89 protein-coding genes, 1 other RNA gene and 2 pseudogenes (2 of these 92 cut by a window edge) are annotated in these 115,343 nt (G+C 45.1%); 55 read left to right on the top strand and 37 right to left on the bottom strand.

Annotated features, from left to right (window positions below):
* Positions 1-705: the 5' portion of a lipoyl synthase gene (lipA, locus tag KCV26_06115; protein WZX38336.1), read on the bottom strand. Its footprint begins 141 nt before the window's first position; 705 of the gene's 846 nt are visible here — the first part of the coding sequence; it begins with the start codon at positions 703-705; the stop codon falls past the left edge of the window.
* 241 nt (positions 706-946) lie between these two features.
* Between lipA and KCV26_06110 the strand changes: the two genes are divergently transcribed.
* Positions 947-2,413 carry a glycoside hydrolase family 130 protein gene (locus KCV26_06110; GenBank protein WZX37945.1) on the top strand — a complete coding sequence of 489 codons (1,467 nt, stop codon included), beginning with the start codon at positions 947-949 and terminating at the stop codon, positions 2,411-2,413.
* On the opposite strand, the gene KCV26_06105 is transcribed toward KCV26_06110, so the two are convergent.
* On the bottom strand, positions 2,410-3,438 hold the full coding sequence (locus KCV26_06105; GenBank protein WZX37944.1) for a glycosyltransferase family 4 protein: 1,029 nt from the start codon (positions 3,436-3,438) through the stop codon (positions 2,410-2,412). The genes KCV26_06110 and KCV26_06105 overlap by 4 nt on opposite strands.
* Positions 3,435-5,666: a glycosyltransferase family 4 protein gene (locus KCV26_06100; GenBank protein ID WZX37943.1), complete on the bottom strand. Its 2,232-nt coding sequence runs from the start codon at positions 5,664-5,666 to the stop codon at positions 3,435-3,437. The genes KCV26_06105 and KCV26_06100 overlap by 4 nt, the downstream gene beginning before the upstream one ends.
* Before the next feature lie 476 nt (positions 5,667-6,142).
* Here KCV26_06100 and tgt point away from each other — a divergent pair, with 476 nt between their 5' ends.
* The 3 genes from tgt (at position 6,143) to KCV26_06085 (ending at position 9,267) form a co-directional block, all read left to right on the top strand.
* Positions 6,143-7,273 (top strand): tRNA guanosine(34) transglycosylase Tgt, encoded by a 1,131-nt coding sequence (gene tgt / locus KCV26_06095; protein WZX37942.1) that lies wholly within the window; start codon positions 6,143-6,145, stop codon positions 7,271-7,273.
* Between the two features lie 25 nt (positions 7,274-7,298).
* Positions 7,299-8,393 carry an LptF/LptG family permease gene (locus tag KCV26_06090; GenBank protein WZX37941.1) on the top strand — a complete coding sequence of 365 codons (1,095 nt, stop codon included), beginning with the start codon at positions 7,299-7,301 and terminating at the stop codon, positions 8,391-8,393.
* 61 nt (positions 8,394-8,454) lie between these two features.
* The gene (locus KCV26_06085; GenBank protein WZX37940.1) at positions 8,455-9,267 is read left to right on the top strand and encodes a peptidylprolyl isomerase; all 813 of its coding nucleotides are present in this window, start codon (positions 8,455-8,457) and stop codon (positions 9,265-9,267) included.
* 5 nt (positions 9,268-9,272) lie between these two features.
* On the opposite strand, the gene KCV26_06080 is transcribed toward KCV26_06085, so the two are convergent.
* From KCV26_06080 to KCV26_06065, 4 genes are read right to left on the bottom strand one after another with little or no spacing between them, the layout of a single operon-like run.
* Complete coding sequence (locus KCV26_06080; GenBank protein WZX37939.1) at positions 9,273-10,046, bottom strand: prephenate dehydrogenase; 774 nt, start codon at positions 10,044-10,046, stop codon at positions 9,273-9,275.
* Positions 10,043-11,113: a bifunctional 3-deoxy-7-phosphoheptulonate synthase/chorismate mutase type II gene (locus KCV26_06075; GenBank protein WZX38335.1), complete on the bottom strand. Its 1,071-nt coding sequence runs from the start codon at positions 11,111-11,113 to the stop codon at positions 10,043-10,045. Before KCV26_06075 ends, KCV26_06080 begins: the two co-directional genes overlap by 4 nt.
* Positions 11,114-11,124: 11 nt before the next feature.
* Entirely contained in the window at positions 11,125-12,297 is a 1,173-nt protein-coding gene (locus KCV26_06070; protein ID WZX37938.1) for an aminotransferase class I/II-fold pyridoxal phosphate-dependent enzyme, read from the bottom strand.
* Between the two features lie 38 nt (positions 12,298-12,335).
* The gene (locus KCV26_06065) at positions 12,336-13,181 is read right to left on the bottom strand and encodes a prephenate dehydratase (GenBank protein WZX37937.1); all 846 of its coding nucleotides are present in this window, start codon (positions 13,179-13,181) and stop codon (positions 12,336-12,338) included.
* A gap of 42 nt (positions 13,182-13,223) precedes the next feature.
* Between KCV26_06065 and KCV26_06060 the strand changes: the two genes are divergently transcribed.
* The 4 genes from KCV26_06060 to trxA all read left to right on the top strand — a co-directional run bounded on the left by KCV26_06060 (position 13,224) and on the right by trxA (position 19,622).
* Positions 13,224-13,577: a hypothetical protein gene (locus tag KCV26_06060; GenBank protein ID WZX37936.1), complete on the top strand. Its 354-nt coding sequence runs from the start codon at positions 13,224-13,226 to the stop codon at positions 13,575-13,577.
* A gap of 31 nt (positions 13,578-13,608) precedes the next feature.
* Entirely contained in the window at positions 13,609-15,414 is a 1,806-nt protein-coding gene (locus tag KCV26_06055) for an MFS transporter (protein WZX37935.1), read from the top strand.
* 152 nt (positions 15,415-15,566) lie between these two features.
* A complete protein-coding gene (gene dnaE / locus KCV26_06050; protein WZX37934.1) occupies positions 15,567-19,292 on the top strand; it encodes a DNA polymerase III subunit alpha in 3,726 nt (1,241 codons plus the stop codon).
* A 15-nt stretch (positions 19,293-19,307) separates the two neighbouring features.
* The gene (gene trxA, locus KCV26_06045; GenBank protein ID WZX37933.1) at positions 19,308-19,622 is read left to right on the top strand and encodes a thioredoxin; all 315 of its coding nucleotides are present in this window, start codon (positions 19,308-19,310) and stop codon (positions 19,620-19,622) included.
* Positions 19,623-19,767: 145 nt separating this feature from the next.
* Here trxA and KCV26_06040 read toward each other — a convergent pair whose 3' ends face one another.
* The 6 genes from KCV26_06040 to KCV26_06015 all read right to left on the bottom strand — a co-directional run bounded on the left by KCV26_06040 (position 19,768) and on the right by KCV26_06015 (position 26,468).
* Positions 19,768-20,343 carry a superoxide dismutase gene (locus KCV26_06040; protein WZX37932.1) on the bottom strand — a complete coding sequence of 192 codons (576 nt, stop codon included), beginning with the start codon at positions 20,341-20,343 and terminating at the stop codon, positions 19,768-19,770.
* Positions 20,344-20,616: 273 nt separating this feature from the next.
* On the bottom strand, positions 20,617-22,635 hold the full coding sequence (gene ftsH, locus KCV26_06035; GenBank protein WZX37931.1) for an ATP-dependent zinc metalloprotease FtsH: 2,019 nt from the start codon (positions 22,633-22,635) through the stop codon (positions 20,617-20,619).
* A 58-nt stretch (positions 22,636-22,693) separates the two neighbouring features.
* Positions 22,694-23,053 (bottom strand): ribosome silencing factor, encoded by a 360-nt coding sequence (gene rsfS, locus KCV26_06030; GenBank protein WZX37930.1) that lies wholly within the window; start codon positions 23,051-23,053, stop codon positions 22,694-22,696.
* A gap of 102 nt (positions 23,054-23,155) precedes the next feature.
* Positions 23,156-24,511, bottom strand: coding sequence for a gluconate transporter (locus tag KCV26_06025; GenBank protein WZX37929.1), 1,356 nt, complete (start codon positions 24,509-24,511; stop codon positions 23,156-23,158).
* A gap of 36 nt (positions 24,512-24,547) precedes the next feature.
* Positions 24,548-25,543, bottom strand: a complete 996-nt coding sequence (locus KCV26_06020) for a Gfo/Idh/MocA family oxidoreductase (protein WZX37928.1) — start codon at positions 25,541-25,543, stop codon at positions 24,548-24,550.
* 28 nt (positions 25,544-25,571) lie between these two features.
* On the bottom strand, positions 25,572-26,468 hold the full coding sequence (locus KCV26_06015) for an SMP-30/gluconolactonase/LRE family protein (GenBank protein WZX37927.1): 897 nt from the start codon (positions 26,466-26,468) through the stop codon (positions 25,572-25,574).
* 358 nt (positions 26,469-26,826) lie between these two features.
* Here KCV26_06015 and KCV26_06010 point away from each other — a divergent pair, with 358 nt between their 5' ends.
* Positions 26,827-27,843: a dihydroorotate dehydrogenase-like protein gene (locus KCV26_06010; protein ID WZX37926.1), complete on the top strand. Its 1,017-nt coding sequence runs from the start codon at positions 26,827-26,829 to the stop codon at positions 27,841-27,843.
* Between the two features lie 77 nt (positions 27,844-27,920).
* Here KCV26_06010 and KCV26_06005 read toward each other — a convergent pair whose 3' ends face one another.
* From KCV26_06005 to KCV26_05985, 5 genes are all read right to left on the bottom strand, one after another.
* The gene (locus KCV26_06005; GenBank protein WZX37925.1) at positions 27,921-29,195 is read right to left on the bottom strand and encodes a DUF1080 domain-containing protein; all 1,275 of its coding nucleotides are present in this window, start codon (positions 29,193-29,195) and stop codon (positions 27,921-27,923) included.
* A gap of 80 nt (positions 29,196-29,275) precedes the next feature.
* A complete protein-coding gene (locus tag KCV26_06000) occupies positions 29,276-30,889 on the bottom strand; it encodes a S41 family peptidase (GenBank protein ID WZX37924.1) in 1,614 nt (537 codons plus the stop codon).
* 13 nt (positions 30,890-30,902) lie between these two features.
* Positions 30,903-31,409 (bottom strand): pantetheine-phosphate adenylyltransferase, encoded by a 507-nt coding sequence (coaD, locus tag KCV26_05995; protein ID WZX37923.1) that lies wholly within the window; start codon positions 31,407-31,409, stop codon positions 30,903-30,905.
* Between the two features lie 39 nt (positions 31,410-31,448).
* A complete protein-coding gene (locus tag KCV26_05990) occupies positions 31,449-33,209 on the bottom strand; it encodes a type IIA DNA topoisomerase subunit B (GenBank protein WZX38334.1) in 1,761 nt (586 codons plus the stop codon).
* 190 nt (positions 33,210-33,399) lie between these two features.
* Positions 33,400-34,530: a hypothetical protein gene (locus KCV26_05985; protein WZX37922.1), complete on the bottom strand. Its 1,131-nt coding sequence runs from the start codon at positions 34,528-34,530 to the stop codon at positions 33,400-33,402.
* Positions 34,531-34,780: 250 nt separating this feature from the next.
* Between KCV26_05985 and nusB the strand changes: the two genes are divergently transcribed.
* The 10 genes from nusB (at position 34,781) to KCV26_05935 (ending at position 47,454) form a co-directional block, all read left to right on the top strand.
* The gene (gene nusB / locus KCV26_05980; GenBank protein WZX37921.1) at positions 34,781-35,707 is read left to right on the top strand and encodes a transcription antitermination factor NusB; all 927 of its coding nucleotides are present in this window, start codon (positions 34,781-34,783) and stop codon (positions 35,705-35,707) included.
* Between the two features lie 27 nt (positions 35,708-35,734).
* Entirely contained in the window at positions 35,735-36,043 is a 309-nt protein-coding gene (yajC, locus tag KCV26_05975; GenBank protein ID WZX37920.1) for a preprotein translocase subunit YajC, read from the top strand.
* Between the two features lie 18 nt (positions 36,044-36,061).
* Positions 36,062-37,045 carry a YbbR-like domain-containing protein gene (locus KCV26_05970; GenBank protein ID WZX37919.1) on the top strand — a complete coding sequence of 328 codons (984 nt, stop codon included), beginning with the start codon at positions 36,062-36,064 and terminating at the stop codon, positions 37,043-37,045.
* A 1-nt stretch (position 37,046) separates the two neighbouring features.
* Positions 37,047-37,634: a dephospho-CoA kinase gene (gene coaE, locus KCV26_05965; GenBank protein WZX37918.1), complete on the top strand. Its 588-nt coding sequence runs from the start codon at positions 37,047-37,049 to the stop codon at positions 37,632-37,634.
* A gap of 200 nt (positions 37,635-37,834) precedes the next feature.
* Entirely contained in the window at positions 37,835-38,032 is a 198-nt protein-coding gene (locus tag KCV26_05960) for a winged helix-turn-helix domain-containing protein (GenBank protein WZX37917.1), read from the top strand.
* A gap of 122 nt (positions 38,033-38,154) precedes the next feature.
* Complete coding sequence (locus tag KCV26_05955; protein WZX37916.1) at positions 38,155-39,354, top strand: hypothetical protein; 1,200 nt, start codon at positions 38,155-38,157, stop codon at positions 39,352-39,354.
* Positions 39,344-42,175: an FAD-binding oxidoreductase gene (locus KCV26_05950; protein WZX37915.1), complete on the top strand. Its 2,832-nt coding sequence runs from the start codon at positions 39,344-39,346 to the stop codon at positions 42,173-42,175. The genes KCV26_05955 and KCV26_05950 overlap by 11 nt, the downstream gene beginning before the upstream one ends.
* A gap of 41 nt (positions 42,176-42,216) precedes the next feature.
* Positions 42,217-44,010 carry an arginine--tRNA ligase gene (locus KCV26_05945; protein WZX37914.1) on the top strand — a complete coding sequence of 598 codons (1,794 nt, stop codon included), beginning with the start codon at positions 42,217-42,219 and terminating at the stop codon, positions 44,008-44,010.
* A 37-nt stretch (positions 44,011-44,047) separates the two neighbouring features.
* On the top strand, positions 44,048-45,289 hold the full coding sequence (locus KCV26_05940; GenBank protein WZX37913.1) for an acyloxyacyl hydrolase: 1,242 nt from the start codon (positions 44,048-44,050) through the stop codon (positions 45,287-45,289).
* Complete coding sequence (locus KCV26_05935; protein WZX37912.1) at positions 45,289-47,454, top strand: HRDC domain-containing protein; 2,166 nt, start codon at positions 45,289-45,291, stop codon at positions 47,452-47,454. Before KCV26_05940 ends, KCV26_05935 begins: the two co-directional genes overlap by 1 nt.
* 28 nt (positions 47,455-47,482) lie before the next feature.
* Here KCV26_05935 and KCV26_05930 read toward each other — a convergent pair whose 3' ends face one another.
* From KCV26_05930 to KCV26_05910, 5 genes are all read right to left on the bottom strand, one after another.
* Positions 47,483-48,697, bottom strand: a complete 1,215-nt coding sequence (locus KCV26_05930) for a cysteine desulfurase (protein ID WZX37911.1) — start codon at positions 48,695-48,697, stop codon at positions 47,483-47,485.
* Positions 48,694-50,034: a Fe-S cluster assembly protein SufD gene (gene sufD / locus KCV26_05925; GenBank protein WZX37910.1), complete on the bottom strand. Its 1,341-nt coding sequence runs from the start codon at positions 50,032-50,034 to the stop codon at positions 48,694-48,696. Before sufD ends, KCV26_05930 begins: the two co-directional genes overlap by 4 nt.
* Positions 50,035-50,046: 12 nt before the next feature.
* The gene (gene sufC, locus KCV26_05920) at positions 50,047-50,799 is read right to left on the bottom strand and encodes a Fe-S cluster assembly ATPase SufC (protein WZX37909.1); all 753 of its coding nucleotides are present in this window, start codon (positions 50,797-50,799) and stop codon (positions 50,047-50,049) included.
* 88 nt (positions 50,800-50,887) lie between these two features.
* Positions 50,888-51,682 carry an ATP-binding cassette domain-containing protein gene (locus tag KCV26_05915; protein ID WZX37908.1) on the bottom strand — a complete coding sequence of 265 codons (795 nt, stop codon included), beginning with the start codon at positions 51,680-51,682 and terminating at the stop codon, positions 50,888-50,890.
* A 19-nt stretch (positions 51,683-51,701) separates the two neighbouring features.
* Positions 51,702-52,445, bottom strand: coding sequence for an ABC transporter permease (locus tag KCV26_05910; protein ID WZX38333.1), 744 nt, complete (start codon positions 52,443-52,445; stop codon positions 51,702-51,704).
* A gap of 178 nt (positions 52,446-52,623) precedes the next feature.
* Between KCV26_05910 and KCV26_05905 the strand changes: the two genes are divergently transcribed.
* Positions 52,624-53,337, top strand: coding sequence for a DUF45 domain-containing protein (locus tag KCV26_05905; GenBank protein WZX37907.1), 714 nt, complete (start codon positions 52,624-52,626; stop codon positions 53,335-53,337).
* Between the two features lies 1 nt (position 53,338).
* Here the strand turns inward: KCV26_05905 and KCV26_05900 are convergent, their stop codons facing one another.
* The 3 genes from KCV26_05900 to KCV26_05890 form a co-directional block, all read right to left on the bottom strand.
* A complete protein-coding gene (locus KCV26_05900) occupies positions 53,339-54,802 on the bottom strand; it encodes a YihY/virulence factor BrkB family protein (protein WZX37906.1) in 1,464 nt (487 codons plus the stop codon).
* Positions 54,803-54,814: 12 nt separating this feature from the next.
* Positions 54,815-55,171: RNase P RNA component class A (gene rnpB / locus KCV26_05895), an RNA gene on the bottom strand.
* A gap of 215 nt (positions 55,172-55,386) precedes the next feature.
* Positions 55,387-56,244: a LytTR family transcriptional regulator gene (locus KCV26_05890; GenBank protein WZX37905.1), complete on the bottom strand. Its 858-nt coding sequence runs from the start codon at positions 56,242-56,244 to the stop codon at positions 55,387-55,389.
* 199 nt (positions 56,245-56,443) lie between these two features.
* Between KCV26_05890 and KCV26_05885 the strand changes: the two genes are divergently transcribed.
* The 11 genes from KCV26_05885 to KCV26_05835 all read left to right on the top strand — a co-directional run bounded on the left by KCV26_05885 (position 56,444) and on the right by KCV26_05835 (position 72,572).
* Complete coding sequence (locus KCV26_05885; GenBank protein ID WZX37904.1) at positions 56,444-57,547, top strand: hypothetical protein; 1,104 nt, start codon at positions 56,444-56,446, stop codon at positions 57,545-57,547.
* Between the two features lie 170 nt (positions 57,548-57,717).
* Complete coding sequence (locus KCV26_05880; GenBank protein WZX37903.1) at positions 57,718-59,109, top strand: alpha-L-fucosidase; 1,392 nt, start codon at positions 57,718-57,720, stop codon at positions 59,107-59,109.
* A 91-nt stretch (positions 59,110-59,200) separates the two neighbouring features.
* On the top strand, positions 59,201-59,764 hold the full coding sequence (locus tag KCV26_05875; GenBank protein WZX37902.1) for an RNA polymerase sigma-70 factor: 564 nt from the start codon (positions 59,201-59,203) through the stop codon (positions 59,762-59,764).
* A gap of 64 nt (positions 59,765-59,828) precedes the next feature.
* The gene (locus tag KCV26_05870) at positions 59,829-60,803 is read left to right on the top strand and encodes a FecR domain-containing protein (protein ID WZX37901.1); all 975 of its coding nucleotides are present in this window, start codon (positions 59,829-59,831) and stop codon (positions 60,801-60,803) included.
* Between the two features lie 146 nt (positions 60,804-60,949).
* Positions 60,950-64,366, top strand: a complete 3,417-nt coding sequence (locus KCV26_05865; GenBank protein ID WZX37900.1) for a TonB-dependent receptor — start codon at positions 60,950-60,952, stop codon at positions 64,364-64,366.
* Between the two features lie 10 nt (positions 64,367-64,376).
* Positions 64,377-66,080, top strand: a complete 1,704-nt coding sequence (locus tag KCV26_05860) for a RagB/SusD family nutrient uptake outer membrane protein (GenBank protein WZX37899.1) — start codon at positions 64,377-64,379, stop codon at positions 66,078-66,080.
* A gap of 656 nt (positions 66,081-66,736) precedes the next feature.
* Positions 66,737-68,080 carry an FAD-dependent oxidoreductase gene (locus KCV26_05855; protein ID WZX37898.1) on the top strand — a complete coding sequence of 448 codons (1,344 nt, stop codon included), beginning with the start codon at positions 66,737-66,739 and terminating at the stop codon, positions 68,078-68,080.
* 49 nt (positions 68,081-68,129) lie between these two features.
* Positions 68,130-69,296: a hypothetical protein gene (locus KCV26_05850; GenBank protein WZX37897.1), complete on the top strand. Its 1,167-nt coding sequence runs from the start codon at positions 68,130-68,132 to the stop codon at positions 69,294-69,296.
* Positions 69,293-70,732, top strand: coding sequence for a carbon starvation protein A (locus KCV26_05845; protein ID WZX37896.1), 1,440 nt, complete (start codon positions 69,293-69,295; stop codon positions 70,730-70,732). The genes KCV26_05850 and KCV26_05845 overlap by 4 nt, the downstream gene beginning before the upstream one ends.
* Positions 70,733-70,868: 136 nt before the next feature.
* Positions 70,869-72,212 (top strand): alpha-L-fucosidase, encoded by a 1,344-nt coding sequence (locus KCV26_05840; protein ID WZX37895.1) that lies wholly within the window; start codon positions 70,869-70,871, stop codon positions 72,210-72,212.
* Between the two features lie 108 nt (positions 72,213-72,320).
* Complete coding sequence (locus tag KCV26_05835) at positions 72,321-72,572, top strand: hypothetical protein (protein WZX37894.1); 252 nt, start codon at positions 72,321-72,323, stop codon at positions 72,570-72,572.
* 50 nt (positions 72,573-72,622) lie between these two features.
* On the opposite strand, the pseudogene KCV26_05830 reads toward KCV26_05835, so the two are convergent.
* Positions 72,623-73,036 (bottom strand): annotated as a pseudogene (locus tag KCV26_05830) (transposase).
* A 303-nt stretch (positions 73,037-73,339) separates the two neighbouring features.
* Between KCV26_05830 and KCV26_05825 the strand changes: the two are divergent.
* The 6 genes and pseudogenes from KCV26_05825 (at position 73,340) to KCV26_05800 (ending at position 83,843) form a co-directional block, all read left to right on the top strand.
* Positions 73,340-73,624, top strand: a pseudogene (locus tag KCV26_05825) (hypothetical protein).
* A 356-nt stretch (positions 73,625-73,980) separates the two neighbouring features.
* Entirely contained in the window at positions 73,981-75,684 is a 1,704-nt protein-coding gene (locus KCV26_05820; GenBank protein ID WZX37893.1) for an FAD-dependent oxidoreductase, read from the top strand.
* 366 nt (positions 75,685-76,050) lie between these two features.
* Positions 76,051-78,495 (top strand): bifunctional aspartate kinase/homoserine dehydrogenase I, encoded by a 2,445-nt coding sequence (gene thrA, locus KCV26_05815; GenBank protein WZX37892.1) that lies wholly within the window; start codon positions 76,051-76,053, stop codon positions 78,493-78,495.
* Positions 78,496-78,505: 10 nt separating this feature from the next.
* On the top strand, positions 78,506-79,711 hold the full coding sequence (locus KCV26_05810) for a cofactor-independent phosphoglycerate mutase (protein WZX37891.1): 1,206 nt from the start codon (positions 78,506-78,508) through the stop codon (positions 79,709-79,711).
* Positions 79,712-79,714: 3 nt separating this feature from the next.
* A complete protein-coding gene (gene thrC, locus KCV26_05805) occupies positions 79,715-81,019 on the top strand; it encodes a threonine synthase (protein WZX37890.1) in 1,305 nt (434 codons plus the stop codon).
* A gap of 82 nt (positions 81,020-81,101) precedes the next feature.
* Complete coding sequence (locus KCV26_05800) at positions 81,102-83,843, top strand: LPS-assembly protein LptD (GenBank protein ID WZX38332.1); 2,742 nt, start codon at positions 81,102-81,104, stop codon at positions 83,841-83,843.
* Between the two features lie 4 nt (positions 83,844-83,847).
* Here the strand turns inward: KCV26_05800 and KCV26_05795 are convergent, their stop codons facing one another.
* The 3 genes from KCV26_05795 to KCV26_05785 are packed head-to-tail and all read right to left on the bottom strand — an operon-like array spanning position 83,848 to position 86,891.
* A complete protein-coding gene (locus KCV26_05795) occupies positions 83,848-85,113 on the bottom strand; it encodes a replication-associated recombination protein A (protein WZX38331.1) in 1,266 nt (421 codons plus the stop codon).
* Positions 85,114-85,127: 14 nt separating this feature from the next.
* A complete protein-coding gene (locus tag KCV26_05790) occupies positions 85,128-86,141 on the bottom strand; it encodes a sugar phosphate isomerase/epimerase (protein WZX37889.1) in 1,014 nt (337 codons plus the stop codon).
* A gap of 45 nt (positions 86,142-86,186) precedes the next feature.
* Positions 86,187-86,891, bottom strand: a complete 705-nt coding sequence (locus KCV26_05785) for a hypothetical protein (protein ID WZX37888.1) — start codon at positions 86,889-86,891, stop codon at positions 86,187-86,189.
* A 212-nt stretch (positions 86,892-87,103) separates the two neighbouring features.
* On the opposite strand from KCV26_05785, the gene KCV26_05780 reads away from it, so the two are divergent.
* Both KCV26_05780 and KCV26_05775 read left to right on the top strand, forming a co-directional pair.
* Positions 87,104-88,072, top strand: coding sequence for a bile acid:sodium symporter family protein (locus tag KCV26_05780; GenBank protein ID WZX37887.1), 969 nt, complete (start codon positions 87,104-87,106; stop codon positions 88,070-88,072).
* Positions 88,069-89,376, top strand: a complete 1,308-nt coding sequence (locus KCV26_05775; protein WZX37886.1) for a 1-acyl-sn-glycerol-3-phosphate acyltransferase — start codon at positions 88,069-88,071, stop codon at positions 89,374-89,376. Before KCV26_05780 ends, KCV26_05775 begins: the two co-directional genes overlap by 4 nt.
* A gap of 7 nt (positions 89,377-89,383) precedes the next feature.
* Here KCV26_05775 and KCV26_05770 read toward each other — a convergent pair whose 3' ends face one another.
* Positions 89,384-91,627, bottom strand: a complete 2,244-nt coding sequence (locus KCV26_05770; GenBank protein WZX37885.1) for a GH92 family glycosyl hydrolase — start codon at positions 91,625-91,627, stop codon at positions 89,384-89,386.
* A gap of 146 nt (positions 91,628-91,773) precedes the next feature.
* Between KCV26_05770 and KCV26_05765 the strand changes: the two genes are divergently transcribed.
* From KCV26_05765 to KCV26_05700, 14 genes are all read left to right on the top strand, one after another.
* Positions 91,774-92,793, top strand: coding sequence for an adenosine deaminase (locus tag KCV26_05765; protein ID WZX37884.1), 1,020 nt, complete (start codon positions 91,774-91,776; stop codon positions 92,791-92,793).
* A 294-nt stretch (positions 92,794-93,087) separates the two neighbouring features.
* The gene (locus KCV26_05760) at positions 93,088-93,735 is read left to right on the top strand and encodes a CoA transferase subunit A (protein WZX37883.1); all 648 of its coding nucleotides are present in this window, start codon (positions 93,088-93,090) and stop codon (positions 93,733-93,735) included.
* Between the two features lie 11 nt (positions 93,736-93,746).
* Positions 93,747-94,139: a 3-aminobutyryl-CoA ammonia lyase gene (locus KCV26_05755; GenBank protein ID WZX37882.1), complete on the top strand. Its 393-nt coding sequence runs from the start codon at positions 93,747-93,749 to the stop codon at positions 94,137-94,139.
* A 13-nt stretch (positions 94,140-94,152) separates the two neighbouring features.
* Positions 94,153-94,977: a 3-keto-5-aminohexanoate cleavage protein gene (locus tag KCV26_05750; protein WZX37881.1), complete on the top strand. Its 825-nt coding sequence runs from the start codon at positions 94,153-94,155 to the stop codon at positions 94,975-94,977.
* A gap of 77 nt (positions 94,978-95,054) precedes the next feature.
* The gene (locus KCV26_05745; GenBank protein ID WZX37880.1) at positions 95,055-96,095 is read left to right on the top strand and encodes an L-erythro-3,5-diaminohexanoate dehydrogenase; all 1,041 of its coding nucleotides are present in this window, start codon (positions 95,055-95,057) and stop codon (positions 96,093-96,095) included.
* 87 nt (positions 96,096-96,182) lie between these two features.
* Entirely contained in the window at positions 96,183-97,421 is a 1,239-nt protein-coding gene (ablA, locus tag KCV26_05740; GenBank protein ID WZX37879.1) for a lysine 2,3-aminomutase, read from the top strand.
* A gap of 1 nt (position 97,422) precedes the next feature.
* Entirely contained in the window at positions 97,423-98,454 is a 1,032-nt protein-coding gene (locus KCV26_05735) for a hypothetical protein (protein WZX37878.1), read from the top strand.
* Positions 98,451-99,836 carry a DNA mismatch repair protein MutS gene (locus tag KCV26_05730; GenBank protein WZX37877.1) on the top strand — a complete coding sequence of 462 codons (1,386 nt, stop codon included), beginning with the start codon at positions 98,451-98,453 and terminating at the stop codon, positions 99,834-99,836. The genes KCV26_05735 and KCV26_05730 overlap by 4 nt, the downstream gene beginning before the upstream one ends.
* A 2-nt stretch (positions 99,837-99,838) precedes the next feature.
* Complete coding sequence (locus KCV26_05725; GenBank protein ID WZX37876.1) at positions 99,839-101,404, top strand: lysine 5,6-aminomutase subunit alpha; 1,566 nt, start codon at positions 99,839-99,841, stop codon at positions 101,402-101,404.
* Entirely contained in the window at positions 101,401-102,198 is a 798-nt protein-coding gene (locus KCV26_05720; protein ID WZX37875.1) for a cobalamin-dependent protein, read from the top strand. The genes KCV26_05725 and KCV26_05720 overlap by 4 nt, the downstream gene beginning before the upstream one ends.
* Before the next feature lie 2 nt (positions 102,199-102,200).
* Complete coding sequence (locus tag KCV26_05715; GenBank protein WZX37874.1) at positions 102,201-102,863, top strand: 3-oxoacid CoA-transferase subunit B; 663 nt, start codon at positions 102,201-102,203, stop codon at positions 102,861-102,863.
* Positions 102,864-102,873: 10 nt separating this feature from the next.
* Positions 102,874-104,079: an acetyl-CoA C-acetyltransferase gene (locus tag KCV26_05710; GenBank protein ID WZX37873.1), complete on the top strand. Its 1,206-nt coding sequence runs from the start codon at positions 102,874-102,876 to the stop codon at positions 104,077-104,079.
* Between the two features lie 202 nt (positions 104,080-104,281).
* Positions 104,282-105,061 carry an enoyl-CoA hydratase/isomerase family protein gene (locus KCV26_05705; protein ID WZX37872.1) on the top strand — a complete coding sequence of 260 codons (780 nt, stop codon included), beginning with the start codon at positions 104,282-104,284 and terminating at the stop codon, positions 105,059-105,061.
* 37 nt (positions 105,062-105,098) lie between these two features.
* Positions 105,099-105,944 carry a 3-hydroxybutyryl-CoA dehydrogenase gene (locus KCV26_05700; protein ID WZX37871.1) on the top strand — a complete coding sequence of 282 codons (846 nt, stop codon included), beginning with the start codon at positions 105,099-105,101 and terminating at the stop codon, positions 105,942-105,944.
* Positions 105,945-105,953: 9 nt separating this feature from the next.
* Here KCV26_05700 and KCV26_05695 read toward each other — a convergent pair whose 3' ends face one another.
* Positions 105,954-107,177: an MFS transporter gene (locus KCV26_05695; protein ID WZX37870.1), complete on the bottom strand. Its 1,224-nt coding sequence runs from the start codon at positions 107,175-107,177 to the stop codon at positions 105,954-105,956.
* Positions 107,178-107,343: 166 nt separating this feature from the next.
* Between KCV26_05695 and KCV26_05690 the strand changes: the two genes are divergently transcribed.
* On the top strand, positions 107,344-108,927 hold the full coding sequence (locus KCV26_05690; protein WZX37869.1) for an amidase: 1,584 nt from the start codon (positions 107,344-107,346) through the stop codon (positions 108,925-108,927).
* A 15-nt stretch (positions 108,928-108,942) separates the two neighbouring features.
* Here the strand turns inward: KCV26_05690 and KCV26_05685 are convergent, their stop codons facing one another.
* The 5 genes from KCV26_05685 to KCV26_05665 form a co-directional block, all read right to left on the bottom strand.
* Positions 108,943-110,301 (bottom strand): Gfo/Idh/MocA family oxidoreductase, encoded by a 1,359-nt coding sequence (locus KCV26_05685; GenBank protein ID WZX37868.1) that lies wholly within the window; start codon positions 110,299-110,301, stop codon positions 108,943-108,945.
* Between the two features lie 22 nt (positions 110,302-110,323).
* Entirely contained in the window at positions 110,324-111,388 is a 1,065-nt protein-coding gene (locus KCV26_05680) for a DUF1080 domain-containing protein (protein ID WZX37867.1), read from the bottom strand.
* A gap of 210 nt (positions 111,389-111,598) precedes the next feature.
* A complete protein-coding gene (locus KCV26_05675; GenBank protein ID WZX37866.1) occupies positions 111,599-112,264 on the bottom strand; it encodes an inorganic pyrophosphatase in 666 nt (221 codons plus the stop codon).
* Positions 112,265-112,371: 107 nt separating this feature from the next.
* The gene (locus KCV26_05670; protein WZX37865.1) at positions 112,372-113,538 is read right to left on the bottom strand and encodes a DUF1343 domain-containing protein; all 1,167 of its coding nucleotides are present in this window, start codon (positions 113,536-113,538) and stop codon (positions 112,372-112,374) included.
* Positions 113,535-113,927, bottom strand: a complete 393-nt coding sequence (locus KCV26_05665) for a MerR family transcriptional regulator (GenBank protein ID WZX37864.1) — start codon at positions 113,925-113,927, stop codon at positions 113,535-113,537. Before KCV26_05665 ends, KCV26_05670 begins: the two co-directional genes overlap by 4 nt.
* Before the next feature lie 157 nt (positions 113,928-114,084).
* Here KCV26_05665 and alaS point away from each other — a divergent pair, with 157 nt between their 5' ends.
* A protein-coding gene (alaS, locus tag KCV26_05660) for an alanine--tRNA ligase (GenBank protein ID WZX37863.1) crosses the window boundary here: on the top strand, positions 114,085-115,343 show its 5' portion. 1,363 nt of this gene lie beyond the right edge of the window; 1,259 of the gene's 2,622 nt are visible here — the first part of the coding sequence; the start codon lies at positions 114,085-114,087; the stop codon falls past the right edge of the window.

The following is a 115,343-nucleotide window of genomic DNA, read 5'->3' as shown; positions in this document are numbered from 1 at the left end:
TGTAGGCTGAAGGTATTGCCCGATCGTCAGCACCTTGCATCCAACAGCCCTCAGGTCATCCATAGTTTGCACTACCTCCTCAGATGTCTCTCCCAAACCAACCATCATTCCCGATTTTGGTTTGCTTTTGTTACTTTTTGCCACGGTTTCAATGGTTTTCAGGCTTATGTCATATTTAGCGCGACTACGCACCAGCGGTGTGAGCCTACGTACAGTTTCCATATTGTGCGAGATTATCTCCGGGCCGGCATCGATTACTTTATGAATAAGCTCTGCTTTTCCCAGAAAATCAGGAATCAGTGTTTCCAGGGTAATTCCCGGATTCTTTTTCTTTACGTACCTGATGGTTTCCGCCCAGAACTCCGCGCCATAATCCCTCAGGTCATCTCTGTCAACACTGGTTATTACACAATGTTTCAGGTTCATTTTGGAAATTGTGTCGGCCAGCCTGTCCAGTTCATCCCAGTCTACCGGTAAGGGTTTGCCGGTTTTCGTAGCACAGAAGCCACAGGAACGGGTACATATTTCTCCCAGAATCATAAATGTTGCCGTTCCGTTTCCCCAGCATTCCGCCAGATTAGGACACTTGCCGCTCACACAAATGGTGTGGAGTTTATTTCTTGCGATAACTTCCTTTATATCGAGGTATTGCTTCCCTTGAGGGAGCTCAATTTTAAGCCAGTCGGGTTTTCTTTGCATCATGATGTAACATTTTTCTTTGCTGTGATTAATAATAAAGTGTGCCACAAAAATAGCATATTATTTTCAGATGCACCATACCGTTTCATCTAAAACGGAAATTTGACAATTATCCTCCCTTTTTCTTAACAAGGTTGGAGAATTTTTATGCGTTGATATTTGAATATGTCTTTTTATTGATGTAAGTTTGTTTCAGGGTCCTATTCCGAAGAATAACCCCTGCCAATTCTTTTAAATACTACATCGTATGAAAATTATTATCAACCGCTTACCCAATAAGTTTTATTCCAATTACAAACAAGTAATCATCCGTTTTCTGGATTTGGGTGAGGAGCGGACAAGCGCTTTGATAACAAAGGTATTGGAAATGGATGAAAGCGATGCGGACAAAACATTGATGTACACGTTGAGAGAGTTCTCAAAACGGCACCGTAACCTGACACACAAATTCATAAAGCACTATAGCAAAGCGATGGAAATTGTCACTAACACACTCACTGAACCCGAGCAGATCAGCATGGTGAAGAAATTGCTGATCGGCTCCTATTTTTCCATGGAATATTCTATCAGCTCTGCGGCTTTTTTCAATCCCTCAATTGTTGAATCTCCAGATCAAACCGGCCTGAGTGAAGGATCAAAACGAATTATAGTCAGTTTTCGCGCAACCGGCGAAGGACACATATCAAGTATTGTGTTCCAAACAGGGGTGATAAATCACCGGGGAGAACTGGAGTTTGAAAAAGCGGGATACCATGTTGACAGTGCCGAAGTAACAAAAAGACACATCTACGATAAAAAAAGCTTTCACGCTAAGCTTCATGAGATGGGAGTTGATGAACTCGTCATAAAACCGGTAATGGATTCCTTGACAGACAAGTTTATCTATGGAGAGTTATTGAAATCGGTATATGAATATCTGGCAAACAACAGCAACCTGGAAGAGGAGGTACAGCGTTCCGTCAAGCAAATAATTTGGTTGGCGGATTCGCACTACACCATACATTTCTCGCGCGATACGCACATATCGGAACGCGTAATTTTTCCCACGTCCTATACCGAGCGGAAAGGTATTGAGGATGCCCGCTTTGTGAAGTTTACCGATGATGACGGTGAAACAACCTATTATGCCACGTACAGTGCCTACGATGGCTATGCGGCTTTACAGAAACTAATCGTGACCAAAGATTTTTATACGTTTGAAATAAAACCACTTCACGGCGACGGGACACAGAATAAAAACCTGGCGCTGTTCCCCCGAAAAATCAAGGGCAAATACGCCATGTTGTCCAGAATCGACGGAATAAGCAGCTATATCGCCTTCTCAGACAACATAAACGTGTGGCCGGCACCTGTCAAAATACAGGAACCGAAATACTCCTGGGAGTTTATTCAGATCGGGAACTGCGGCGCCCCGATTGAAACCTCCGAAGGCTGGCTGGTAATTACGCATGGCGTAGGGCCGATGCGTCAGTATTCCCTAGGAGCGACTCTGCTCGATTTGGATGACCCCACAAAAGAAATCGGAAGGCTCAGGGACCCCCTTCTTGTCCCTAACGACGAAGAAAGAGAGGGATATGTACCCAACGTAGTTTATTCCTGCGGGTCCATCATCCATAATGATGAGCTTATTGTTCCCTACGGATTGTCAGATACCGGCTCGGGGTTCATGACGGTTAATGTCCGTAAATTATTAAATAAGATTTTGAATAATTAAGAGGTGCAACCCCGCTGCAACGATAGCACCTTCTTGTACACTTCCAGGTAATCGTCGGTGGATCTTTCTATCGAGAATCTTGACTGGGCATGTTGCCGGCAGCTGCTTCGGTCTAATCCCGCAATCCGGGGTAAGACCGCCAGGGCTTCATCCACATTGCGGACCAGAAAACCACTTTTCCCGTGCTCGATCAGTTCCTCCATCGATCCTTTATTAAAAGCGATAACCGGTGTACCGCAGAACATACTTTCGGCAACGCTTAACCCAAAAGGTTCTTCAAAGTTAATCGGATGAAGCAACGCATAGGCTTGGCCCAATAATTTATCCCGTTGAACGGGATCGGCATTTCCCACATAGGCTATCTGCCGGCCGTCAACAAAAGGATGCACCTCCCTTTTGTAGTAATCGTTATCCTGGATGTACCCTGCAATGATCAGTTTCATTTTTGCTTTTAGAGCAATGTCTATCGCTTCTCGCGTACCCTTGTCGGGATGAATGCGGCCGAAATACAGCAGATAATCTCCCACAGCAGGACAGAACGTAAAATCTCGGGGATTGATTCCATTATACACATTGGCAATATAGCTCAGGTGTTCATTTCTATTGGAGTAGCTGATGGATACATAGTGATTTATGTCGTTGTACCGTTGGTATACGGGAACAATCTTGGGTGATGAAAAACCGTGTACGGTGGTTATCATTGGAGTTTCAATCAACCTTGAATAGGTCAGGGGGAGAAAATCAAAGTGATTGTGAATGATATCAAACTCACCGGCCCGCTCCATCAGGGAGCTGATGTGCAGGCATTCAGCTACTTTCGGATCGACATTTTTGTCTTCCTCGTAGCCTTGAGAGCAGGCATACGACAATTTCCCTCCGGTAATGGAATCACCGGTTGCGAAAAGCGTCACATCGAATCCTCTTCTCACCAGTTCTTCGGTAATGGTTGAAGCGACCAGCTCCCAGGGTCCATATTTGCGAGGAGGTGTCCTCCAGGCAATAGGGGCAAGAACGGCTATTTTCATGATTCGCACTCCCATGCCTTAAGAACGGTCAGGTGAGAAATAAGATAGGCTAACGTGCTCTCTGCACCTTGATTCCTATTCACGCCATCTTTTTTGAGCCCGTCGCAACATCCTCCCGTTTCGTAATCATAAAGCGGCACACGTAAGTCGTTTTCACCCAAAAACCACAGGAAAGATTGAAACATTTTTTGAATATAATCCGGGTTCCTGGTAACGTTAAATGCCTGAAAATACAACTGTACATTTGCCATAACATCGATGGCTTGCTGATCGAACCTCGCCCGTTCCCCACCTTTCGTGTACCAGCCGTAACTCCCTATGGGCGAAAGATATCCTTTACTCAACGTGGCTTCCTCTAAAAACGCAGCTGTTTTCACGGCAATCTCCTTAAAAACATCATCATCAGAAATCTCTGTCGCATGGAAAAGGCTTAACGGTAACACGGCATTGTCATAGGTAAGAGCCGGCTCAAACCATTGCCATTGCCCGTCCCGGTTCTCGAAATAAGAATCGGCAAGCTTGGTGGCCAATTCTTTCATCAATTGCAGCAGGGATTCATCGCCCGGGAAGCTCCTCAGATAATAGCTAATTCCTATGACGGTATCTGCAATACCACGCAAATGTTCGAGTCTAGAAAAGTGCTTTCGCGAATTGTCAAACAATTCTTTGCCAAACTCCCTGTAAGCGATGTTTGGAGAAGCGTACAGAAGATATCCGAGCGCCCAGATCGTTCTTCCGAAAGAATCTTCGCTACCCTCTTTATCCAGAAAATCCCGCCTAAAACTGAGGAAGTTACGGAATGTACCCTGCTCTGTCTGCATGTATTGTATATAGCTGAGATAAATACGCATACAATCCAACGCGAACGGATCTTTGTTTTGTCCGTAAGCCATCAGCGACATCAATAGTGCACGGGCGTTGTCGTCCAGGCAATAGCCCTCTTTTAGATTAGGAATACCATAACGGGCATGTTGTACGATGCCTGTATCGTCGGTCAGCCTTTTCACGTGGTCTAAGGTAAATTCTGGTAAAAGCTCAACTTCGATGAAGGATTTTCGGGGTTTCTTTGCCACCAAGGGAGTATCTTTCACTGCGTTAAGCAGTTTGAGATAACGTTTCCCGATCGTTGGCCAGCGTAATTGTATTCCGTAATTATACGCTTTCTCCCTCAACGCGTTCATCTTTTCGGGATGATCAAGCAACTCGTTCAAAATATCCGACAACTGTTCCGGCTTTTTGAAATCAAACAAGCGTCCGCGCCCATCCGCCAACAATTCCTCGGCATGCCAGTATGGAGTAGACAATACAGCAGCCCCAGCTCCTACGGCGTAAGCCAGTGTCCCGCTGGTAATCTGTTCTTTGTTGTTGTACGGAGTTATGTATATATCACATGCCCTCAGGTATTCAAAAAGAACATCTTCCGTAACGAAGGATTTAAGAAAAATCACGTTATCCTGCAATTTACGATCCCTCACCAATTTGTTTAAGTAATTCCGGTACTCTTCGCCCGAATACTTCAAGATGTTGGGATGGGTGGCTCCCAGAACAATGTAAAGCAATGACGGATGTTTTTGCACTACTGCGGGCAACGCGTCAATCACGGTCTCTATCCCTTTGTTCCGTCCTAAAAAACCAAACGTAAGCAACACGTTCCTGTCGCTCAAATTGTACTCTTTTTTAATCGCATCGTGCGAAACATCCTGATAGTCAGGGACACCATGTTCAATAACTTCAATTTTGTGTGGAGGTATATCGTAAATACCGATCAGCAACTCTACCGCCTTATTGCTCATCACCACTATTTTGGCAGCTGTTTCATTGATTTTCCGGATGATGTTTTTTTGCAGAAAAGAGGGTTCTTTCAGGACAGTATGAAAAACTACGGTAAGTGGAATTTTCAACCGGTCAGTAAGGGAAAGGATATACAACCCCGACTCCCCTCCAAAGATTCCAAATTCGTGATTAAGGATACAAGCCCGGGAATTGCTTAAGTTGATCTGTTCCGCTGCATTGATATAGTCTTCACGGTAGTTCTGACGGACAACAAACTTAACTTCAGGCGGATAATCATATTCCTGCAACGAGCTAGAATCGTTAATAGCTATTACGCTGGCGTGAGTTTTTGTATTCTGCCGCACATTCAAAGCTATGGATTTACACAGGTTCTCTGTGAATGTACCTATTCCGCATTGTCTGGGCGGGTATGTTCCAATGTATGCAATTTTCATCTTTTTGTTGTTTTATTAATTGTTACGATTGATTGAATTTGCTCATTTACGGAGAATCGAAGAAGCAATTACCAGGATGTCTATCTTTTGACAACCCGGTACTAATTTCTAAATGGAGAATAGATTTCCATCAGGTTTTGTTGTTGTAAATAAAAACGCGCTGCAGAAGAAAGATTCGGTCCAGGTGGTTACAAAGATAACATTTTTGCCCGAATTTGCAAGAATAAGGCAGAAAAATTTAGATCTTGCCATCGGATGAAGACTCATCCAAAATGCTCTCTAACTATTTTTAATCCACAACTGCTAAGATTGTGAGAGCAGAATTCTTATCTTTGCGTTCAATTAATAAAAAGAGACCAGTAATAAAAAGAGACCAGGGGTATTCTGTGATTAAGGACTTATTCGCTGTCAGCGTCCGGCAGTAGTAAGCACGGTTTTCACACAAAACCCGGTTGGACCAAAAGAATTGTATCGTTTTGAAATTTGAACTGCAACATACCGATTCCTCCTCGCAAGCACGGACAGGATTGATTACAACAGACCACGGGCAGATTGAAACACCCGTATTTATGCCCGTAGGCACTGTGGGAAGTGTGAAGGCGGTGCAGGTAACTGAATTGAAAGACGACATCAAAGCGCAAATTATTCTGGGGAACACGTACCATCTGTACCTGCGGCCAGGATTGGATATTATGCAACTGGCCGGAGGACTGCATAAGTTCAACAGTTGGGAGAGACCCATCCTGACAGACAGCGGTGGGTTTCAGGTATTTTCGCTTGCCGAAAACCGGAAGTTGACAGAAGAGGGGGCTGAATTTCGCTCGCATATCGACGGTTCAAAACACTTTTTCTCTCCGGAAAAGGTGGTAGACATCCAGCGTATAATCGGAGCAGACATCATGATGGCTTTTGACGAATGCACACCCGGCGATGCCGATTACGACTATGCGAAAAAGTCGCTGGAGCTCACAGAGCGCTGGTTGAAAAGATGCATGAACAGGTTCAACGAAACCGAATGTCCATACGGCTATAGGCAAACGCTGTTTCCTATCGTGCAAGGATGTGTGTATCCCGACCTTCGTCGCCGCGCAGCAGAAAATGTTGCTTCGTTTGAAGCGGATGGAAATGCCATTGGCGGACTGGCCGTGGGCGAACCCACGGAAAAAATGTACGAAATGGTGGAACTGGTCAACGAGATCCTGCCCAAGGACAAACCACGCTATCTGATGGGAGTAGGTACTCCGGCCAATCTTCTGGAGGGTATAGAGCGAGGTGTAGACATGTTTGATTGTATCATGCCTACGCGAAACGGCCGAAACGGACAGATTTTCACCAAAAACGGCATTCTGAACATGCGGAACGAACGGTGGAAAAAGGATTTTTCTCCCATCGAAGAGGCAGGTGCTTCATACGTAGACACACTCTACAGCAAAGCTTACCTGCGGCACCTTATTAACACGAATGAAATTTTAGGGTTACAGATTGCATCGGTGCATAACCTTGCGTTTTACACCTGGCTCATGCAGGAAGCCCGTAAACATATTATTGAAGGCGATTTCCCTTCCTGGAAACGAACTATGGTGGAAAGGACCATGCAGCGTCTGTAGGATTGTGGCTGAATACCTATTGAGTATGAAAAACAAACTCAACCTGTTACGTATAGACAAGTATATCATCAGGAAATTCCTGGGGACATACATCTTCATGATTACGCTTATCTTGTCGATCTCGGTAGTGTTCGATATCAATGAAAAGATTGATAAGTTTATGAGCAACAGCGCTCCACTGAAAGAAATAATTTTTAATTATTACATTAATTTCGTTCCGTACTACGCCAATCTTTTCAGTCCGCTTTTTATCTTTCTGGCAGTAATCTTTTTCACCTCCAAAATGGCTTCAAGTTCAGAGATAATTGCTCTTTTATCCAATGGAGTCAGTTTTAAACGGTTGCTCAAACCCTACATGGTTTCGGCAGCCGTTATTGCTGTTTTTTCCTTCGTGATGGGCAGCTTTATTATCCCCCCCGCCAACAAAACGCGTATTGATTTTGAACAAAAATACATCGACCCGCGAAAACGGAAAACAGGTGACAGGGACATACAGTTTAAGGTAGCCGAAGGGACGATTGTCTATTTCGGTAATTTTGATATGGAGTCTAAAACGGGCTATAATTTTTCCATTGATCATTTCGACAGCCTGAAGCTGGTCTCCCGGCTGACCGCCCAATCCATCAAGTACGACTCGTTATATCACTGGACAATTAGCAATTACCAGATAAGGGATTTCGACGGGCTGGAAGAGAAAATCACCCACGGAACCACCACTGATACCATTATACAAATCGTCCCCAACGATTTTATCGTGGCCAAAACAGACCAGCAGATGATGACTACCCCGCAATTGCTCCGCCACGTCAGAAGCCAGAAGAGAAGGGGATTGGGCAACATTCAGGCGTTTCAGATAGAATACCATTCGCGCTACGCTTCTATATTTTCTGCTTTTATCCTGACCATTATCGGAGCTTCCCTCTCAGCACGGAAGGTGAAGGGGGGCATGGGGCTGAACATTGGAATCGGACTGGCTTTGAGTATGGCATATATTCTGTTCATGACCATCAGCTCTTCCTTCGCCGTAAAAGGAAGCATGAGTCCTTTTGTGGCGGCCTGGGTACCCAATATTGTTTTTATCGGCATCGCGTTCTTCCTTTATAAGAAAGCACCAAATTAGGATTTACGATCTGCTGCAGCAGATATGCCTGCGATCTGTAATTCAAGAAATCAGTTGAGACATGAAAAAAAATATCCTTTCCACCGTTCTGCTCGCATTTTCATTGCTCGCCAATGCTCAAACGGAATACCCGGTTATCATTATCGAAACCAATTACGGTACAATGAAAGCCGTTTTGTACGACGACACCCCCAACCACAGCAACCATTTTTTGAAATTGGTGAAGCAGGGATACTTTAACGGAACGTTGTTTCACCGGGTAGTTAGGGAATTTATGATTCAGGGAGGAGCACAGGATTCGAAGAATGCTCCTGCCGGAGCACAGATCGGCGGCGGACGTACCGATATGGATATTATGCCCGAGTTCAGGGACAATCATTTTCATAAAAAAGGAGCTCTGGCTGCTCCGAGAAGGGGAGATAACGAAAACCCGCAGAAAAAATCAGACGCCTCCCAGTTCTATATCGTGCACGGGAAGGTATATTCACCGGGACGGCTGGATTCCATGGAAATGGCGGTAAACGTGCCCATCAAAAACAAGATTATCCGCGACCATTACTTACCGCATAAAGACGACCTGGCTAAATTAAAAGCCACTGATGCCAGTGCCTTTAACGCTATGCTGGATTCGGTCCTCCACGTGGTGGATTCGTTGTATGAAGCCGCTCCCGGCAAGTTTTTTCTTCCTGAAGAACTCAAAGAAACCTATTCCACGATTGGCGGAGCACGTCATCTGGACGGTGAATACACCGTTTTTGGCGAAGTCACCGAAGGGCTGGAGGTTATTGACAAGATTGCCGCCCTGCCTGTCGACAGCAATAACCGCCCTAGATCAGATGCGAAGATTGTGAGGATTTATGTGGAGTCTAAATAGCCACTCTACTCAATATTCTTTCTTACCTGCGTCAAAAACACCTTCATGGCTTCGCTGTCCCTAACTTCGATAATAGCCAATAGTTCTTTCAGCTTCTCCCTGATTTTTACCAATTGATCGGGAGTATAAGGGTTGAACAAGATCTCCGTAAGGAGAAAATCATCTTCCGAAAGCAGCCCCTGTGCTATGTTCATATGCTTTTTGAACGTGGTTCCCGGCGCATCCTGATGCTTCATTACCGATGCAAACACCAATGTGGATGCAAACGGGATGGAAAGCGAGTAAGCGATGGTTTCGTCGTGCTCCCGAAAAGTGTATTCAAACACGTTTAGCTTGAGCCGGCGGTACAGATCGCGAAAAAAAACCTTTCCCAGGTGCGACGACTCCGATATGATAATGGCACTTTGTGTGCTGAGGTCGCTCAGGCTGGCAAACGTAGGTCCAAACATCGGGTGAGTGGAGACATACGGGCGGGTACGTTCCCGGTAAAATTCCTCCAATCCGGTTTTTACCGATGCAATATCACTCAGGATACACGTTTGCGGCAAATACGGCAGCACACTGTGAAACGCCTCGACGGTGTATTTCAGCGTAGCGGCATTGATCACCAGTTCGGGGGCAAAATCCCGCACCTCCTCCGGCTTTGTCATCCGGAGCGTGTTGTATATGAACCGCAGTTTTTGGGGATCGGTATCCAATACGGCTACTTCGTGATCGAAACTGAGCACATCGGCAAAGAACGATCCCATTTTGCCGGCTCCTAAGATGAGTATTTTCATTTTTTTGCTCTTTCCATTACTTCAAACTGCTGACGAACAGATTCCGTGTGAATAGCTTCCAGGATTTTCAAGGCAAATTCACCCGCCATCTCCATTTTCTCGGCTTGCTCCACGCGGTCCTTGCGGATATGATCGTAGCGTCCGGTCTGGAGTACGGGCATATCGTGCTCCAGCTTGTAGAGACCTATTTCGCGGGATATGCGCATACGTTTCGATAAGAGTTGCAGGATTTCATTGTCCAGGTCATCTATTTGCCGGCGCAGGTCGGATAAATCCTCCGTCGATTGCACCTTGTCGCGAATAACCAGTTCATTCAGAATTTCAGCCAGCGTTTCGGGAGAGATTTGCTGGGAACTGTCGCTCCAGGCATCATCGGGGTTACGGTGAGACTCGATGATCAACCCGTAGTAATTCAGGTCCATGGCCTGTTGGGAAATCGTTTTAATCATGGAGCGTTTTCCACCGATATGGCTTGGATCACAAATGACGGGAAGGTTAGGGTAACGTCGTTTCAATTCGATGGGAATGTGCCATTGAGGAATGTTGCGATAAACGGTCTTGTCGTTGGTACTGAACCCGCGGTGAATGACCCCGATCTTCTTAATGCCTGCGTTGTATAAACGTTCAATGGCACCGATCCATAGCTCCAGGTCGGGATTCACCGGATTTTTTATCAGAACCGGGATATCCACACCCCTTAATGTATCTGCTATTTCCTGTACGGCAAAAGGATTTGCTGTAGTGCGGGCACCGATCCACAACATATCCATGTTGTACTTCAGGGATTCATACACGTGCTTTTCCGTGGCCACTTCGGTCGCCACATACATACCGGTCTCTTTGCGTACCTGCTGGAGCCATTTTAATGCCGGGGTACCGACCCCTTCAAATCCACCGGGCTTTGTGCGTGGCTTCCACACACCCGCCCTGAAGATCTTCACCCCTTTTTCAGCAAGTTTTTTTGCCGTCTCCATGACCTGCTCTTCTGTTTCCGCGCTACATGGGCCGGAAATAATGATCGGACGCTTGTCCTCGACCCCGGGTAATAAAATTGATTCAAATTCCATATTTTTCTTTGTCATGTGTTGTATGTTAAAATTCGATTGTAGGCTTCCTCCATTTTTTCAACGGATGCGCCGAGAGAAATCCGGATATACCCTTCGCCATTGCTTCCGAAGATTACACCGGGGGTAATAAAAACGCGGGCGTTGTACAGGATATCATCGATAAAGTCTTTGCTCGACACCACAGATTCCGGCAATTTTCCCCAAACAAAAAGGCCAACCTGGCTTTTATCGTACTTGCAGTTCAGCAGATCCATAATTTTCTCCGCCCACAAACGGCGTTCGGCATAAATACGGTTCATCTCGTCGTGCCACTCCCGGGTGTTCTGCAAAGCGGCGACGGTTGCCAGCTGCATGGGTTTAAACTGGCCGCTGTCGATATTGCTCTTGGCTTTTAATACCCATCTTACGAACTCTGGATTGGATGCCAGCAGCCCCATACGCCAACCCGACATATTGTGTGATTTGCTCAACGAGTTAAGCTCAATGCAAATGTCTTTTGCACCCTGCACCGACAAGATACTCATCGGACGATCATTCAGGATAAAACTGTATGGATTATCATGACAAATGACAATACCGTGTTTTTTACCAAAGGCCACCAGTTTTTCGAACAACGCCAAGGATGCATTTTTACCGGTAGGCATATTGGGATAATTTACCCACATTAGCTTTACCCGGGTCAAGTCCAGCTTTTCCAGGGCATCAAAATCGGGCAGCCACTCATTTTTCTCCAGCAAATCGTACTCGATGACGTTCGCACGAAGAAGTTCCGAAACCGATCTGTAGGTTGGGTATCCCGGATTGGGAACCAATACCGAGTCGCCGAAATTGAGAAATGTCATCGAAACGTGTAAAATTCCTTCTTTTGAGCCGATAAGCGGCAATACTTCGTCCGTCGACAAGTCGACGTTGTAAAACTTCTTATACCATCCGGCATAAGCCTTTCTCAATTCCGGTACCCCGGAGTAGGGCTGATAAGCATGTACATCGGGGCGACATGCCGTATCACACAAAGTTTCAATCGTTTCCTGCGACGGCATTTTATCGGGTGCTCCCACCCCCAGGCTGATGATGTTTTTGCCTTCCGCATTCATTTTGGCAACTTCGGCAAGCTTCACCGAAAAGTAATATTCCGAAATGCGTTTTATGTGCCCGGCAGGTTCTATGTTAAGTACTTTATCCATTTTGTTCGATAGTTGTTAAATAGTTATTCGGTTGTTATTCAGTCGGCAACAATGTGTTTGTCTTCGACATACTCACCCAGCACCTTGAGGTTTCCCACCAAAGGCAGTATGGCCTTGATAGACTGACGGTACCGTTCGAAATTGGAAAAAGTCAGGTCGATGTAAAACTGATATTCCCACTCCCGACCGATAATCGGCAGCGACTGAATCCGCGTAAGGTTGATGTCGTAGAACGAGAGCACCGACAACACCCGGGAAAGGCTCCCTTCACTGTGTGGCAGAACGAAAACAAGCGAAGCCTTGTCTATATCGGATGACTTCCGGATTTCCGGAACCATTTCTTCGTGAGCCAATACCAGAAACCGGGTAAAGTTACGTTTGTTGGTTTCTATTCCTTCCCTTATAACTTCCAGGTGATATACCTCGGCGGCAAGCTTGCTGCAAATGGCCGCTATCCCCGGGGTGTTTCCTTCCATTATTTCCCGGGCAGCCAAAGCAGTATCCTCGTGCTCAACGACCTTCACCTGGGGCAGGCTTTCGATAAAATCGGAACATTGCATCAGTGCCATCGGGTGCGAAACAATTTCCCTTATGTCTTGCAAGCGTTGTCCGGGCAACGCCGATAACGTATGGGAGATACGCAATTTATGCTCCCCCGCAATCTTCATGTCGTTGAGCTTAAGCAGGTCGTGATTGAGCAACAGCCCCCCGGCAATCGTGTTCTCGATCGCCATAATTCCAATTAGATGTTCATCTTTTTGAGCTTTTAAAAAAATCTCTTTAAACGTAAGGCAAGGAACAATCTCTATCTCCTCCCCGAAGTAATTGCGGGCAGCAATGTCGTGGTAGGCGCCTAATCCGCCCTGTATGGCAACTTTTTTCATCTGTTTTGAGAGCTAAGTCTATTAAAATAAAAAAATCCCGTCGTGCTATCGACAGGATTTTCTATTCAAAAAAGTTATTTATTTATTTCTTCATTTTGCACATCAAATCCTGTTCTACTTACTAAAGTAAAAGTAAAAATAGAAAGAATAGGCAAAATGGTTCTGTTTCATTTTATTCGTTATTTGCGAATATCGGTTGCAAAATTACAACAAAAATTAAATAATACAACAAAAGGAAGAAATATTTTGTTCATTTTTTTCAAAGCGGGAATAACTACCCCGTTTGTCGATATTTTTATGCTGCATTCAAGCATTGCATGTTATTCCCATCAGTGGCTGAATCAACAACTTGCTCAAGTTAAATATTTCATTTATTTATGTATATTTGCAAATTAAAAAAATTCCAAACATCTAAAAAAATCAATTTATGTTCAAAAATCATCCTAAAGGTTTACTCGTTGCATTTTTCTCCAACATGGGTGAACGCTTCGGTTTTTACACCATGATGGCCATTTTGGTACTTTTTCTCCAGGCTAAATATGGGTTAAACGAATCAATCGCCGGAGAAATTTACAGTTGGTTTTATTTTGGTATTTATGCACTGGCATTAATCGGTGGTATTATTGCCGATTCTACCCGAAAATACAAAACCGTAATTCTGTTTGGTATCATTATCATGTTTGCCGGATACGTTATGTTGGCGATTCCGGGCAATCCTTTAGCCTTATCAATCATTGCACTGGGAGTTATCGCATTGGGTAACGGTCTTTTCAAAGGCAACCTACAAGCTGTAGTTGGTCAAATGTATGACAATCCGCAATACGCTAGCGTAAGGGATACGGGTTATATGATTTTCTACATGGGAATCAATATAGGAGCCTTGTTTGCGCCTCACGTAGCCAATGGAATCCGTAACTGGTATCTAAGTACTCAAGGGTTTGCCCACGACGGAAGTTTACCCGCACTCGCTCACGCTTTTAAAAACGGAACCCTAGAAAATACTGCAAGTTTTCAGGCTCTTGCTGATAAAGTAAGTGGACATGTTGTAACAGACTTAGGCACGTTTGCAACACAATACCTGGAGGTATTTGCAAAAGGATATAATTATGCTTTTGGAATTGCAGCCGTGGCAATGATTATATCCTTGCTGGTTTATGTAATTTTTAACAAGAAGTTACCGCAGGTTGAAAAAGCTAAAGCTAAAGTAGAAGAAGGGCAAACATTGAAATCAACCACTTCGGCTTATATTATAGCAGCAACAATTTTTGTTATTGTCACGGTTATATTCCATTTCGTTTTTAATAACCTGGGGCTTGGGTTAGCTATCGGATTATTTTTAGGCTTTGTAGCCATTATGTTCCAATTGTCAACGAAAGAAGAAAAGCCAAAGGTAAATGCTCTTTTACTCGTATTTTTAGTCGTTATTTTCTTTTGGATGTCGTTTCATCAGAACGGATTAACATTAACATTTTTCGCCCGTGATTACACCGTTAAAAATGTAGGACCTTTCACAAATATCTTCTTTAATATTTACTCATTATTGTCATTTGCCGCAGGTGTAGCCGGATTGGTGCTCCTTTTCAACAAAAACAAAAAAAACAGACTCTATGGCCTCATTCTAGCTGTTTTAGGAGGCATTATTACATTCTTCCTCTATAAGAAATTTGCCCCCGCCAACCCAATCGGCCCTGAAATTTTCCAATCGTTCAATCCCGTCTATATCGTCGCATTAACATTTCCTGTAATGGGTGTGTTTACTTGGCTGCGTAATCGAAACATGGAACCTTCCACTCCCAGAAAAATTGGTATAGGCATGATTATTGCGGCATTGGGCTTTACGGTGATGCTGATCGCTTCACTGGGGTTAGTATCTCCGCACGAATTATTGTTCGAGGAAGGAGGAGTAACCAAAATAAATTCCATACCCGATTCTTCGAGAGTTTCGGCATACTGGCTGATCGGCACCTACTTGGTTCTGACCATTGCGGAGCTGTTCCTTAGTCCCATGGGACTTTCATTCGTATCCAAAGTTGCTCCTCCCAGATTTCAAGGGATGATGCAAGCTGGATGGTTACTGGCTACAGCTGTAGGGAATAAGCTTCTTTCCATCGGAAGTGATTTATGGGGTAAATTAGACCTGTGGCAGTTGTGGGCTGTTTTCATTTTATGTTGCCTGGCCTCGGCCGTATTCATCTTTTCCATTATGAAAAGGCTTGAAAAAGCAACCAATTAAACCATAGCCCGCTCCAAACACATTCAACGGAACCGGAGGGCAATGCCTTCCGGTTTTTTTGTTGATAACTTCTATCTATTTCTTCTCGGGCCGGCTGTTTTTTTGGCTAAATTTGTTGCTGTTAAAACGGAAAATCCATTTATTTTTCTCTTATGCAGCCATTTGTACATTTACACGTCCACTCCCAATATTCCTTGCTCGACGGACAAGCCAGTATCAACCGGATTGTTGATAAAGCCATGAACGACGGGATGGCCGGAATCGCACTGACCGACCACGGAGCGATGTACGGGATCAAGGAGTTCGTGAATTATATCAACAGTGTCAAATCGAAAACAAAAAACGAAATAAAACAATTGAGCAAGGAACTGGAAAGCAATCCTGCCAGCCAAAAACTAAAAGAGGAGATTGCTGCCAAAACCGCCAAACTCAATTTCAAGCCCATTATTGGCTGCGAATGTTACTGTGCGCGCCGCAACCGTTTTTCACAAACGGAAAAAATTGACGGCAGTGGATGGCATCTTGTTGTGCTTGCCAAAAACCTGACCGGATACAAAAACCTCATCAAGATGGTATCGAAAAGCTGGACCGAAGGGTTTTATTACCGTCCGCGCATCGACAAGGAACTGCTTGAGCAATATCACGAAGGACTCATCATCTCCACGGCTTGCCTGGGGGGTGAGATACCGCGGAAAATAGACGATGGCAACGTGGAGGGAGCAGAAGAAGCGGTTGAATGGTTTAAGAACATTTTCGGCGACGATTTTTACCTCGAAATTCAACGCCACAAAACCGACCGCTCCGATGCCGACCAAACGACTTTTCCGAAACAGCAACGTGTCAACGAAGAGATTATCAAAATCGGCAAGAAATACGGTGTGAAGGTGATTGCTACTAACGACGCTCACTTCGTAAACGAAGAGGATGCCGAAGCGCACGACCGGCTTATCTGCCTGAGCATGGGGAAGGATTTCGATGACCCCGACCGGATGCGCTATACCAAACAGGAGTGGATAAAAACCACGGCTGAGATGAATCGAATTTTTAGTGATGTACCTGAAGCGCTCGCCAACACGATGGAGATTGCCGACAAGGTAGAAATTTATTCCATTGATAATCCGGCATTGATGCCTTTTTACCCCATCGACAGTTCGTTTGGAACCGAAGAAGAGTATAAGACCAGGTACCCGGAAGCAGCATTGATCGAAAAGTTTGGTGAAACCAATTTTAAGCGGTTGGGAGGATACGACAAAGCAATCCGTATCCAGCTCGAGTCGGACTATCTTAGGCACCTTACCAAAATCGGGGCACGCAAAAAATACGGGGAAGAACTCAGCGAAGAGGTTACCTCACGGTTGAAGTTTGAAATCGATACCATTACCAACATGGGATTTCCCGGGTATTTTCTGATCGTCCAGGACTTTATTAACGCGGCACGCCAAATGGACGTTGCGGTTGGTCCGGGCCGTGGATCGGCAGCCGGATCGGCTGTGGCATACTGCCTGGGAATCACGGATATCGATCCGCTGAAATACGATCTGCTGTTTGAGCGGTTCCTCAACCCGGATCGTATCTCCATGCCTGATATAGACATTGATTTCGACGACGAAGGCCGCGACAAAGTACTCCAATGGGTTACTGAAAAGTACGGATTCGAAAAGGTCGCCCGCATCATCACCTACGGGACTATGGCTACAAAATCGTCTATCCGTGATGTGGCCCGCGTGCATAAACTGCCTCTGGCAGAAGCAGACCGGCTGGCGAAACTGGTTCCCGACAGGATTCCCAACGTAAAAAAAATAAATCTTCGGGAAGCCATTGAACACGTTCCAGAACTCAAAGAAGCCGCCAACAACCCCGACCCGCTGGTCCGGGATACGCTCAAATATGCTGAAATGCTCGAGGGGAACGTGCGCAGCACCGGAGTACACGCTTGTGGCGTTATTATCGGACAAACCGATATATCCGACATTGTCCCTATAAGCACTGCTGACGACAAGGAAACAAAGGAAAAGCTGCTTGTGACGCAATACGAAGGCTCCGTCATCGAAGAGACGGGGTTGATAAAGATGGACTTTCTGGGACTTAAAACCCTGACCATCATAAAGGATGCGCTCATAAACATCGAAACAACATACGGCATCAAGATAGACATCAACACCATTCCGCTGGATGACCCAAAAACATACGAACTGTACAGTAACGGCCAAACCACCGGTACATTCCAGTTTGAGTCAACCGGGATGCAGAAGTACCTGAAAGAGCTTCACCCCAGCAAGTTTGAAGACCTGATTGCAATGAATGCCCTGTACCGTCCCGGCCCGATGGATTATATCCCATCTTTTATCGCCCGCAAGCAAGGAAAAGAGAAGATCGTATACGATATTCCGGTAATGGAGAAATTTCTGGACGAGACCTATGGAATCACGGTTTACCAGGAGCAGGTGATGCTTTTGTCGCGACTGCTGGCCAATTTCACCCGGGGACAATCGGATGAGTTGCGCAAGGCCATGGGCAAGAAATTGGCGGACAAAATGGCGGCCTTGAAAGAAAAATTTATTTCCGGAGGGAAATCCAACGGCTACAAAGAAAAAGACCTGCAAAAGATTTGGACGGACTGGGAAAAATTTGCTCAATACGCCTTCAATAAATCGCATTCCACCTGTTATTCGTGGGTTGCCTACCAGACCGCCTGGCTGAAAGCAAACTACCCATCGGAATATATGGCGTCGGTGTTGTCTAACAACCTGAATAACATCACTGAAATCACCAAGTTTATGGACGAGTGCAAAGCCATGGGCATCAATGTTCTTTCGCCGGACATCAACGAATCGGTACTCAAGTTCTCGGTGAACAAATCCGGCCATATCCGCTTCGGGCTGGCTGCCATAAAAAGTGTCGGCCACGGAGCCGTGGAAGGCATACTGGAAGAAAGGACGAACAATGGCCCGTTTAAAGATGTGTTTGATTTTGTGGAGCGGGTGAATCTATCTTCGTGTAACAAGAAAAACATTGAATCACTGGCATTGGCTGGAGCTTTCGATTCGCTTCCCGGAGTAAAACGGGAACATTTTCTATCGGTAAACAGCAAAGGGGAGGACTTTTTGGAAACGCTTATCCGGTACGGGAACAAGTTTCAGCAGGACAAGTATCTATCCATGAATTCACTTTTTGGAGACGATACATCGTTTATGATCAGCCGCCCCGAACTGCCGAAAGTGGAGAAATTATCCGACCTGGTACGATTGAATAAAGAACGGGAACTTATCGGAATTTATTTGTCGGCACATCCGCTGGATGATTATGAATTCATATTGAACTATGTTTGCACTTCCAGTTGCGCATTGCTACAGGACCTGAATCCCCTTAACGGCAAGGATGTCAGCTTTGGCGGCCTGGTTACCAGCGTAAGGGAGGGACAGACAAAACGCGGTAGCCCCTACACGATCATGGCTATAGAAGATTATACTGGCAGCTGTGAGCTGGCGTTTTTCGGAGATGACAGTGTAAATTTCGGAAGGTTTGCACGCCTCGGACTTTCTATTTATGTCACGGCCAAAATCCAACCCAAGCGATTCCGCCCGGAAGAGCTGGAAATAAAGGTAATCTCCATCAACCTGCTTTCTGAGGTGAAAGACAAGCTGGTTACCAAAATAACACTTCAGCTCCCGATTACCGAACTGGACGACACGTTGGTTTCGGAATTATCGGCTCTGATGAAAAACAATTCGGGCCATTCGTTGTTATATTTCAACATTATCGGCGAAGCGTACAACATGAACGTGCAACTTTTTTCGCGTCCGTCTAAAATTCAGGTAAACAAACACCTGATAGACAACTTAAAGAACAATTTGAACATCGACTTCAAAATTAATTAATTCAAAAAAATAACTATGGCATTACAAATTACAGATGCAACACTTAACGAAGTGTTAGCAACAGACAAGTTAGTGGTTATCGATTTTTGGGCTGAATGGTGCGGACCCTGCAAGATGGTTGGTCCCATCATCGATCAGCTGAGTGAAGAATATAAAGACCGTGTAGTGGTGGGAAAAATAGATGTTGACAACAACGATGAAGCCACTTCAAAATACGGTATCCGCAATATTCCCACCGTTCTTTTCATCAAAAACGGCGAGGTAGTGGATAAGGTAGTGGGTGCCGGCGCCAAAACTCTTTTCTCCGAAAAAATAGAGAAGAATCTTTGATGCTACTCTCCCCATTTTAAAACATCCACTCACGGAGCTCCCTTATGGTGCTTCGTGATTTTTTTTATAGGGTGTAGATATCAAAAAAGCGCCATATCCTTTTCGGATATGGCACTCATACTATATTCTGTATACCAACAGCTTCTCAATAGCGGTTGCTCACTACATCCCAATCGATAATCTTCCAGAGCTCTTTCAAGTGATCGGCTCTTCGATTCTGATAATCGAGGTAGTAAGAATGTTCCCAGACGTCGAAACCCAAAATCGGTGTTAGACCTTTTGTCAACGGATTTCCGGCATTAGCTTCCTTTTCGATTGACAGCTTGCCACCGGCATCTTTCGCTAACCAAACCCATCCTGATCCGAAAACCGTAGCTCCGGCAGCGTTGAACTCCTCTTTAAATTTATCGAACGATCCAAACTGTGAGTTGATGGCTTCAGCTAACTTCCCTTTGGGTTCGCCGCCACCATTCGGTTTGAACGATGTAAAGTAAATGTTGTGGTTAAGGGTTTGCCCCGCATTGTTAAAAATTGCTCCGTCGCTCTTCTTTACGATGGTTTCCAAATCTGCATCTTCAAATTTTGTTCCCACAATCAACTTGTTAAGGTTGTCCACATAAGCCTGATGGTGTTTGCCATAATGGAGTTCAACGGTTGTTTTACTGATTACCGGCTCTAAGGCATCGGTTGCATAGGGTAATGCTACTTTTTCAAATTTCATAGTTTCTTTATTTTTAAAATTATTATTTTCGTTGTTGGTTGCTTTTGAATTGTTGCACGTGGCCACTGACGCTGCAAAAATTATTGCTAACACGGAATACTTCATTGCTTTCATAATTGAAAATTTGATTGTTCGTATCCTATTAACGAAACAGCCGTAAAAATGTTCACGCTATTTAGAATGAAACTTAATAATCAGGATGAAAAAACAATAAAAAAACAGTCCGGGCACCGAAACCCGGACTGAGAAATAAGATCACTGCTCCAATAAAACTTACGCTGTAGGAATGGGCGGCAGTGAAAGATCGTCGTTAACGTTCTTAGACTTGTCTTCGCTCTGCAATATTTCCTGCGAACGGGAAATCCAGGGACGTTTTCCGAAAATCTGCTCCAGGTTCTCCGCGTAAATGATTTCCTTTTCAAGCAAGATCTGAGCCAGTTGATGGTGTCCATCGGCATGTTTGAGCAGCATTTCCTTGGCTCTTTCATATTGTTCAGCGATCATGACTTTGACTTCGGCATCGATCAGTTCCGCTGTATTTTCGCTAAAGGGCTTCTGAAAAGTATAGTCCTGTCCTGACGAATCGTAATAGCTCAGGTTCGGCATCTTGTCGCTCATACCCAAATATGTTATCATGCCGTATGCCTGTTTGGTCACACGTTCCAGGTCATTCATAGCGCCCGATGATATCTTGCCGATAAAAATCTCTTCTGCAGCCCTTCCGCCAAGCAGAGCGCAGATCTCATCTAGCATTTGATCCTTGGTGGTAATCTGCCGCTCTTCCGGGAGATACCACGCGGCGCCCAACGCTTTTCCGCGCGGCACAATAGTGACTTTAACCAACGGATTGGCATGCTCCAGGAACCAGCTCAATGTAGCGTGTCCGGCTTCGTGGATAGCAATTGATTTTTTTTCATCCTGCGTGATGATTTTGTTTTTCTTCTCCAGACCGCCAATAATCCGGTCAACAGCACTAATAAAGTCTTCCCTTTCAACAAATTTCTTTTTGTTTCGGGCAGCTATAAGAGCGGCTTCGTTACAAACATTGGCAATATCTGCACCGGAGAACCCGGGTGTTTGGCGCGCCAGAAACTCCACATCCACCGATTCGTCAATTTTAATGGGGCGCAGGTGAACCTTGAAAATCTCTTTCCTATCGTTCAAATCCGGCAACTCCACGTAAATCTGCCGGTCAAAACGGCCGGCCCGAAGTAAGGCTTTATCCAAAATATCCACCCGGTTGGTAGCTGCGAGAATGATCACTCCGCTATTTGAACCAAAGCCATCCATCTCCGTAAGAAGTTGGTTCAGCGTATTTTCACGCTCATCGTTCGATCCAAAGTTGACGTTCTTTCCACGGGCACGCCCAACAGCATCTATCTCATCAATAAACACAATACACGGCGATTTTTCCTTAGCCTGACGAAACAGGTCGCGAACACGGGATGCCCCTACCCCAACAAACATTTCCACAAAATCGGAACCGGATATGGAAAAGAACGGCACGTTGGCTTCGCCGGCAACCGCTTTTGCCAGAAGTGTCTTCCCTGTTCCCGGAGGGCCTACCAGCAAGGCGCCTTTAGGAATTTTCCCCCCCAGGTTGGTGTAATTACCCGGATGCTTGAGGAACTCAACAATTTCCTGAACCTCCTCCTTGGCTTCAGAAAGCCCTGCCACATCTTTAAAAGTAACCTTGGGCCCAGCATCCTTATCGAAAAGCTGTGCTTTGGATTTTCCCACACTGAAGATACCACCGCCACCGCCTCCGGGACCGCCTTGCATGCGTCTCATCATCCATATCCAAAAAACAATGATCAGCAGAAAAGGCGCAAAGGTTAGCAACATGCCCCAAATCTCTGACGTAGTATCGAAACGGACTTTTATGTCGTATGCCTTTTCTTTTTTAACGGTATCAAGAAACTCCGAAGTTCCCTGGGTAGAGGGGATATTTACCTGTATAAACGGGTTGGCGCCAAACCGGCCAGCCTCTTCTCCAAAAACATAATTAACGGACTCGGAACGCACTTTGGCTTCGGCAATGTCTTTATTGCTGTAGACAACGATGCTTTCAATACGGTTATCGTTTACGTATTCCTGAAAATCCGACCAATCTACCTTTTTTATGGTTTTGTTTTGTCCGAAAAATAACATTCCGATAAGCCCCATCGACAAAATGGCGTATATCCAGTAAACATTAAAGGGTTGATTGGGATTTGTGTTTCCCAATCCTCCGGGACGGACCGGCTTTTTTGGGTTATTGTTATCTTGTTGATTTTGGTTGTTATTTTCCATTAACGTCTCCTATGAAATTTTTGATGAATATATGTAACACTTCAGATGAAAATAAGTTTTAATCCAATGCCGGAACTTGCTCCAATGAAGCGTCTTCCCACAGATGATCGAGGTTGTAATAGTGCCGTAATTCGGGCACAAAAATATGTACGATTATTGTACCGTAATCCATACCTATCCATTCGGCACGTTGTTTTCCCTGGACTCTGATAGGGCTTTCCCAGGTATTTCTTTTCACCACCTCTTCTACCGATTCTGCCAATGCAGAAACCTGAGTAGGGGTATTTCCCTCACAAATGACAAAATAGTCGCAAATTGCTCCCGGAATTCCTTTCAATTGAATTTGAGTGATGTTCTTCCCTTTTTTCTCTTGTATCCCTTCAATGATGCTTTGTAATAACTTGTTATTTTCTTTCATTCGCTGTTTTAATGAGTTACGTATACAAAGATAGTCGCTTTTTCACAATCACCTTATCTTTCATACACAAAAATAACAGCAAGAAGAGTGCCAAAAAATAAATCAAAAAAACAAACTCGCCAACAACGTAAATCCCAATCCGCAAAAAGCGATAATGGTCTCCATTACTGTCCAGCTTTGGAGTGTTTGCTTCTCGTTCATTCCCAGGTATTTTCCTACTAACCAGAATCCACTGTCGTTGACATGCGACAGCAACGTAGCTCCCGATGCTATGGAGATCACAACCAACGCACGTTGCGGATCATTCAAGCCAAACTCAGCGATAATTGGGGCAATAATGCTGGCAGCAGTGATCATGGCTACAGTGGCAGACCCTTGCGTCACCCGCACCAACGCCGAAAGAATCCATGCCAGTAGAATAGGCGGCAGTGCAGAATTTGCCATGGACTCCGCCATCATCTGGCCAATACCACTATCGATCAATACCTGTTTCAGAACACCGCCGGCACCGGTTATCAGAATGATGATTCCAGCAGGGCCAAGTGCCTTGGTGCTTAATTGAAGTACCTTTTGCTTGTCCATGCCCCTTCGGATACATAAAAAGTACGTGGCAATCAATGTGGCAATAATCAATGCTGAAAAAGGGTGCCCAATAAACTCAACAATGTCTGTAAAAACGGATTTAGTGACAACGCCTTTAGAAACCGCCACCGCTGTGATCGTGTTCAGTAGAATCAACAGCAACGGAATAGAGATAATCACCGCGATCGACCGGAACGACGGGTAGTTTTCCGGATCGAATTCCGGTGAAACATCTCCGAATGAATACGGTGATTCCAGGTAAATCTTTTTAGAAATATACTTCCCGAAGATTGGCCCCGCAATTATCGCAGTAGGGATACCCAGAATAAATCCCATAAAAATTACCCAGCCCAACGGTACACTGATGATATCTGCCACCGCAATCGGCCCGGGCGTTGGGGGAATAAAACTATGCGTTACCGCTAATCCTGCCAGAAGCGGGATGGCGTAATACAATAACGAGAGTTTGGTATCCCGGGACAGTGCATACACGATGGGAACCAGAATAATAAAGGCCACATCCAGAAAAATAGGAATAGCCACCAGGAAGCCTGTTGTCACCATTGCCCAGGGAGCCCGTTCCTTACCGAACTTCTTCACGAGGTGATGAGCTAACGACTCTGCTCCTCCGGAGCTTTCCAGCATTTGTCCGAAGATGGCTCCCAAGCCTACAACAGTAGCCACAAAGCCCAGTGTTCCCGCCATTCCTTCCTGAATGGACTTGGTGATGCTGCTGAGCGGCATTCCGGTAAGGACTCCCACATAAATGGAAGTGAGCAACAGAGCGATAAATGCGCTCACCTTGAGTTTTAAAACCAGGAATAGCAGTATCGCTACTGCAGAGGCAACGATAAAAGTTAAAAAAAGTGTTGACATATTTACCAGTATGGAAGATTTCTGGTTTATGACCGTTTAAAGAGTATGTCTATGACATATCCGAACGGAATCCAACGCCGATTCTGGAGAACACTTCACGGGATGAACACCTTGTAAAACGCATTCGGCGAAATAATAAAGTTCGTTCGAAAAACCATCGTTTGCATCACCCCCTGAAAACAGCATAGTTTCAGTATCCGTAGTTACTTTTATATTGTGCGGGTCTTGCGATGAAAAGAAAACACTGGCATTCTCGAACCGGGCACTAAAGCCGGCGTGAAACGGATACCCGGCATGAAACGTATTTCCTCCATCTACCTTGACAACGACGTCCGAGTCGTTATACTTCCACAATGCGCTCACGTAGTCGTGATTGCTTAATTTTCCCGGCAAGCACCGGGCCTCTATCTGATCGGGAACACCGCAAACCCATTGAGCAAAATCGATATCATGGATAACTAAATCGAACAGAGCACCACCCGACGACCCAAACTCTTTTTGCCTCTCTTTCCATTGTCCCCAGATGGGTACACCCGAGAAACGCGACAGAGTAAGAAATTCCAGACGCCCGTATTCACTCGAGTCTATCCATTTTTTCAATGTTTTGTAGGCTGGCATAAAGCGTACTACATGACCAACCATCAACACCTTGTTTTTGGAACGGGCAAGGTTAATCAGCCTTTCCCCCTCCCCTGCATCAATGCAAAAAGGTTTTTCAAGGAAAACATTTGCTCCTGCCAGTAACGCCATTTCAGCCATCTCATAATGAAATGCTGTATGAACTGCAATAACACAGGCATCGGGCTTCTCCACTTTCAGGCATTCTGCAAAATCAGAATAAATGTTCACACCCGAAAGATCTTTTGCATCGACATTTCTGGTGGAGAAATTACCGGACTGCCCGGTAAGCTTTGTTAAAATGTCGCCGGGGACTTTATCAACAATGGCTTTCAAATGAAGACGAGGGTTTTTCAAAATATTCAACGTGTGGGTCATTCCCATGAACCCGAAACCAACAACAACTGTATTCATAAATTTATCCTATTTGTAATTTGTTTTTTTATGGCAAAGAGTGAAGATCAACTCCTTTCACACTCATTTTCAAGGTGTATACCGAAGTCCGGGCGGTGATAAACAGGATGTTTCTTTTTTTCCCCCCAAAACAAACATTTGAAGGGCTTTCGGGAACCTCGATTTCCCGGATAAGTTCGCCTTTGGGGGAGTACACCAAAACTTTTCCCATGGTCAGGTAGACATTTCCTTTGTTATCTATGGTCATTCCGTCGGAACCATGGGGTGCAAGAAAAGTCTTGTTGCTCAGGGTACCATCCGACTGGATGTCGTACTTCCATATCTTCCCGCCATTTATATCGGCAACATACAACGTTTTTCCGTCAGGCGTACCGATTAATCCGTTGGGTTGCTTATAATCGTCGATAACCCGGGTTACCTCTCCACCAGGGCTTAGGTAATAGACTCCCCGCACATCCTGAACTTCAGTATGCCCGTCCCGCCAGTAGTTCCGGTGATAATAAGGGTCGGTGAAATAGATGCCCCCTTTGGGGGTAATCCATAAGTCGTTGGGACCGTTCAACTGTTTTCCATCGTACTTTTCATATACAACCTGCATTTTTTTATCTTTCCCGAAACGCACGATCTGGTTGTGTAAATCAGCACAGGAGACCAATTGACCGTCAGCATCAACATACAATCCGTTGGATCTTCCGGTCCCTTCAGCCCACAGAGAAATGCCTTTTCCTTCTTCCCAGACATAAATGCGATCGTTCGGCTGATCGGTAAAATAGACCCTACCCTCTCCCGAAACGGCCGGGCCCTCGGTAAAAGAATAACCGGTCCCCACTTTTTCAATTTTCGCATTTTTCGCAATGATACTGTTTTTCTGTCCGCAAACAGAACTGCAACAGATCAATAAAACCAATCCTGTTACAACCTTCATCCGTTTATGTTTTATTATTCATATTGTTGTCCGGTGGAGCTGAAGAGAAGTGCAAATCATATATAAAACTGATTGAGTTTGACTGAAAACAGACTCTTTGGCAAATATAGTTATATTGCACAGAAATACAACTATCCACCCCGATTTTAATTGTAGCTAGCCGCTCATTTTCCCTCTCAGGTAACGGTAAAAAGCAAATTAAACCGTAATATTGTAAGGGCAAAACTATTCGAGCGAAAAAATGTTATATATTCATATGCGGACAGGAGCCGGACATTAAAGGTTAAGAGGTGACCGGAGTCCCTTGACCAGTAATGGATGCCTGGCCTAAAATCACAACATAAAATTTAAAGAATCTATGAAAAATCTTGAAACTACCTTTATGGGAATAAAACTGGACAATCCGGTTATATTGGGCGCCAGCAATATGTCGTCACACCTCGACCAGCTAAAAAAGGCTGAACAGCAAGGCATTGGAGCTGTAGTTTATAAAACCTTGTTTGAAGAGCAGGTACAGTTGGAAAACCTGCAATTGGATGAAAGGTTAAGCCAGTACGCACACATTCACGCAGAAATGACCAGTATTCATCCCGATGTAGATTTTTCCGATATCGATTATCACTTGTCAAGACTTCGTAAAACGAAGGAAAGTTTGTCCGTACCTGTGTTTGCCAGCCTTAATGCTGTGAATAGAGAATCCTGGATAAGCTATGCCAGGATGTTAGAACAAACCGGGATTGACGGGATTGAAGTAAATCTTTATCAGACCCCCGTCGATTTTAGTAGCAGCAGTGAAAGTGTTGAAAACAATCAAATAGCTATCGTTGAAGAGGTAAAGAAAGCCGTGTCCGTTCCCGTAAGCGTGAAGTTGAGTTCGGATTATACGAACATCCTTCATTTCGCGAAAAAGCTGGACGAAGCAAAGGTAGGTTCCTTAGTCCTTTTCAATGCATTTTTCCAACCCGATATTGATATTCAGAAGGAAAAGCATAAAAAGGTTTTTAACCTTACCCAAAAAGGCGATTACAAAAAAACGCTGAGATATACTGGAATGTTGTACGGCAATATTAAAGCTGATATTTGCAGTAGCCGGGGAGTTTTCACCGGAGAAGATGTGGTGAAGCTGATCCTGTCGGGTGCAACAACAGTGCAGGTTGTCAGCTCGGTATATAAACACGGCGTAGAAAGAATTGCCTCCATAAAGAACGGCATAACAGAGTGGATGCAACAGAAGGGATACAACAACCTTGATGAGTTCAGGGGCAAACTGGCTAATGTCAATTTAGACAAAAACGAACATTCACTGGTTTATAAAAGGGCGCAATATGTTGATTTGATGCTGACTTCGGAAACTATTTTCGGAAATTTTCAATAATTAACAACAAAACCCACTGAGTTCTTTTCGCTCAGTGGGTTTTGTTTATTTCCGGCGTAACAAGACGTAAGGCCGGATTACAGCGTCTGCAACTTCAAATTTCTCCAAAGCACTTTGATACCTCCTCCATCGTGGATTTGCAAGGCAATACGGCCCTGTGCCTTTCCGATTTTCTCGTCGGTCAGATCCACCATTTCCTCGCCGTTGAGGTAGGTTTTCACGTTATCGCCATTAACAACAATGCGTAAAGTGTTCCAATCGCCCACTTTCAGGATCTCCTCTTTTTCGTCAGGGATCTGTACGAGCCAACCCCTTTCGTAAGACTCATAAATGCCTCCTGTATCATTTCCTTTGGGAGCAACTTCAACTTGCCAGCCATTCACAATAGCCCCCGGTTCAATAAATGAACGAATGAAAACTCCCGAGTTTCCATCGGCTTCCTGTTTAAATTCTACCGAAAGGTCGAAATTGTCGTAATACTCACGAGTAGCCAGATAGCCATATTGTTTATCAGGCCCGCTTTCACAAACCAACAATCCGTCCTGAACATACCATTTTTCGGTTCCGTAAGCCTCCCATCCAGTCAGGTCAACACCGTTGAAAAGATTTACTTCCTGGGTTTTACGGGGAAGTTCTTTGATTTTCACGTTGCGGAACCAGGCTGCCGATCCGTGGTCTTGCAAACAGATAACACCTTTACGAGCCAGGCCGTATTCGGGTGCATTTTCCCATTTTCCGCTATTTTTGCGTGCAAACCAATCTTCTGTCCACGCTTCAAATTCGATCACCTTTTCACCGTTCAGCCAATGCTCAACATGTCCGTTATCAAAAACGATTTTCGAGGTGTTCCATTCTCCTGCGGGTTTAATAATGAGTTTCGCCGTATCGGGAACATACATGGCATAATCAGCAGCCGTTTTCTGCCATTCTTCCAGCGGATCGGGAAATCCGAGATTATCAATCAACTGATATTCTGGCCCCGTAACGTACGGTACCGCAAATTTGGGATTTTCCACCACGTGATACAGCACCCCGCTGTTTCCACCGTCGGCGACTTTCCAGTCCCACACCAATTCAAAGTTTTCATACAATTTATCCGTTACAATGTAACCGTGTTCATCCGCGCCCTCGCCTTTTGCCTGAATCATACCGTTTTCGGCAAACCACGGAGCGGTTAATGAATCGCCATTGTAATCGCGCCAACCGTTCAGGGTCTCTCCATCGAAAAGGAGCTGCCAACCTTCGGCTTTCTCAGCTTCCGTCAACACATTGTGTTTCGCAGAAGGTTCACAAGAAGCAAATACCATTGTCATAAGCAGTGTTGTGCACAATAAAAAAAATCTTGATTTCATTTTTTCTGATTTTATAATTAAACGTTAGGAAAACAAAAGTATCTATTTTATGAAAATTATACAACTGTTCCCGTCGCCGGTTACTTTCGGGCTACAGAGAACGATCCGTTTAAGAGTTCGTCATAAACCCCGGGATTGCTGATGATACGCAAGCCTTCCCTGAAAAGATCATTTTCGTCATTGATGATAACAAAATAGGCGGATGAATCAAACAGATCCCTAGCCATCAGTGCCTTGAGCTGTATTTTCAAAAATTGTTCCGACTTCCGGAATTGCTCATCGTCCCATTCCATTTTTTCTCCTTTTGCCATTTCCTTCATCCGGGTTATCATGGATTCGGGAATCCGGTAATCCGACTTGAATTTTTCGACGTGGGAATATGATTTTAACAATCTTGCCCGGTTTTTGTCCACTTCGGCAATAGCGAGTTTGTTGACTATTCCCCGGCCAATAAGGTTACGGTGTAAATCCGTTACCGAGTTCGTGTCCACAGGTACAAAATAGTCGGGCATGATCCCGCCTCCACCGTAAACAGTGCGCTTGTTGACAAGCGTCTTGAACCTTAACGAATCGGGGAAACGGATACTGTCGGCGTGCCACATTTCACCGTGTTGTACCCGGTTGAAGAAATCACGGTTGTATGCGTCGATATTGCCTTCTTCGTAAGGCTTCTGGATGCTTCTGCCCGTAGGTGTGTAATACCGGGCAACGGTCAACCGGATCATCGTTCCGTCGGGAAGCGGAAGTTGACGTTGCACCAACCCCTTTCCGAAAGTCCGGCGGCCAACCACCACACCCCGATCCCAATCCTGAACGGCCCCGGCCACTATTTCACTTGCCGACGCCGAACCTTCATCCACGAGAACAACCAGGCTCCCCTGTTCAAAGCTTCCTGCCGACGTTGTGCGTAAATCATACCGAGGCTGGTTCTTCCCTTCGGTATATACCACCAATTTCCCGGCACCCAGGAATTCATCCACAATATCCGATGCCGTTTGCAAAATACCTCCTCCGTTTCCGGTCAGGTCGAGAATAAGGTTTTTCATTCCTTTTGCTTTCAGTTCTTTCTCTGCTGCCAGAAATTCTTCGGATGAACTGACCCCAAAGCGGCTTAAACGGATGTATCCGGTATGATGATCCACCATGTATTTGGCATCGATACTGTAAATGGGGATCTTGTCGCGAACGATTCTGAAGTCCAGCAACTGCGGAGTTCCACGACGCAAAACCCTCACGTTCACGGTTGTGCCTTTGGGACCTCGGAGCATCTTTATAACATCCTGGTTATCCTTTTTTATACCGGCAATAAGCGAATCATTTACGTAAATAATTTTATCGCCGGGCAGGAGACCCACCTTTTGTGAAGGTCCGCCTGAAATGACTTCCATTACGTAAAGTGTATCGGTAAGCATATTGAACGAGATTCCAATACCGTCAAAATTGCCTTGTAACGGTTCGTTCATCGCTTTCACCTCATCCTTGTTGAGGTAAGTGGAGTGTGGGTCGAGTTCAAGCAACATGGCACGGATGGCCGCTTCTGTCAGATGAGAGGTTTCAACGTCATCGACGTATAAACCGTTTATCATCTGGAGCGTCCTCTCCAGCTTTACTCCATCAGGGGATAAACGAGATTGGCCAAACGACAAGGAGGATACCAGTAAAAGTGTTGCAAGAAAAAAAGTTGTTTTAGACATTGTTATTCAATTGTTATCCAAGTATCATCCCTTTCGGAACAAAAGCGCTCACATCGTGTCCGTAACGCAATAATTCACGTACGTGGGAGGAACTGATGTGCGTAAGTTCAGGCTCGGTAAATAATACAAATGTTTCTATTCCCGAAATCATCCGGTTCATATCGGCTATGGTTTTCTCGTACTCGAAATCATTAACCGAGCGTATTCCCCGTAATATGAACTTTGCATCCATTTTCCGGGCAAACTCGATAGTGAGAGAATCGTAGCTCCCAACTTTCACCCGGGGTTCATCCTTGTATAAGCTTCTAATCATCTCCATCCGCTTTTCTAACTCGAAGTAAGCCTTTTTTGCTTCGTTCACACCAATGGAAATTACAATTTCGTCTACCAACTCCAATCCGCGCCGTACCAGCGACTCGTGCCCGATAGTGAACGGATCAAAAGTGCCCGGGAATAATGCGATCCGGAGACGGGGCGATCCGGAGACGGGGTGTGGGTGTGAAAGACTTATGTTGTTCATTTTCGGGGATGTTAATCATTTTTACAATTACTTCTCAAACTAAGCTTCCTCTTCAACAACCAGGTTCTCTATGATAAAAGTCTGCCGGTCGGGAGTATTCTTACCCATATAGAACTCGAGAAGCTCTTTGATAAGATCTTCTTTTCGCATGGATACCCTGTCAAGCCGCATATCTTTTCCGATAAAATTCTTGAACTCGTCGGGAGAAATTTCACCAAGACCCTTAAATCGGGTAATTTCAGGGTTGGGACCGAGCTCTTCGATGGCGGCAAGCCGTTCCTCCTCCGTATAGCAATACAGGGTTTTCTTTTTGTTACGCACACGGAAAAGAGGTGTTTGAAGAATATAAACATGCCCTTTTTTTACCAGATCGGGAAAAAATTGCAGGAAAAACGTGAGCAGCAACAGGCGAATGTGCATACCGTCGGTATCGGCGTCGGTAGCGATGATTACCTTGTTGTAACGCAATCCATCCATTCCCTCCTCGATATTAAGGGCTGCCTGCAACAAATTAAACTCCTCATTTTCGTAAACGATTTTTTTGGTCAGTCCGAAAGAGTTTAGCGGCTTGCCCCGAAGGCTGAAAACAGCTTGCAAATTGGGATCTCTACTTTTGGTAATGGAACCGCTGGCCGAATCACCTTCCGTGATAAAAATACAGGTATCGTCGAGATTATTCCCTTTTGAATCGTTATAATGGATGCGGCAGTCCCGTAGCTTCCGGTTGTGCAAGTTTGCTTTTTTTGCCCGTTCTCGGGCTAGCTTTGTTACCCCGGCAATGGCTTTTCGTTCTTTTTCGGAATCGAGAATTTTTTTCTGAAGGATATCGGCCGTCTCCAGGTGTTTGTGCAGGTAGTTGTCCAGCTCCTTCTTCAGGAAGTCGCTTACGTATTTATTGATCGAAACTCCATCGGGGGTCATGTCCTTTGATCCGAGTTTTGTTTTTGTCTGCGACTCAAAAACCGGCTCTTCGATCTTCACGCTGATGGCAGCCACCATCCCGTTCCGGATATCGGAATATTCGAAATTTTTGGTGAAATATTCTTTGATAACCCGGGCAGTTGCCTCACGAAAAGCGGAAAGATGCGTCCCGCCTTGTGTGGTATGCTGGCCGTTGACGAAAGAGTAGTATTCTTCGCCATACTGGTTGGAATGAGTAATCGCTACTTCAATGTCATCACCGTGAAGATGGATGATGGGATAAAGAATCTCAGTTGTCAGGTTGTCGTTGAGCAGGTCTTCGAGCCCGTTTTTTGAATAAAACTTCTTTCCGTTAAACGTAATGGTCAGCCCCGTATTCAGGAAAACATAATTTTTAAGCAGAGGCTCGATATGTTCGTCACGATAAGCATAATCCCCAAAAATTTCGGTGTCGGGAGTAAACTCGATAACGGTTCCGTTGCTTTGCGAAGAAGATTGCTGCGGGCTATCGTTTACTACATGTCCGCGCTCATATTCAACACTCTTTGATTCACCTTCCCTATAACTTTCGATCAGGAACCTCGAAGACAAGGCGTTTACCGCTTTGATCCCAACACCGTTTAATCCCACGGATTTTTTAAACGCCTTGGAGTCGTACTTGGCTCCGGTGTTCATCCGCGAGGAGACATCCAACACCTTTCCCAACGGCACACCCCGTCCATAATCACGCACACTTACATTCCCGGAATCAATACAGATGTCTATGTTTTTCCCAAAACCCATCCGGTATTCGTCGATGGAATTATCCATTACTTCTTTCAGCAGGACATATATACCGTCGTCTGACGAAGAACCGTCTCCCAATTTCCCAATATACATCCCGGGACGTCGGCGGATATGTTCACGCCACTCCAGGGTTACAATGTTCTCTTCGCTATAATTCAGTATTGCTTGTTCTCTTTCTAACTCAGTCACTTGTTCTCTTTCTCCTATAATTTTTCAGGTGCAGGGCCTGTTTTAAAACCTTTCTGCACTTCTTAAAGTCAAAATTTGTTCCTTCTTCCGATAATTATAAATCTTTTATAAAAGCACGGCGCGTTTTATGATGTCTCGCCTCCAGATCATCCCACATGGATTGCACTTTATTGTTTACTGCCAACTCGGGATTGCTTTCCGCATATTCAAATCCCAGCCGAATAGCTTCGGGGATAAACTGACTAAAGATAAGGGCATTCACACCTTTGCCCTGATACTCAGGATCAACGCCGATCAGCAGCAGGTCAAGAACTTTATTGTCGTTCCCTTTCAAAGCCCTGTATAAATGATACCACCCGGTAGGGAGGAACTTTCCGCCCGATTTCTGCAGTGCTTTTGCCAGACTGGGTAATCCGATTCCCACTCCCACAAGCCGATTGTCTTCTTCACGCAGCACGAGCGACAAGAAGTTCAAACGCAACATAGGAATATACATGTTTACGTAATAGTCTATCTGCGCTTTGGACAACGGAACGAAACCGTATAAATCTTTATAGGAACGGTTCAACAACTCAAATATCTCATGCGCATAAGGCCAGACATCCTTTTTACTTTCAAGCTTGACAACATTTAGTCGAAAACGTTTTTTTACGATTTCAGCAACACGCACAAACCGTTCGGGAATTTCCTTGGGTATCTTGATCAGAAACTCATACCAGTCCTGATCCTTTTTGTAGCCCAATCTTTCTATATGATCTACATAGTAGGGGTAGTTATAAATGGTTTGCATAGTACCAATCTGATCAAAGCCATCTACCAGCAGACCCTCGTAATCGAAATCGGTAAATCCCATAGGTCCGTGCATCTTTTCCATACCGCGAAAACGAGCCCAGTTTTCAGCTTCATAGAAAAGCACATCTGCCACTTCCGGGTCATCAATGAAATCGACAAAACCAAAACGGGCGTTCTTTTCGCTCCAGACATTATTCGCTTTATGATTGATCATTACGGCAATCCTGCCAACTATTTTTTCTTCCCGGTAAGCCAAGAAATAAGCAGCATCGCAATGCTCAAAGGCCGGATTTTTATCCCGGCTCAACGTGGCAATTTCATCATAAACGAGCGGCGGAACAAAGAATTCGTTTCCTTCGTATATATCGATACTGAACTGAACAAACTGTCTCAGCGCATCTTTGTCTTTTACTTGTCTGATTTCTAATGACATACTCTTTATAATTTTCGCGTATATGAATAATTGATGGTTTAATTTTCACAAAATACTATAAACGGCAAAGATAATGAATTTTAGAGAATGTTTGAAACATGATTTCAGAAAAAACAATATCTCTACCCGGGTGTTTATATCTATTTGTATATAAGTTGTTTTGTCTTCAATCAAATAGTTTTCAAAACCATTTTACTTGTATATCCAAAAAAAAGGCTAATTTTGCATTCTTAAAATGCTCATTTAAAAAATGATTAATCGAATTTTAATTCGTACCCGGATAGTACAGATTGTTTACGCCTGGTATCAGAATACGAATAAAGATTTACGTACAGCCGAAAAAGAACTTCTGTTCGGATTACAAAAATCCTACGATCTTTATTACTACCTCCTTTTGTTAATGGTTGAGCTGACAAAAGCTTACGACGCCCGCGTAGAAGCCAAGCGGAACAAGTATCTTCCTACGGATGAGGATTTAAATCCCAACACCCGGTTGATCGAAAACAAGTTTATAGGGCAACTTTCGCAAAACCATCAGTTCAACAAGTACCTAAATGAGCGCCCCATGTCTTGGAGAGAACATGATGCGTTTGTAAAGAACCTGCTCGACGAAATCATCGCATCCGATATTTATGCTGAATATGCCAACGAAACAAAAACGGATTACAACGACGACAGGGAGTTTTGGCGAAAAATCTTTAAGCAGTTTATCCTCGACAACGAAAAACTGGAAGAAATTCTGGAAGATGAAAGTATTTTCTGGAACGATGATATTGAAATTGTACAAACCTTCGTTATGAAATCCATCCGACAATTTTCGGAGGAAAATGGGGAGAATCAACGCCTTCTGCCAATGTTTAAAGACGACGAAGACCGTCAGTTTGCACTGAAGTTGCTTCACGATACCATCCTTAATGAACAGAAGTACCGTCAACTAATTGAAACCCACAGTGAGAAGTGGGATTTCGACCGTATTGCATTTATGGATATGATTATCATGCAAATTGCATTGGCAGAGATCCATACCTTTGAAACGATCCCCACCAGTGTATCACTCAACGAATATATTGAAATTGCAAAATCTTACAGCACTCCCAAGAGCGGCACCTTTGTCAACGGAATTTTAGACGCAATTGTTGCCGATCTTCGAAAAAATAATATTATTTTTAAACATTAATTTCAAACACTCTAAAACGTTATTCGTATGGATATTTTATTACAAGCAGCTACAGGCGCAGGCGGAGGAATGGGAACATCGCTATTGATGATGGTGGCTATCATTGCCGTATTTTATTTCTTCATGATCCGCCCGCAACAGAAAAAACAAAAAGACGTGCAGAAGGCTCGCGAAGCCATGAAGGTGGGCGACAAAGTGGTTACTGCCGGCGGTATTCACGGACGCATAAAAGAAATTGGCGAAACCTGGTTTCTGGTAGAGGTAGCCGATGGTGTAAAATTAAAATTTGAAAAAACATCGGTTTTTGCCTCTTCATCCGATGTGACTACACCTTAAGAAACCGTTTGTTTAACTATGGATTTGGCATCAACCAAGAATAGATGGATTGCGAAGATACGATCGTTCTTTTCCAGATTAAACTGGAAGAACATTCTTCTTTTTTTCGGATTCTTCATTCTGGCTTTTATTTTTTGGTTGATGTTGTTTTTCCAACGCGACATTGAGGCTACCTATAAAATACCGCTGAAGTACACAAATATCCCTGACGATGTGGTTTTTGATGCTGTATTGCCTGACGATATTGAAATACGAGTTGCCGACAAAGGTTCGGAAATATTCCGATACACCTTTACCTTGAAGGATTCTATTGAAATTAATATCGCCAAGTACAAAGAGGAACGGATCAATAACCTGCAGGGGACTGAACTAATGCAACTCATCCGGAAAAAATTATCCCAGAGCACAAACCTCAAAGCCTACTACCCCATAAACATATCGCTGGTTACCTCTAAGCTTCAAAAGAAAGAACTGAAGGTAGTTTTCGACGGGGTTATCGCTACCAGCCGCAGTAATCTGGTGGCAGACAGCGCTACATTTCTGCCCGGAACCGTAATAGCTTACGGTTCTCAAAGCCAGTTAGCTGAAATTTCGTCAGCTGTAACCGAGTATACCCTGTTCAACAACCTGAAAGCTACCTCGCAACTGAAAGTAAAAATTATGCCTGTGAGCGGAGTCAAGTTCATACCCGACGAGGTAGAACTTTATATCCCCGTTTTGGAGTATACGGAAAGAAAATTTGAAGTTCCCGTCACGGCAAGAAATGTTCCGGATAATATCGACGTGAAGTTTTTCCCATCGCAAACAGAAGTATCGTTCTCGGTAACTCTGGAAGAATACAAGAAAATTGCCCCAGAGGATTTTGAGGTTGAACTGGATTACAAAAAATTCTTCAAAAACGAGGATGGACGCGTAGACCTGGAATTATCGGCAAGCCCTTCGCCCATACGTAACGTCAAGCTATCGCCCTCGTCGGTAGAGTTCCTTTTAGAAAGCAGATAAGATGATAAAGCTAGGAGTTACTGGTGGGATCGGAAGTGGAAAATCGGTTGTCTGCGATGTGTTCCGACTTCACGATATCCCTGTTTTTGATGCCGACCGGGAAGCCAAAAAGCTGAACGACACCTCTCCCGTAATCCGTGAAAAACTGATCAACAACTTCGGCCCGGACCTTTACCAGGGTAACAAGCTCGACCGCAAAAAACTGGCAAACCTTATTTTCAATAATGCAGAAAATCTTCGTATAACAAACGCTATTATACATCCCGAGCTGGCAAAATATTTCGAAAAATGGGTGGATCAACGAAAACACCATGCTGTTATTGCCATTGATGCAGCCGTTTTGTACGAAGCAGGATTCCAATCGTTGCTGGATAAGACCATAGTCGTAATGGCTCCTTTGGAAACACGCATTGAAAGAGCGGCAAAAAGGGACCGTCTCTCCAAAGAACAAATAACGGCACGCGCCAACAGTCAAATGAATGACGAAGAAAAAGCAGGACTGGCCGACTTTATCATCCATAACGATGGACGGCATTCCCTTTTGGAACAGGTTGCCCAAATCCTACAAGATATTTCAACCCTTTATTAATACAGGCTTCAGGGAGGGCTTCCTGTAGAAAAACGTACTAATCAACCACTTAATTAAGTATTTTTATACTATCAATAAAAGACATTAAACATAAATTCACTACTTTTGTATCGGATTTAGGTTATCTAGTGGACTTTCGCACTGAACGTATTCGTTATAAATACATGCGAAATGTAATTTACTTATTTAAAATTAAAAAAATGATAGAAAAAATTGGGACCAATGCCGGTAAAGTCTGGACATTGCTGGACGAGGCCGGAACACAAAACGTAAAAGATCTGAAGAAGTCTTCAAAATTGACGGATAAAGATCTTTATGCTGCTCTTGGCTGGTTAGCCAGAGAAGGAAAGGTAGCGTTGGTGGAAGACGGAAAAGAATTATTCGTTTCGCTGATATAAAAAGCACACAACCAACGATTTAAGAAAAAATAAAGTAAAAGCCGTCTTTAAAGACGGCTTTTTTGTATCCATTTTTTTCGACGATCTGTTTTTATCCGCTATCTTTACTAAAAAATAAGCGAATGAGAAAGTTGGCCATCCTTCTTTTATGGATATTTCTCACCCTCTCCGAAAAATCCATTCCCTGCACAACGGCTGTTATTTCCGGGAAAGCCACGCCTGATGGGCGAAGCATGATATGGAAACTGCGTGATACGGATGACCATGAAAACTGTTTCCGCTATTTCAATGACGGAGAATACAGTTATATCGGTCTGGTAAACTCCGGGGATATGAAAGGTGAAAACGTGTGGGGCGGATCCAATAGTGCTGGATTTGCCATTATGAACAGTGCATCGTATAACGTGAACGAAAACGATACCACCTCCTTGAAAGACAGGGAAGGTATTTTCATGAAACTCGCTTTGCAAACATGTGCATCGCTGCAGGATTTCGAAAAACTGCTCAATGAATACCCAAAGCCGCGAGGATTGGCGGCACACTTCGGCGTTATAGATGCCAGGGGCGGAGCGGTCTTTTACGAGGTGAACAATTACACCTGGACAAAATTTGATGCCAATGCCGCTTCCGAAGGTTACGTGATCCGCACCAATTATTCCGAAACCGGCACTCCTGATTCAGGATACGGTTTTATACGCAGACAAACGGCAGAGAAAATTTTCGCAGAAGCGAAACGGATGAATCGGTTGAATTATCAAACCATTGTTCAAGAATTTACGCGGTGTTTCTATCATCCGGTTTTCGGGTTGGATTATCGGGAAAAATACGAAACCTCCACACCAGAAACCGTCTTTATCGCATCCGACGATCTCCTTACCCGCCATAGTTCCTCATCATCTATAATTGTACAAAGCATAAAGAAAGGCGAATCGCCCGATATGTCAACCATCTGGGCGCAAGTGGGATTTCCCGGAACATGTATAGCAATTCCACTCTGGGTACGCGGCGGAAAAAATCTTCTACAACTGGTACAATACGAAGAATCCATTAAAAACAGCCCTCTCAATTACTTCGCCTCCCTGTGGAAGAAAGAGGCTTACCCCATCGGTCGTTCCGACGGGTATCACTATTTAAAAGTGCCCGTGCTCGTCAACTCCCAAAACAACGGCTATATTCAACGTATCGAACAATTGGAAAAATATATTTTTGCATGGACGGACGAGAAATTGACCTCGTGGAGAAGCATGCTGCCGCAAGCATCTGAACTTGAAACGTTTTATGAACAATTGGATGAAACAGTGAGTGGATTTTATGGAAAATAAACAACTACATTCTCGCTTAACAAAACTTTTTCCCAAAGAACAGGTTTTCACCGACGAACTCTCGCGCCTCGTCAAAGGCACCGATGCCGGACTGTATCGGCTTGTTCCCAAGGCAGTGGTAAAAGTCAACACGGAAGACGAAGTTATCCGATTACTGCAGTTTTGCAGTAAAGAAAACGTCCCCGTAACTTTCAAAGCCGCGGGAACAAGTTTGAGCGGACAAACCGTTTCCGATTCTATCCTGATGGAAATCGGGCAGGGATTTGAGTTTTCAGTCATAACGGACAACGGGAAAACGGCTACTTTCGGCGCGGGTCTTACCGGAACGGCAGCCAACCGTATGTTGCAGCGCTACCGTCGCAAATTAGGCCCCAAACCGGCATCCATCAACTCGGCGAAAATTGGAGGCATTATTGCCAACAACGCCAGCGGTTCGAGTTACGGCATTAAGCACAACAGTTACCATACCGTAAAATCGATGCGGATAATTTTTGCCGACGGCTCATTGCTCGATACCGCCGATACAACCAGTTGTCAGTCGTTTATCGCATCTCATCCCGAATTTATTGCTCAGATTGAACGCTTGCACAACGAGGCTTCTGGTAACGAAGGGGTTAAAAACCGGATACAACAGAAGTTCCAACTCAAAAACACATGCGGATACGGCGTAAATTCGTTAATCGATTTCTCCGACCCTGTAGATATTCTGCAACACCTGATGATCGGCTCAGAAGGTACACTGGGGTTTGTATCGCAAGCCACGTTCGAAACCGTACATGATGCGCCTCTCAAAGCTACAGCCATGCTCTATTTCCATAACTTGCGCGATGTGTGCGAAACCATTCTACCGTTGCGTTCGTGTTCGGTAAGCGCCGCCGAATTGATGGACAGGAACGCTTTACGTGCTGTGGAAAATCAGGAAGGGATGCCTGCCGAACTGAAGTCACTTCCGGAAGGGGCCGCGGCATTGCTTATAGACACCTCTGCCGACGACGAAGAAACGCTGCTTGTCCAGATGCGTGACATTGAAGCAAAACTGGCGCACATTCAAACACTTTATCCCATACGGTTTACAACCGACATCCATCTGTATAACCTTTACTGGAACGTACGTAATGGGTTGTTTACTTCGGCAGCGGCATCACGCCCACCACACACGGCAAGCATTATTGAAGACATTGCCTTTAGCGGTGAAATTTTAGGCGACGCGCTGACCGACGTGCGTGAACTGTTGGTGCGGACCGGTTATGCCGATGCCGTAATGTGGGGACACTTGCTGGATGGGAACGTTCATTTTACCGTTTTTCCAGACATAAATTCACCGGACGGTGTTGACAAGTACGCCCGTTTTATGCATGAACTGGCCAATCTGGTGGCTGTGAAACATAACGGCAGCCTGAAAGCCGAGCACGGAACGGGGCGAAACATGGCTCCCTTCGTGGAAAAGGAATGGGGCACGGAGATTTATGGGTTAATGAAACGCATAAAATCGGCTTTCGACCCAAATCACATATTGAATCCGGGAGTAATTATCAACGACGATAAAGACGTTTTCATCAAGAACCTAAAAAATATCCCCGATGCCAATCCATTGATTGACAAATGCATCGAATGCGGGTTTTGCGAAGTAACTTGTCCGTCAAAAGAGTTAACCTTTACACCACGTCAGCGTATTGTAGCGTATCGTCGGTTAACGGAATTAGTCGATAGTCGTTTTGATAAAAAGTTGCGCGAAAGATGGGCAGGAGAGATGGCATATGAGTTTAACGAAACTTGCGCTACCGACGGACTTTGCGCCATTGCCTGCCCTGTAAACATCGATACGGGGTCGCTGGTGAAAGAACTTCGCTGGAAAGAAAACGGAAAATTCGCGAACAGAGTTGCAAGCAGTATGGCTAATAATATGGCATCGGCCACATCACTGATACGTGGTTTGTTAAAAATCCCCCATTTCATCGCAAAAATTATAGGTTACAACCCAATGGAAGATATAACGAAAGGGGTATACAAAATGGGCGACGGCCTCTTTCCCTTATGGACAAGATATACGCCGTCGGGGAGCCGGAAAATTGTTCGTAACATTTTTCCGGGCCACAGTGCCGATGCGCCCGTAGTGGTTTATTTCCCATCGTGCATCACGCGCTCCATGAGCGGCCCTTCTTTCGGCTACGCAGAAACAGAGGATATCCCTTCGAAAATGCTTTCTCTGTTGCGAAAAGCAGGTTATACCGTTATAATCCCGGAAGGAAAGGATAAGTTGTGCTGTGGAATGGCATTCAGCAGTAAAGGGTTTCGGAAGCAAGCGCGGCAGAAAGAGTCGGAGTTGAACGGTGCATTGCTCAGAGCGAGCCGGAACGGCGAACTGCCTATCGTGTGCGACATGAGTCCCTGTCTGCTGCACATGCGTGAAACGCTCGACTCCCGCCTGAGACTGTACGACCAGGTAGAGTTTATTCATGATTTTCTGTTAGACAAACTGACCTTCGAAAAGCAACCTGTGTCCATCGCCATTCATACCACATGCAGTTCAACGAAAATGCACCTCGAAGAAAAACTATATACTGTCGCGGCTCTTTGTGCCGACAAAGTCATCGTCTCCGAAAACGTTTCGTGTTGCGGATGGGCAGGCGATCGCGGCTTTTTCTATCCCGAGTTGAACCGTTCGGCGCTCGCATCCCTTAAGCACGATATCGGCGATGCTACCGAAGGGTATTCCAACAGTCGCACCTGCGAAATCGGCTTGTCGATAAACAGCGGTGTAACGTATAAATCGCTGGTATATCTGGTGGATAGGGCTTCGGAGAGGAAGTTTCTTTCGTAGATTGTTTGTATCTTTGCACACTCAATCAGCAAATTCACATTATGAACATCGAGAATATACTTCAGACTGCAATTATAAGCGCAATAAAAGAATTGTACAGCGTAGATGTAAATGCATCGCAAATCACACTTCAGAAAACAAAGAAAGAATTTAAAGGACATTTCACCCTCGTAACCTTTCCTTTGTTAAAGATTTCGAAGAAGAATCCCGAACAAACGGCACAGGAAATCGGTATGTACCTGGCCGATAAATCACCCGTTGTTTCGGAGTTTAACGTGATAAAAGGTTTTCTAAACCTGACGATTGCCTCGAAAGTATGGCTTGATCTGCTCGAGAACATCGATAAAAATCCCGAATTCGGCTTCACACCTGTTGCTAATGACGCACCCTTGTTTATGGTGGAATATTCGTCGCCCAACACCAACAAACCGCTTCATCTGGGACACATCCGTAACAATCTCCTGGGACATTCGCTCTGTGAAATACTGAAAGCCAACGGTAAACGGGTGGTAAAAACCAATATCGTGAACGACCGGGGTATCCATATCTGCAAATCGATGCTGGCCTGGCAGAAATGGGGAGATGGGGAAACACCCGCATCATCGGGCAAGAAAGGCGACCACCTCATCGGCAAGTATTATGTGCTTTTCGATAAAAAATACAAAGCCGAACTAGCCGACCTGCAGGCTGCCGGACTATCAAGGGAGCAAGCCGAAGCCCAATCGGTTTTGATGGAGGAAGCGCGCGAGATGCTTCGTCAATGGGAAGCAAACGATGCCCAAACTGTGAATTTATGGAAAATGATGAACGGATGGGTGTATGCCGGTTTCGATGAGACGTACGAAAAGCTGGGGGTCTCGTTCGACAAGATCTATTACGAGTCGCAAACCTACCTGGCTGGAAAAGACGAGGTGCTGCGAGGATTGAAAGAGGGTGTTTTCTACCAGCGTGAAGACGGGTCGGTATGGGCCGATTTAACCCATGAAGGGCTTGATGAAAAAATCCTTCTTCGCTCCGACGGAACTTCAGTGTACATGACGCAAGATATCGGCACAGCGAAGCTCCGGTTCGATGACTATCCCATAGACACCATGATTTACGTGGTTGGAAATGAACAAAACTACCATTTCCAGGTGCTCTCCATACTGCTCGATAAGCTGGGTTTTGAATTCGGAAAAGGATTGGTCCATTTCTCTTACGGGATGGTGGAACTGCCCGAAGGCAAGATGAAATCGCGTGAAGGGACCGTAGTGGATGCCGATGATTTGATGGCCGAGATGATTCAGACCGCCCGCGAAACTTCGGAAGAACTGGGAAAGCTGGACGGTGTAACACCAGAGGAAGCCGATCGTGTTGTAACCATGATTGGAATGGGGGCCCTGAAATATTTCATTCTGAAAGTAGATCCGAAAAAAAACATGACCTTCAATCCGAAAGAATCCATTGATTTTAACGGGAATACCGGTCCGTTTATCCAATACACCCACGCCCGCATCAAATCAGTTTTGCGCAAAGCCGAGGAACAAGGGATTCCTGTTCCTGAATCAATGCAGGCAGACATTGTTCTTTCTGAAAAAGAAGAAGGGTTGGTGCAGTTGCTGGCTGAATTTCCGGATATCGTCAAACAGGCCGGAGACGAATACAACGTCTCGCTAATCGGAAATTACGTGTACGATCTGGCCAAAGAATTCAACCAGTTCTATCACGATTTCCCCATGCTGCGTGAAAAGGACGAAGCCCTGCGTGCGTTCCGCCTGCTGCTTTCGAAGAACGTAGCCATAACCATCAAAAAGGGAATGGTATTGTTTGGGATTGAAGTGCCGGAAAGGATGTAAACGGATTGCGGAGTTGGGAATCGGGGATTAGATTTTTATGAACAAACAAATCACATACAAATTATTAATTTTTGCTACTGTTTTCCTGTTTTTCGCCACGAAACCCTCGTCCGCTCAAACACGTTCAGATTCTGTGCTCCAACCGGATAGGTTCCGGAACAGATTGGAATTCGAAGCCCGGCCGGGATACATTATTCCTACCCATAATTTTCTGAAAGGCGAGAATGCCCGCTCCAAACCCATTCGGAATTCGTTTTCCACCCACCTGAAGTACTCCTTTCAATTTAAGCCCGGCTCCCCTGCAGGGAGCATTTACGGTATACCGCACCAAGGGATTGGAGTTGCATATTTTACGTTTGGCGAGCCTCAGCAATTGGGAGCCCCCCTTGCCGTGTATTTGTTTCAAGGTGCTCGTTTAGCACAAATGACCTCCAAGTTGTCGCTTCATTACGAGTGGAACTTCGGGTTATCGGGCGGATGGAAACCTTACCATCCCAAAACAAATCCGGATAGCCGCGTCATCGGCTCGAAAATAAACGCATATATGAACACCGGATTTTATCTCAACCAAACACTTTCACAATACTTCAACCTGATTGGGGGTATCAGCATCGCACACTTTTCCAACGGGAACACACAGTTTCCCAATGCAGGATTAAATACGGCAGGAGTCAAGCTGGGGCTGATGTACACGCTTAATCCTAGTATAATGTCCCGGCAGTCCCCATACCGGGGAGCAGTGGCAGATTTTCCCCGCCATGTGAGTTACGATATTGTTTTGTTCGGTTCGTGGCGGCGAAAAGGTGTTTATCTTGAAGGCAAAGGAATAGCCTCACCGCACGAATATCCGGTAGGCGGCTTCAACATCAACCCCATGTATAACTTTGGTTACAAGCTGCGTGCCGGTTTATCGCTGGACGGTATTTACGACAGCAGTGCAAACGTGTATACCGAAGACTATATTGTTGAGCCTGGTGGTAAAAATCCCGGATACACGTTTCATAATCCACCGGTTAACAAACAATTGGCTTTAGGTATTTCTGCACGGGCGGAGTATGTGATGCCTTACTTTACGGTGGGTGTGGGTATCGGTTCGAATATCGTCCACGGAGGTGGCGACCTGGCCGGACTATACCAGATGTTGGCGCTGAAAGTGGAAGTTACCAGAAATTCGTTTATCCATATCGGCTATAATCTTCAGAACTTCCAAACGCCGAATTACCTGATGTTGGGTATCGGGTACCGGTTCAATAACAAATATCCCTGTTTTTACAGGTAATGGAAAAAATGTCCTACCTCTCTCCATATGAATGTGCGAAGGAATTTGTCACCTATACCGGCAGGAATATATTTATCACCGGAAAGGCCGGCACGGGAAAAACGACTTTTCTGCACCGGTTTCGTACGGAAACCACGAAACAGGTAGCCGTGGTAGCACCAACGGGTGTAGCGGCCATTAATGCGGGTGGGGCAACCATCCATTCTTTTTTTCAGTTGCCGTTTACCCCTTTTACGCCAACACCTGCCGGATGTGAAGCGTTGATTGCCCGTATGAAAATGAACAGCTCCCGGCGTCGTGTGATTCGTGAACTGGAAGTGCTGGTGATCGATGAAGTCAGCATGGTGCGAGCTGATGTGCTGGATGCCATCGACACGGTGCTTCGCAGTGTGCGCCACAGGCGTTCTGAACCCTTCGGCGGTGTGCAAGTAGTTTTTATCGGGGATGTATACCAACTGTCGCCCGTGGCCAAGGCCGATGAGTGGCGGATCCTGTCGGACTACTACCGGGGAATTTATTTTTTTCACAGTCGCGTCATCCAGGAACACCCACCGGTCTATGTGGAGTTCGACAAGATCTTCCGGCAGTCCGACAACCTTTTTATCGATGTGTTGAACCAGGTGAGGAACGACTCACTTTCAACTGAAGGGCTCGAGCTCTTGCAAAGCCGTTACGACCCGCACTTTAACCCGACGCCTGAAGAAAATTACATCACGCTCACCACGCATAATTTCAGCGCCGATGCGATCAATAGTACCGAGCTGGAAAAAATTAACACAACCGCTCATTCGTTCCATGCGGTGGTGAAAGGGGAATTCCCCGACAATGCTTTTCCCGTGGACCGGGTTCTCATCCTGAAGGAAGGCGCCAAGGTAATGTTCGTGAAAAACGATACGGAAGTACCGCGACGTTATTTCAACGGTAAAATTGGCACGGTCACACACATCCTGGAAGAGGGTGTCACCGTACAGTGTCCGGACGACACGGAAGAAATCACCGTTTCTCCTGTACTCTGGGAGAATATCCGATACACCACCCATTCGGAGACCAATACGGTGGAAGAGGAAATAATCGGCACATACAAACAAATTCCCCTGCGGCTCGCCTGGGCCATCACCATCCACAAAAGCCAGGGACTTACTTTCGATAAGGCCATCATCGACGCGGGGAAAGCCTTTTCACCGGGACAGGTGTATGTGGCACTGAGTCGTTGCCGGTCGCTCGACAGCCTGGTATTGAAAAGTCCGATTAACCGTTACAGCATAGGGGTAGACGAACAGGTTGTCCGGTTCTCCTCCTCTAAACCAGAAGAAAACCAGGTTGCCGGAGAGTTGCAGTTGGCAAAGAAGCAGTTCAGCATCAACCTGCTACTGCAACTGTATGACTTCGACCCGCTTCTCCAGGCAGCACGTTCCTGGTACTCCAATACTCAGGAAAACGAATCTTCTTTCAGCGAGGGAACTGTTCCTTTCGTAAGTGAGGTCTGTAATCAGTTGACGGAATTGGAGCAGGTAGCCGGCAAATTCAGGATACAGTTACAACATATTACCGGGCAAACACCCGTCAACAAGGTTTTTTTTGCAGAACGCCTCCGAGCATCCTCATCCTATTTCACCGAAAAAATAGAAACATTGCTGCGGACATTGCAGGAATCGACCGCAACCACGGATAGCAAGGCAAATGCGCAGGAATACGACGAGGACATCGTTTCCCTATTTGTAGCGGCAGCCCTGAAGGCGCACCTGATCTCTGCGACTTCAGATAACTTCTGCATAGAGTCGTATTACAATGCGCGACGCCAGTTCAGGCAACCTCCTTTCTCCCTCACTTCCTACAGCCGTGACAGCACGGGGATACAGTTGAAATCGATCCACCCCGAACTACTAAGCGAGCTGGTACAGCTCCGTAACCGCATCAGCAAAGAGGAAAATCTGCCGGTCTATATTGTGGCTTCAGTAAAAACATTGGTACAAATGGCGGATTACCTACCGGAGACGGAAAAGGAGTTACTGAGGATCCACGGTTTCGGAAAAGTTAAAACAGAACGCTTCGGCGCGAAGTTTCTGGAGCTAATCCAGAACTATATCGCGGCTTACGGAATAGAATCACGCATGATTCATTTTAAGGAAGACAAAAAGCCGAGAAAAAGAAAAAATAAAGGATAGACCCTGCCGTAGGTATTCTCCCAAACGGTCAAAACATCTTAACTATCCGTCGGATTCCGTTCACCAGAACATCCACCTCTTCCCTGGTGTTGTACACCGCAAACGATGCCCGGACAGTTCCCTCTACACCCAACCGGCGCATCAGCGGCTCAGCGCAATGGTGGCCAGTACGGACAGCAATCCCCATCGTGTCAAGCAATACACCCATATCGTAATGATGAACTCCGTCCACAAGGAAAGAGATTACACTGCATTTGTTTTTTGAGGTTCCGTATATTTTGAGTTTATCGATAGACAACAACTGCTCTGTGGCATACGCAAGCACTCCCTGTTCATGCTTCGCAATATTTTCTATGCCGATACGTGATATATATTTCAGTGCTGTGGCCAGCGCTGTGGACCCCACATAGTCGGGGGTGCCTGCTTCGAACTTGAACGGCAACCCGGCGAAAGTGGTTTTTTCGAACGATACTGTCGCAATCATCTCACCGCCGCCCTGGTAGGGAGGAAGTTTATCGAGCCACTTTTCTTTCCCGTACAGCACTCCCATACCGGTTGGTCCATAGATTTTGTGTGACGAAAACACGAGAAAATCGCAATCCATCCGTTGAACATCAACCGGTATGTGTTGAACCGATTGCGCGGCATCAACCAAAACAGGGATATCGTACCGGTGTGCCGTTTCAATAATTTTCTCTATCGGAGTGATCGTACCGAGAACGTTGGAGACATGAGTGACGGCAATCAGCTTTGTGCGGGAAGAGATTAATTTTTCCAGCTCTTCCAAAAGAATTTCTCCCTCATCCGAGATAGGCAATATCCGCAGTTTAATTCCGGAGATTGCCTCCTGCAGCTGCCAAGGAACAATGTTGGAATGATGTTCCATAGCGGAAATTATGACCTCGTCACCGGGTTTGCAGAACTCACGGCAGAACGAAGAGGAGATCAGGTTAATGGCTTCCGTGGTACCGCGTGTAAAGACAATCTCGTTTGAAGAAGCGGCACCGATAAACTCCTGCACCGTTCTTCTCGATGCTTCGTGCTCGTCGGTGGCGGCCTGGCTCAAAAAATGTACACCGCGGTGCACGTTGGCATTCACGGAACAATACATCTCCCGGATTTTATCTATCACACAAAGCGGTTTTTGTGTTGTCGCACCATTGTCCAGGTAAACAAGCGGTTTACCGTGTACCTGAAGCGATAGAATGGGAAAGTCAGCGCGTATGTCGTTTACATTAATCATTTACACACGTGGCAATTTCCGCAACGCATCAGTTCGCCCCTGAAGCGCTTGTTGATCAGTTGTACAAGCCTGTCCTGAAGCGAATCGATACGGACCAGGTCTACTACATCTTGCGTAAATGCCACCATCAGGAGCATGCGGGCTTCTTCTTCAGGAATTCCGCGCGCCTGCAGATAAAACAGGGCATCCTGATCGAGCTGTCCGGTAGTTAACCCGTGCGAGCATTTTACATCATCGGCATAAATCTCAAGCTGCGGCTTCGAGAACATCTTGGCTTCATCCGAGGTGACAAGGTTCTTGTTGTTCTGATAGGCCAGTGTTTTTTGCGCACCCTTATCCACCAGTATCCTTCCACAGAAAACCCCCGTTGATCTTTCCTGAAGTGCATATTTAAACAACTCGTTACTGTGGCAGTTGGGAGTAGCGTGCTCTAAAAATGCATAATTATCAACATGCTGCTCCTTGTCGCAAATGGCCAGCCCCCCGATATGGGCCTCAGCGTATTCACCCAGCAGGCGGAAGCGATAGTTATTCCGGGTGAACCCATTATGCAGTGTGATCGTAGAGACCGTTACGTTTGAATTTTCGGCCTGCTCGGCGAAAACATTGTTCAATAATTTGACCTTTATCGAATTCTCTTCCAGTTCGTAAAAATCCACTTGAGCATCTCTGTCGGCGACAATCTCCGCTACCTGTGTCACGATAAACTGAACATCATCGACCGTATGGTCGCAAACAAGCAGTTTAACCTGTGCATTTTTTTCAGCTACAATAAGAATGCGGCGGTTCACGTTCAGGTCGACCCCTCCCCGGAGGATATTGATCAATTGAAGCGGTTTTTCGATGACCACATTCTCGGGGACATAAATCACAAAACCGTCCTGGGCAAACATAGTGTTGTAAGCCACTACGCCATTGCCGGAATAATCGCCTATTTTCGCGTAATACCTTTCGAAAATATCGGGATGAGTTTCTGAAAACAGCTGTAAACTACCCACAAAAACTCCTTTCGGCAGGGGTCCCTGATGATGTCCGTTGGTGTAAAACCGGTCGTTTATCAGGAAATATACATTGGTGTTGAGGTTAGGCACGTCACATTTGAATGCTTCGTACGGATCAACAGGAACAGGGACGTTCCGCAGGTTCAACCCTAAATCACAGTCGAACACGCGGGACACATCCGTATGTTTATAATCTTCTGATTTTGAGGTGGGGAATCCCGATCTATTGAACGCTTCAAAAGCAGCGTCGCGATGACGATTGAGTCCGGCAACGGAATTCGCATCGATCTCGTCTCTGTAGTCGTTGAATAAATCGATATATTGTTGTTCAATCATTTTTGTTACGGGTTAGGGGTTCACAAGCCAGTCATATCCTTTTTCTTCAAGTTCGAGAGCCAGATCCGGCCCTCCGGTTTTAATGATTTTTCCGTCGTAAAGCACGTGAACCACATCAGGTTGAATATAATCGAGAAGTCGCTGATAATGGGTAATTACAATAGCTGCCTTATGGGGACTGTGCAACGCATTTACTCCGGCAGCAACAATCCGTAGCGCGTCGATATCCAATCCCGAATCGGTTTCGTCAAGTATCGCCAACGTAGGATCAAGCATGGCCATCTGAAAAATCTCGTTTCTCTTCTTCTCCCCTCCCGAGAAACCCTCGTTCACCGAACGGCTTACCAGTTGACTGTCGATACCCAGTAATTCGCGCTTGTCACGCATCAGTTTCAAGAAGTTTGACGCCGATATCTGTTCCTCACCCCTGTATTTACGCTGTTCATTTAACGCAGCGCGCATAAAATTAACCATGCTCACGCCCGGAATTTCAATAGGGTACTGAAAGCTGAGGAAAATCCCCTCCTTGGCCCGGTCGGCAGGCTCCATATCGAGCAGTTCCTTTTCTTTGAAAATTACGCTACCGCGTGTCACTTCATATTTTGGATTTCCGGCAAGAACAGAAGCCAACGTACTTTTTCCTGAACCGTTGGGGCCCATAATAGCATGAATCTCGCCTTCGTTTACTTCCAGATGAATACCTTTCAGGATTTCTTTATTCTCTACTACTGCATGTAGATTTTTTATTCTCAATAAATTAGTCATATTACTCGCTACTTATTCTTACTTGTGGTTTCTATTTCTATACACACGTTCTATGTGAATAACAATTTTTTTCATCAATTGTTTTGTCCTAGCCAGCCTCTTGTCCCGAAGCATTGTTTTCTGTGATAATAGTGTCAGCAGCTTTTATCTTTTTGAAAAGCTCCGAAGCAAAAACAAATTCGTTAAGCTTTTCGTTGTTGGCATCCATTATTTTGTCTTTCGATCCTTGCCACTCCAGGATTCCTTCATTCAAGAAGATAATGTTATCGCCGATATTCATTACCGAGTTCATATCGTGTGAAACCACGATGGAGGTAATTCCAAAATCGTCCGTAATGTCCGAAATCAGCTCATCGATAAGCTGTGCTGTTTTTGGGTCGAGGCCGGAGTTTGGTTCGTCGCAAAACAGGTACCTGGGATTCAACGCAATGGCACGGGCAATAGCAGCCCGCTTCATCATACCGCCCGATATCTCCGACGGATAAAGATCTGCCGCATGTGAGAGGTTTACCCTTTCCAGACAGAATTCGGCACGTTTTTTTCTTTCACGAAGGTTCATCCGGGAAAACATGTCCAACGGGAACATCACATTTTCAAGCACAGTCTTGGAGTCGAACAGGGCCGATCCCTGAAACAGCATCCCCATGTCACGGCGCAAACGTTTCATTTCTCTTGCTCGCATCTCGGTAATGTCACGACCGTTATACCTGATCTCACCAGAACTGGGCTGTATCAAGCCGATAAGACATTTCAAAAAAACCGTTTTGCCCGAACCGCTCTTTCCGATGATCATATTCACGGCTCCTTTTTTAAAGGAAGTCGTAATATCGTCGAGAACGAGACGCCCTTCGAATTCTTTGATTAAATTTCTTACCTGAATCATATATCAAGACTTATCTTTTTCATCCCATGACCAATTGCGTGAAAACCAAATCGGCAGCCAGTATCAGGATATTGTTGATCACGACCGAGTCGGTACTTGCTTTTCCCACCTCAAGTGATCCGCCTTTAACGTGATAACCAAAGTATGCGGAAACCGAAGCGATTATAAACCCGTAAATCATCGATTTCAAGATGGAAGTCCAGACAAAACTCTCCCGGAAAAAAAACTGAATCCCGTATATATACGTGGACACCGGGGGAGTACCTGTGAAAAGACAGATGACGTACCCGCCAAACATACCCAGAAACATACTCAATCCCACCAAAACAGGCATAAAAAACACAAACGCCGAAACTTTGGGCATAATCAGGTAATTCGCCGAATTCACACCCATAATATCCAATGCATCAATCTGTTCTGTAACACGCATCGTACCAATTTCCGAAGCAATGTTAGAGCCCACCTTTCCCGAAAGGATCAAACACATGATGGTGGAAGAAAATTCCAACAAAATAATTTCGCGCGAAACCACTCCAACCGTGAAGCGGGGCAGTAAAGGAGAAGCTACGTTTATAGCAATCTGCATAACAATAACCGCCCCTATAAAGAAGGAGATAATTATAACCAGCCAAATGGAGTTGACCCCCAGTTTATATACTTCCTTCGAGAATTCTTTAAAAAATTCTCGAGCTCGGTCGGGCGGAGCTATCACTCTTCTCATCAGCTCGACATACTCGCCGACACTCTCTAAAGAACTTATAATGCTCATTTCATCGGAAATTAAGGAATTGTAAACAAATAAGTATGCAACAGTTCACAAGCCAGAACGAATAGTTTATTTGTTTACAATTCCTAACGTGCACAAAGATAGGCAATGTTTTTTATTTTGATGATTGGCGGGGTAAAACAATTGGGAGAAATAATTGCATTATCTTTGTTAAATGTACGAATACAACGATAAAGAACTGGGAAAGATAATCGTGAAACCCGACACTCGGGCAAAGAGGATTATCGCCCGAAGAAAAGGGGAATATATCCAGTTGACCGTTCCGTTCGGATTTACCCCAAAAAGGTTACCCTCCCTGCTTGACGATATGCGTCATCGGTTAACAAAGCTGTTTACTGCTAGAGATCAATTTATTACGGAAGACTCCGTATTAGAGACGTTCTCGTTTACCGCGAGGCTGTCGAGGACACACCTGGTAGAAAATGTAAAAATGAGGTTGAAAGATGGCAATTTAACCATTTTTGTCCCCGGGAATTTTGATTTGGAGAACTCCACTTCTCAACATATTGTTAAAGAAATGATCAGGCAGGCTTTGCGGCACGAAGCCAAGAGAATTTTACCGGAAAAAACACGAAAATTTGCACAAATACTCCACCTGCAGGTAAACGATGTAAAAATCAACAAAAGTGTGTCGCGCTGGGGGAGTTGTTCCCGCCGGAAAACCATCAATTTCTCTTATTACACGATGTTGCTATCCGAAAAACAGATTGATTATGTGATTCTTCATGAGCTGGCTCATACGGTCGAACTGAATCACAGTGAAAAATTCTGGAACTTGCTCAATCGTTTTTGCGGTGAGGACGCCAAAACCATCAGCCGGTCGCTCAGAAAGTACCCATCAAAAGCCTATCAACTGTTGAGGCCTTGATTTATAAATCTTTCAGCATTATGTCACTGGGAGATTCATAAACAGACATTCGTGTATGCATCAAGGCATTCCAGTGCCGAGCGAAATCCCCTTCTACATCAATCAGAAAATCTTCTGAGCCCTCCTTGTCTATCTGCTCTATCAGGTCATTAACAGTCAGCAAATTAATATCCAAAGCGGGTTGGTAGGCCATAACGCGGTCATCATCCGGTGTGGGGGTCGGTAAAATCACCTGAAGCTTGTGCAGTTCATCAATAATATCGTTGGTTAACTTAATGGGTATTTTGCACTTCATCGATATCTGGTCGGCGGTAAGCGGGGTTTCACCTTCTGCGAACCGCCTTACAATTACCGATGCAATCATGATGGTAAAGAAATCCCGAAAACGGCGGCTGATGTTTTTAGTTTCCCTATCGAAAGAAAATTTTCGGACATTTTGTGCCGAATACGACAACTCTGCACCTATTAGTACAATAAACCAAGACATCTGTACCCACAAAAGCAACAGCGGTATGGCGGCAAAAGCCCCGTAAATGGCATTGTATTTTGCTATCCACAGCTGCCCGTTTAAATAGATCATCTGAAAAAGCTGAATAGCAACACCGCCGACAATCCCTCCGATCAATGCACTTGCCCATTTCACTTTTGTATTGGGCATAAACCTGTACAGAAGTGTCAAGGTGATGATCATTACTAAAAAAGGAAGAAAATTCAACACCTGGGTTACCACAGGGTCAAGGATATAACTGAACTTATCAAACGGGCCCGTAGATGCTTGTATAAGAGCTGTCAGACTGTAATTAAGGACAGCAAAAATAGGCAATAGTAGAATGAGCGCGAAGTAGTCGACCGCCCTCCGTTGGATAGATCGTCCTTTTTTCACTCCCCAAATACGGTTAAAGCTGTTCTCTATATCGGAAAACAGTAAGATGACGGTATATAACAGCAAGATAACCCCGATTCCGGCAAAAACCCCTCCCTTAGCATGCTCCAGGGAGTTGTTAACCAGTTTGATGATTGTCTCAATGGTGAAGGAGGTCGTCTCCGACACATCGATAAGGGTATCGGTCGCCATTTTTGACTCAGGCAAAGCAGCCGTTATTTCCGTATCGCTGTTGCTGAAGAAGTCGAAAATCTGGCTTTCCAGGATTTTCTCGAACCCGAAACCGCGGGCAATGGCAAACAACACGGCCAACATGGGGACAAGAGAAAGGATTGTACGGTATGTCAACGACCGGGAACTGGCTCCGAGGTTTTGCTCCTGCACACCTCTAACGGTGAGCATGGTGACTTTAAGAACATTGTGCAAAACATTCTTTTTATTGGAGAAATTTTCAGGATTTAGCCGCCAGATTTCGTAAGTAAGAAAGTGAACCCATTCCTTTATTTGGAGCCTGATCCTTTCAAACAACCCAGGCTTGTCTTCCTCCTCCTGTTTCGAAACTCTTTTTTTCCTTTTCAGCATACCTCAAAATAAAAAAGCAGCGGGCCTGTAAGCCGGGTTCTGTATCCCGACAAGTCGGGATGTTTGTCATTTATCTAAGCGACCTACCCCTCGGCATCGGGCGAGCAACCCTACCTATCCGATATACATGGTCTTGCAACCCATAAGACGTACGGCATGCCGTGTTGCCACGGCACCCGGTAAGCTCTTACCTTACCTTTTCACCCTTGCATCGTAATCTCCCGAGAAAACGAAGCGGTTGTTTTCTGTTACGCTACTCTGCCCTCACGAACAGCTTCCCGTTAGGAAGTATGGTGCTCTACGTTGCCCGGACTTTCCTCCCCGAATCCCGACAAATATCGGGACCGAAGCGACAAACCGGCCTGCTGCGACTGCAAAAGTAATACTAAATTAACGATTTAGCGTAATTATACCTGATTTTTTACAACTCACGAAGCATATTACGAATTGTGTACATCTACCGGCTACAATTAGCCGTCCAGGTCGCACCGTCCTTTACAACAGGCATCGTAAGGTGGCTTTTTGTACAGGAAAAGGTGATTATCACCGGAAAGGTGATTGTGAATGACACACCAACGAAAGGTTTAGTTAACCGAATACCGTGAAAACTTGTGCATAAACGACTCGTAATACGTTTTTGATACAGGGAGCTCGGGAGTGTTTTCGGCATCCAGTTCAAGCACAATCCCTCCTTTTACTTTTTTCAGTATCTTCACCTTGTCCATGTTCACAATATAAGAACGGTGACAACGTACTAACGGAGTATCTTTTGTCAGATTCTCCTCCATCCATTTTAGCGAATTGCGAAGCAGGAAGCGGGATTGCCTGGATTTGTTCAAATAAAAAATGGTGGCGTAATTATCAGCGGATTCAATATAGAGCAAGTTTTCCAGGGTGATCGAAATCTTCAGGTCACCCTTTTCGTCCGGAAACGCTACCAGGGTTCTTGTATGCGAGTCCGCCGTTTTTTCCTGTTCCATGTTTGCTAAAAGCAAACTTTTTTCCTTCCACGAGAAGTAAAGCCACGAAATAGCATAGGGCAACAACAGCACCAAGGCTGTGTTTACAGCACTTTGACGAAAGATATCCATAAAATCCCTGTCGGCACTCTCCTTGGGCACAAATTTCGAAAAAAGCGAATAAAACACCGCCATGGCCAGTACCTCACACAAGATCCAGAAACCATATTGCCAATAAAGGATATCGTTTTTTTTCGAATAGACCGCAAGAATAACACGGCTGACAACCACCACCAACATTCCGGTAAGAATGATCAGGCTGGAAAAAGTAAAATACTTAAAATCGGAAATAGCGGGATACCATGCCCTTGAGCCGAAAGGTTGGAAGATATTGATGAACAGCAATGCAAAAACCGCTGTGAACACAATCATTTTTACCGTGTTGCCTTTCTCGTATAAGTATGCGGGTATTTTCCCATTCATGTTAATAGCGTCAGTTACCGACCCGATGCAAAAATAGTTTTTTATTAAGGATTAACCAAATGAATTGCACGCTGCCCTAAAAAAATTTCACCCCGCTATAGCGATTTCCACCCCACATAGGTGCTCCTGCCACATGCAGGCATCCTTTTTCCCTTTGATTTGCGGATACCTGAAAAAGGATATTTCTTTACAAGAAAAAATGAATTATTGCCAACGATTTACCGAGCTGGGAAATCTTTTTAAACAAGGGGCCGACTGCCGCTTACCCGAAACAAAAACGAGCATCCGTTTTTTTTCGTTCGGAAGCACCTTATGCTCTGGCGAAACATTACCCGCCGACTGCCACATTGAAGAAAATTATTCCTTTGAATATCCCGTATTTACCCCCTGCGGAAAACAAAAACAGGATAAAGCTATCTTGCTTTTGCACGGGTTGAACGAAAGGAACTGGACCAAATACCTCACCTGGGCCGAGTACCTGTGCAGCAACACGGGAAAACCCGTCATCCTGTTTCCTATCGCGTTCCACATAAACCGCTCGCCCCTGTCGTGGTCAACTCCGCGTGCCTTGTCTTCCCTGTTGAACTGCAGACGAAATAAATACACAGACGACCGCTCCATAAGTTTTGCCAACGTAGCGTTGAGCGAACGCATCAGCCAGAACCCTGAACGCTTTTATTTATCGGGCAGGCAAACCTGTGCCGACTTGACTTCTTTATACGAAGAAATAAAAACAGGAAAACATCCCCTTTTCACGGAAGGCACGCATATCGACATTTTTGCCTATTCCATAGGAGCATTCCTTTCGCAGGTGGCACTCATGGCAAACCCAAAAGGGCTCTTCGCCGATACGCGCCTGTTTATGTTTTGTGGAGGGAGTATATTCCGTTCCATGCATGGCGTTTCCCGAAGCATTATGGATAGGGCCGCCTTTGAAAAGCTGTATAACTACTACGTTTATACTTTCGGCATGGAACCAATTGCTAAATGGTTTCGGGACAAAGCTTTCGACGCATTTTTCCAGATGATTTTACCCGAGAGGTTTCAAACACAGCGCGAAAGTTTTTTTGAACGGATCGGGGAAAAAATCAGAGGCATTGTTCTTGCGCAAGATGTGGTAATTCCATACCATGGAGTACAAGAAGCGCTGGGGATAAAGAATACGGAAGTAAGAATTGAATTACTGGATTTTCCATATCCTTATTCCCACGAAAATCCTTTTCCCGTGAACCTCAAAGATGTTTCATCCGTTGACCGTTCTTTTATGAATGTCTTTTCCCAGGCAGCCGGTTTTTTAGAATAGGCTTTTTAACTTTTTTTTTCTTTACAAGCTGATTTTAATGTTTTATTTGTATATTTGGGCTCGAAAGTTTGAGGAATGAGTAATTCCCGGAATTGCTCCAGTCTTCGGAATCTCCATCAAAATCGGTTGGGAGATTATTATATTTAGTAAAATTTCAAATAGAACTAATTATGTCGGTAAAATTGAAGAAAAAAGGGATCAGCCTGCTATTCGTATTACTTTCCTTTGCATCACTGTCTGCTCAATACCAACCCCACTGGGATTCGTTGGATAAAAGGGAAGTACCCCAATGGTGGCAGGATGCCAAGTTCGGTATTTTTATTCACTGGGGACTGTATTCCGTTCCCGCCTACGCTCCTGTCAATGAAGTAGATGGTATTTACGAAAAGTATGCCGAACATTATTACAACCGGCTCTTAACCGGCAACAAGTTTTTTCAGGATTTTCACGCAAAACAATACGGTGAACACTTCAAATACGCTGATTTTGCACCCCTCTTTAAAGCCGAATATTTTAATTCCGACGAGTGGGCAGAACTTTTCAGGGAAGCGGGTGCGAAATACGTCGTGCTGACATCCAAGCACCACGATGGTTTTTGTTTATGGCCCAGTACACAATCCCCTCATTGGAACAGCGTGGTGATGGGGCCGCATACCGATTTAATCGGTAAGTTATCCACCTCAGTCCGCAATACCGGTCTCCGTTTCGGGTTGTATTATTCCCTGTTGGAATGGGCTCATCCGTTGTACTCCCAGCCCACCATTGAAAAATGGGTGGACAGGCACATGATTCCGCAGATGAAGGAGCTGGTCAACAATTACAAGCCCGAAATCATTTTCTCCGATGGAGAATGGGATTACGACAGCAAAACCTTGAAAAGCGAAGAGTTCCTAGCCTGGTTGTACAACGAGTCTCCCGTAAAAAACTCGGTAGTAGTAAACGACAGGTGGGGAAAGGAGACCAGAAGCAAGCACGGGGGCTACTATACCACGGAATACGATCTGGTGCACAGTCAGCAGGGTATTGGAGACAACGCGGATCACCCGTGGGAAGAAAGCCGCGGTATAGGAACATCCTACGGATACAACCGTTTCGAAACAACGGAACATTACCTTTCTTCAAAACAGCTGATCGATATCCTTATCGATAAAGTGGCGAATGGCGGTAATTTCCTGCTGAACATAGGCCCCGATGCAACCGGCATGATCCCTGTCGTTATGCAGGAAAGGTTATTGGATATAGGGAAATGGCTGAAAGTGAACGGAGATGCCATCTATTTTTCGCAGCCGTGGAAAAGTCCCAACAGGCCAAAAAACGAAAACCTGCTCTTCACACGGAAAGGAGGGAATTTGTATATCCTTTTAAAGAAGTGGCCAAAGACACCTGTCATCCTTACCGGCCTGAAAGGTGCGGGAAAAGTTGAATTATTGGGATACAAGGGAACTTTGAATACAAAACAACAACAGGGAAAACTGACGATCACCTTCCCCCCCTCCTTAACTGTTGATGAACTACCTTCCCAACATGCGTGGGTAATTAAAGTTTCAGATTTCAGGGAGTAGTGTTTCTATTTTGGGAAGGTTTTCACTTCCTTTATGTTGTTTTTTTGGTTTTTTGAGTTTGTAATTTCATTTTGAGCTTTAGCAGACAAGAATGAGCAATACCATTAAAAACAGGATTGAATTCGAGAATATCTATGTTGCCCACTACTCGAGGATGAAACGTTTTGCACAGGAATACGTTATTCGCGAAGAGGATGCAGAGAATATTGTGCAGGATGTCTTTCTCGATTTGTGGGAGCAGAACTTTCTTTTGCTGACGCACACCAATCTTTTCGCTTATCTGTTTACGACGCTAAAGAACAGGTGTATCGATTTTTTAAGGCACAAGACAATTGTGCAGAATACAGCACAAAAATTACAGGACGACTATACAAAAGCTCTGCAGATTAAGTTTCAATCCCTGGAAGCATTCGATGAGCAGCTGTTTTCTGAATCCGATATTGAAACGGTCATTCAAAACGCTATCGAAAGCCTGCCTGAGAAATGCCGTGAAATTTTTGTTTTAAATAAAATTGAGGGGAAAAAGCAAAAAACCATCGCACAGGAACTGAATATCTCTATTAATACCGTGGAAAACCAAATGGCAATAGCCTACAAAAAACTAAAAGAGATACTAAAAGATCACATCCCTTTACTTATTTTTTTGCTTGCTTAATTTTTTTTGTTTTTTCTTGGTGGTTTTTTCACGTTCGATCGTTAATTAATAAAGCAGAAAAAGAATGGAGGAAAAACTCCCTAAATATTTCTCGGGTGAACTGGGACAATCCGACACCGCCGAATTGTTCAATGAGTTAGAAAAGAATGAACTCTTGCGGGAGGAGTTTGTACGTATGCAAAACACATATGCGCTTACGCACTTATCCAAATTTTCAAAAAATGAATCGGAAGGTAGGAGAAGTTATCAACAATTCCTACAGCAATTAAAGACAAAAAAGCGACAAAAAGTTGTTCGACTGGCCGTGCAATATGCAGCAGCAGCACTGATACTCATTGCCTCCACTTTTTTCGCCACCCGACATCTTCTAACAGATAACAGCAGTAACAGGGAGATAAACACGTTGGTTGTCCCTGCCGGACAACGGGCACACCTGACGCTTCAAGACGGCACTTCAGTGTGGCTGAACGCACAATCCACACTCACTTATCCGGCCCGTTTTTCCGGGAGATCGAGGCGGGTGACTGTCTCCGGAGAAGCATATTTCGATGTTGCAGAGAATTCAAGGAAGCCTTTTATTGTCTCTACACAGAACATGGAAATGAAAGTGCTCGGGACCCAATTCAATGTGTACAGCTATCCCGGAGCCGGCTGTATCAAAACCGACCTCATAGAAGGTTCGCTGATGGTTTACAGCAAAGAATCACCAAAGTCGAGCGTGACCCTGAAACCCAAAGAACAGATTGTCGTGAAAGACGGAAAAATGTTTCTGAGAGAAATTCAAAATTCCGATTATTTCCTTTGGAAAGACGGGATATATACCTTTGAAAATGAGCGGCTGTTGGATATTATCGAAAAACTTCAACTTTACTACGATGTAAAGATCGTAGTAAAAGACCCCGAAATATTCAACGTGCATTACACCGGAAAATTTCGCCAACGCGATGGTATCGACGAGATCTTAAGGATAATTCAGAAAATACAGAGGTTCAATGTTCAAAAAGATACGGAAAACAACATTATCACAATCACAAAATAGAATTAATTATTAATCTTTAAAAACACATATGCCTATGATAAAGCACGAAAGATAGAAAAAGCGATAAGTGCGCCAACACCTATCGCTAAAATAAAGCAAACACAAAGAGGTCAAATCTAAGTTATTCACTTTAAACACACAAATATATGAAAATAAACACTTCATCCGATCACTTTTTAATAAAAAAAAGTGACTTTAAAGATTTATTTAACATCATGAAAATCTGCTTATTTCTATTGTTTGCCTTCACTCTTCAACTGATGGCAACAAATACAAACGCACAGGATGCAATAATTGAACTGAAATCTAACTCTGTAACCGTAAGTCAGCTGATCAGTGAAATTGAAAAACAGACGGACTATCTGGTCGTTTACAGCAACCGCGAAGTAAACACCTCGCGCACAGTAAGCCTAAAAAACAAATCGGACAAAGTATCCGAATACCTGAACCAGACATTCAGCGGCACAGATATCGGTTACGATTTTGAGAAAAACTATATTGTTCTCTCGAAAAAGGCTGAAGAAACCGCTAGTATTCTTACAAATTTAACTCAAACTCTTCAACAGCAAGGAAAAACCGTGAGGGGTACCGTTACCGATTCAAACGGAGAGCCCGTTATTGGAGCGACAATTGTTGTAAAAGATAACCCTTCGCAAGGTACAGTTACAGATATTGATGGGAATTTTATTTTGTCCAATTTACCGGAAAACGCTGTATTACAAATTACTTACGTGGGAATGAAACCTCAAGAAGCAAGTACAGCAGGAAGAAATACAATAAGTGTTGTATTGGATACTGATGTAGAATTGTTGGATGAAGTAGTAGTTGTAGGATATGGGACACAAAGTAAACGAGATTTAACAGGGGCTATTGCAACAGTTAAAGGTGACGAACTCGTTAATAGAGGAGTTTCAAATGTTTCTCAAGCTCTACAAGGTGCTTCACCTGGAGTAATGGTCACCAGATCAGGAGGTAGAATTGATAGATCAGCTTCTATACGAATTCGCGGAATTACCACAATTGGTGATAGTAATCCTCTTGTCATTATTGATGGTGTATCTGGAATGAGTATTGACGATATTAACCCAAATGATATAGAAAGTATCTCTGTACTAAAAGATGCCGCTTCTGCTTCAATTTATGGATCCAGGGCTGCCGCAGGTGTCATATTAATAGCTACAAAAAAAGGTAGGCAAGATGTTTCTGAATTTAGTTATAATTTTGAGTATGGAATATTAAAACCATCACAATTGCCCGAATTCACAAGTGCAGTTCGTTATATGGAAATGGCAAATGAATTAGCATGGAATGATAACAATAATAATACAAATGAATTTCCAATCTACTCACAAAACTTAATAGAAAATTACACAAAACTTAACCAGGAAAATCCAAATTTGTATCCTAATACAGATTGGCAAAAACTAATTTTTGCCAATAGCGCACAAAGACTAAAACATAATTTCAATTTTAACATTGGGAAAAAGGGAATTTTCACTGTTGGCTCTTTTAATTATGAAAAAAATGGATTATTATATAATTTCGATAATGGCTATAATGAACGCTATACTGCAAGAATTAATAATCTTATCGATTTTTCAAACTCTTTGAAAACAAATATTAATGTTTATTATACAAGGAATAACAGTAATGATGCATCATACGATCCGATATATGAAGCACGAATGATGCCTTCAATATATCCTGCTGAATGGTCAGATGGACGGGTTGCTGGAGGAAAAGCATCTGAAAATCCATACGGCTTAATGAAATATGGAGGCTTTAACAATAGTATAAATAGTAGACTTGGAGCAAAAGCTTCTATCGACTTTAAACCAATTGAAGAATTGACTCTCACAGCTGTAATTTCACCAACACTTACACATTTAAAACAGAAAAGTTTTCTGCCAACAGTGTCAGCTTACACAATGGATGATCCTTCAAGATTCGATGTATTTCTATATGGACGGACACAAACCCAATTATACGAAAATCGAAATGATGCTTTGCAAGTAACAAAACAATTTTTGATTAATTATGTAAATTCTATTGATGAAAAACATAATTTCAATTTATTGGCCGGATATGAAGATTATTCCTTTAAAAATGAGAATCTGTCAGCTTCAAGAACAAGATTCGACTTAAATAATTATCCATACCTAAGTATTGGTGATGAAAATTATCAATTCAACAACGGAAATGCTTATGAAAACTCATACATATCTTATTTTGGACGGTTGGACTATAATTACCTATTTAAATACTATTTTCAAGCTAATCTTAGGACAGATGGTTCATCAAGATTCCATAAAAATAATCGATGGGCAACATTTCCTTCTATTGCTCTTGCGTGGGTGATTTCTCAAGAGTCTTTTTTTAAATCAAACTCAATTATTTCATTTATAAAGTTGAGAGGATCATTGGGATTACTAGGTAATGAAAGAATAGGCTACTATCCTTATCAGTCAAAAATTTCTTTTGGTGATGCTGTAATGTATTACGGAGGAAATGCAATGGGAGTGAAGACTGCGGCTCAAGTAAATTATGCTATTAAAAATATCTCATGGGAAAATACTGAATCATGGAACGCCGGCATAGATATAAATTTATTTAATAATAAGCTGCAATTCATAGGGAATATTTATAAAAAAACAACTCATGATATGCTACTTGCACTTGAAATACCTAAATACATGGGATTTGATAATCCACAACAGAATACAGGTAAAATGTATACTGAAGGATATGAATTGCAGCTAACATGGAATGACAAAATTGAAGAATTTAAATATTCTGCATCCATTAATATTTCTGACTTTAAATCAATAATGGGAGACCTTGGTGGAACTGAATTTATTGGTTCAAAAATTAGGAAGAAAGGAAGTGAATTCGACGAATGGTATGGTTATTTATCGGATGGATTATTTTTGACTCAGGAAGAACTTGACAAATATCCTAAGGTTAACAGCGCTATAGGAGTGGGAGATATCAAATTTTTAGATGTGAGTGGTCCTAAAGGTGTTCCTGATGGTAACATTTCTTCAGATTATGATAGAGTATTACTTGGTGGCTCTCTACCTCGATATATTTTTGGCAGTTCACTAAACATGGAATATAAGAATTTTGACATGTCTGTATATTTACAAGGAGTTGGAAAACAAAATGTTTTGAACACTTCTATGGGACAACCACTTGGAGGCGGTTGGCAAAATATTCCTCTGTTTGTAGACGGTGATTATTGGAGTAAATACAATTCTGAAGAACAAAATAATTTAGTTCATCATCCGAAACTCTCTTCTAGAACTTCATCATCAAACTACACTACAAGCAATCATTTTATGTTTAATGGCAGATATTTAAGACTTCAAAATCTAACTTTTGGCTATAATTTACCTAAAAGTTTTCTCGAAAAGATCAACATGCAAAAATGTCGTTTTTATGTCTCTGGATTTGATTTATTTTCTATTGACAAGTACCCTAAAGGCTGGGATCCTGAAAGTTCAGCAGTAGGATATTATCCAATTACATCTTCATTCCATTTTGGAATTTCATTAATTTATTAATTCGTGAACTATGAAAACATTTAAAAAAATAACATTGTTGTTTGCTATAACATTTATCTCTTCTTGCGTCGAATTAGACTTAAATCCATTAGCTGAAGGATCTTCAGAAAATTGGTATTCTAATGAAGTTGAGATAACGATGTCTTTAAATAATTTATATAATATTGACAATTGGTATTTAAATACTGAAGAATATACTGATGACTGGTATACCAGAACTGATTTAAGCCCTATTGTTGCAGGAACAATCAGTAGTGACTGGAATATCTCTTCAAACTTATGGACCAACTGTTATAGAGTTATATCCCGTGCAAATACATTATTAGCAAATCTAGACGAGGCGAAAAATATTCCAGAAAATAGAATAATACAATATACAGCCGAAGCACGTTTTGTAAGAGCTGCTCAATATTCAATATTAATAAGTTATTTTGGAGATGTTGTATTTTATAAAGAGCCTCTTATTGACATTAGTGAAGCATTTTCAATGTCAAGAGCAAATAAAGATAAGATTTTACAAGAAATTTATATTGATTTTGATTACGCAATTGAAAATTTACCTCTAAGCTATGGAGATGATGAACTTCAGAGAGCAACAAAAGGAGCTGCTTTGGCATTAAAGGCACGCATAGCATTATATATGCAAGACTGGAATACAGCTAAGGATGCTGCGAAAAGTTGTATTGATTTAAATATTTATAGTTTACATCCAAGTTTTAACGATTTATTTTTATCGAAAACTAAGAATTCAAATGAAGCTATTTTTGTTTTTCCTAGGTCTATAGAATTAGGACTCATTTATAGTACTGGCACAAATGGAATCGTTAACAGAATGCGATCACGGAATGTAGGAGGTACTTCTTATTACAACCCAACTTGGGACTTATTTTGTTCGTTTGAGTGTATCGACGGACTTCCCATAGATGAATCACCATTATTTAATCCTCGAAAACCGTTTCAAAACCGTGATCCAAGGTGTACTGCTACCATAGTTGAATTCGGGAGCTCACATTTAGGCTATATTTATGACCCTCATCCAGATTCTTTAAATGTATTAAATTTAAACACAGGAATGTATGTGAAAAATAATGACTCAAGAGGTACTATACAGTGGGCAAGCTATAACGGGCTTCTTTTCAAGAAAGGTATTGACGAAGATTGGCTGGATTTAATAACTGATCCAGACTTTATTTATATTCGTTATGCAGATGTATTATTAATGTATGCCGAAGCAAAGATTGAGCTAGGAGAAATAGATCCATCAGTGTTAAATGCTATTAATCAAGTTAGAGCAAGAGCTTACGGGGTTGCTGTTTCTGCTATAACTGAATATCCTGCTATAAATTCTAATGACCAAAATTATCTAAGAAAAAAAGTAAGACTAGAAAGAAGAGTTGAATTTACAAATGAAGGATTAAGATATATGGATCTTATTCGTTGGCGTCTGGCAGAAAAGGCTTTAACAAACAAGAATTATGGAATGTTAGATGTTCATGATTTACGAGAAAAGATTGTTAAGTCAAATCTCTGGTTTTTCCCAGAAACACCCAGCATTGATGAGGATGGAATTGTTGATTTTACTAAGATGTATTCAGAAGGGTTAGTTAGAATGTTATCGCAAAGAAGTTTTGATGCAAGTCGACAATATTTATGGCCAATTCCATCAAAAGAAATATTAATAAATAGAAACATGAACCAAAATCCTGGTTATTAATAGATAAAAGCATATCATATGTATTTTAGTAAAATCCAAAAACGTATCTTATATAATTGCAATTTATACACTTGAATAGTATTTCCAAATAAACGAAGTTGAATTCTCAACTTTGCGGTCCTAAGCAGGATACAAATACACAACAATAAATTCGTTTTAATTTAACTCGTAACTCTCTTAGATAGTAATAAACCCAATAACGTCGATAGAAAGTATGATGGCAATAATTATATGAAGCATTCCATTTGTTGAAATCAGATGCTTGCTATGATGTTTGGCCAATTATCTGATCGAAAAAGTCTGAATAATTTTTTTTGTGCTTGATGCTCATAATTTCAAGTGCAACTATTTAGGAATAGGCAGAAGCGCGTCACTGACGTCTTCAAACTCGATGGAAGTATATTGCTTAGATTCAACAATCATTGATTTGTGTCCTGCTGTGAACTGATTGATGGGTTGAATTCAGCAAAAAACTGGTGTCAATGTGAATACATTATACGATGTAAACACAGATTCCTACATTCTTCCATATTACAGAAACGACAGTACATGATTCAAAAGCGTTTACAAAAATGTCAAAGAATTAAATTATAAACAATTTGAAATCAATCGGATCTAAGTATCCACGCAAATATTAATAAAATAAAGTTTTACATATGAAAAGAAGAAATTTTATAAAATTTGGCGCTTTAACAGCTTTTACATCCTGTTCAACAATTAAGCCTCATGTTTATCAACCTACTAGGGAAGGAAAAACTGTAAATGATTTTTTTGACGTTATTGTCTGCGGGGGTGGACCAGCAGGAATTGCAGCGGCAGTTAGTGCTGCTAGAAGTGGTGCGAAAACTTGTCTTATCGAGTTATATGGATGTTTAGGAGGAGTTTGGACTACAGGCATGCTAAGTAATATCATTGATCACAATGGTAAATTAGGTATCATGGCGGAAATATTAAAGCGACTAGATTCAACTAAAGCTCAATTACAAAACAGCATATACGATGCTGAAGCAATGAAATTAGTGTTAGAGCAAATGTGTGCCGAAGCTGGTGTTCATGTTCGTCTTTATACTAGAATAGTATCGTCTATAATAAAAGGAAGACGTATTAGTGCGGTGATTACTGAAAGTAATTCAGGACGTGAAATCTGGAAAGCTAAATGTTTTGTAGATGCTACAGGAAACGGTGATTTGTCAGCCCTTTCAGGTTGTAATTTTGACTTAGGTCATCCTGTTACTGGAAAAACACAACCCCTATCCTTGATGGCCATTGTTATGGGAATTAATAAAGAAGATCTAATAAAAGAGAAATTCATTAATGGAAATGCATCAAGTTCAGATAATAAAATAAATTTGAGAAAAGAAATTGAAAAACTCGGATTTTCTCCATCATACGGAATACCTACATTTTTTGCAATTAGATCTGACCTGATTGCAATAATGGCAAACCATGAATATAATGTCTCACCAAATAATGCACAACAACTTTCAGATGCCACGATTCAAGCTAGATCAGAAGTGAATAAAATCGTAAATGGATTACGTAGCTTGCATGGAATTTGGGAAAATATGAGATTAGTGGCAACTGGAAGTCAGATTGGAATTAGAGAAGGGAGACGAATTAAAGGCATTTATACAATTAACAAAGAAGATATGATTTCAGGAGCAAGGTTTGAAGATGCTATTTGTCGTGCAACATATATGGTTGATATTCACTCATTAGACTACAACAAAGCAGGCTATACAACTGATGGAATCAATGTTAAGCCATATGATATTCCACTACGTTCTTTGATCGCACAAGATGTTGATGGACTCATGATGGCTGGTAGATGTATAAGTGGTGATTTTTTTGCACATGCAAGTTACAGAGTTACCGGAAATGCAGTTGCAATGGGTGAAGCAGCTGGTGTAGTAACAGCTATTGCTTCTCTAAGTAACAAGATGCCTCACGAGGTTACATGGATTAGTGTATCTGAAGCATTAAAATCAATTCGAAGATGAGAGATGTCAAATTTTTCTCATATTTTCAAACTACATAAAAACGAGTTCGTTGGAAATAAATTTTAAGTTAGCAACCATCAAATTAGCCATACTCATTTTTGTTTCTTTATTCTTAGGCGGATATAATTATTCTCCCGGTGATTCCCTTAAAACAGCTTTCCCTTCAAAAGATTTTCTCAATATGAAAGGAATCACTGTTTCTCATGTGATAAAAAATTCCAGTGATAGTCTGTCTGATAACAAAATAGTAGAATTACAGGATAAAAACGGACTGACCATCTGGTTTGGCCGGTATTTTTATAAAGATATCTGTGTAACAGGAATATGCCGGATGGTAAAATTGTGGGTATTTTGGGATGGTGTCGGGAATTATTTAGGCATACAATTAGATGAAAGAGAGCCATTAACAAAATCCGATCACACTCCTTTCGAACCACAGGATTATATCCGGTTGGACGAAATATTGAGTGATACAGTTTCCATTTTAAAGGAACTTCAATACGAGGATCTGGTTATTGAAGATAAGCCTCAGCTCAACATCGATGATAGAACTGAAAAGAATTTATTTGAAGTGGACGGCTACTCAAGTGCTACATTGCCATCATTGAAAGAATATGTGATTAAAGATGCCGTATTCACATGTTACACATTATGGCATACGGTGCATGGTGAAACAAAAGTGTATATAGATGATATATTGAAAGAGAGGATTGACACTAAGTATATTAACAAATTACTGAATGGAAGTGAGAATCAGGAACTATTTGCCCTTGAGATAATTAGACGAAATAATTCGTTTTTCATCGAATTTGACTCCCAGTTACTCCCCCTGGTTGCTTCCCAAAACAAGAATATTTCTGAAAAAGCACTTTCCGTAATAACTCCTCAGTATTTAAGTAATTCAGAGAATCAACTTAGATTTATTGAGTTAATGGATAATTCCCTGCCGGAAACAAAATACGAAATAATTTATAAAATGCAACTGGTTGACAATATATCCCCTGATGCTATTGTCCTTTTAATCGATAAATACATGACTGGAAAAATAAGCGTCGGTGGTTTAAATCAAATTTATAAAATTATTTCAAAACAGATGGTTACCAACAAAAATATCCTTGACAACCCTGAAATAGAAAATCGGTTGGTTCAATTATCAAAACATTCAGATCCCTACACCGCCAATCTCACTAAAAACTTTTTAAAGAGTATCAGATGATCACATTTATTTTGTCCCTGGCCATCCTGTTAGCCGGTTATATCTTTTATTCCAAATACCTGGAACGGATGATGGAGGTTGACCCGAACAGGCCTACCCCGGCTGTATCCATGAGTGACGGGGTTGACTTTGTCCCAATGCCCTGGTGGCGAGTTCTACTTATCCAATTCCTGAATATTGCCGGGTTGGGCCCAATCTTCGGCGCAATCGCCGGCGCTCTCTGGGGACCGGTCGCATTCGTCTGGATCGTCCTGGGAACCGTGTTTGCGGGAGCCGTGCACGACTATTTCTCGGGAATGCTCTCTGTCAGGCACAACGGGCTGAGCATAACTGAAGTCATCGGCATCTATCTGGGGAATATAACAAAGCAGTTAATGAGAATCTTCACCATAGTGCTCTTGGTGCTTGTGGGGGTAGTTTTTATTTCAGGCCCTGCCGGTATTCTCGCAAATTTGACACCAGCCACTTTGGATTTTAGATTTTGGGTCTGGGTGATCTTTATCTATTATATTTTGGCAACCCTGCTGCCCATTGATAAAATCATAGGAAAGATTTATCCCCTCTTTGGCTTTGCTTTGCTTTTTATGGCTGTCAGCCTGATTTTCGCCCTAATAATTAAAGGGTATGCCATCCCGGAGCTGACCTCCGAAAATTGGCAGAACTTTCATTATGACAAGGCAAAATTCCCCATCTTCCCCATGTTGTTTATCACCATAGCCTGCGGTGCCATATCCGGTTTCCATGCCACACAGTCACCCCTGATGGCCCGTTGCATGAAAAATGAAAAAGAGGGACGAAAAGTATTTTACGGGGCAATGGTTATTGAGGGGGTCGTGGCCCTTATCTGGGCGGCAATCAGCATGAGCTTCTTCGGAGGTGTCCGGGAGCTGGGCGAGGTGATGGTGGCGCAAAAAGGGAATGCCGCATGGGTGGTGAATGAAATCTCCAACTCCCTGCTGGGAAAATTTGGGGCGATACTGGCCATACTGGGGGTGGTGGCGGCTCCGATCACTTCAGGCGACACCGCTTTCAGGAGCGCCAGGCTTACCGTTGGCGACCTGCTGAGGTTCAATCAAAAACCGATAAGGAACAGGCTGGTAATTACGATTCCTCTCTTCGCCGTGGGGTTCTTGCTTACTAAAATAAACTTCGACGTGGTCTGGCGCTATTTTGCCTGGTCTAACCAGACATTAGCCACGGTTGTTCTCTGGACCATCACCGTATACCTCTTCCGGAAAAGAAAACCGTATTGGATAACCCTGCTCCCGGCCCTGTTCATGACAGCCGTGGTGACAACATACATCATGCTTGCCCCCGAAGGGCTTGCCCTTTCAAAACCTGTCTCATACGCTACAGGATTCGCTGTCACAGCCCTCGTGTTTTCGACCTTTCTGTTTTATACAAGAAAATTTACAAAAATAAAACAACACCTTTAAAAAGAATGTCCGATTCAAATGGAATCTGTTTATTCCTGAGTTAACTTATTTACTAATAATTCTTTATATCGAAATCCTATATGAACTAAGACAATCAAATTTTTAAAACATATATTAATTTAGAAAAATATAAAAAATGAAAAAGACAATTGTTTTAATTTTCGCAATTCTGCTTTCAGCAAGCACTGTATTTTCTCAAGAAAAACAAATTGGGAAAGAAACCCCAGCTCAAAAAAAGGAACGTATGCAGTGGTGGACTGATGCTCGCTTTGGAATGTTTATTCATTGGGGATTATATGCCCTTCCCGCACGACATGAGTGGGTGAAACATAATGAAAGACTTACTAGCGAACAATATCAGAAATATTTTGAAGAATTTAATCCAGTAAACTATGACCCCATAAAATGGGCAAAAGAAGCAAAAAAGGCCGGCATGAAATATGCGGTATTAACTACAAAACATCATGAGGGATTTTGTCTATTCGATTCTAAATATACGGACTATAAAGCCACAAACACAAAGGTCAAAAGAGATTTGGCACAAGAGTTTGTAGATGCTTTTAGAGCTGAAGGACTGAAAGTGGGTTTTTATTATTCTCTTATCGATTGGCATCATCCCGATTTTACTATTGACAGAGTACACCCACAGCGAGTTTCTTCTACCGAAGAGTACAATGCATTAAATGTCGGAAAAGATATGGCCCGATATCGCACCTATTTGCATAATCAAATAAGGGAAATACTCACTAATTATGGGAAAATCGATATCTTATGGCTTGATTTTTCTTATCCGGGTGATAACGGAAAAGGCAGGGATGACTGGGATGCAATTGAATTAATTAAAATGGCTCGAAAATTACAACCAGGAATCATTATAAACAACCGCGCCGACCTGAACGATTATTTGGACGGTTATGATTTTGAGACTCCTGAACAGGTCTCCTCTGCAGAGTTGAAAAATTATAGGGGAAAATACTGGGAAACATGTCAAACTTTCTCCGGTTCGTGGGGATATCATCGAGATGAAACATCATGGAAGTCGGAAGAACAATTGTTAGACCTTCTGATAACTTCGACTGCAAATGGTGGAAACTTGCTTTTAAATGTTGGTCCAACGGCAAAAGGAGAATTCGATCATAGAGCAGTAGATGCCTTAGAAAAGATTGGGTACTGGATGCATGCGAATAGCTCATCTATTTACAATTGCACTTATGCTCCTGATAAATATGCTCTTCCAGAAAACATGAATGTTCGCCTTACTTTTAATCCAAAAGAAAGAAAATTATATCTCCATCTATTCGATTTTCCTTCAGGAGGTAAAATTGAGTTAAAAGGATACGAAGAGAAAATTAAATATGCACAAATGTTAAACGATTATTCTGAGGTAAAGTTTCAACAAAATAATGACACTTTGATTCTTCAATTATCGATCCAAAAACCCCCTTATAAAGTTCCAGTTGTCGAATTAGTTTTAGAATAGGTCGCATTAAATTAGATAGGATTTGTCTGTTTAATTATCGGTATTTAATGTTAGCAAAAAGAGAATAAAAATCTTCGTGCTGCATAGGTAATTGTGATAGAGGACTTGATGAACATCTCGGTAAGCAGGGAAAAGAGTTATCTTCTCTTCGACTCTATAAACAGCGTGTACGAATCAACATCATTCATCATTACCACCAATATATCTCCGGCGGAGTGCCTAAGGCCACCTTACGATAAAGCCCCTGTAACGGTCATTCGAGACAGGTTGCTCTATAAATATAAGTTGCTTCAGCTATCAGGAAAAAGTTATATAAACTTCTCCTCTTCCTTGGACAGTTTTTATTCACAGATAAGTTAGTTTCTTGGAGGTCGTCTCATAATAAACCATGAGACGGCTTTTTTTCTATCTTACTTTTTCATCAAGAATCGATTTTTTCTATTTTTCAAATGTAAATTTCCATTCTTTCGGCTATTTGGAGAATAAAAGGCCTCCAAAAAAAAAAACAGCCCATTCAAGACCTTACGATGCCATTTTTGCCAGTTATAGGCACTCAAGAGCAAACCAAACTCCACTTCTGGGGTATCCTTGCCTCTGCAAAGAAACCGCTTGAAGTATTTGTTATTTTTCAGTATACCGAAGGTGGCCTCAACATCCTGAAACCTTTGACTTCGATGCATCACCTCCTCTTCCGAGAGTAACTTCACTTTTTCTTTGACCTTTAACTTGCTTAGTCTGTGATTGGCTCGTATCACCTGGTCATTTTTGAATTTATGATAAAGAGACCTTAAAGTACATCCCGGGCAACGCGTCGCCTTATAATGGTGGACTTCTTATGTGAAACTTGTTTTGGTTTTCTGCCTTTGTATATAGATCAGGCGTATGGGTTGTCCCATGGAGCAATAAAAGTAATCTTGCTTCTCGTTGTAATAAAAGTTGGAAGAACGGAAAGGATCATTCATTTGCTGGATTGCTCCTTGTAGAAGTAGTTGAATTTGATAAAGGAGTTGATTCCTTTTTCTTGCGCGTAAAGATAGTTCTCCTCGCTGCCATAACCGGTATTGGCAATGAATTCTCTCAGGTAGAGGTCATAAAGGGATTTACACTGCTCAAGACGGTCGATGTAAGTGGTAGTATCAGAAGTAGTCTGGCGCTATTTTGCCTAGTCTAACCAGATATTAGCCACTCTCGTTCTATGGGCCATCACCGTATACCTGTTCCAGAAAAGAAAAGCGTATTGGATAACCCTGCTCCCGGCCCTGTTCATGACAGCCGTGGTGACAACATACATCATGCTTGCCCCCGAAGGGCTTGCCCTTTCAAAACCTGTCTCATACGCTACAGGATTCGCTGTCACAGCCCTCGTGTTTTCGACCTTCCTATTTTATACAAGAAATAAAACAGACGACTAAAGAATAGCTTTAAAAACAATGTAGGTTTTAACAAAATCTTTCTATTAGTTTTATTGGCTCCAAGTCAATAAAATGATTCTTCGTCATTCTTAGCAGTATCCATACAATAAATATCCCATTTCAATACCTAAAGTTAGTATACAGTAAAAATTAATCAATTTTTCTTGATTATATCTGCAAGTCTATATACATTTGAACTATAAAATCACAGCGAAAAACTATGCTCGCAAAACGACATAACCGATCACATAACGCTCCGTCATTTCACTGAAAATTATATTCGGGAATTGAAAAACAGATAAACCCAGGATTAACACAATCATCTTGGATGAGAATAACTTCAAAAAAAACAGACTATGAGATTATTATTGACAAACATTATTCTCGCTTTTTTTATTGTAACCTCTTTTGGCCAAAAAACAAAAAGTTACGATGTTGTTGTTTATGGCGGCACATCCGCAGGCATAGCCTCCGCTATTCAATCTTCAAGAATGGGCAAATCGGTCGTACTTATCGAACCGGGTAAAAGACTCGGAGGGCTGACTACAGGAGGACTGGGTCAAACGGATATCGGAAACAAGCACGTGGTGGGCGGAATCTCCAGAGAGTTTTACCAAAATATTGGCAAGTACTACCAAATTCCTGAAAACTGGAAATGGCAAGAAAGAAGTGATTATGTAGACGAAGGGCAAACAAGAACCGAAAAAGGTGAAGATGCCATGTGGACATTTGAACCTTCCGCAGCCTTGAAGGTGTATCATCAAATGCTCTCTCATGAAAAAGTCGATATCGTGTACGGTGAAAGATTAAACAGGGAAACCGGAGTAATCAAGAAAGAAGGCCGAATTGTCTCCATTGAAATGGAGAATGGCAAAAGGTATACCGGGAAAATGTTTATCGACGCAACCTATGAGGGCGACTTAATGGCAGCAGCCAAAGTATCGTACAGCGTTGGCCGAGAATCAAATAACGAATATGGAGAAACGTTGAACGGTATTCAGGCAAACAGAATAAACAGGACTTTAAAATGGACGCTTTCCAGAAACGCCCATAACCATAATTTTATCGATGCAGTAGATCCTTACGTGGTTAAAGGCGACCCAAGCAGTGGTTTGTTACCCTACATCGTTGAAGGAGGAAAACCGGGGATCGATGGGCAAGGAGACAAAGGCATCCAGGCATACTGTTTTCGGATGACGCTAACGGATCACCCAGAGAACAGGATTCCTTTCAAAAAACCGGATAACTACAAGGAGATAAACTACGAACTCCTTTTCAGAAATTACGAAGCAGCAACCGGCCCGATTGAAGAAATGTATACTTACGGCGACAAACTGGTTCCCTGGATAAATTCGCCCATGCCCAACAGGAAGACGGACACAAACAATCAAAAAGGATTTTCAACCGATTTTATTGGACAGAATTATGATTATCCCGAAGCAAGTTATGAAGAGAGGGAAAAAATCGTTCAGGCTCATCGCGACTATCAGCAAGGTCTAATGTGGACATTGGCTTATCATCCCCGGATTCCTCAAAAAGTAAGAGACGCAGTATCAAAGTGGGGTACCTGTAAGGATGAATATGAAAAGGGAAGCAACGGCTGGCAAGAACAGCTTTATATCCGGGAGGCCCGCCGCATGAAAAGCGAATATGTTATGACGCAGAAAAATTGCGAACGAATAGAGGTCGTTGAAGATCCTGTGGGTATGGGAGCTTACGGTATGGATTCGCACCACGTAAAACGACATGTCGATGCCAACGGTTTTGTGCAGAACGAAGGGAACGTGGAAGCGCATGTCCCTAATCCTTATCCGATAAGCTATCGATCAATCGTTCCTAAAAAAGATGAATGCGAAAACCTGCTGGTGCCCGTGTGCTTAAGCGCAACCCATATTGCGTTTGGGTCTATTCGTATGGAACCCGTATTTATGGTACTGGGGCAATCCGCAGCAACGGCTGCATGCCAAGCAATAGACCAAAGGAAGGCGGTACAGGATATTGATTACACACTGTTAAAAGAAAAATTACTGAACGACAAGCTTATACTTGAAATTGAATAGTAACAACTTATATAACAGCTTACATCTCTATCCGTAAAAAACGATTACTTTTCTGATTTTCCTGGTCTTCCTGGTAGCCGGTTTTATTTTTATTGTTTAACCTCCATTTTTTCAGCATTTTTATCATTTTCTTAAATTATTCCTTTATCTTTGCAATATATTTAGACGTTGCGATGATTTTTTCACATTCAACATACACGACTCCCTTCACTATGACTATGACCCCCTGGGGGGTTATATAATATTTTACATCCACACGGCAACGCTGTTTGCCACATGCAAATCAACCGGTTTGCCACATGCCATCCTACTTTTTTTTGTTTCATTAAAAAAACCGTTCACAACGGTAAAAATATATTCATACACATGAAAGTTATGAAATTTGGAGGGACATCCGCAGGGACTCCCGAAAGTATGCTTTTGGTTAAAAACATCATAGAAGCTGAAAAAGAGCCTGTGATTGTTGTGGTCTCCGCTCTTGGAGGCGTGACCGACCGTCTTCTACTGGCAGCAGATTTTGCGTTAAATGCAAACCCGGGTTACCAATCGATATTGGAAGAAATCATCTTCCGACACGAGGAGATGATCAGGGAAATGGTAGTTTCCGCTGTCGATCAAAAGGAACTGAGGCAGAAAATCGACCCGATGTTCGAAGACCTGCGCAACATATTGCGGGGTGTTTACCTGATCGGAGACCTGTCGCAGAAGACATCGGACAAGATCGTCAGCTACGGCGAACGTTTCTCCTCGCTAATCGTAAGCAAAATAATCGACGGGGCTAGAGTTTATGATTCCACTCAGTTTATCAAGACCACAAAACAATTCAGCCATCACATCCCCGACATCGCGTATTCCAACGAACTGATCAAGCAGGCATTTTTAAGTGACCCGCTTCCCAAAGTGGCTATAGTTCCTGGATTTATCTCGTCGAGCAAGGAGGCGGACGATATCACTAACCTGGGCCGGGGTGGATCGGACTATACCGCCGCCATTATCGCTGCTGCACTTAACGCTTCTGTGCTGGAAATATGGACGGATGTGGATGGCTTCATGACGGCCGACCCCAAAATCATCAACTCGGCTTACGTCATTGAAGAACTCTCGTTTACGGAGGCCATTGAGCTTTCCAACTTCGGGGCAAAAGTGATCTATCCCCCAACCATCTTCCCCGTCTACCACAAAAGCATACCTATCCGCGTAAAGAATACTTTCAAACCTGCTTCGGAGGGCACACTTATCCGCAATATAAAGCCGACCCCTAACGGAAAAATAATCAAAGGCATCTCGTCGATCAACGATACCGCCCTGATTACCATACAGGGACTCGGCATGGTAGGAGTTATCGGCGTAAACAAACGGATATTCACGGCATTGGCGGATAACGGCATCAGCGTTTTTCTGGTCTCCCAAGCATCCTCCGAAAACAGCACATCCATCGGAGTCCGCACCCAAGATGCCCCGCTTTCCCAAAAAGTACTCAGCAAAGAATTTGCGAAAGAGATAGAGAGGGGAAGCATCAACGAGATTATTGTCGAATACGACCTGGCAACCATTGCCGTAGTGGGACAAAACATGAAACACGTGCCGGGGGTTGCCGGCAAATTTTTCGGAACGTTGGGAAGGGGTGGTATCAGCGTTGTCGCGCTAGCTCAGGGTGCATCGGAAACCAATATTTCCTGCGTGATCGCCAAAACCAACCTGAAAAAAGCACTCAACATCATCCACGATTCGTTCTTCTTGTCGCCTTACCAGGAATTAAACCTTTTCGTTATCGGAACCGGAACGGTCGGGAGCAAACTGCTGGCACAGATTAAGCAGCAAAAGCACATTTTAGAGGAACAGAACAAGCTGAAAATAAACATTGTAGGAATTGCCAACGGACGAAAAGCCTTGTTCTCGCGCGACGGGATTTCCCTCGAGAATTACTTCGAAAACCTGATGTCCAGGGGCGTCAAAAGTTCACCTCAACTGATCCGGGATGAAATACTCAAAATGAATATCTTCAATTCCGTCTTTGTGGATTGTACTGCCAGCCAGGCCATTTCAGAATTGTATGAAAGTCTGATATCCAGAAATATATCAGTGGTGACGGCAAACAAAATTGCAGCCTCGTCCGACTACAAGAATTACCATCACCTGAAGGAGACCGCCCGAAAAACCGGAACAAAATTTCTTTTCGAAACCAATGTAGGGGCGGGATTGCCCATTATCAACACGATGAACTCCCTCACCAACTCGGGAGATAAAATCGTCAAGCTCCAAGCAGTACTATCGGGGACACTGAACTTTATTTTCAATACCCTGAGCGAGGATGTTCCTTTTAGCAAAGCCATAAAAATGGCGGTGGACGCTCAGTTTGCCGAGCCCGACCCCCGTATCGACCTGAGCGGATTGGATGTTACCCGCAAATTGGTAATCCTTTCCCGGGAAGCCGGCGCTCAAGTGGAACAGGAAAATGTGCAAAAGCACCTGTTCATCCCGCAAAAGTATTTCGAAAGCACCCTTGATGAGTTCTGGTCAACCATCCCCGAAATGGATGAAGCTTTTGAAAACCGGAGAAAAAAACTCGATAAAGAAGGGAAAAAGCTCCGCTTTATTGCTACGTACGACAACGGCCTGTGCGAAGTCGGCTTACACGAGGTGGAAAAGGGACACCCTTTCTACGACCTGGAAGGTAGCAACAACATCATTATGATCACCACCGAACGCTACAATGAGTATCCGATGGTCATCAAAGGCTATGGTGCAGGGGCAAGCGTTACCGCTGCTGGCGTTTTTTCCGACATTATTTCTATTGCGAACATACGATAAAGAAAGAAAAATGAAATACATCATCATCCTCGGAGACGGCATGGCAGACGAACCCGTTGCAAAACTCGGCAACAGGACGCCCCTACAGGCAGCCAAAACACCGTATATGGATAGGCTGGCACAAAAAGGACGCAGCGGCATGCTCGACACCATTCCCGAAGGCATGTCTCCGGGAAGCGAAATTGCTAATCTTTCCGTGTTGGGATACGATGTTCCCCGGGTGTACGAAGGCCGGGGTGTGTTGGAAGCCGCCAGCATGGGTGTAGATATTCTGCCGGACGAAATGGCGATGCGGTGTAATTTAGTGACTATCGACAACGATGTGCTGAAGAATCACTCTGCCGGACACATTCCCACAGCAGAAGCTGCCGAACTGATTCATTTTCTGGACGACAGGCTCGGGAATGACCGGTTTCGCTTTTATCCCGGTGTTTCGTACCGCCATTTATTAAAAATAAAAGGTGGAAACAAAAACATCGTTTGTACCCCGCCCCACGATGTTCCCGACAAGCCTTTTTACCCCTTGCTGATCAAACCGGCCGAAGAGCCCGCCCAAAGCACTGCTGACGAACTGAACAGACTGATCCTTGCCTCGCAAGAAATACTGCCGGCTCATCCCGTAAATCAAAAGAGGATTGCCCTGGGAAAAGATCCGGCCAACAGCATCTGGCTGTGGTCGCCCGGGTATCGCCCCGGCATGCAGCCGCTGAACAAGAAATATCCTATTCAAAAAGGAGCGGTAATCTCGGCCGTTGACCTCATCAGGGGGATCGGTGTATATGCAGGATTGGAGGTTATCCAGGTGGAAGGTGCCACCGGGTTGTACGACACCAACTACGAAGGGAAGGCCCGTGCCGCCCTGGATGCACTGAAAGAGAACGATTTTGTTTTCCTGCATATTGAAGCCAGCGACGAAGCCGGACACGAAGGGGATGTGGATTTGAAAGTGAGAACCATCGAATACCTCGATTCGCGCATCGTAAAACCCATTTTCGAAGAAACCTCAACGTGGGACGAACCCGTCACTATTGCCGTCTTGCCCGACCATCCCACTCCCTGTGCTATCCGCACACACACCCGTGATGCCGTTCCTTTTGTTGTCTATCACAAAGGAATTGAACCCGACAGCGTAAAAACATACGATGAGTTTGCTGCGAAAAAAGGTGTTTTTGGCCTTCTTCGCGGGGATGAATTTATGAAGAATCTGATTTTGTAGAACATGAACTATTACAGCACCAACCAGTCCGCACCCGTTGTATCGCTCCGGGAAGCCGTGGTAAAAGGACTTGCTCCCGACAAGGGGCTTTATATGCCCGAAAGTATCCCCCATCTTCCGGAGGTTTTTTTCGATGAAATCGGCCGTTTTGGATTGATAACCATCGCTAGAACGGTAGCCCGGGCTTTCTTTGGGGAAGATATCCCACAAACAAAACTGGATGAGATCGTTGCCGACACGCTCAATTTTGACATTCCTCTTGTAAAGGTGGAAGACGGAATTTATGCGCTGGAGCTTTTTCACGGGCCAACCTTTGCCTTCAAGGATGTGGGGGCCCGGTTCATGGCACGGATGTTATCCTATTTCGTGCAGGAACAGAGGCAGGAAGAGGTAAAAGTACTGGTCGCCACTTCGGGCGACACGGGAAGCGCGGTTGCCAACGGATTTTTGGGAGTAAAGGGCATCCGCGTTTTCGTTTTGTACCCATCGGGAAAGGTAAGCGATATTCAGGAAGCTCAGTTCACTACCTTGGGAAAAAATATTGTTGCACTCGAAATTGACGGGACGTTCGACGATTGCCAGGCCCTGGTGAAATCGGCGTTTATGGATGAAGAACTAAACCTGCAGATGAATCTCACCTCAGCCAACTCCATCAATGTGGCGCGCTTCCTGCCTCAGTCGTTTTATTATTTTTACGCTTATGCACAACTGGCCAGGCAAGGGATTTCTACGGATGTGATCCTGTCTGTGCCCAGCGGGAACCTGGGCAACCTTACCGCGGGGCTTTTCGCCAAACGGATGGGATTACCGGTAAAACGGTTTATTGCTGCTAACAACCGCAACGATGTATTTCGGGAATACCTACAGTCGGGGAAATATACTCCCCGGCCCTCTGTACAAACCATAGCCAACGCCATGGACGTAGGTTCACCCAGCAACTTCGAGCGCATCCTCAACCTTTACGGACACTCTCACGAAGCCATTTCAAAAGATATTTCCGGATACCGGTTTTCCGACGAAGAGATACAATCGGCTATCAAAGGGGTATACAAAGGATCAAACTATCTCCTTGACCCACACGGCGCCTGTGCTTACCTGGCCCTGAAGAAAGGCCGGAAAGCCAGTGAGGCAGGTATTTTCCTCGCCACTGCACACCCTGCCAAATTTAAGGAAACCGTGGAGAGTTGTATCGCAAAGGAAATTGAAATTCCCAAAGGATTAGGGGCATTCATGAAACAAAAAAAACAATCGTATCCGCTCCCCCGGAATTTCGCTGCGTTTAAAAAAGCGTTAATAAACTTGTCTTAAGTTTTATTTTGGATATTTTTTAACGCTATTAAACCTAAATTGATTAGTTTTGCGCTTAGAATCAGATTGGGGCTTTTCGTTGATGAAACAACTCATAACCGTTTTATATTTTCTAACCGTAACCACGCTTCTTCCTCAACTTTCTTTTTCCCAAACAAGAACGCTGAGCAGTGATTCATTGCGTCAACAGCCCACAGACTCAGTTACTGCAGACTCACTATCGACAAAAGAGAAGCTCACGGCCCCGGTATTCTATACAGCCCAGGATTCCATGGTTTTCACCAAAGGCAATTTGGGTTACCTTTACGGTGACGCCGATGTAAAATACGGCGACCTGGGCATCAAGGGGGAACAGATCACCATGAACCTGGATAGCAATCTCATCTCATCCACCTTCGGGCTCGATTCAGTCGGAAAGGAGTTCGGGTTTCCCGTATTTACGCAGGGAGGTACCGAATACGAAATGAAAAAGGTCCGCTACAATTTCGACACTGGCAAGGCATTTATATCCAACGTTATAACGCAACAGGGAGAAGGGAACATCGTCGCCAACACGGCGAAAAAGAATGCCGACAATTCCTTCTATATGGTGAATGCCAAATACACCACCTGCGACCTGCACGATCATCCGCATTTTTACCTGAACTTGTCGAAAGCCAAGGTACGTCCCGAAAAAGATGTTGTCACAGGCCCGGCCTGGCTGGTGGTTGCCGATGTCCCGCTTTTCCCTATTGTCCTGCCCTTTGCTTTTTTCCCTTTCACCGAAACCTATTCTTCGGGAATAATTATGCCATCGTATGGTGATGAGATGGAACGCGGATTTTATCTTCAGAACGGCGGATATTACTTTGCCATTAACGATTATGTTGATTTAGCGCTGACCGGCGAGATATATACCAAAGGGACCTGGGGGCTTAGTGCACGGTCTAATTACCGCAAGAGGTACAAGTTTTCCGGTAGTGTAAACGGAAGCTACCTGAATACCGTCATCGGAGATAAGGGATTAAAAGACCTGAATATTCCCGGTGCCTATTCGGTCTCCAAAGATTTCAGGATTAACTGGACCCACTCGCAAGACCCGAAAGCCAACATGTACCGGACGTTTTCCGCCAGTGTGAACTTCTCAACAAGCCGTGCCAACCTGAACGACTTATCCCGGCTCTACTCCCGCGAGGCATCCAACAACACCAAAAGTTCGAGTGTAAACATCACGCAGCGCTTCCCCGATTCGCCCTGGAGTTTATCGGCATCGATGAATATCAATCAGGTCTCGCGCGACTCCACCGTCTCCGCGACGTTGCCCAACATCTCCATCACCATGAACCGCATCTACCCCTTCAAGCGCAAAAAGGCGGTAGGCGCCGAGAGGTGGTACGAAAAAATATCCATGAGCTATTCGGGTGAATTCCGCAACTCGGTAAACGCGATCAAGGAGAACAGGTTCTTCAAATCAAACCTTATCAAAGACTGGCAAAACGGCATGCGCCACAGCATCCCGGTGAGTGCCACCTTTTCGCTGTTCGACGTGATCCAGATATCTCCGTCGGTGAACTACACCGAACGGTGGTACACCGGCGGAATAAAAGAGGCCTGGGACCCGGTGGAAAAGAGAAACGTGGTTGTGGATACCGTAAACGGATTCAAAAGGGTGTACGACTATGGCGCCTCCATCAGTGCCAATACAAAACTGTACGGAATGTACGTTCCCTGGAAGATTTTCGGAGACAAAGCACAAGACATCCGCATCCGTCACGTCTTTTCACCCAGTATCAGCCTGAGTTACAAACCCGATTTTGGAGATCCCAAGTACGGTTTCTACGAAAAATACACTTACCGCAATGAATTCGGGGAGGATGTGGAATATTCTTATTCGCCTTATTCCCGAATGATGTTCGGAACCGCTCCTGCAGGACAAAGCGGGAGTATCGGATTCGATTTTAAGAACAACCTCGAGATGAAAGTGAAAAGCGAGAGCGACACCACCGGATTAAAAAAAATAAGCCTAATCGACGACCTGGGTGTAAACTTCAGCTACAACATGATGGCAGACTCCATGAAATGGAGCATGATCAACACCAATGTCCGTTTGAAATTGTCAAAATCCTACACCCTGAGCCTTAACGCTACTTGGGACCCGTATGTCTATGAGCTGGACAAGAACGGAAGGCCGGTTGCAGTGGACAAACTACGTGTTTTTAACGGCAAAGGAATCGGGAAACTGCAAAGTACCGGCACCTCGTTCTCCTACTCCGTCAACCAGGATACCTTTAAGAAACTGTTCGGCAAAGAAGACGCTAGCAACGAGGACAAGGAGGGCGGAGAAGACTCCAACGCCAACCTTCCTGATGACGGCACGATGGGACGGAATCCAAACGAAGCCGCCGCAAAGAAAAGTGTTTTTGATACCGGAAGCCAGTCCATAGGAGAATTTGACGATGACGGCTACCTGAAAAATCAGATTCAGTGGAATCTCTCGTTTAACTATTCGGTAAGGTATGGGTACGATATGCAGAATTTCGATTTTGACCGGATGGAATATCCGGGAAAGTTGACGCACAGCCTAGGTTTCAGCGGTTCCATCCAACCGACCAAAAACTGGAACTTGACGTTCAATACCGACTATAATTTTGATTATAAAAAATTCACAAGCATCAACTGCTCACTGACCCGGAACCTGCACTGCTGGAGCATGTCGGCCAGTTTTATCCCCATCGGGCCGTATAAATCGTACAATTTTACCATCCGAGCCAACGCTTCCATGCTGCAAGACTTGAAATACGATCAGCGTTCATCACCGTACGACAACGTAAGCAATTGGTATTAAGCATTTATTTTCCCCACAATTTTTTCATCAATTCCTTCATTTTCGCCTCCGAAGGATTGGGCTGAGCCTGCCAGAACTTACTGCTTTTCAACTCCCGGGGCAGGTATTCCTGTTTGACAAAGTTATTCTCGTAATCGTGGGAATATTTGTAAGCCTTCCCATAATCAAGCTCCTTCATCAACGAAGTGGGAGCGTTGCGCAAATGCAGCGGTACAGGGAGGTTTCCCGTTTGCTCCACTTTCGAAATGGCGCTGTCGATAGCCAGGTAAGCGGAATTACTCTTCGGGGAGGTAGCCAGGTATATGGCTGTTTGCGCCAATACGATGCGCCCTTCTGGCCATCCGATTTTCTGAAGGGTATCAAAACAGGCATTGGCCAGCAGCAGGGCGTTGGGGTTGGCCAACCCGATATCTTCAGCAGCCGAGATAACCAGTCTGCGCGCGATAAATTTAGGATCTTCCCCTCCCGCAACCATCCGCGCCAGCCAGTAAACCGCAGCATCGGGGTCACTCCCGCGAATGGATTTTATAAACGCCGAAATGATGTCGTAGTGCATCTCGCCACCCTTATCGTACGCCGCCGGATTTTCCTGTAAGCGCTCCGTAACACCCTTATCCGTGATAACGATTTTTTCTCCGGTCTCTTCTGCAGCTATAACCAGCTCCATAATATTCAGCAGCTTACGCGCATCACCTCCCGAAAAACGGAAAAGAGCATCGGTTTCCTCAACTTCGATCTCTTTTCCTTTCAGGATATCATCTTCGGTCAGCGCACGATCCATCAACACCTGCAGGTCTTTTACCTCCATGGATTTCAAAACGTAAACCTGACAACGCGAAAGCAACGGGCGGATAACTTCAAACGATGGATTCTCCGTTGTTGCACCGATGAGCGTAATGATTCCGGTTTCTACGGCATGTAACAGGGAATCCTGTTGCGACTTGCTGAACCGGTGAATCTCATCAATAAATAGAATGGGGGCAGCAGCTTCAAAAAAACGGTTGTTCTTGGCCTTCTCAATCACGTCCCGCACATCCTTTACTCCCGAATTAATGGCGCTTAACTTATAAAACGGAGCGTGCAACGTGTTGGCAATGATGTTTGCCAGCGTAGTTTTGCCGACACCCGGCGGTCCCCAGAAAATGATGGAAGGGATCCGGCCCGAATCGATCATCTTGCGCAAAACAGCCCCTTTACCGACCAAATGTGTTTGCCCGATAAATTCGTCCAGGCTCCGCGGACGCAACCGTTCTGCCAAAGGTGCACTCATCACTTTCTCACGGATCAAATCAATATCTGCCGGCAATACTCCATACAGGTTCTTACCTCCTTTACCGAAGTTGACCAGGGTACAACCGGATACTCCAATTCGATATCGCAATAAATTGGCCACTTCTCTTTCTGGATTAAGCGCAACACTTCGGCAATGGGGGTTTCTCCCTGCCCGAATACCTGGTTAGTATTCTTTTGCGTGGCATTCGTTGCGCTCGTCTTATCCTTTACGTGAATACTTGCAATCCGGTTGTAATATTTCCGAATAAAATCGGCAGGGTTCAACCCGGTTGACCCCAGGTAATGCCCTATATCGAAGTTCAGCATGTTGGCCGGTGAGTATGCCAACAACCCGTCTACATCAAAACCGGGCTCTCCAAACTGATAATGGTTGTGTAAAATGGCGTACATCCCGTTTCTGGCGGCAACGGGCCCCATCAGCCGGGCATTTTCATCGTTCAGTTCAGCACTGATTCCTATTGCCCCAAGTGTTTTGGCCACTTTGAATGAATAATCGAGTTCCTCTTCCGTATTTCCGGCCACCCATTTATAGATATGGATTTTCACACCCGCATCGTTGAATTTTTTTCGGAGTTGGGCATATTTATCCAGCGTTCCGTTTACTTTTCGCCATTCTTTCAAGTCGCGGTTGTACTGATCCAGCGTCTTCCTTTCTGCATCGGAAAGCTGACGCGGAGCACCGGGAGGACGTTGCAACGGATTTTTGGGAGCTCCAAGGTAATCCTCCACGCCTGTACCCATCAGCTCAACGGAGCTTAAGCCTGCATCAACGCAAGCCTTTAAAACTGCTTCAAGGCCACCGGTCAAGTCACGGAAACTGTAGGTAATAGCACCGACCTGGACTCCACTGAATTTCGAATTCGGAATACCCTTTCCCGGAGCCGATGACTGAGTACTCCCGTACGATGTAGAAAACGGAATTACTGAAGCAGCCGTCGCAGCAGCAGCAGCACCCAGAAAACCTCTTCTGGAAAGCCTTTCTGTAAAAATCTCTTTGTCTTTCATTTTATTGTTTTTATTTGATAAACTGATATCTGTATTTCTCAGGAATTATTCTGTGTTGTTCGTTCCGTTTTCTTTCTGCGCACGCGCTTTTGCTGCTTGCTTTTCCTGTACCCGCCGGGCAATTTCTTCCGGACTCATTTTCGGACTTTTTACCGGCTCAGCGGATGACGCTTGTTTTTTCACACCGCGGAGCACCAGAGTGCCCGGAAGAATTACGTTGATTAGGTGTTTTCCCAACATACCCAGTTGCACGGCGGTAGCAAGCGATCCGAGAGAAAGAAGTAGAAAGTACCAGGGGTAAATATCACGCCTAAAAACTATTGCCTGAATAACGGCAAGTGCAATCACGATGACACTGAGAATAATCTTCTTTAACAACAAAGGGGTGTTTATCGTTTTAAAACGTACAAGTCCGTCTGCATACCCGGATAATGCAGACAATATAAGGGTGAGCGGAAACAAGTATACCGAAAAGGCAATCACCGAATGGATGATCGTCGGCTCAAAGTCCGGGAAGAGATAATGGAAGATGATGAGAAACGGCACAAGGGCAACAAATGTCTGCGAAAGGTGAATAGCTATGGGATGGATATCCAGGGCTAAAAACCGCAAACGTCCGGAAGAGACCTTTTCCCGGTAGGGCTCAAATACATCTCTCGGTAAACCACAAGCAGGACATACATCACCCAGTTCGCTCTCTTTCATTACATAACCGCAAGGACGGCAACGGACTAACTTTTCTTCTTTCATGTTTTCGCGGAAGTAATTTTTTTAACCTCTTTATATGTATGTTGGTAATTAATATACGTAAAACATAGGTAACGATTATCCTTTGCAAAAATAGCAATTAATTTTGATTGGATATTTTATTAAATGAATTTAAAACAGATTTATCGAAATCTAGCTTTGCGTTTCTTTTCAAAAAAGTTACCTTTGCGGCTGGAAATCATAAAGTACTCCCTATGCAACATTTGCCGCTTTTGTCACTATTCGGAAACCTGGAACAGCTGAACACGGTACAACTCAACTTCAACCAAAACTCGTTAAACATGATGAATATAGCCATCGCGTTTATTATGTTTGGTGTGGCGTTGGGCATAAGACCCAAACATTTTAGGGACATCGCATTGAATCCCAAGCCGGCTATAGTGGGGGTTATCTCGCAATATATCCTGCTGCCGGCTTTAACTTACCTGCTGGTCCTCGTTATCAAACCGAGCGTCCCGGTAGCAATGGGAATGATCCTGGTAGCTTCCTGTCCCGGCGGGAATGTCTCAAACATGATTTCGGCATTGTCGAAGTCGAATGTGGCTTTGTCTGTAAGCCTGACGGCAACCACCACCGTATTGAGTTTGTTTATGACGCCTCTCAATTTTGCTTACTGGGGCGGGCTTTACGCTAGCAAATCCCCACTTCTGGTTCCAATCACCATCGATCCCGTGGAAATGTTCCGCACTGTTTTCATCATTCTGGGAATACCTGTGATAATGGGAATGATCGTCGGGATGAAATTTCCGGTATTCGTAAAAAAAGTGGAAAAACACGTACAGATTGCATCGGTTTTATTTTTTATCGCTTTCCTGGCAGGAGCGTTGGCGGGAAATTTCTCCCTTTTTCTGAAATACATCCACCTGGTTTTTTTGATTGTTTTACTGCATAATGGGATCGCCTTCTTAGGCGGATACCTGTTCCCCAGAGCCCTCAAGATAAATAAACTTAACTCCCGGACTATCTCTATCGAAACGGGAATACAGAACTCGGGGCTGGGACTGGCCTTAATTTTTAATCCCCGGGTTTTTCCTCCGGAACTGGAGCTTGGGGGAATGGCATTTATTGCTGCCTGGTGGGGAATCTGGCACATTGTTGCCGGTCTGATGCTGGCTTTTTACTGGCGGAGAGAATCCATTAAACACATTGCTGTAACATCATGAAGTACGAATACAGTAAAGGATACGAAATTGTCCGTTTTTTCGAACGGATCACCCTCAACCTGCATTACAGGAAAATTGTATACAAGGGGACTGAAAACATCAACGAAGATCATCCGGTAATTTTTGCATCGAACCACCGCAACGCCGTTATCGATCCTTTTTTGTTGTTGAACGCTTGTAAAAAGGAACCGGTTTTCCTGGCCCGTGCGGATGTATTCAGGAAACCTACCGTTGCCGCTATCATGAAGTGGCTTCATATTATGCCGGTATATCGCATCCGGGATGGGGTGGAAAACCTGGGGAACAACAACGAATCGTTTCGGTTGAGCGGAGAGCTGCTGAAAAAGAGAATTCCGATGGCGCTATATCCAGAAGGGAGGCATAATCCCAAAATGTCATTACTGCCTGTTCAGAAGGCCATTTCCCGAATTGTATTGCCCATAGAAGCAAGCGAGGATTTCACCTTGAACAGCGAAGTTATTCCCGTAGGGGTATATTACCCGGATATTTTCGGATTCCTTTCCGATGCGTACGTAGTTTTCGGGAAACCCATCCAAGTGGCGGATTACCGCAAACAATACGAAGAAAACCCCAACATGGCAGCCAACTCTTTGAGGCACGATCTGGAAAACAGCATGAAGAGACTGATCGTGAACATATGGAACGATGCGTTTTACGATGAATACGTTTGGGCCATCGATTGGAACGCACCCCAACTGGTAAGGGGAAAATATGCCGGGAAGCAAGAAGATTATCTGCTGGCTTCGCAGGAGGTTGTCCACACGCTGGATGAGATGTTCCACCGGGACAGGCCCTCCTTCGATACGCACATTGAAAATTTCCGCAGGGCAGAGAGCATACTCAAAAAACACCGGTTAACATCCAGGGACAATGTCTTAAAACCGGCCTCAACGGTTTTAATCGTCTTGCACCTGTTGCTCCTGATCGTTTCGCTGCCCCTGGCCGTTTTCGGGTTTGTCAACGGAATCTTTCCCATAATTGGCTACAGAAAACTACTCGGGCTTTTTAAAGACGATCAGTTTATACCGACGGTCCGTGTCGTTTCCGGTATGTTTATCGTCCCCGCTTTCGTTGTTATTCAATCCCTAATCGTTGGCCTGGTTTTCAACGGATGGTGGGCGTTCGCCTATTCTTTTCTAATGCCTGCAACGTTCTATTTTGCATGCTGGTGGCGTAAATGGGCAAAATCTCTTGCCAGAAAATGGTGCGTTAACCGATTTGTGAAGAAGTTCCCCGACAGTTGGAGAGAGTTAACGGAGCTGATTAAAATCAACCACAGCTGACTCAACGTTAATGATTCCTTTCTTTCAGGTAAAAAACTATTTTTTGGGCTTTCGACAGCTGTTCGTGTGAAATACGGTAGCCGTTGAATTTTTTTCCGTCGATCACAATTTTATCGATAAACCGGGCATTTTTTCCGGGGCGAACAATTTCCATCTCCAAAACCTTGTTATCGTAGTAGTCCGGATTTAACCGCAACATTATTCTATCGAAAATCGGAGTTGTAAAAGTGTAAAAAGGCTCTGTGGCGTTGTCGGGATAAAAACCCATCATCGAGAATACGGCCCAGGCAGACATGGTGCCCGTATCATCGTTTCCCGGAAGTCCGTTAGGAGAATTCTTAAAATACCGGGTCAAAAGCTCCTGCGTAAGTTGTTGCGTACGCCACTCCTCCCCCTTCACGTAACTGAAAAGATAGGGATAACCGATATTCGGCTCGTTGGTGGGGTCGTAATGCTCATCGTCAAACACCTCCTGAAGCTTGTTTGTAAATTTTCTGTTGCCGCCGTGCAGTTTAATCAATCCCGGCACATCATGCGGTACCATAAATGAATAATTCCATGAACTGCCTTCGTGAAATCCAGGTACGTCTTCAAAGTTTTCGCCCTGTTTGGGATTGAAAGGCGACAGGAAAGTTCCGTCGGGCAATAGCGGGCGGAACACCCCGTATTCGGGCGAGTAATAACGGGAATAATTCAGCGACTGGGCGCGGAAACGGACGGCATCTTCTTTTTTTCCCAAGGCGGCAGCAAATTTTGACAAGGCGTTATCGGCGATGTAATATTCGAGCGCGTGAGAAACGGAATTGTCGTATTTTTCACGAAGCGGCACATAACCCAGTCTAAGGTAATCATCGTTATCCGGGCGAAGAAGGTTGTCTTTACCTTTCGTAGTGGCCGATTTATACATGGCTTCGTAAGCCGTTTCCACGTCGAAGTCGCGCAACCCTTTCATCCAACTGTCCACGATAACCGGAATAGCCGGGTCTCCCTCCATCGTAAGAGTCTCGCGGCCATACAATTCCCATTTAGGCAGCCATCCGCTTTCTTTGTACATATCCACCATCGAACGGACCATGTCCAATTGTTTTTCGGGATAAAGCAGTGAAAGCATCTGATGCACATTCCTGTACGTGTCCCAAAGCGAAAAAACCGTGTATCGCCCTGCTCCGGAGGTAAGGATCTTATCACTTCCCATTGCCGGATACTGGCCGTTCACGTCATTAAACAGGTTGGGATGGATGAGCGCATGATAAAGTGCGGTATAGAAAACCACTTTCTGGTCGGCGGTACCTCCTTCAATCCCTACACGGGCAAGCTCTTTCTCCCAGCTTTCGCGGGCAGCAGTCCTGACCTTATCAAACTGAAAGCCGTTTTGCTCGGCCTCCAGGTTTTCGCGGGCATTGGCAGTGCTTACGAAGGAAACCCCGATCTGTACTTCGATGGTTTCACCCGCTTTAACATCGTAAGAAAAGTAGGCTCCGATATCGTCTCCGGCAATATCCCGCCTATAACGGGTGTAAATTTTCCGTGTGCCTGCCGTACTGTCCCAGGCAGCCTCTGCTGTCATTTCGCGTTGTTTCTTCCAATATCCGGCAGTCAACGGTGGTTTGCTGACACGCATCACAAAATAAATGGGAAAAACCGCCTGAGGGTTGTAACAAAAAGTCCCCAGCACTTTCATCCCTTCAATTTCGGTATCACTGATGCGACGCATCCAGGCACCACTTTCGTTGGTAAGACCTTCCCCCAGGTTCAGCAATATATTTGCCTGCCCTTTCGGAAAAGTAAAACGGGCGATACTCGTGCGTGTAGTGGCCGAAACTTCGGTTAATATGCCGTATTTGGTCAACCGGTTGGTATAATAGCCGGGCGACGCCTGCTCACCGGCATACCCACTGCCATACTCCTCGTAATTGACATTCAATTCTCCCGATGTGGGCATCAGCAAAAGAGAGCCGGCCTCGGGGCACCCCACTCCGCTCAGGTTAACGTGCGAGAATCCGGTAAAGAACTTATTTTCGTACGAGTAGGGTGTCGACCACCATTGCTTGTCCTTATCGAACTTGTTTTCATCCGACCCCATCACGTTAAACGGGGCCACCGACATCATTCCGTTGGGTAGTACCGCCCCGGGATTGGTGGTGCCGTAGTTGGTCGTACCGATAAAGGGGTTGACAAAACCGGTAAGGTCTTGACCGAAAAAATTCGAAGAAATCACAAGAAAAAGAATAAAAAACAGTCCGGATCGCATACGATAAATGATTGATTCAACTTCTACCTATATTTCGTGCAAAAATAACCATAATCGTCCAACACAACCTAAATTCTTTTGCAAATAATTTTTGAAACCGAAAGCTTCGTGTATTTTTGCAAAAATAATCAGCAACAACAAAGAGTATGGACGAAAATCTAAAAAGATACATTGAGTTAATTCCCAAGGCAGAACTGCACGTACATATCGAAGGTACGTTCGAACCTGAGCTGATTTTCGAAATCGCTCAAAGGAATAATGTCCCCCTAAAGTACAACTCCGTGGAAGAGTTGCGTAAAGCATACAATTTCAATAACCTGCAAGATTTTCTGGATATCTACTACGGAGCAGCCAGCGTACTTTTGTACGAACAGGATTTTTACGACCTTACCGCAAGCTACTTGCGGAAGGCACATGCCGACAATGTCGTCCATACCGAAATCTTTTTCGATCCGCAAACGCATACCACCCGCGGCGTAAGCTTTGCAACGGTTATCAACGGAATTACCCGGGCAATGGGTGACGCCAAAACCGAATGGGGGATTTCAACGAAACTGATCATGTGTTTCCTGCGCCATTTAAGCGAAAAATCCGCCGAAGAGACCCTGGAATCCGCCTTGTTGCATAAAGAAAAAATCATTGCCGTAGGGCTCGATTCTTCGGAGAACGGACATCCGCCGGGAAAGTTTTTCCATGTTTTCAACCGGGTACGCGAGGAAGGCTTTTTTGTGGTTGCCCATGCCGGAGAAGAAGGTCCTGCAGAATACGTCTGGGAGGCCATCGACCTGCTGGAGGCAGAACGGATCGATCACGGGGTCAGCTCTGTGGATGATCCTGATTTAATGGAAGAACTGCGTGAACGGGAAATCCCCCTGACCGTATGCCCATTATCAAACCTCAAACTAAGGGTAGTGGAAGACCTGAAAAATGTTCCGGTCAGGTCCTTCCTCGAGAAAGGAATCCTCGTCACCCTCAATTCCGATGACCCTTCCTATTTCGGAGGATACATTAACGACAACTACCTGCAAACGGCAGAAGCACTCCAATTGTCGAGAAACGACATTTATACGTTAGCCAAAAACTCCTTCCTGGCATCGTTCATCACCGAGAAGGAAAGAAATTTTTTCCTGGAAAAACTCCTGAATTTCGAAAATTCGTTTGTCTAATTTATCAGGAAGAAGCCTCTACCGATAAAAATTGACACAACTTCTTTGCGTGTCGCAATAAAGTGTAAGAAAATCCGCATTCTACTTACCACAAAGACAGCACATACAGCTATTTGTCAGCTATTTACAGGGACGACCTCACCTCTTTTTTCTTTAAAAAAAAGAGGTGTGTCAGAAATATTTTGTTACTTTTGTATTGCCTTATTTGCCAATATCTAGTCATATTACGACAAAATGTAAGCAAGACACAACATGTTGCCGTTTATAAGCAAACAGAGTAACAATATATAACCCATGAAGAAATTAATATCATACCGCGCTGCTGCAACCAAAATAAAAGACGGAATGACTGTTATGGTGGGGGGATTCTTAGGACACGGGGCTCCCGATACCCTTATTGACGAACTGGTACGCACCGGCGTGAAAGACCTTACCCTTATCGTAAACGATTCAGGGTATCCCGACAAAGGGTGTGGTAAACTCGTATCCAATCACCGGGTAAAAAAACTGATTGTTTCTCATATCGGCACCAACCCCGACTCGGGGAAAAAAATGAACAGCGGAGAAATGGATATCGAGTTCAGTCCGCAGGGAACCCTTGCGGAGCGAATCCGTTGCGGCGGGGCGGGATTGGGCGGAGTCCTTACACCCGTTGGACTGGGAACCGTGATTGAAGAAGGGAAAGAAGTCATCCGGGTGGAAGGCAAGGATTATCTGCTCGAAAAACCCATTAAGGCCGATGTGGCCATTATAAGGGCAAGCATAAGCGATGAGTGGGGAAACCTCATCTATAAAGGCACAATGAAAAACTTTAATCCGCTTATGGCGATGGCTGCAGAAACGGTAATCGCAGAAGCGGATGAAATTGTCCCCACCGGCTCCTTAAGCCCGGAAGCGGTTCATACGCCCCATATATTCGTGGATTTTATTATTCAACATTAAAAAAAATATCGATGAAAAAATCTCTTATCAGAGTGCGGATGAGTGCTCACGATGCACACTACGGAGGTAACCTGGTTGACGGGGCAAAAATGCTGCAGCTTTTCGGCGACGTGGCCACGGAGTTACTTATTGCCAACGACGGCGACGAAGGCCTTTTCGTCGCATACGACAACGTGGAGTTTCTAGCTCCGGTCTACGCAGGAGATTATATTGAAGCTACGGGCGAAATAACGCATCGGGGAAATTCCTCACGCAAGATGTCGTTTGAGGCTAAAAAAGTCATTAAACCCCGTCCCGACATCTCTCCATCGGCTGCCGACGTTCTCGAAGAGCCCCTCCTCGTATGCCGTGCCAGCGGAACCTGCGTGGTGCCCAAAAACTGTCAGCGGAAAAATAATTCATGATGCATAATTACTTATGGAAAAGCTTATCATCACAGCTGCCATTTGCGGGGCGGAAGTAACCAAGGAACACAACCCTGCTGTACCCTATACCGTAGAAGAACTTGTGCGCGAAGCGGTATCGGCTTACGATGCCGGCGCAGCCATCGTTCACGTACATGTGCGCGAAGACGACGGCACGCCCACGCAAAGCAAAGAGCGTTTTCGTGTTTGCATGGAAGCTATAAAGGCTGCACGTCCCGATGTCATCTTGCTTCCTTCCACCGGCGGGGCGGTAGGAATGACGGCAGAAGAGCGCCTTCAACCCACCGAACTGTTCCCGGAAATGGCCACACTCGATTGCGGCACCTGCAATTTCGGGGACGAAGTATTCGAAAATACTCTTCCCATGATGCGCGACTTCGGAAAAAGGATGATTGAAAACAACATTAAACCCGAGTATGAATGTTTTGAAATGGGACACCTGGAGACCGCACTTCACCTAGCAGCCAAAGGATATGTCCCCGGCCCGCCCATGCAGTTCAACTTTGTTCTCGGTGTTCCCGGATGTGCCGCGGCAACCGTCGAGAACCTGGTATGGATGGTGAACCGGATTCCGGCCGGATCAACGTGGACTGCCACCGGAATAGGGCGGAGCGAATTTATCCTTGCCGCACACGCCATCGCCATGGGAGGACACGTACGCGTGGGATTCGAAGACAACCTATACCTGTCTCGCAGCGTATTGGCAAAATCCAACGGTGAACTCGTAAATAAAGTGGTTCAAATGGCAAAACTCCTGAACCGGGAGATCGCCACGCCGGCGGAAGCACGAGCTATTCTGGGATTAAACCCATTATGAGTAAACAGGAATAAATTACCACGAATAGAATCAACAGGATTGCTTCCTGGCCCAAACCTAAAAACAAATATAACCACATGAAAAAAGGAAACAAGTACGGCACACACCGCGTCATTGAGCCGAAAGGCGTGTTGCCGCAACCGGCAAACAAAATCGACAACAACATGGATGAGATTTACGACAACGAAATCCTCATCGACGTACAGACCCTCAACATCGACTCGGCATCGTTTACCGATATCTCGGCGCGTGCCGGAGGCGACCACGAGAAGATAAAGGAAATCATGTTCGAAATCGTTGCCACACAGGGTAAACACCGCAATCCGTGGACGGGTTCGGGAGGGATGTTGCTAGGAACGGTCGAAAGAATCGGGGATGCGCTCGTCGGAAAGACCGACCTAAAAATTGGAGACAAGATTGCCACCCTGGTTTCCCTCTCGCTTACCCCGCTGCGTATTGACAACATCAAGGAGATCCGCGACGAAGTGGACCAGGTAGATATCGACGGGAAAGCCATCCTCTTCGAGAGTGGAATCTACGCCCGGATACCTGCAGACTTGCCCGAGAAGCTGGCCCTCTCGGCGTTAGACGTTGCGGGGGCGCCTGCACAAACCGCCAAATTGGTGAAACCGGGAGACACGGTGGTGATTATCGGCGCCGGCGGAAAATCGGGAATGCTCTGCTGCTACGAGGCCAAAAAAAGGGCCGGCATTACTGGAAAAGTTATAGGGATAACCCATTCGCAAAAGAGTACCGACCGGCTTACCACACTCGGCTTTTGCGATCACGTCTTTCCGGCCGATGCCACGCAACCGGTGGCCGTTCTGGAAAAAATAGAAGCGCTCACCAGCGGGCAACTTGCCGACGTCACCATCAACAACGTAAATATCTCCGATACCGAAATGACCAGTATCCTTATCACCAAAGATACGGGTGTGGTTTATTTCTTCTCTATGGCAACCAGTTTCACGAAAGCGGCTCTCGGAGCCGAAGGTGTGGGCAGTGACGTGACCATGATCGTGGGCAACGGTTACACCCGCGGACACGCCGAAATCACGCTTCAACTTCTCCGGGAGTCGGAAAAACTGCGGAATATCTTTACGGAATTATACGCCTAATTAGCAGAACTAGGAGCAAAGGGTGAAGGATACTCCACTCTTTACTCTTTGCCCAACGCTCAAAGCATAACGCAAATCATAAATAACATGAGCACTTCAATCCGCCAATTTTTTTCTCACGTTCCCGACGAACAATGGAACGATTGGAAATGGCAAGTGAAGAACCGCATTGAATCACTTGAAGCCCTGAAACAACATATCCGCCTGACACGGGAAGAAGAGGAAGGGGTACGCGAATCGCTAAAAACACTGCGGATGGCCATCACGCCTTATTACCTGAGTTTGATAAACAGGGAAGATCCGCATTGCCCCATCCGCAAGCAGGCGATTCCTACTATTAATGAGCTGCACATCTCCCGTGGCGACCTCGACGACCCCCTGCATGAAGACGGCGACTCTCCCGTGCCCGGACTCACGCATCGGTATCCCGACCGTGTACTTTTTCTCATCACCGATATGTGTGCCATGTACTGCCGCCATTGCACCCGCCGCCGATTTGCCGGGCAAAAGGATGCCGGCGCGCCCATCGAACGTATCGATAATTGCATCAACTACATTGCCAGGACCCCGGAAATCCGCGACGTACTCCTTTCTGGCGGTGACGCGCTATTGATGAGCGACGACAGGATAGAATATATCCTCAGGCGCTTGCGCGACATTCCGCATGTCGAAATCATTCGTTTCGGAACCCGCGTGCCTGTGGTCATGCCGCAACGTATCACGGATGAGCTCTGCGAGATGATAAAAAAATACCATCCCATATGGCTCAACACACATTTCAACCACCCCAACGAAATCACGCCTGAAGCCACCGAAGCCTGCAACAAGCTTTCTGCTGCCGGGGTACCCCTCGGTAACCAAACCGTACTGCTGCGCGGCATCAACGACTGTACTTACGTCATGCGTGAACTCGTACACGGCCTGGGGCGCATTCGTGTACGGCCATATTACATCTATATTTGCGACCAGTCAAAAGGAATCGGCCACTTCCGCACGCCGATTTCAAAAGGCATTGAAATCATTGAAAACCTGCGGGGGCATACTTCCGGTTACCTCGTACCCACCTTTGTGGTGGATGCACCCGGCGGAGGAGGGAAGGTCCCCGTGATGCCCACATACATGATTTCGCAATCGCCCAACCGTGTCATTGTGCGCAACTACGAAGGTGTTATCAGTGCGTACACCGAACCGGAAGACTACAAGGAAGATTGCCATTGCCCCGAATGCGCCAAACAGAAAAAAGAAGGTGTGGCAGCGTTACTTTCGGGACGGCAATTATCGCTGGAGCCCAAAGACTTGAACAGGTTTAAACGGAACGGACACTGAAGTGCCCTTTATCGACGACATATTATCCCACCGCAGCGTTTCGATCGTAGGACTCGAAAAAAACACGGGAAAAACCGAAACGTTGAACTACGTCCTAAATCGCCTGAAGAGGAAGAACGTGCAAGTGGCAGTGACCTCGATCGGTGTAGACGGAGAACGCACCGACAGCGTTACGCTAACACCCAAGCCGGAAATAACACTGTTCGAGGGAATGATTTTTGTGACCTCCGAGAAACACTATTCCGAACGGAGAATTGTATCGGAGATTTTGGAGGTTGGCGACGTACGAACGGCATTAGGCAGATTGATAACGGCACGTGTCAAATTACCGGGAAAAGTTGTCCTTTCCGGACCGCCAGACACCGCCGGAATGAAGAAGCTTATCGATGGAATGGCCCGTTTTGGTGTTCAAACCACAATCGTGGACGGTGCACTGTCGCGCCTGAGTCTTGCCTCACCTGTTGTTACCGAGGCAATGATTCTTTCCACGGGAGCGTCACTTTCGGCAAACATCCCGCAGTTGGTGCGCGAAACGCGCTTTGTGCAGCAGCTGATCGAATTGCCGTGCGTTGAGGGGAAACTTGTTCGGGAACTGCAACCGTTAAAAGGCGGTATGTGGGCGATAGACGCCGATAGCCGTGTGCGCGATTTGGAAATACCCTCGGTATTCCTTCTCGATAAAAGGGAAAAGGATATTTTCCGGTTTGGTACGCGAATATACGTACCGGGAGCCGTAAGCGATAAGCTGCTTTCAATACTGCGGTTACAGAACAGGAATGTTGAACTGATGGTGAGCGATTTCACAAAATTATTTGTCTCGCAAAAAGAATTCAACGCATTCCTGAAAAGTGGAAATTCGATGAAGAGTGTCGTACGAAGCAAGCTCATTGCCGTGACGGTAAATCCATTATCGTCCAGCGGCTTTTGGCTCGATCCCGACTCGCTTCAACGGGAAATGAACAAAGCACTGAATGTGCCGGTATATGATGTGAAAAGAATAATTCATCCAACGGACAGCAACCAAGAATTTTGACCATAAGACAAGCCATACAGCAAATCAGCGGATTCGGTTATATCCTAAACTCGCTGAACATTCTTTCTCCCGCCGGAAGAAAAGAACTCTTTTCTTTACCGTTCCTGACAAACCAAAACGATATTGAAACCGCTCTGGATGAAACTGAAACGGCTTTCAACATCGTCAACACAACGGAGAACGAGAGACTACTGTCGGTGCTCTTTTCCAGGCTGACGCAGTTACGCGACATTTCAGGGACCGTAAAACTCCTTTCAACCAAAAACACATTGACCGATATTGAACTGTTCGAAATAAAACATTTCGCCCTGCTTGCAGAATCCGTGCGCGAACTTGCCGGACAATTGAAAATTTCTTTTGCAGCTATCCCTGTTCTCGAAAAAATTATCGATATCCTCGACCCGGAAAAAAAACGAATTCCTCACTTTTACGTGTACGACCGTTATTCACCGGCCCTGGCAGCGCTGCGTACTCAATTAAGCAGGATGTCGGGGCAAGAGTGTGACGAACAGGAAACAGAGCCGGTTCGTTTACAGGCGCAACTGCTAGAGGATAAGATCCGAAAAGACCTTGTACAACAGCTTTTTCCGCACGCTCCAGCCTTGTCGAAAGCCTTGCACAAAATTGCCCGGCTTGATGTTGTGTTTGCCAAAGCCCTTCAGGTAAAAGAATCAGGACTATGCAGGCCAACCGTCGACGACCAGAGAACCGCATACACTGCACTGTTCCATCCTGAAATCCGGAACTTGTTGCGGGGGCAACACAAGGATTTTCAGCCGGTGGATATCACTGTCCCGATGCAACCCACCGTGATTACCGGAGCCAACATGTCGGGCAAGAGCGTTCTGCTGAAAAGCGTGGCCCTGGCACAAACAATGATGCAGTTTGGGTTTTACGTTGCTGCCCAATCGGCAACCGTTGTGCCCGTTGAACAAATTGTTATCAGCGTGGGCGACAGTGAGGACGAAGGGAGAGGGCTCTCTTCTTTTGCTGCCGAAATGCTTCGCCTGAACACCGCTATCGACAACACGAACCAACAGGTTAAGCAACTTGTGCTTATCGATGAACTGGCCCGTACCACCAATCCGGAAGAAGGCAAGGCCATCATGTGCGGGATACTCGACTTCTTCATTCAACACAACGTGCAATCGCTTATCACCACACACTACAGCATCGGTATACCCTGCCGGAAACTGCGCGTGAAAGGATTTACAGAAAACAGAAACAACGAAAAAATAACCGTCGCCAACATCAACTCTTTCATCGACTATTCACTGGAAGAAACCGCGGAAAAGGAAGTGCCGCACGAAGCATTGAAAATTGCGGAGATAATTGGTGTGAATGAAACTATTTTAGAACGGATAAAAAAATATATTGAATAGGTATGGTCAGAAGTAAACTGGGGATAGATTTCAAGAAGGTAAAATACGCACGCGAAATTGCCGGCAGTATTGCTGCCGACGTGCATTCTTTTGCCGACAATTACACCACGGTGGCCGTTGAGCGGACACTCTGCCGTTTAGTGGGAATAGACGATATCGACGATGCCGGGGTACCGTATCCGAACGTGCTGGTAGACGATCTGAAAAGAAAGAATGTATTGGAGCAGGGTGTTCTTTTCTTTTTGGCCAACGCGGTTATCGAAACGGGGCTACCGCCGCAGCAAATTGCTGAACGGGTGGCTTCGGAGAGCTTGGATATCACGGCTTTTCCGTTTCGCTCAAAAGAAGAGATCGCCCGTGCATTGCAACCGTTTGTCGATACAAGCATCCGTCAAATAGCGGAGAGACGGAAAAAAAGGGAACGTTACCTCGAGACCATCGGCGAAGGAAGCCGTCCGTACCTTTATGTGATAGTGGCAACCGGCAACATCTACGAAGATGTGGTGCAAGCCGAAGCCGCCGCAAGGCAGGGGGCAGACATTATCGCCGTTATTCGCACCACGGGGCAAAGCCTGCTCGATTATGTGCCTTATGGTGCTACCACCGAAGGGTTCGGCGGAACGTACGCCACGCAGGAAAATTTCCGCATCATGCGCCGTGCGCTTGACAACGTGGGTGAAGAGATCGGAAGATACATCCGTTTGTGCAACTATTGTTCCGGATTGTGTATGCCCGAAATTGCCGCGATGGGAGCCCTGGAAGGACTGGACGTAATGCTTAACGACGCGCTTTACGGCATCCTTTTCCGCGACATCAACATGCAGCGTACGATGGTCGACCAGTTTATGTCGCGTGTCATCAACGGGTTTGCAGGTGTCATCATCAACACCGGAGAAGACAACTACCTCACCACTGCCGATGCCGTGGAAGAGGCGCATACCGTGCTGGCATCAGACCTGATTAATGAACAGCTGGCCCTGCTTGCCGGCCTTCCCGAAGAGCAAATGGGGCTGGGGCACGCTTTTGAAATGGATCCCGATCTCGAGAACGGGTTCCTTTTCGAACTCGCACAAGCACAGTTGACCCGCGAAATATTCCCCAAGGCGCCACTGAAATACATGCCGCCCACAAAATTCATGACGGGGAACATCTTCAAGGGGCACCTGCAGGACGCGCTTTTCAATATGATCGGCGTTTGGACATCGCAAGGAATTCAGCTGCTGGGGATGCCCACCGAAGCCGTTCACACACCCTTCATGAGCGACCGCTACCTATCCATAGAAAATGCCCGATACATCTTCAACAATATGCGTAACCTTGGCGATGAAGTGGAGTTTAAAGCGGGCGGAATCATCCAAAAAAGAGCCAGGGAGGTGTTGGACAATACCATCGCATTGCTCGAGGAACTTCAGGAGGGAGGGCTCTTCAATGCACTGGAAAAAGGTATTTTTGGCAATATAAAACGTGCCAAGAACGGTGGAAAAGGATTGGACGGCGTATCGGTGAAAGGAACGCAATATTACAATCCGTTTATTGACTTAATGAACCCCAAACCCGATAAATTATGAGCGAAGGACTGTACAAGACCCGCCCCTGCGATTTCGACCAGACGTTGGACCTGACCCGGATAAAACCTTACGGCGACACGATGAACGACGGCAAGACACAGCTGAGCTTCACCCTGCCCGTTCCTGCCGGAGACGAAGCTGTTGAAGCCGCCCGGCAATTGTTGCGAAAAATGGGATTCGACAACCCTCAAGTTGTTTATTATCAAGAATTGAAAGAAGGATTTACGTTTTTCAACTGTTACGGGAGCTATACCGGGAGCATCGATTACACGCAGGTCCACGTACCCAAAGTATCCTCCGTGAAATGGGATATTTCTCAAACCGATACGTTTATCCGGGAGCATATAGGCAGGAAAATAGTGGTGGTCGGAGCAAGTACCGGAAGCGATGCACATACCGTCGGTATCGATGCCATCATGAACATGAAAGGGTTTGCCGGAAGATTCGGCCTGGAAAGATACGGCATGTTCGAAGCCGTGAATATGGGAAGCCAGGTGCTTAACGAAGAACTTATTGCCAAAGGTATCGAAAAGAATGCAGATGCGCTGTTGGTATCCCAGACCGTTACTCAGAAAGACGTACACATAAAGAATATGGTCGAGCTGGTGGAAATGCTCGAAGCCGAAGGATTACGCGAAAAGATCATCCTTTGTGCCGGAGGGCCCCGCATTTCACACGAGCTGGCCAAAGAGCTCGGTTACGATGCCGGATTCGGGATGAATACGTATGCCGATGACGTGGCGTCGTTTATTGCACAGGAAATGGATAGGAGAATGAATAAAAACCAATTGTAGCTATGGACAAAAACCAAATCAGGGAAGTTATCGCCCGTCGCGTTGCGCTCGAATTGAAAGACAATGACGTGGTTAACCTGGGAATTGGAATACCCACGTGGGTCCCCAATTATTTGAAGCCCGGAGTGCACGTGGTGCTACAATCGGAAAACGGGATGATCGGCATGGGGAGGACTCCTGCCCCGGGGGAGGAAGACCCGCATTTCACCAATGCAGGAGGAGCTCCCGTTTTGCCCGAACCGGGAGCGGCATGCTTTGACAGCGCCACATCGTTTGCCATCATTCGTGGAGGGCATGTCGACGTGAGTGTGCTGGGCGCGTTACAGGTAGATGAAGAAGGCAACCTGGCCAACTGGAACATCCCCGGCAAGATGGTTCCCGGTATGGGTGGAGCTATGGATCTGTTGACCGGGACCCGCAAGGTGATTTTGGCGATGGAACACACGGCAAAAGGAAATCCCAAAATCATGAAGCTATGTACGCTTCCCCTCACTGCAAAAGGGCAGGTAGATATGATTGTCACGGAGATGTGCGTGATCGAGGTTACCGGAAACGGCCTGCTCGTTACCGAGATCCATCCCGAATATACCGCAGAAGACGTGCAAGCAGCAACTGAAGCCACGTTGCTCTTCAGTGAAAACCTGAAATTAATGCGTGACCTATAAAATAAAAAATATGGAAAAAATCTTTATCGTATCCGCCAAACGCACCCCTATAGGGAAGTTTATGGGTAGCCTGTCCGCCATTAAACCGGGACAGTTGGGTGCTATTGTCATCAAAGCCATGCTGGAAGAAACCGGTATGGAAAGTTCAAAAATCGATTCCGTCATTGTCGGAAACGTCTTATCTGCCGGACAAGGACAGGGTGTGGCCCGTCAGTGTGCCATGTACGCAGGCATTCCCGCCGAAGTCCCAGCCTATAGTGTCAACATGGTGTGCGGTAGCGGAATGAAAGCGGTGATGAATGCCGTCTCGGAAATCCGAAGTGGCACAGCATCGGTAATCATTGCGGGAGGAGTTGAAAATATGTCGGATGCCGGATTTATCCTGCCTTCATCGGTGCGCAACGGCATTAAAATGGGCAGTATCCAGGCTGTCGATCACATGGTGAACGATGGGCTTACCGATGTTTTCAACAATTATCACATGGGAATTACTGCAGAAAATGTTGCTGAAAAATTCGGTATTTCCCGTGAGGCACAGGATGCCTTTGCCTACCATTCACAGCAGAAAGCCATTGCCGCCGTGGATAATGATAAGTTTAAAGAGGAGATTGTCCCTGTGGAGATTGTTACGCGAAAAGAAACTACCGTGTTCGACAAAGATGAATTCCCGAACCGGACAAGCACACCCGAAAAGCTGGCGGCACTGCGGCCAGCTTTTAAAAAAGAGGGAACGGTAACGGCCGGAAACGCATCGGGAATTAATGACGGGGCATCTTTCGTAATGCTGGCCGGTGAAGAAGCCGTAGCCCAGTACGGATTGAAACCTCTGGCCGAGATCATAGCCGCCGGCGAAAGCGGCGTCGCCCCAGAAGTAATGGGCCTGGGGCCTGTTCCTGCTATCAACAAGGCATTACACCGTGCAGGCATGAAACTTTCCGAGATGGAAATTATTGAGCTGAATGAAGCTTTCGCAGCCCAATCCATCGGTGTAATAGAGAGGTTGTGCGATAAGCACGGCGTCTCACGCGAGTGGATAAACGAACGATGCAATATCCACGGTGGTGCGATTGCCTTGGGACACCCTATCGGCGCGTCGGGCAACCGCATCCTGGTTTCGCTGGTTCACGCACTGAAAATGTATGACAAAACATACGGCCTGGCATCGCTCTGCATAGGCGGAGGAATGGGAACGGCGATCATAATTAAGAAGTATTGAGAAACTGTTTTTTCATGTCCTGTTTTATGCCTATTTTTGGATGGTTTTGGACGCGAAAAAGAGCAAAAACAGCATGAAGAAAGTAGAAATAAATAGAACATTTTCGCTAAGCTAATGAGAAAAGCCAAACTTGTTTGGACTTTGCCATAGCGAGAAAATACCTAATAAAAATGAAATATAAAATTCAAAACAGTTTCTAAGTATGGAAGAAAAGAAAATAATTGTTCAACGGGATAACCACCTGGCTACGGTAATCATTAACGAACCGAAAACGTTAAACGCCATCAACGGACAGATGCTGCAGGAACTGGATACCGTTTTTGACAAGCTGGCGAACGACAAGGAAATCCGCGTGATTATTCTCACTGGAGCCGGCCGTGCGTTTGTTGCAGGAGCCAACATTCAGGAAATGTCCGGCATAAATTACGAAGAAGCAAAGGCCTTTGGGAAAAAGGGCTCATCGGTTTTCAGGAAGATAGAGGCTTGTCCTCAACCCGTCATTGCCGCTGTAAACGGCTTTGCCCTAGGTGGAGGTTGTGAACTGGCACTGGCGTGTGATATCCGCATTGCATCGGAAAAAGCTACGTTCGGGCAGCCTGAGGTAGGACTGGGCATCACACCCGGATTTTCTGGAACGCTGCGTCTAGCAAGGCTTGTGGGGTTGGCAAAAGCCAAGGAACTTATCTTTACCGGAAAGGCAGTAACCGCAGAAGAGGCATCGGCGATCGGGTTGGTAAACCGGGTTGTGGCACCGGAAGCACTGATGGAAGAAGTCCGTTCCCTAGCCTCTACCATAGCCGGACAAGCACCATTGGCCGTCCAAAAATCGAAAGTGGCTATCAACAACGGCTGGGATCTTCCCGTTTCCGAAGGGATCGAGCTTGAAACGGAGCTCTTTGCCCAATGCTTTGAAACCGAAGACCAGAAAAACGGGATGAGCGCGTTCTTAAAGAAACAGAAAACGGAATTTAGAGGGAAATAAGCTTAAACGAGAATGTAAATTAGCTACATACGAACACATGAAAATAGGAGTTATAGGTACCGGAACGATGGGCAACGGAATTGCACAGACGTTTGCACAGGGAGGATATCCCGTGGTCATGAAAGACCTGTCGGACGAACTGCTGCAGAAAGCAGTGGAAAACATCGACAACAGTTTGTCGCGGCTGGTAGCGAAAGAGAAACTCAACGAAGCTGACAAACAGCAGATTCTCGCCCGCATCGCCACCACATTGTCGTACGAAGACTTTAACGATTGCGGCCTGATCGTAGAGGCCATTGCCGAAAATATAGAACTGAAAAAGAAGGTATTCCGGGAATTGGATGAAACCTGTCCGCCCGGCACCATCCTGGCGACCAACTCATCATCGCTTTCCATCACCGAGATTGCTGCATGTACCAGACGCCCAGAAAAAGTGATCGGCATGCACTTCTTCAATCCCGTTCCGGTGCTCAAGCTCGTGGAAGTGATCCGGGGACAGCTCACGGCAGACAGCGTTTTCGACAGTGTATCGGGCATCGCAAAAAACATCGGTAAAGTGCCCGTAACTGTAAATGAAGCGCCCGGATTTTTGGTAAACCGGCTGCTTATACCCATGATAAACGAGGGCATCGGTGCACTGGCCGAAGGTGTTGCCTCGAAAGAAGAGATCGATGAGGCCATGAAGCTGGGTGCCGGCCACCCCATCGGCCCGCTGGCACTGGCCGATTTAATCGGGTTGGATGTTTGTCTGGCTATCCTGGAGGTGTTACACCACGAGTTTGGCGACGACAAATACCGCCCGCATCCGTTGTTGCGCAAAATGGTCCGCGCCAACCTACTGGGAAGAAAAACCGGAACCGGTTTTTACGATTACCAAAAATAAAAGGAGTCTTTATGAAGCGGGAAGAGGACAAAGTTCCTGCCCTTCCCGTTTCTTTGGCCCTGTGATCACAAATACCATCATCAACAAGGCAGACAAAACAGCGGTGGCCGATCCAAAATAAAACGGTATGCTCGAGTTGATTTTGTCGTATAGTGTTCCTGCAATCAGGCTTGCCGGCAACAACGTTATTCCGATCAAAGCATGGTATATTCCCAGTCCTGTGCCTTTTTTATTTTTAGCTGTCAGGTCCGAAATAAGTGCTTTCTGCACTCCGTCGGTTGAAGCCGAATAAACTCCATAAAGAGCAAACAGGATAACAATGGTGTCTATGTTTCGGGTAAATCCAAATCCAAAATAGACCCCGGCATAAATCAGAAAACCCGCGACAAGCAGTTTTTCTCGGCCGATTCTATCCGATAGTGCACCGAACGGAATGGCCAGTACCACTGACACAACACTTGAAATCAGGTAGACCAACGGGATGAAGGTAACTTTAACACCCACCTCATTGGCTTTTACCATGAGAAGTGCATCGGTGGAATTTCCCAACGTGAAAATAAAAATTATAGCAAGGAACAGATAAAAACGTTTAGGAAAGTCCCTGAACTTAAATCTTTGTATCAAGCTCTCTTTCTTTTTTCCCGCTTCTTTGATTCCTAAAATCAGTACCACCATGCCCAAGAATCCCGGTAAGGCTGCAAGTAAAAAAATAAACCGGTAGCTGTCGGGCTTAAGGGAAAGAAGTAAAAAAGCCAGCAAAGGCCCAAGAATCGCTCCACTGTTGTCCATGGCTTTGTGTAAACCAAAACTTTTCCCCGTTTCGTTTTTTTCTGTCGACCCCGCTACAAGGCTATCCCGCGGAGCAGATCGAATTCCTTTTCCTACACGCTCGGCAAACCGAAAAAGCAACATCTGCAATGGGGTGACAACGGTAGCGTAAAGCGGCAAGATGAGTGAAGACAATCCATAGCCGATTACCATGAAAGGCTTGTTTCTACCTATCTTATCGCTCCAGTATCCTGAAAACGCTTTCAACAGGGAAGCCGTGCTCTCCGCCACTCCTTCGATCAGCGAAAGGCTTGTTTTGGACACGCCGATGGACATTAAAAACATCGGTACGACGGAATAGACCATTTTCGTGGATGTATCCGTTAAAAAACTGACTATCCCCGCGTAAAATACATTGGAAGAAAATCCAAAAATCTTTCTTTGTGTTGTTACTTCTTCAGGCATAATACAACTCCGGCATATAAGAAAAACATTCTTTGCAGAGGATGCTCACTCTTCCCTCATACCCCGGCGATTAAAATTGTTTACAGCAACAATAAAAACATACATCCTACGGGTTTGTTCATTATGCGTAAACAAACTACCTTTGAAAAAAGAAAGGGAATCCGTTATGAAAACACTTCGTTCCGGCTTGAAAAACGTATTTTTTAGTTTTCTGCTGATGGGGCTGATGGGCTGTAACAGTCTGGCAGAAAAGGATCTAAAAATTGATTTGGAAGAAATAACCATTGCCGATCTTCAGCAAGGATACAAGACCGGAAAATTTACCATCGTGGGAATTACGCAAGCGTACCTCGACCGGATTGAAGCCATTGACAAGAACGGACCGGCGTTGAATGCGGTAATCAGGGTCAATCCCGATGCACTGGAAATCGCTGCAAGCCTCGATGAAGAGTTAAGGCAAGGAAAAAACCGCGGGGCAATGCACGGCATTCCGGTATTGCTGAAAGATAATATCGATACGCACGATAAGATGCCCAACACTGCAGGCTCGGTCATTATGAAAAACTCTTTCCCATTGCAGGATGCCTGGGTCACGAGGAAACTGCGCGAGGCGGGAGCAGTTATTATCGGGAAAACCAACCTGAGCGAGTGGGCAAACTTCCACAGCAGCTATTCTTCCAGCGGGTGGAGTGCGCTGGGTGGGCAAACAAAAAACCCGTACGACCTTACCCGGAATCCCTGCGGCTCAAGCTCCGGATCGGGAGTAGCCGTTTCTGCCAACCTCACCGTTATTGCTATTGGTACGGAAACGGACGGCTCCATTGTCTGCCCTGCGAATAACAACGGTATTGTAGGTATCAAGCCCACAGTGGGTCTAGTCAGCCGGTCGGGTATTATTCCCATTTCCTTCACGCAGGATACTCCCGGGCCGATGGCGCGAACCGTGCGTGACGCGGCCATTTGCCTGGGCATAATGACGGGAGTTGACCCAAAAGACTCTAAAACAAGCGGCTCAGAAGGAAAAAGCCTTGCCGACTATTCTCCTTTTCTGAATACTGACGGATTGAAAGGGAAGCGGGTTGGATACGATAAAACACTGGCCGGCAGGAATCATCATGTCGACAACGTGATGATGGAAGCCGTTGAATTCATTAAAAACAGCGGAGCAGAAGTCATCGAAATACAAAACATTATCGCTCCCGAAATCGAAAACATGGAATTTGAGGTCATGCTCTACGAGTTTAAGGACGGACTAAACAAGTATTTTGCCACTTTGGGAGAGAACGCCGCGGTAAGGAGTGTGGAGGAACTGATTAAATTACAATCCGCCGACAGCACCGAAATGGAATGGTTCGATCACAAATTAATTGAACTGGCGCAGGAAAAAGGGCCGGTCGATTCTGACGAATACAGAAAAATAGTACGAGACATGCTGAAAGGTGCACGGGATAACGGGATCGACAAAATAATGGACACTCACAGGCTGGACGCGATAATCGCACCCACCGGTTCTCCAGCATGGAAAACCGATTGGGTGAATGGCGATAATTTCGGTATCTCTTCAAGCTCGGCTGCTGCCATTGCCGGATATCCGGCAATCAGCCTGCCCATGGGTTTCGTCTCCGGACTACCCGTCAATATCACTTTTTATGGCAAAGCGTGGAGTGAGCCAACCCTTATTGAAATGGCATTTGCCTTCGAACAAGGAACAAAACACCGGCGCAAACCGGTGTTAAATACAGAAAATTGAAGGCCATAACAACGTTCAGAGTGTCCACCCGCTCCTGTATTCATAATGCAGGAACTGATCTGCCTCCGGCATGTTGGGGAACGAAAGTGTTTCTGGATCGAAATTCAGGCTCTGATAGCTCATCTTCTCTCTCAATTCAGGCCTTAATGCGATATTTCCCAGCAACACGGTTTCGGTCAGCGGCCCTGCCCAGTCAAAATTCGATCCGGCAGGATCACCCCCTTTACACGCAAGGATCCACTCCTGACGATGACCGGGCGAAGATTTAAGATACGGCTCCGGTCTTTTGTAGGTATCATCCAATGACTGAGGCAAGAGGCGGTCACCCAGTATCACTCCTTTAGTGCCTACATAGAGCACCCCTCCCGCTCCCATTTCGACACCGGGCACTATTTCGGCCAGGCGGGGAGGGCGTAATCCTCCGTCGTACCAGCTCAGGCGTAGCGGAGGCATATCTCCCCGAGCGGGAAAATCATAAGTAACCATGGATCCTAGCGGGAAAGAGTCTCCGTTAACCAGTGTGGAAGTGCCTTGAATGCTTATGGGGTATTTCAGCTTCAGTATCCTGAATATCGAATCGAAGGAGTGACAGCCGATATCCCCAAGCGCTCCAGTGCCGTAATCTAGCCATCCGCGCCACCTGAAAGGATGATAAGAAGGATGATACGGACGTAACGGCGCCGGTCCTGTAAACAAATCCCAGTCAAGGGTTTCAGGTACCGGAGGCATATCTTCCGGGCGTTTTACTCCTTGCGGCCAGTATGTATCGGATAATCCCCGGTTGGGCCGATCGGTCCACACATGGACCTCCTCAATAGCCCCGATGGCTCCATCGTGAATCATCTCCTGCAATCTTCGCGGGCCGTCACCGGCTTGTCCCTGATTTCCCATCTGAGTAGCCACGTTATGCTTGCGAGCTGCCTCCGTCAGCATTCTTGCCTCATACACCGTATGTGTCAAGGGCTTCTCCGTGTAAACGTGCTTACCCCTCCTGATGGCTTCCATGCTGATAACAGCGTGTGTGTGGTCGGGTGTGGCAACGATAACTGCGTCGATATCCTTTTCCCGGTCCAGCATTACACGATAGTCCTTGTATCTTTGGGCTTTCGGGTAGAGTTTAAATACATTTTCCACCTGACTGCTCCAATCAACGTCGCAGAGTGCCACAATATTTTCTGTTTTGGCTACATCCTCCAGGTCGCCACTTCCCATTCCACCAATTCCAATTCCAGCAACGTTCAGCTTATCGCTCGGGGCCACATGCCCCAGTCCGGCGACAGCATGAGCCGGAACAAGGGTCAGTCCGCCAATGGCCAAGGCAGAGGTTCCAATAAACTCTCTCCGACTGATTCTTTTTGAGTTTTCTGATTTCATGACAAAAGATATTTATTAACGATCAATTGATTATGGGAGTCAACACTATGTTCCTGTAAGAAATAGCTGTATGATCTCCCTGAAGATAGATCGGGCCCGGAGCGGTAATATCCGATTGGATAGCCCCGCCGGTTGCCCCATACACGGGTTGATTTTCGATAATGGTTACTCCGTTTAATTTAACGGTAATGTGACGCTTGTATAGCGTAATGTCTAGATCCTGCCATTCTCCGGCCGGTTTTTCAGCCTTAACCGTAGGAGTGATTCTGGTAAATATAGCACCCATACTGCCGCCCCAGTCGAGAGGCCTATCGTAGGAGTCTGCCACCTGCACCTCGTACATCCCGCGGAGGTATACCCCGCTGTTGCTTCCCCGAGGGGCATTAACCTCAAGCTTAAGGTTAAAATCCTCATACACATCCTCCGTACGGAGATTTCCGTAACGGATATGTTCCTCTCCTTCTGTTTGAACCGGATTATTCGTAAGCACACCGTCATTCATTGTCCAGCCGTTCTTCAGGTCTTCTTCTATCAGCCTCCATCCGGTTAGGTCGCCGTTGTTCCTGATTAACCGTACAGGTTCTCCGAAACTCAACTTGCTCAGGTCCGGTGCAGGCTGCATCTCGGGTAATTTAGCTCCTCTTATGTAAATCGAATCAAGTCCGGTTCCATCAACCTTCGGGCTTAAATAGTAGCCCGAAATACTGTCCCCTTCCCTTGTCAGCTCAATCCAGGCAGGATAGCTTCTCGATAACAGCGGTTGGCCGCCACCATCCCTGGTCAGAACTGTGTTCCGGGAATTTCTTCCCAAGTACAGGTTCCCTCCTGCAACATAAACATAAGGCAACCCATAAAAAACACCTCCACCACCCCACATCAGGTCCGCATCCAAATAACCTACTTCCTGCCTCACCTGCAGCCACCCCACGGATCGCTGACCGAAATCGAAAGTCCATTGTCCCAGGTAGGAAGAAACATCGTTTTGAGGAACAGCAATTCCGGAGTCCTGTTTTCTTTCACTGCACGAGCCCCAGAAGCATCCCAACACAATAACTAACAATAAATTAAAAGTTGTTAATGATTTCATAGAATAAGTTTTAAAAAGTTACGTTCATTTCTCACTTGGTATAGCAATACAAGGTCGTTCAGACACCTCTTCCCGGGCTATCTGTCAGGCTGAATACCGGCAAAGAGCCCGTTTAGCATGATTCATGGTATTCCTAAGCATCCCGGTAATCGGAAGAACAGTACTCCCACAGAAAGACGGGAGTTAATAGAAAGCGCAAAATGCGGTAGATCAAGACAAAATCAGTCCTATATTTTCGAACCGCTCGTTATAGTCCTGAACAGCGTAGCGGATAACTTCAAGGGCCTCATCGTGTCCATAAACATGGGTGATCTCGGTGTTGCGGTCTTCGCCAGGCATATCCTTGTAAGTAAGGAAATAGTGTTCCAGGCGTTGAATAACAATTTTAGGAACATCATCGATATTGTCGTAATGTCCATAAACGGTATCGTTCTTCAGGATGGCGATTATCTTATCGTCTGCCTGATTACCGTCGATCATCCGAAAACCTCCGATAGGGATAGCATTTACCAACAAGTCACCGTGCGAGAGGTCTTTTTCCGTTAACACGCAAATATCCATAGGGTCTCCATCACCCAAGATGTCTGTCCTTCCGGTTTTTTTATTGCAGAAGTCGCCAACTCGTTTTCCACAATAGGTTTGCGGAATAAATCCGTACAGAGCGGGAACTACATTTGAAAATTTTTGTGGACGATCCACCCGTAGGTATCCGCTTATTTTATCTATTTCGTATTTTACCGTATCGGTAGGAACCACCTCAATAAATGCCGTCACCTCTTCGGGAGCATGATCACCGATAGAAATGCCGTGCCACGGATGAGATTTGTAACGTAATCCCATCAACCTGCCAATCGGGTCTGAAAGTTTATCAACCATAAATTATCTTTTATTTACAAAAGTACAAAAACAATTTAGAATTTGAGATCTCGGGACAGGGTTTTCAGAGCTAAAGCCAATTTCTACCTAAATCCTCAAAAAACCCATCATTCATCGTATAACAGATAAGGGCGCCGTTGCTGCTTAAACCTCAGTACGTCACAAAACCATTTCTCTTTTATTTCCTGAGCAGATTTTCCGGCAATAATTTCTTGACGTATGTAATCCACTCCCACTAATTTTTCAAAGAAGTCAGTAAAAAATTCATCGCCCATTTTCAGGTTTTTATAGGCATCGATCACGTAGGAAAGATCGAAGCGGTTTTCCCAAATGTATTCCTGCGAAACATTCCGGAGGTCAACACCGTAACATTTTTTGTCGAGTAACGGCGGGTTTTTAGCTCCCGGAACGCTGCGGGGTGTAAAGGAAAAACCGGAGCCCTCGAAGTTCGGATGTCCGTAGGCCTGAAATGGAAAAGAGGTCCCGCGGCCCAAGCTCATAACCGTACCTTCAAAAAGGCAGGTCGAGGGATAAAGATAAACAGACCGCATGTTCGGCAGGTTGGGAGAAGGGGCTATGGGTAATTCGTATTTTGTTTGATGTGTATAATTTTCACACGGGATAACCGTCACATCGCAGATCCGGCCTTGCGGCAGCCATTTTTCGCCGTTTATCATCAGGGCCAGTTCGCCCAGTGTCATTCCGTGAACCACGGGGATGGGCAACCACCCTACACCCGACTTGTGTTTCATATCCAAAAGCGGCCCATCCACATAAAACCCATTTGGGTTGGGGCGGTCGAGCACGATCATTTTCTTGTCGTGCTCAGCACAGGCTTCCATTAAACGGGCCATACTGGCGTAGTAGGTATAAAACCGTAATCCGACATCCTGGAGGTCGAAAAGAAGTACATCGAACCCTTTCATTTTTCCGGTAGACGGCTTACCTCCTCCACTACCGTATAGCGACCATACGGGAACCCCTGTCTTCTCATCCACCGAACTTGCCACGTGCTCCCCCGCATCGGCCATCCCGCGAAACCCGTGTTCGGGGGAGAAAATTCCGACCAGGTCAACTTTATTTCGGATAAGCAGATCCACCAGGTGTTCGTCTCCTACCCTTCCGGTCTGGTTGGTCATCACCGCCACCCGTTTCCCCCGGATGAGCGGGAGATATGCTCCGGTCAATTCGGCCCCTGCTTTAACGGTTTGCGCTGGTAGGCCAAAAGAGGAAAAGAGTAATGTCGCAATAAAAAGTACTTTCTTTACCCTCATTCTATTTCCGTTTTGCTGTATTTTTGCTGCTCGTGAAGCCGGTCAAACGCTTCTTCCAGCGAGAGCAGTTCCCTCTTTATTTCCTTGAGTTTTTCCAACGCTTCCACACGCTTTACCTCATCGTCCTTTTTCGACTTCAACGACTGGCGTGCGCCTTCCAGCGTCAATCCTTTCTCCTTTACCAAATGATATACAATCTCCACCTGTTGAATGTCTTCCCGGGTATACTGACGCGTTCCTCCGGCCGTTTTTTTCGGGTTGATGTTCTCAAATTCTTTTTCCCAGAACCTTAAAAGCGAGACGTTTACAGCAAAATGATCGGCTACCTCCTGAATGGAGTAGTAAAGCCGCTTATCGTTGAACTGGATTGGTTTTCTTCGCTTGCCCATTTCTCTACCAAAGTTTTGAACCTTGACAAAGATACAAATTAGAATCAAAAGACAATGGTTTTTGCTTATGTTTTGACGCAAGAAAATTGTATCTTTGCACCTCAAAAACAAAACTTCGGATTTCCCGCTCGAAATTCAAAAAATTCGAAACCCGTATATGACTTCAAAAGAAATTCGCCAATCGTTTAAAGATTTTTTTGCGTCCAAGGATCACCAGGTTGTGCCTTCGGCTCCGATGGTGATCAAGGACGATCCTACGCTGATGTTTACCAATGCCGGCATGAATCAGTTTAAAGATATCATTCTGGGAAATGCCCCTGTTAAATACCCGCGGGTGGCAGATTCTCAAAAATGTTTGAGAGTGAGCGGCAAGCACAACGATCTGGAAGAGGTGGGACACGATACTTATCACCATACCATGTTTGAAATGTTGGGAAACTGGTCGTTCGGCGACTATTTCAAGAAAGAGGCCATCGCCTGGGCCTGGGAATATCTTGTAGAGGTACTGAAGCTTGACCCGGACCGCCTTTATGCAACCGTTTTTGAAGGAAGCCCCGAAGAGAAACTGGAACGCGACAACGAAGCAGCCGGTTACTGGCAGCACTACCTTCCCAACGAACGTATCATCGATGGAAACAAAAAGGACAACTTCTGGGAAATGGGCGATACAGGGCCGTGCGGTCCTTGTTCCGAAATTCATATCGACATCCGATCCGAGGAGGAGCGTGCCAAGGTAGACGGGCTTCTGCTCGTCAACCAAAGCCACCCTCAAGTTATCGAGATCTGGAACCTGGTGTTCATGCAATACAACCGCAAGGCTGATGGTTCGTTGGAACCGCTTCCTGCCAAAGTGATTGACACCGGTATGGGGTTTGAGCGTCTTACAATGGCCGTACAAGGAAAAACATCGAATTACGACACCGATGTTTTCCAGCCAATCATCGCAAAAATCGGAGAAATTACAGGCGTGGCGTATGGCAATGACACCCGGAAAGACATAGCAAAGCGTGTAATTGCCGATCATATCCGCACCATTGCTTTTTCGATCACCGACGGGCAATTGCCCTCTAATGCCAAAGCCGGATACGTTATCCGACGCATTTTACGCCGTGCCGTCCGTTACGGATACACGTTTCTCAACATGCACGACGCGTTTATGCATAAGCTTGTGCCCACACTTATTGACGTTATGGGAGACGCCTATCCCGAATTGGAGGTCCAAAAGACCTTGATCGAAAAGGTGATCAAAGAAGAAGAGAACGCGTTCTTGAGAACGCTCGAAACCGGAATTCGCTTACTTGACAAGGAAATTGCTGAGCACAAGGGATCGGACAGAAATGAACTGGAGGGGGGGATTGCTTTTCAGTTATACGACACATTCGGCTTCCCGCTCGACCTGACTGAACTTATTCTTCG

This window comes from Petrimonas sulfuriphila (assembly GCA_038561985.1).
In the GTDB taxonomy this organism is placed as follows: Bacteria; Bacteroidota; Bacteroidia; order Bacteroidales; family Dysgonomonadaceae; genus Petrimonas; species Petrimonas sulfuriphila.
Note: the sequence above shows the minus strand (reverse complement) of the source record. Positions and strands in the feature narration are given on the sequence as shown.

Excerpts from the sequence above, each read along its gene's own strand:
- KCV26_05725 (WZX37876.1), top strand. The coding sequence starts at position 99,839 with ATGGTCAGAAGTAAACTGGGGATAGATTTCAAGAAGGTAAAATACGCA.
- rsfS (WZX37930.1), bottom strand. The coding sequence starts at position 23,053 with ATGAAAGAAAATAACAAGTTATTACAAAGCATCATTGAAGGGATACAA.
- dnaE (WZX37934.1), top strand. The coding sequence starts at position 15,567 with ATGCAGCCATTTGTACATTTACACGTCCACTCCCAATATTCCTTGCTC.
- KCV26_06040 (WZX37932.1), bottom strand. The coding sequence starts at position 20,343 with ATGAAATTTGAAAAAGTAGCATTACCCTATGCAACCGATGCCTTAGAG.
- sufD (WZX37910.1), bottom strand. The coding sequence starts at position 50,034 with ATGATTGAACAACAATATATCGATTTATTCAACGACTACAGAGACGAG.
- KCV26_06105 (WZX37944.1), bottom strand. The coding sequence starts at position 3,438 with ATGAAAATAGCCGTTCTTGCCCCTATTGCCTGGAGGACACCTCCTCGC.
- KCV26_05810 (WZX37891.1), top strand. The coding sequence starts at position 78,506 with ATGAAATACATCATCATCCTCGGAGACGGCATGGCAGACGAACCCGTT.
- KCV26_05855 (WZX37898.1), top strand. The coding sequence starts at position 66,737 with ATGAAAAGAAGAAATTTTATAAAATTTGGCGCTTTAACAGCTTTTACA.
- KCV26_05865 (WZX37900.1), top strand. The coding sequence starts at position 60,950 with ATGAAAATAAACACTTCATCCGATCACTTTTTAATAAAAAAAAGTGAC.
- KCV26_05940 (WZX37913.1), top strand. The coding sequence starts at position 44,048 with ATGAACAAACAAATCACATACAAATTATTAATTTTTGCTACTGTTTTC.
- KCV26_05970 (WZX37919.1), top strand. The coding sequence starts at position 36,062 with ATGGATTTGGCATCAACCAAGAATAGATGGATTGCGAAGATACGATCG.
- KCV26_05990 (WZX38334.1), bottom strand. The coding sequence starts at position 33,209 with ATGTATATTGGGAAATTGGGAGACGGTTCTTCGTCAGACGACGGTATA.
- KCV26_06080 (WZX37939.1), bottom strand. The coding sequence starts at position 10,046 with ATGAAAATACTCATCTTAGGAGCCGGCAAAATGGGATCGTTCTTTGCC.
- KCV26_05905 (WZX37907.1), top strand. The coding sequence starts at position 52,624 with ATGTACGAATACAACGATAAAGAACTGGGAAAGATAATCGTGAAACCC.
- KCV26_05715 (WZX37874.1), top strand. The coding sequence starts at position 102,201 with ATGGACAAAAACCAAATCAGGGAAGTTATCGCCCGTCGCGTTGCGCTC.
- KCV26_05890 (WZX37905.1), bottom strand. The coding sequence starts at position 56,244 with ATGAATGGGAAAATACCCGCATACTTATACGAGAAAGGCAACACGGTA.
- KCV26_05780 (WZX37887.1), top strand. The coding sequence starts at position 87,104 with ATGCAACATTTGCCGCTTTTGTCACTATTCGGAAACCTGGAACAGCTG.
- KCV26_05675 (WZX37866.1), bottom strand. The coding sequence starts at position 112,264 with ATGGTTGATAAACTTTCAGACCCGATTGGCAGGTTGATGGGATTACGT.
- KCV26_05685 (WZX37868.1), bottom strand. The coding sequence starts at position 110,301 with ATGAAATCAGAAAACTCAAAAAGAATCAGTCGGAGAGAGTTTATTGGA.
- ablA (WZX37879.1), top strand. The coding sequence starts at position 96,183 with ATGAGCACTTCAATCCGCCAATTTTTTTCTCACGTTCCCGACGAACAA.
- trxA (WZX37933.1), top strand. The coding sequence starts at position 19,308 with ATGGCATTACAAATTACAGATGCAACACTTAACGAAGTGTTAGCAACA.
- KCV26_05695 (WZX37870.1), bottom strand. The coding sequence starts at position 107,177 with ATGCCTGAAGAAGTAACAACACAAAGAAAGATTTTTGGATTTTCTTCC.
- KCV26_05870 (WZX37901.1), top strand. The coding sequence starts at position 59,829 with ATGGAGGAAAAACTCCCTAAATATTTCTCGGGTGAACTGGGACAATCC.
- KCV26_05835 (WZX37894.1), top strand. The coding sequence starts at position 72,321 with ATGAACATCTCGGTAAGCAGGGAAAAGAGTTATCTTCTCTTCGACTCT.
- coaD (WZX37923.1), bottom strand. The coding sequence starts at position 31,409 with ATGAACAACATAAGTCTTTCACACCCACACCCCGTCTCCGGATCGCCC.
- KCV26_05770 (WZX37885.1), bottom strand. The coding sequence starts at position 91,627 with ATGCGATCCGGACTGTTTTTTATTCTTTTTCTTGTGATTTCTTCGAAT.
- KCV26_05820 (WZX37893.1), top strand. The coding sequence starts at position 73,981 with ATGAGATTATTATTGACAAACATTATTCTCGCTTTTTTTATTGTAACC.
- KCV26_05985 (WZX37922.1), bottom strand. The coding sequence starts at position 34,530 with ATGTCATTAGAAATCAGACAAGTAAAAGACAAAGATGCGCTGAGACAG.
- KCV26_05665 (WZX37864.1), bottom strand. The coding sequence starts at position 113,927 with ATGGGCAAGCGAAGAAAACCAATCCAGTTCAACGATAAGCGGCTTTAC.
- KCV26_05710 (WZX37873.1), top strand. The coding sequence starts at position 102,874 with ATGGAAAAAATCTTTATCGTATCCGCCAAACGCACCCCTATAGGGAAG.
- ftsH (WZX37931.1), bottom strand. The coding sequence starts at position 22,635 with ATGGAAAATAACAACCAAAATCAACAAGATAACAATAACCCAAAAAAG.
- KCV26_06010 (WZX37926.1), top strand. The coding sequence starts at position 26,827 with ATGAAAAATCTTGAAACTACCTTTATGGGAATAAAACTGGACAATCCG.
- KCV26_05680 (WZX37867.1), bottom strand. The coding sequence starts at position 111,388 with ATGAAATCATTAACAACTTTTAATTTATTGTTAGTTATTGTGTTGGGA.
- KCV26_05845 (WZX37896.1), top strand. The coding sequence starts at position 69,293 with ATGATCACATTTATTTTGTCCCTGGCCATCCTGTTAGCCGGTTATATC.
- KCV26_05950 (WZX37915.1), top strand. The coding sequence starts at position 39,344 with ATGGAAAATAAACAACTACATTCTCGCTTAACAAAACTTTTTCCCAAA.
- KCV26_05700 (WZX37871.1), top strand. The coding sequence starts at position 105,099 with ATGAAAATAGGAGTTATAGGTACCGGAACGATGGGCAACGGAATTGCA.
- KCV26_06055 (WZX37935.1), top strand. The coding sequence starts at position 13,609 with ATGTTCAAAAATCATCCTAAAGGTTTACTCGTTGCATTTTTCTCCAAC.
- KCV26_05690 (WZX37869.1), top strand. The coding sequence starts at position 107,344 with ATGAAAACACTTCGTTCCGGCTTGAAAAACGTATTTTTTAGTTTTCTG.
- thrA (WZX37892.1), top strand. The coding sequence starts at position 76,051 with ATGAAAGTTATGAAATTTGGAGGGACATCCGCAGGGACTCCCGAAAGT.
- KCV26_06015 (WZX37927.1), bottom strand. The coding sequence starts at position 26,468 with ATGAAGGTTGTAACAGGATTGGTTTTATTGATCTGTTGCAGTTCTGTT.
- KCV26_05765 (WZX37884.1), top strand. The coding sequence starts at position 91,774 with ATGGACGAAAATCTAAAAAGATACATTGAGTTAATTCCCAAGGCAGAA.
- KCV26_05755 (WZX37882.1), top strand. The coding sequence starts at position 93,747 with ATGAAAAAATCTCTTATCAGAGTGCGGATGAGTGCTCACGATGCACAC.
- KCV26_06000 (WZX37924.1), bottom strand. The coding sequence starts at position 30,889 with ATGTCTAAAACAACTTTTTTTCTTGCAACACTTTTACTGGTATCCTCC.
- KCV26_05935 (WZX37912.1), top strand. The coding sequence starts at position 45,289 with ATGGAAAAAATGTCCTACCTCTCTCCATATGAATGTGCGAAGGAATTT.
- coaE (WZX37918.1), top strand. The coding sequence starts at position 37,047 with ATGATAAAGCTAGGAGTTACTGGTGGGATCGGAAGTGGAAAATCGGTT.
- KCV26_05960 (WZX37917.1), top strand. The coding sequence starts at position 37,835 with ATGATAGAAAAAATTGGGACCAATGCCGGTAAAGTCTGGACATTGCTG.
- KCV26_05775 (WZX37886.1), top strand. The coding sequence starts at position 88,069 with ATGAAGTACGAATACAGTAAAGGATACGAAATTGTCCGTTTTTTCGAA.
- KCV26_06100 (WZX37943.1), bottom strand. The coding sequence starts at position 5,666 with ATGAAAATTGCATACATTGGAACATACCCGCCCAGACAATGCGGAATA.
- KCV26_06110 (WZX37945.1), top strand. The coding sequence starts at position 947 with ATGAAAATTATTATCAACCGCTTACCCAATAAGTTTTATTCCAATTAC.
- KCV26_05750 (WZX37881.1), top strand. The coding sequence starts at position 94,153 with ATGGAAAAGCTTATCATCACAGCTGCCATTTGCGGGGCGGAAGTAACC.
- KCV26_05790 (WZX37889.1), bottom strand. The coding sequence starts at position 86,141 with ATGAAAGACAAAGAGATTTTTACAGAAAGGCTTTCCAGAAGAGGTTTT.
- KCV26_05705 (WZX37872.1), top strand. The coding sequence starts at position 104,282 with ATGGAAGAAAAGAAAATAATTGTTCAACGGGATAACCACCTGGCTACG.
- sufC (WZX37909.1), bottom strand. The coding sequence starts at position 50,799 with ATGACTAATTTATTGAGAATAAAAAATCTACATGCAGTAGTAGAGAAT.
- KCV26_06005 (WZX37925.1), bottom strand. The coding sequence starts at position 29,195 with ATGAAATCAAGATTTTTTTTATTGTGCACAACACTGCTTATGACAATG.
- KCV26_06085 (WZX37940.1), top strand. The coding sequence starts at position 8,455 with ATGAAAAAAAATATCCTTTCCACCGTTCTGCTCGCATTTTCATTGCTC.
- yajC (WZX37920.1), top strand. The coding sequence starts at position 35,735 with ATGGATATTTTATTACAAGCAGCTACAGGCGCAGGCGGAGGAATGGGA.
- KCV26_05860 (WZX37899.1), top strand. The coding sequence starts at position 64,377 with ATGAAAACATTTAAAAAAATAACATTGTTGTTTGCTATAACATTTATC.
- KCV26_06075 (WZX38335.1), bottom strand. The coding sequence starts at position 11,113 with ATGGAATTTGAATCAATTTTATTACCCGGGGTCGAGGACAAGCGTCCG.
- thrC (WZX37890.1), top strand. The coding sequence starts at position 79,715 with ATGAACTATTACAGCACCAACCAGTCCGCACCCGTTGTATCGCTCCGG.
- KCV26_05745 (WZX37880.1), top strand. The coding sequence starts at position 95,055 with ATGAAAAAAGGAAACAAGTACGGCACACACCGCGTCATTGAGCCGAAA.
- KCV26_05930 (WZX37911.1), bottom strand. The coding sequence starts at position 48,697 with ATGATTAATGTAAACGACATACGCGCTGACTTTCCCATTCTATCGCTT.
- KCV26_06020 (WZX37928.1), bottom strand. The coding sequence starts at position 25,543 with ATGAATACAGTTGTTGTTGGTTTCGGGTTCATGGGAATGACCCACACG.
- KCV26_06070 (WZX37938.1), bottom strand. The coding sequence starts at position 12,297 with ATGGATAAAGTACTTAACATAGAACCTGCCGGGCACATAAAACGCATT.
- KCV26_05900 (WZX37906.1), bottom strand. The coding sequence starts at position 54,802 with ATGCTGAAAAGGAAAAAAAGAGTTTCGAAACAGGAGGAGGAAGACAAG.
- KCV26_05875 (WZX37902.1), top strand. The coding sequence starts at position 59,201 with ATGAGCAATACCATTAAAAACAGGATTGAATTCGAGAATATCTATGTT.
- KCV26_05915 (WZX37908.1), bottom strand. The coding sequence starts at position 51,682 with ATGATTCAGGTAAGAAATTTAATCAAAGAATTCGAAGGGCGTCTCGTT.
- KCV26_05760 (WZX37883.1), top strand. The coding sequence starts at position 93,088 with ATGAAGAAATTAATATCATACCGCGCTGCTGCAACCAAAATAAAAGAC.
- KCV26_06065 (WZX37937.1), bottom strand. The coding sequence starts at position 13,181 with ATGAAAAAAGTTGCCATACAGGGCGGATTAGGCGCCTACCACGACATT.
- KCV26_05670 (WZX37865.1), bottom strand. The coding sequence starts at position 113,538 with ATGAGGGTAAAGAAAGTACTTTTTATTGCGACATTACTCTTTTCCTCT.
- nusB (WZX37921.1), top strand. The coding sequence starts at position 34,781 with ATGATTAATCGAATTTTAATTCGTACCCGGATAGTACAGATTGTTTAC.
- KCV26_05840 (WZX37895.1), top strand. The coding sequence starts at position 70,869 with ATGAAAAAGACAATTGTTTTAATTTTCGCAATTCTGCTTTCAGCAAGC.
- KCV26_05885 (WZX37904.1), top strand. The coding sequence starts at position 56,444 with ATGAATTATTGCCAACGATTTACCGAGCTGGGAAATCTTTTTAAACAA.
- KCV26_05800 (WZX38332.1), top strand. The coding sequence starts at position 81,102 with ATGAAACAACTCATAACCGTTTTATATTTTCTAACCGTAACCACGCTT.
- KCV26_05795 (WZX38331.1), bottom strand. The coding sequence starts at position 85,113 with ATGAGTGCACCTTTGGCAGAACGGTTGCGTCCGCGGAGCCTGGACGAA.
- KCV26_05955 (WZX37916.1), top strand. The coding sequence starts at position 38,155 with ATGAGAAAGTTGGCCATCCTTCTTTTATGGATATTTCTCACCCTCTCC.
- KCV26_05945 (WZX37914.1), top strand. The coding sequence starts at position 42,217 with ATGAACATCGAGAATATACTTCAGACTGCAATTATAAGCGCAATAAAA.
- KCV26_05720 (WZX37875.1), top strand. The coding sequence starts at position 101,401 with ATGAGCGAAGGACTGTACAAGACCCGCCCCTGCGATTTCGACCAGACG.
- KCV26_05785 (WZX37888.1), bottom strand. The coding sequence starts at position 86,891 with ATGAAAGAAGAAAAGTTAGTCCGTTGCCGTCCTTGCGGTTATGTAATG.
- KCV26_06025 (WZX37929.1), bottom strand. The coding sequence starts at position 24,511 with ATGTCAACACTTTTTTTAACTTTTATCGTTGCCTCTGCAGTAGCGATA.
- KCV26_06090 (WZX37941.1), top strand. The coding sequence starts at position 7,299 with ATGAAAAACAAACTCAACCTGTTACGTATAGACAAGTATATCATCAGG.
- KCV26_05880 (WZX37903.1), top strand. The coding sequence starts at position 57,718 with ATGTCGGTAAAATTGAAGAAAAAAGGGATCAGCCTGCTATTCGTATTA.